The organism is Lentisalinibacter orientalis (genome assembly GCF_040706535.1).
GTDB classification, from domain to species: Bacteria; Pseudomonadota; Gammaproteobacteria; order Steroidobacterales; family Woeseiaceae; genus Lentisalinibacter; species Lentisalinibacter orientalis.
This window is the reverse complement of sequence record NZ_JAPDRJ010000001.1, coordinates 906,816-1,020,665: the sequence shown is the minus strand read 5'-3', so window position 1 is coordinate 1,020,665 and position 113,850 is coordinate 906,816. Positions and strand designations below refer to the sequence as shown.

General features: G+C 69.2%; 100 protein-coding genes (2 of these 100 running past the window's edge). 44 read left to right on the top strand and 56 right to left on the bottom strand.

The genetic code is table 11. The features are described from left to right. The 6 genes in view from ACJMK0_RS04530 to ACJMK0_RS04505 are tightly spaced (at most 58 nt apart) and all read right to left on the bottom strand, a layout consistent with a single transcriptional unit that may run on beyond the window. Window positions 1–2,515: the 5' portion of a DUF748 domain-containing protein gene (locus tag ACJMK0_RS04530; protein WP_405235939.1), read on the bottom strand. 638 nt of this gene lie to the left of the window's left edge; only the first 2,515 of its 3,153 coding nucleotides appear in the window; the start codon lies at window positions 2,513–2,515; the stop codon falls past the left edge of the window. Further along, a complete protein-coding gene (locus ACJMK0_RS04525) occupies window positions 2,508–3,362 on the bottom strand; it encodes a hypothetical protein (protein ID WP_405235937.1) in 855 nt (284 codons plus the stop codon). The genes ACJMK0_RS04530 and ACJMK0_RS04525 overlap by 8 nt, the downstream gene beginning before the upstream one ends. Before the next feature lie 58 nt (window positions 3,363–3,420). Continuing rightward, window positions 3,421–3,972, bottom strand: coding sequence for a hypothetical protein (locus ACJMK0_RS04520; RefSeq protein WP_405235935.1), 552 nt, complete (start codon window positions 3,970–3,972; stop codon window positions 3,421–3,423). Window positions 3,973–3,980: 8 nt separating this feature from the next. Beyond that, entirely contained in the window at window positions 3,981–4,775 is a 795-nt protein-coding gene (locus ACJMK0_RS04515; RefSeq protein ID WP_405235933.1) for a TIGR01458 family HAD-type hydrolase, read from the bottom strand. Next, a complete protein-coding gene (locus ACJMK0_RS04510; RefSeq protein WP_405235931.1) occupies window positions 4,772–5,722 on the bottom strand; it encodes a hypothetical protein in 951 nt (316 codons plus the stop codon). The genes ACJMK0_RS04515 and ACJMK0_RS04510 overlap by 4 nt, the downstream gene beginning before the upstream one ends. A 35-nt stretch (window positions 5,723–5,757) precedes the next feature. Further along, on the bottom strand, window positions 5,758–6,348 hold the full coding sequence (locus tag ACJMK0_RS04505; RefSeq protein WP_405235929.1) for a DUF6940 family protein: 591 nt from the start codon (window positions 6,346–6,348) through the stop codon (window positions 5,758–5,760). 71 nt (window positions 6,349–6,419) lie between these two features. Between ACJMK0_RS04505 and ACJMK0_RS04500 the strand changes: the two genes are divergently transcribed. After that, window positions 6,420–7,052: a DUF6498-containing protein gene (locus ACJMK0_RS04500; RefSeq protein ID WP_405235927.1), complete on the top strand. Its 633-nt coding sequence runs from the start codon at window positions 6,420–6,422 to the stop codon at window positions 7,050–7,052. A 27-nt stretch (window positions 7,053–7,079) separates the two neighbouring features. Here the strand turns inward: ACJMK0_RS04500 and ACJMK0_RS04495 are convergent, their stop codons facing one another. Then, window positions 7,080–7,682, bottom strand: a complete 603-nt coding sequence (locus ACJMK0_RS04495) for an HD domain-containing protein (protein WP_405235925.1) — start codon at window positions 7,680–7,682, stop codon at window positions 7,080–7,082. A 156-nt stretch (window positions 7,683–7,838) separates the two neighbouring features. Here ACJMK0_RS04495 and ACJMK0_RS04490 point away from each other — a divergent pair, with 156 nt between their 5' ends. The 3 genes from ACJMK0_RS04490 to ACJMK0_RS04480 all read left to right on the top strand — a co-directional run bounded on the left by ACJMK0_RS04490 (window position 7,839) and on the right by ACJMK0_RS04480 (window position 11,145). Next, window positions 7,839–8,855, top strand: coding sequence for an Acg family FMN-binding oxidoreductase (locus ACJMK0_RS04490; protein WP_405235923.1), 1,017 nt, complete (start codon window positions 7,839–7,841; stop codon window positions 8,853–8,855). A gap of 128 nt (window positions 8,856–8,983) precedes the next feature. After that, window positions 8,984–9,436, top strand: a complete 453-nt coding sequence (locus tag ACJMK0_RS04485) for a hypothetical protein (RefSeq protein ID WP_405235921.1) — start codon at window positions 8,984–8,986, stop codon at window positions 9,434–9,436. A gap of 92 nt (window positions 9,437–9,528) precedes the next feature. After that, a complete protein-coding gene (locus ACJMK0_RS04480; protein ID WP_405235919.1) occupies window positions 9,529–11,145 on the top strand; it encodes an alkaline phosphatase D family protein in 1,617 nt (538 codons plus the stop codon). A 248-nt stretch (window positions 11,146–11,393) separates the two neighbouring features. Here the strand turns inward: ACJMK0_RS04480 and ACJMK0_RS04475 are convergent, their stop codons facing one another. From ACJMK0_RS04475 to ACJMK0_RS04390, 18 genes are all read right to left on the bottom strand, one after another. After that, on the bottom strand, window positions 11,394–13,691 hold the full coding sequence (locus tag ACJMK0_RS04475) for a TonB-dependent receptor (protein ID WP_405235917.1): 2,298 nt from the start codon (window positions 13,689–13,691) through the stop codon (window positions 11,394–11,396). Between the two features lie 88 nt (window positions 13,692–13,779). Beyond that, a complete protein-coding gene (locus ACJMK0_RS04470) occupies window positions 13,780–15,315 on the bottom strand; it encodes a tannase/feruloyl esterase family alpha/beta hydrolase (protein WP_405235915.1) in 1,536 nt (511 codons plus the stop codon). An 86-nt stretch (window positions 15,316–15,401) separates the two neighbouring features. Then, window positions 15,402–16,889, bottom strand: a complete 1,488-nt coding sequence (locus ACJMK0_RS04465) for a carotenoid oxygenase family protein (protein WP_405235913.1) — start codon at window positions 16,887–16,889, stop codon at window positions 15,402–15,404. Between the two features lie 123 nt (window positions 16,890–17,012). After that, entirely contained in the window at window positions 17,013–18,194 is a 1,182-nt protein-coding gene (cfa, locus tag ACJMK0_RS04460; RefSeq protein ID WP_405235911.1) for a cyclopropane fatty acyl phospholipid synthase, read from the bottom strand. A gap of 172 nt (window positions 18,195–18,366) precedes the next feature. Further along, a complete protein-coding gene (locus ACJMK0_RS04455) occupies window positions 18,367–19,152 on the bottom strand; it encodes an amidohydrolase (protein ID WP_405235909.1) in 786 nt (261 codons plus the stop codon). Beyond that, window positions 19,140–20,285 carry a pyridoxal phosphate-dependent aminotransferase gene (locus tag ACJMK0_RS04450; RefSeq protein ID WP_405235907.1) on the bottom strand — a complete coding sequence of 382 codons (1,146 nt, stop codon included), beginning with the start codon at window positions 20,283–20,285 and terminating at the stop codon, window positions 19,140–19,142. The genes ACJMK0_RS04455 and ACJMK0_RS04450 overlap by 13 nt, the downstream gene beginning before the upstream one ends. A gap of 11 nt (window positions 20,286–20,296) precedes the next feature. Beyond that, window positions 20,297–21,118, bottom strand: a complete 822-nt coding sequence (locus ACJMK0_RS04445) for a CPBP family intramembrane glutamic endopeptidase (RefSeq protein WP_405235905.1) — start codon at window positions 21,116–21,118, stop codon at window positions 20,297–20,299. A 100-nt stretch (window positions 21,119–21,218) separates the two neighbouring features. Beyond that, complete coding sequence (locus ACJMK0_RS04440) at window positions 21,219–22,001, bottom strand: lytic transglycosylase domain-containing protein (RefSeq protein WP_405235903.1); 783 nt, start codon at window positions 21,999–22,001, stop codon at window positions 21,219–21,221. Beyond that, entirely contained in the window at window positions 21,998–22,696 is a 699-nt protein-coding gene (locus ACJMK0_RS04435) for a hypothetical protein (RefSeq protein WP_405235901.1), read from the bottom strand. Before ACJMK0_RS04435 ends, ACJMK0_RS04440 begins: the two co-directional genes overlap by 4 nt. A 4-nt stretch (window positions 22,697–22,700) precedes the next feature. After that, window positions 22,701–24,257, bottom strand: a complete 1,557-nt coding sequence (locus ACJMK0_RS04430) for a hypothetical protein (RefSeq protein ID WP_405235899.1) — start codon at window positions 24,255–24,257, stop codon at window positions 22,701–22,703. Continuing rightward, window positions 24,254–25,000: a hypothetical protein gene (locus tag ACJMK0_RS04425; RefSeq protein ID WP_405235897.1), complete on the bottom strand. Its 747-nt coding sequence runs from the start codon at window positions 24,998–25,000 to the stop codon at window positions 24,254–24,256. The genes ACJMK0_RS04430 and ACJMK0_RS04425 overlap by 4 nt, the downstream gene beginning before the upstream one ends. Window positions 25,001–25,013: 13 nt before the next feature. After that, complete coding sequence (locus tag ACJMK0_RS04420; protein ID WP_405235895.1) at window positions 25,014–25,709, bottom strand: hypothetical protein; 696 nt, start codon at window positions 25,707–25,709, stop codon at window positions 25,014–25,016. 9 nt (window positions 25,710–25,718) lie between these two features. After that, window positions 25,719–26,261 (bottom strand): hypothetical protein, encoded by a 543-nt coding sequence (locus ACJMK0_RS04415; protein WP_405235893.1) that lies wholly within the window; start codon window positions 26,259–26,261, stop codon window positions 25,719–25,721. A 28-nt stretch (window positions 26,262–26,289) separates the two neighbouring features. After that, window positions 26,290–27,159, bottom strand: a complete 870-nt coding sequence (locus tag ACJMK0_RS04410; RefSeq protein ID WP_405235891.1) for a hypothetical protein — start codon at window positions 27,157–27,159, stop codon at window positions 26,290–26,292. Between the two features lie 101 nt (window positions 27,160–27,260). After that, complete coding sequence (locus tag ACJMK0_RS04405; protein WP_405235889.1) at window positions 27,261–28,706, bottom strand: MmgE/PrpD family protein; 1,446 nt, start codon at window positions 28,704–28,706, stop codon at window positions 27,261–27,263. 79 nt (window positions 28,707–28,785) lie between these two features. Then, window positions 28,786–29,841 (bottom strand): 2-oxoacid:ferredoxin oxidoreductase subunit beta, encoded by a 1,056-nt coding sequence (locus tag ACJMK0_RS04400; RefSeq protein ID WP_405235887.1) that lies wholly within the window; start codon window positions 29,839–29,841, stop codon window positions 28,786–28,788. Window positions 29,842–29,945: 104 nt separating this feature from the next. Then, a complete protein-coding gene (locus tag ACJMK0_RS04395; protein ID WP_405235885.1) occupies window positions 29,946–31,754 on the bottom strand; it encodes a 2-oxoacid:acceptor oxidoreductase subunit alpha in 1,809 nt (602 codons plus the stop codon). 97 nt (window positions 31,755–31,851) lie between these two features. Then, window positions 31,852–33,663, bottom strand: coding sequence for an FAD-dependent oxidoreductase (locus ACJMK0_RS04390; RefSeq protein WP_405235883.1), 1,812 nt, complete (start codon window positions 33,661–33,663; stop codon window positions 31,852–31,854). 209 nt (window positions 33,664–33,872) lie between these two features. On the opposite strand from ACJMK0_RS04390, the gene ACJMK0_RS04385 reads away from it, so the two are divergent. The 8 genes from ACJMK0_RS04385 (at window position 33,873) to ACJMK0_RS04350 (ending at window position 42,100) form a co-directional block, all read left to right on the top strand. Beyond that, the gene (locus tag ACJMK0_RS04385) at window positions 33,873–34,925 is read left to right on the top strand and encodes a nitrilase-related carbon-nitrogen hydrolase (protein WP_405235881.1); all 1,053 of its coding nucleotides are present in this window, start codon (window positions 33,873–33,875) and stop codon (window positions 34,923–34,925) included. A 98-nt stretch (window positions 34,926–35,023) separates the two neighbouring features. Next, entirely contained in the window at window positions 35,024–35,296 is a 273-nt protein-coding gene (locus ACJMK0_RS04380) for a c-type cytochrome (protein WP_405235879.1), read from the top strand. Between the two features lie 257 nt (window positions 35,297–35,553). Next, window positions 35,554–35,817 (top strand): c-type cytochrome, encoded by a 264-nt coding sequence (locus ACJMK0_RS04375; protein WP_405235877.1) that lies wholly within the window; start codon window positions 35,554–35,556, stop codon window positions 35,815–35,817. Between the two features lie 94 nt (window positions 35,818–35,911). Further along, on the top strand, window positions 35,912–37,186 hold the full coding sequence (locus ACJMK0_RS04370) for a coproporphyrinogen III oxidase family protein (protein WP_405235875.1): 1,275 nt from the start codon (window positions 35,912–35,914) through the stop codon (window positions 37,184–37,186). A 145-nt stretch (window positions 37,187–37,331) separates the two neighbouring features. Beyond that, window positions 37,332–39,311, top strand: coding sequence for a cytochrome C (locus ACJMK0_RS04365; RefSeq protein ID WP_405235873.1), 1,980 nt, complete (start codon window positions 37,332–37,334; stop codon window positions 39,309–39,311). A gap of 127 nt (window positions 39,312–39,438) precedes the next feature. Then, the gene (locus ACJMK0_RS04360) at window positions 39,439–40,842 is read left to right on the top strand and encodes a NapC/NirT family cytochrome c (RefSeq protein ID WP_405235870.1); all 1,404 of its coding nucleotides are present in this window, start codon (window positions 39,439–39,441) and stop codon (window positions 40,840–40,842) included. Between the two features lie 84 nt (window positions 40,843–40,926). Continuing rightward, window positions 40,927–41,694: an SDR family oxidoreductase gene (locus tag ACJMK0_RS04355; RefSeq protein ID WP_405235868.1), complete on the top strand. Its 768-nt coding sequence runs from the start codon at window positions 40,927–40,929 to the stop codon at window positions 41,692–41,694. Window positions 41,695–41,698: 4 nt separating this feature from the next. Further along, on the top strand, window positions 41,699–42,100 hold the full coding sequence (locus ACJMK0_RS04350; protein WP_405235866.1) for a hypothetical protein: 402 nt from the start codon (window positions 41,699–41,701) through the stop codon (window positions 42,098–42,100). Between the two features lie 79 nt (window positions 42,101–42,179). Here ACJMK0_RS04350 and ACJMK0_RS04345 read toward each other — a convergent pair whose 3' ends face one another. The 3 genes from ACJMK0_RS04345 to pip all read right to left on the bottom strand — a co-directional run bounded on the left by ACJMK0_RS04345 (window position 42,180) and on the right by pip (window position 46,166). Then, window positions 42,180–43,712 (bottom strand): acyl-CoA synthetase, encoded by a 1,533-nt coding sequence (locus tag ACJMK0_RS04345; RefSeq protein WP_405235864.1) that lies wholly within the window; start codon window positions 43,710–43,712, stop codon window positions 42,180–42,182. A 145-nt stretch (window positions 43,713–43,857) separates the two neighbouring features. Next, the gene (locus ACJMK0_RS04340; protein WP_405235862.1) at window positions 43,858–45,201 is read right to left on the bottom strand and encodes a dihydroorotase; all 1,344 of its coding nucleotides are present in this window, start codon (window positions 45,199–45,201) and stop codon (window positions 43,858–43,860) included. A 2-nt stretch (window positions 45,202–45,203) separates the two neighbouring features. Continuing rightward, the gene (gene pip, locus ACJMK0_RS04335; protein WP_405235860.1) at window positions 45,204–46,166 is read right to left on the bottom strand and encodes a prolyl aminopeptidase; all 963 of its coding nucleotides are present in this window, start codon (window positions 46,164–46,166) and stop codon (window positions 45,204–45,206) included. A gap of 107 nt (window positions 46,167–46,273) precedes the next feature. Between pip and ACJMK0_RS04330 the strand changes: the two genes are divergently transcribed. From ACJMK0_RS04330 to ACJMK0_RS04310, 5 genes are all read left to right on the top strand, one after another. Beyond that, window positions 46,274–47,896 carry a peptide ABC transporter substrate-binding protein gene (locus ACJMK0_RS04330; RefSeq protein ID WP_405235858.1) on the top strand — a complete coding sequence of 541 codons (1,623 nt, stop codon included), beginning with the start codon at window positions 46,274–46,276 and terminating at the stop codon, window positions 47,894–47,896. A gap of 18 nt (window positions 47,897–47,914) precedes the next feature. Next, window positions 47,915–48,937: a histone deacetylase family protein gene (locus ACJMK0_RS04325; protein ID WP_405235856.1), complete on the top strand. Its 1,023-nt coding sequence runs from the start codon at window positions 47,915–47,917 to the stop codon at window positions 48,935–48,937. 170 nt (window positions 48,938–49,107) lie between these two features. Continuing rightward, the gene (locus ACJMK0_RS04320; RefSeq protein WP_405235854.1) at window positions 49,108–51,873 is read left to right on the top strand and encodes a M16 family metallopeptidase; all 2,766 of its coding nucleotides are present in this window, start codon (window positions 49,108–49,110) and stop codon (window positions 51,871–51,873) included. 179 nt (window positions 51,874–52,052) lie between these two features. Further along, window positions 52,053–53,579: a threonine ammonia-lyase, biosynthetic gene (ilvA, locus tag ACJMK0_RS04315; protein WP_405235852.1), complete on the top strand. Its 1,527-nt coding sequence runs from the start codon at window positions 52,053–52,055 to the stop codon at window positions 53,577–53,579. A 136-nt stretch (window positions 53,580–53,715) separates the two neighbouring features. Further along, complete coding sequence (locus ACJMK0_RS04310; RefSeq protein WP_405235850.1) at window positions 53,716–54,294, top strand: superoxide dismutase; 579 nt, start codon at window positions 53,716–53,718, stop codon at window positions 54,292–54,294. A gap of 111 nt (window positions 54,295–54,405) precedes the next feature. On the opposite strand, the gene ACJMK0_RS04305 is transcribed toward ACJMK0_RS04310, so the two are convergent. Then, window positions 54,406–55,239 (bottom strand): class I SAM-dependent methyltransferase, encoded by an 834-nt coding sequence (locus tag ACJMK0_RS04305; RefSeq protein ID WP_405235848.1) that lies wholly within the window; start codon window positions 55,237–55,239, stop codon window positions 54,406–54,408. A 69-nt stretch (window positions 55,240–55,308) separates the two neighbouring features. Then, entirely contained in the window at window positions 55,309–56,079 is a 771-nt protein-coding gene (locus tag ACJMK0_RS04300) for a class II aldolase/adducin family protein (RefSeq protein WP_405235846.1), read from the bottom strand. 145 nt (window positions 56,080–56,224) lie between these two features. Between ACJMK0_RS04300 and ACJMK0_RS04295 the strand changes: the two genes are divergently transcribed. Then, window positions 56,225–56,683 carry a hypothetical protein gene (locus ACJMK0_RS04295; RefSeq protein ID WP_405235844.1) on the top strand — a complete coding sequence of 153 codons (459 nt, stop codon included), beginning with the start codon at window positions 56,225–56,227 and terminating at the stop codon, window positions 56,681–56,683. 10 nt (window positions 56,684–56,693) lie between these two features. Here the strand turns inward: ACJMK0_RS04295 and ACJMK0_RS04290 are convergent, their stop codons facing one another. The 5 genes from ACJMK0_RS04290 to ACJMK0_RS04270 form a co-directional block, all read right to left on the bottom strand. Next, window positions 56,694–57,347 carry a hypothetical protein gene (locus ACJMK0_RS04290; protein ID WP_405235842.1) on the bottom strand — a complete coding sequence of 218 codons (654 nt, stop codon included), beginning with the start codon at window positions 57,345–57,347 and terminating at the stop codon, window positions 56,694–56,696. Window positions 57,348–57,350: 3 nt separating this feature from the next. After that, on the bottom strand, window positions 57,351–58,019 hold the full coding sequence (locus ACJMK0_RS04285) for a hypothetical protein (protein ID WP_405235840.1): 669 nt from the start codon (window positions 58,017–58,019) through the stop codon (window positions 57,351–57,353). 643 nt (window positions 58,020–58,662) lie between these two features. Further along, window positions 58,663–59,964: an amidohydrolase gene (locus ACJMK0_RS04280; protein WP_405235838.1), complete on the bottom strand. Its 1,302-nt coding sequence runs from the start codon at window positions 59,962–59,964 to the stop codon at window positions 58,663–58,665. Between the two features lie 65 nt (window positions 59,965–60,029). After that, complete coding sequence (locus tag ACJMK0_RS04275; RefSeq protein WP_405235836.1) at window positions 60,030–62,153, bottom strand: ATP-dependent helicase; 2,124 nt, start codon at window positions 62,151–62,153, stop codon at window positions 60,030–60,032. A gap of 165 nt (window positions 62,154–62,318) precedes the next feature. Then, window positions 62,319–63,203 (bottom strand): alpha/beta fold hydrolase, encoded by an 885-nt coding sequence (locus ACJMK0_RS04270; protein WP_405235835.1) that lies wholly within the window; start codon window positions 63,201–63,203, stop codon window positions 62,319–62,321. Between the two features lie 107 nt (window positions 63,204–63,310). Here ACJMK0_RS04270 and ACJMK0_RS04265 point away from each other — a divergent pair, with 107 nt between their 5' ends. The 3 genes from ACJMK0_RS04265 (at window position 63,311) to ACJMK0_RS04255 (ending at window position 68,581) form a co-directional block, all read left to right on the top strand. Next, the gene (locus ACJMK0_RS04265; RefSeq protein ID WP_405235833.1) at window positions 63,311–64,993 is read left to right on the top strand and encodes an alpha/beta fold hydrolase; all 1,683 of its coding nucleotides are present in this window, start codon (window positions 63,311–63,313) and stop codon (window positions 64,991–64,993) included. Between the two features lie 65 nt (window positions 64,994–65,058). Next, window positions 65,059–66,183 (top strand): beta-ketoacyl-ACP synthase III, encoded by a 1,125-nt coding sequence (locus ACJMK0_RS04260; protein ID WP_405235831.1) that lies wholly within the window; start codon window positions 65,059–65,061, stop codon window positions 66,181–66,183. A 31-nt stretch (window positions 66,184–66,214) separates the two neighbouring features. Beyond that, on the top strand, window positions 66,215–68,581 hold the full coding sequence (locus ACJMK0_RS04255) for an SLC13 family permease (protein ID WP_405235829.1): 2,367 nt from the start codon (window positions 66,215–66,217) through the stop codon (window positions 68,579–68,581). A 3-nt stretch (window positions 68,582–68,584) separates the two neighbouring features. Here the strand turns inward: ACJMK0_RS04255 and ACJMK0_RS04250 are convergent, their stop codons facing one another. Then, window positions 68,585–69,559: a quinone oxidoreductase family protein gene (locus tag ACJMK0_RS04250; RefSeq protein ID WP_405235827.1), complete on the bottom strand. Its 975-nt coding sequence runs from the start codon at window positions 69,557–69,559 to the stop codon at window positions 68,585–68,587. Window positions 69,560–69,750: 191 nt separating this feature from the next. Here ACJMK0_RS04250 and ACJMK0_RS04245 point away from each other — a divergent pair, with 191 nt between their 5' ends. From ACJMK0_RS04245 to ACJMK0_RS04235, 3 genes are all read left to right on the top strand, one after another. Continuing rightward, window positions 69,751–70,521: an SDR family oxidoreductase gene (locus ACJMK0_RS04245; protein ID WP_405235825.1), complete on the top strand. Its 771-nt coding sequence runs from the start codon at window positions 69,751–69,753 to the stop codon at window positions 70,519–70,521. 21 nt (window positions 70,522–70,542) lie between these two features. Next, entirely contained in the window at window positions 70,543–71,781 is a 1,239-nt protein-coding gene (locus tag ACJMK0_RS04240; RefSeq protein WP_405235823.1) for an NAD(P)/FAD-dependent oxidoreductase, read from the top strand. 74 nt (window positions 71,782–71,855) lie between these two features. After that, a complete protein-coding gene (locus ACJMK0_RS04235) occupies window positions 71,856–72,527 on the top strand; it encodes a nitroreductase (RefSeq protein ID WP_405235821.1) in 672 nt (223 codons plus the stop codon). Here the strand turns inward: ACJMK0_RS04235 and ACJMK0_RS04230 are convergent. Together ACJMK0_RS04230 and ACJMK0_RS04225 are read right to left on the bottom strand one after the other, a co-directional pair. Then, window positions 72,514–73,227, bottom strand: a complete 714-nt coding sequence (locus tag ACJMK0_RS04230) for a hypothetical protein (RefSeq protein WP_405235819.1) — start codon at window positions 73,225–73,227, stop codon at window positions 72,514–72,516. The two genes, ACJMK0_RS04235 and ACJMK0_RS04230, sit on opposite strands and share 14 nt — an antisense overlap. Continuing rightward, window positions 73,224–73,874, bottom strand: coding sequence for a hypothetical protein (locus ACJMK0_RS04225; protein ID WP_405235817.1), 651 nt, complete (start codon window positions 73,872–73,874; stop codon window positions 73,224–73,226). Before ACJMK0_RS04225 ends, ACJMK0_RS04230 begins: the two co-directional genes overlap by 4 nt. Before the next feature lie 230 nt (window positions 73,875–74,104). Between ACJMK0_RS04225 and ACJMK0_RS04220 the strand changes: the two genes are divergently transcribed. Further along, entirely contained in the window at window positions 74,105–76,075 is a 1,971-nt protein-coding gene (locus ACJMK0_RS04220; RefSeq protein WP_405235815.1) for a zinc-dependent metalloprotease family protein, read from the top strand. A gap of 11 nt (window positions 76,076–76,086) precedes the next feature. Continuing rightward, on the top strand, window positions 76,087–77,028 hold the full coding sequence (locus tag ACJMK0_RS04215) for an isoaspartyl peptidase/L-asparaginase (RefSeq protein ID WP_405237890.1): 942 nt from the start codon (window positions 76,087–76,089) through the stop codon (window positions 77,026–77,028). Between the two features lie 42 nt (window positions 77,029–77,070). On the opposite strand, the gene gshA is transcribed toward ACJMK0_RS04215, so the two are convergent. Both gshA and ACJMK0_RS04205 read right to left on the bottom strand, forming a co-directional pair. Further along, window positions 77,071–78,648 carry a glutamate--cysteine ligase gene (gene gshA / locus ACJMK0_RS04210; protein WP_405235813.1) on the bottom strand — a complete coding sequence of 526 codons (1,578 nt, stop codon included), beginning with the start codon at window positions 78,646–78,648 and terminating at the stop codon, window positions 77,071–77,073. A gap of 149 nt (window positions 78,649–78,797) precedes the next feature. Further along, the gene (locus ACJMK0_RS04205; protein WP_405235811.1) at window positions 78,798–79,469 is read right to left on the bottom strand and encodes a pyridoxamine 5'-phosphate oxidase family protein; all 672 of its coding nucleotides are present in this window, start codon (window positions 79,467–79,469) and stop codon (window positions 78,798–78,800) included. 86 nt (window positions 79,470–79,555) lie between these two features. Between ACJMK0_RS04205 and ACJMK0_RS04200 the strand changes: the two genes are divergently transcribed. After that, a complete protein-coding gene (locus tag ACJMK0_RS04200; protein ID WP_405235809.1) occupies window positions 79,556–79,975 on the top strand; it encodes a DUF2845 domain-containing protein in 420 nt (139 codons plus the stop codon). A gap of 112 nt (window positions 79,976–80,087) precedes the next feature. After that, window positions 80,088–80,516: a bactofilin family protein gene (locus ACJMK0_RS04195; protein ID WP_405235807.1), complete on the top strand. Its 429-nt coding sequence runs from the start codon at window positions 80,088–80,090 to the stop codon at window positions 80,514–80,516. A gap of 6 nt (window positions 80,517–80,522) precedes the next feature. On the opposite strand, the gene ACJMK0_RS04190 is transcribed toward ACJMK0_RS04195, so the two are convergent. Then, complete coding sequence (locus ACJMK0_RS04190) at window positions 80,523–81,851, bottom strand: response regulator (RefSeq protein WP_405235805.1); 1,329 nt, start codon at window positions 81,849–81,851, stop codon at window positions 80,523–80,525. Between the two features lie 313 nt (window positions 81,852–82,164). On the opposite strand from ACJMK0_RS04190, the gene ACJMK0_RS04185 reads away from it, so the two are divergent. Beyond that, window positions 82,165–84,630 carry an EAL domain-containing protein gene (locus ACJMK0_RS04185; RefSeq protein ID WP_405235803.1) on the top strand — a complete coding sequence of 822 codons (2,466 nt, stop codon included), beginning with the start codon at window positions 82,165–82,167 and terminating at the stop codon, window positions 84,628–84,630. A 150-nt stretch (window positions 84,631–84,780) separates the two neighbouring features. Continuing rightward, entirely contained in the window at window positions 84,781–85,143 is a 363-nt protein-coding gene (locus ACJMK0_RS04180) for a hypothetical protein (RefSeq protein ID WP_405235801.1), read from the top strand. Between the two features lie 36 nt (window positions 85,144–85,179). Here the strand turns inward: ACJMK0_RS04180 and ACJMK0_RS04175 are convergent, their stop codons facing one another. The 6 genes from ACJMK0_RS04175 to pspA are packed head-to-tail and all read right to left on the bottom strand — an operon-like array spanning window position 85,180 to window position 87,496. Beyond that, entirely contained in the window at window positions 85,180–85,644 is a 465-nt protein-coding gene (locus ACJMK0_RS04175) for a DUF6231 family protein (protein ID WP_405235799.1), read from the bottom strand. A gap of 4 nt (window positions 85,645–85,648) precedes the next feature. Then, window positions 85,649–85,876, bottom strand: a complete 228-nt coding sequence (locus tag ACJMK0_RS04170; RefSeq protein WP_405235797.1) for a hypothetical protein — start codon at window positions 85,874–85,876, stop codon at window positions 85,649–85,651. Beyond that, window positions 85,873–86,286, bottom strand: a complete 414-nt coding sequence (gene pspC / locus ACJMK0_RS04165; RefSeq protein WP_405235795.1) for an envelope stress response membrane protein PspC — start codon at window positions 86,284–86,286, stop codon at window positions 85,873–85,875. The genes ACJMK0_RS04170 and pspC overlap by 4 nt, the downstream gene beginning before the upstream one ends. Beyond that, complete coding sequence (locus ACJMK0_RS04160; RefSeq protein WP_405235793.1) at window positions 86,283–86,573, bottom strand: PspC domain-containing protein; 291 nt, start codon at window positions 86,571–86,573, stop codon at window positions 86,283–86,285. The genes pspC and ACJMK0_RS04160 overlap by 4 nt, the downstream gene beginning before the upstream one ends. Then, entirely contained in the window at window positions 86,570–86,785 is a 216-nt protein-coding gene (gene pspB, locus ACJMK0_RS04155) for an envelope stress response membrane protein PspB (RefSeq protein WP_405235791.1), read from the bottom strand. The genes ACJMK0_RS04160 and pspB overlap by 4 nt, the downstream gene beginning before the upstream one ends. Window positions 86,786–86,797: 12 nt before the next feature. Further along, a complete protein-coding gene (gene pspA / locus ACJMK0_RS04150; protein WP_405235789.1) occupies window positions 86,798–87,496 on the bottom strand; it encodes a phage shock protein PspA in 699 nt (232 codons plus the stop codon). Between the two features lie 190 nt (window positions 87,497–87,686). Here pspA and pspF point away from each other — a divergent pair, with 190 nt between their 5' ends. Together pspF and purT are read left to right on the top strand one after the other, a co-directional pair. After that, window positions 87,687–88,769 (top strand): phage shock protein operon transcriptional activator, encoded by a 1,083-nt coding sequence (gene pspF / locus ACJMK0_RS04145; RefSeq protein WP_405235787.1) that lies wholly within the window; start codon window positions 87,687–87,689, stop codon window positions 88,767–88,769. A 164-nt stretch (window positions 88,770–88,933) separates the two neighbouring features. Then, window positions 88,934–90,115 carry a formate-dependent phosphoribosylglycinamide formyltransferase gene (purT, locus tag ACJMK0_RS04140; protein ID WP_405235785.1) on the top strand — a complete coding sequence of 394 codons (1,182 nt, stop codon included), beginning with the start codon at window positions 88,934–88,936 and terminating at the stop codon, window positions 90,113–90,115. Between the two features lie 31 nt (window positions 90,116–90,146). Here purT and ACJMK0_RS04135 read toward each other — a convergent pair whose 3' ends face one another. The 4 genes from ACJMK0_RS04135 to ACJMK0_RS04120 all read right to left on the bottom strand — a co-directional run bounded on the left by ACJMK0_RS04135 (window position 90,147) and on the right by ACJMK0_RS04120 (window position 92,598). Beyond that, a complete protein-coding gene (locus ACJMK0_RS04135) occupies window positions 90,147–91,079 on the bottom strand; it encodes a hypothetical protein (protein ID WP_405235783.1) in 933 nt (310 codons plus the stop codon). Continuing rightward, the gene (locus ACJMK0_RS04130) at window positions 91,076–91,933 is read right to left on the bottom strand and encodes an ABC transporter ATP-binding protein (protein ID WP_405235781.1); all 858 of its coding nucleotides are present in this window, start codon (window positions 91,931–91,933) and stop codon (window positions 91,076–91,078) included. The genes ACJMK0_RS04135 and ACJMK0_RS04130 overlap by 4 nt, the downstream gene beginning before the upstream one ends. Beyond that, window positions 91,930–92,313, bottom strand: a complete 384-nt coding sequence (locus ACJMK0_RS04125) for a GntR family transcriptional regulator (RefSeq protein ID WP_405235779.1) — start codon at window positions 92,311–92,313, stop codon at window positions 91,930–91,932. The genes ACJMK0_RS04130 and ACJMK0_RS04125 overlap by 4 nt, the downstream gene beginning before the upstream one ends. Before the next feature lie 93 nt (window positions 92,314–92,406). Then, window positions 92,407–92,598 (bottom strand): hypothetical protein, encoded by a 192-nt coding sequence (locus ACJMK0_RS04120; RefSeq protein ID WP_405235777.1) that lies wholly within the window; start codon window positions 92,596–92,598, stop codon window positions 92,407–92,409. A gap of 262 nt (window positions 92,599–92,860) precedes the next feature. Here ACJMK0_RS04120 and ACJMK0_RS04115 point away from each other — a divergent pair, with 262 nt between their 5' ends. The 6 genes from ACJMK0_RS04115 (at window position 92,861) to ACJMK0_RS04090 (ending at window position 101,019) form a co-directional block, all read left to right on the top strand. Next, a complete protein-coding gene (locus ACJMK0_RS04115) occupies window positions 92,861–93,436 on the top strand; it encodes an RNA polymerase sigma factor (protein ID WP_405235776.1) in 576 nt (191 codons plus the stop codon). Further along, complete coding sequence (locus ACJMK0_RS04110) at window positions 93,429–94,103, top strand: hypothetical protein (protein WP_405235774.1); 675 nt, start codon at window positions 93,429–93,431, stop codon at window positions 94,101–94,103. The genes ACJMK0_RS04115 and ACJMK0_RS04110 overlap by 8 nt, the downstream gene beginning before the upstream one ends. A gap of 60 nt (window positions 94,104–94,163) precedes the next feature. Next, the gene (locus ACJMK0_RS04105) at window positions 94,164–95,141 is read left to right on the top strand and encodes a malate dehydrogenase (protein WP_405235772.1); all 978 of its coding nucleotides are present in this window, start codon (window positions 94,164–94,166) and stop codon (window positions 95,139–95,141) included. Window positions 95,142–95,291: 150 nt separating this feature from the next. Further along, a complete protein-coding gene (locus ACJMK0_RS04100) occupies window positions 95,292–97,907 on the top strand; it encodes an acyl-CoA dehydrogenase (RefSeq protein WP_405235770.1) in 2,616 nt (871 codons plus the stop codon). Window positions 97,908–97,975: 68 nt separating this feature from the next. Further along, on the top strand, window positions 97,976–99,364 hold the full coding sequence (locus tag ACJMK0_RS04095) for a DUF4286 family protein (RefSeq protein ID WP_405235768.1): 1,389 nt from the start codon (window positions 97,976–97,978) through the stop codon (window positions 99,362–99,364). A 182-nt stretch (window positions 99,365–99,546) separates the two neighbouring features. Then, the gene (locus ACJMK0_RS04090) at window positions 99,547–101,019 is read left to right on the top strand and encodes a hydroxymethylglutaryl-CoA synthase (protein ID WP_405235766.1); all 1,473 of its coding nucleotides are present in this window, start codon (window positions 99,547–99,549) and stop codon (window positions 101,017–101,019) included. Here ACJMK0_RS04090 and idi read toward each other — a convergent pair. From idi to mvaD, 4 genes are read right to left on the bottom strand one after another with little or no spacing between them, the layout of a single operon-like run. After that, the gene (gene idi / locus ACJMK0_RS04085) at window positions 101,007–101,606 is read right to left on the bottom strand and encodes an isopentenyl-diphosphate Delta-isomerase (RefSeq protein WP_405235764.1); all 600 of its coding nucleotides are present in this window, start codon (window positions 101,604–101,606) and stop codon (window positions 101,007–101,009) included. The genes ACJMK0_RS04090 and idi overlap by 13 nt on opposite strands. Continuing rightward, entirely contained in the window at window positions 101,603–103,852 is a 2,250-nt protein-coding gene (locus tag ACJMK0_RS04080; RefSeq protein WP_405235762.1) for a hydroxymethylglutaryl-CoA reductase, degradative, read from the bottom strand. Before ACJMK0_RS04080 ends, idi begins: the two co-directional genes overlap by 4 nt. Window positions 103,853–103,868: 16 nt before the next feature. Further along, window positions 103,869–104,870, bottom strand: a complete 1,002-nt coding sequence (locus tag ACJMK0_RS04075) for a mevalonate kinase family protein (protein ID WP_405235760.1) — start codon at window positions 104,868–104,870, stop codon at window positions 103,869–103,871. After that, window positions 104,867–105,844: a diphosphomevalonate decarboxylase gene (gene mvaD / locus ACJMK0_RS04070; protein ID WP_405235758.1), complete on the bottom strand. Its 978-nt coding sequence runs from the start codon at window positions 105,842–105,844 to the stop codon at window positions 104,867–104,869. Before mvaD ends, ACJMK0_RS04075 begins: the two co-directional genes overlap by 4 nt. Window positions 105,845–106,046: 202 nt before the next feature. Between mvaD and ACJMK0_RS04065 the strand changes: the two genes are divergently transcribed. The 6 genes from ACJMK0_RS04065 to ACJMK0_RS04040 all read left to right on the top strand — a co-directional run bounded on the left by ACJMK0_RS04065 (window position 106,047) and on the right by ACJMK0_RS04040 (window position 113,792). Next, complete coding sequence (locus ACJMK0_RS04065) at window positions 106,047–106,937, top strand: polyprenyl synthetase family protein (protein WP_405235756.1); 891 nt, start codon at window positions 106,047–106,049, stop codon at window positions 106,935–106,937. A gap of 22 nt (window positions 106,938–106,959) precedes the next feature. Next, a complete protein-coding gene (locus ACJMK0_RS04060) occupies window positions 106,960–108,147 on the top strand; it encodes a DNA polymerase IV (protein WP_405235754.1) in 1,188 nt (395 codons plus the stop codon). Window positions 108,148–108,235: 88 nt separating this feature from the next. After that, window positions 108,236–109,984: an ExeA family protein gene (locus ACJMK0_RS04055; RefSeq protein WP_405235752.1), complete on the top strand. Its 1,749-nt coding sequence runs from the start codon at window positions 108,236–108,238 to the stop codon at window positions 109,982–109,984. 16 nt (window positions 109,985–110,000) lie between these two features. Beyond that, complete coding sequence (locus tag ACJMK0_RS04050; protein ID WP_405235750.1) at window positions 110,001–110,780, top strand: general secretion pathway protein GspB; 780 nt, start codon at window positions 110,001–110,003, stop codon at window positions 110,778–110,780. A 10-nt stretch (window positions 110,781–110,790) separates the two neighbouring features. Further along, window positions 110,791–112,626, top strand: a complete 1,836-nt coding sequence (locus ACJMK0_RS04045) for a DegV family protein (protein WP_405235748.1) — start codon at window positions 110,791–110,793, stop codon at window positions 112,624–112,626. Continuing rightward, complete coding sequence (locus ACJMK0_RS04040) at window positions 112,623–113,792, top strand: trans-sulfuration enzyme family protein (RefSeq protein WP_405235746.1); 1,170 nt, start codon at window positions 112,623–112,625, stop codon at window positions 113,790–113,792. The genes ACJMK0_RS04045 and ACJMK0_RS04040 overlap by 4 nt, the downstream gene beginning before the upstream one ends. Here ACJMK0_RS04040 and ACJMK0_RS04035 read toward each other — a convergent pair. Next, window positions 113,784–113,850 carry the 3' end of an SOS response-associated peptidase gene (locus ACJMK0_RS04035; protein ID WP_405235744.1) on the bottom strand. 641 nt of this gene lie beyond the right edge of the window, so only the last 67 of its 708 coding nucleotides appear in the window; the start codon falls outside the window, past its right edge — the gene reads right to left on this strand; the stop codon is at window positions 113,784–113,786. The two genes, ACJMK0_RS04040 and ACJMK0_RS04035, sit on opposite strands and share 9 nt — an antisense overlap.

Sequence of the window (113,850 nt, the reverse complement as noted above, 5' to 3'; positions counted from 1 at the left end):
CCGGCGGCGTGAGGTCGGCGCGGCCCGGCAGGAAGGTCACCTGCTCGAGCTCGCTGGCCTCCACGCCGAGCAGGTTGCCGAGCAGGGCGAACGGGGAGGTGGCGATCTTCACGATCAGGTTGCCCAGTGCCTTCATCACGATTCCGCCGATGCTGAACTCGGGATCGTCGACCTCACCGGTGATGGGGATATCCACGTCGATGGTGCCGCTCGCGTCCTTCAGCAGGGCCACGGCGAGTCCCAGCGGCAGGCTCATGGCGTCGGGGTGATCCACCTTCTCGCCCAGCTCGAATTCCCGCAGCACGATGTTGTTGTCGCCGACGAGGCGACCGTCGGTGAGCCGATAGCCGAGATCCAGATCCAGCCGGCCGCTGGCGATCTTGCGCCCGGCGAACGGCACCGAGTAGGCCGAGAAGCGGGGCATGGCCACGTTCTCGAACTCCGCGCGCAGGTCCGTATTCTCGGCCGGCGCCAGGGGCGTGACGCTGCCGGTGATCCGCAGGAAGCCGAACTCGTCCACCGTACCCTCCAGCGATACCGAGGACGGTTCGGCACTGGCCGTGGCAATCGTGGAGAGCTCGCCGTTCAGCCCGGCGATCTTCACGCTGAACGGCAGCGGCAGCGAGCGGTCGGCGAAGTCGGCGGCGCCGTCGGCGATCACCACCCGGCCCACCATCACGCGGATCGGCAGCTCCTCGCCTTCCGCCGCGGACGGCCCGGACTCGGCCGCGGCCGCCCCGTCGCCGGCCGGCTCACTCGCGTCGGCATCGGCGTCGGCATCGGCATCGGCGTCGGCATCGGCATCGGCATCGGCGTCGGCGTCGGCATCGGCCTCGCCCTTCGCCACCCGACCGAGGTTCACGCGGCCCTCTTCGGTAATGAGGATGTCGCCGTAAGGCCGCTCCAGGCGCACCTCGGAGACCTCGAGGTCCCGGTTCGCCAGGCTGAAGACGATGCCGCTGGCGACCACCCGGTCCCAGCTGCCGAGCCGGGTGCCGAGGTCGGTCTCGGTGATCAGGAAATCCCTGACAGCGACGTCGCCCTCGAAGCGCAGCGGATCGTCCGGGGAGGTGGCCAGCCGGGCATCGGCGTCGAGCAGGCCGGAGTCCAGGCTGACGTCCGCGAGCGGCTGGATGTACGGGTGGCTCCATGCCAGCGGGATGCCGTCGATGGCGAGGCCGAAGTCGGCCCGCAGTTCCGGCAGCACCGCCAGGGTGCCGTCCAGCTCCGCGCGGCCGCCGCGGCCGGCCTGCAGGGACAAGGTGGCGGGGAACGCGGCGCCAGTCTCGTTGCTGAGGTCCCGAATCTCCAGTTGCACGGCGTCGACACCCATCTCAGCGGCCGGCTCCACGCTCTCGTCGCGCAGACTCGCCGCCAGGTCGGCGATATGCAAGCGCGCAAGGGAGAGGCGCCAGGGTTCGCCGTCGTCCACCGTCTCCCCGGTAGCCGGCGCGGGTTCCCTCGTCGCCATATTGCGCACGACGTCGAGCGTACCAGTCGCGTCGCGTTGCAGCGCCAGCACGGCCCCCTCGATGCCGAGGTTCTCGGCGGACACGCTGCGCTCGGGCCAGCGCAGGCGACCGCCGGCGAGGGCGATCCGCGGCACCGAGAGGAGTTCCCGCGGCTCGCGACCCGGCCGGCCGTCGGCTGCTGCCGGGAAGGTGAGTATGCGCACGTCGTTGAAGACCACGTCGAGGTCGTCCACCGTCGCGCCAAGGAGGCCGTCCGGCCGGGCGGCGACGTTGTAGGTGAAGTCGATGTCGGCATCGCCGTCGGTGATGTCCAGGCCGGTCTCGTGGCGGATGTAGGCCGAGAGCAGCTCGAAATGGGAACCGTCGATCGCCGCCTCCCCTGCGGCGCGGAACGGGTTCAGCTGCAGGCTGCCCGACCAGGTGAGCGTGCCTTCGCTCGCCGTCCGGATCACCACCTCCTGGGTGCCCGGCTGCTCCGGCAGGGTGTTCAGCCCCTGGACGCGCACATCGACAGGCCCGAAGCGGGTCTCCACCGGCTGGGGCGGCACCGCGTCGCGCCAGTGCAGGGCGGCGTCGTTCACCACGGCCTCGTGGAGGATGAGGCGCAGCGGTCCGCTCTCCGTCTGCGGCGGCGGCTCTTCGGCTGCCGACGGACGCGCCTCCAGCAGGCGGCGGAAGTTGAAAGCCCCGTCGCCGTCCCGGGAGACGAATAGCTCCGGGGCGTCGAGACGAAACTCGGCGAAGGTCCAGGCCCAGCGGAACAGCGAACTCGTCTGGAAGTTGACGTGGATCTGCCGCGCCCGCGCCAGCGGTTCGCCGGCGGGATCGTCCAGCTCCAGGCCGTCGATCGTGAGGCTGAACACGTACGGGTTGATGGCCACGCGCTCCAGCCGGAGTTCGGAGTCGAACTGCTGGGCCACCGCCTTGACCGCCTGGCGCTCGACCAGCCAGGGCGCGAGGAAGAAACCGGCCAGAGTCCAGGCCGCGATGAGTCCCGCCAGGACGATCAGCAGGCGGCGGTGGCGTTGCACGAAATCACGCATGGGCGGCTCCCTCCGCGGCCTCCTCCTGTTCGGTCTCCTCGTGCCATTCGAAAATGTTCATCTCGATGAAGATGAAGGCCACAAGCCACAGGAAGGCGTCCCAGAAATCGAGGAAATCGCCGTCGATGCCCCAGTAGATGGCGCAGGCGAACAGCACGGCATAGAGGAAACCCTTGATCCATTTGTTGATGGCCAGCAGGCGGTCGCTCAGCAGGCCCTTCAGCTGCAACCACACCTCGGCCTCGAGCAGGGCCACGACGATGAGCCAGTCGCCGGCATTGATGATATCCGTCAGCGCCAGCGACTTCGCCAGCCCGAGCTGCTCCGGCGTGCCCACGATCTTCGTGCCCGCGATCTGCAGGATGGGCTGGCCCTGCATGGCCGCGCAGGCCTCGGCGGTCAGGCGCGGGTACTCGTCCAGGGTGGCCACCCAGGCGTAGCCCTGGTCTGCCAGCGCGCACACGTTCACGCGGCCCAGCTCGACCAGGTCGGTGACGACGAAGTACTTGCTGACATAGCCGTAGAAGGCATAGACGATGAAGGCGTAGCAGATGCCGCGCACGGCGGTCAGTATCCACTTCAGCCGGCCCTCGAGCTTCTCGTCGGGGATGACCGCCGTCTCGAGCTCGAACAGGAGCAGCAGGACGACCCAGGCCATCGTGTCGACGGTGGCCGAGAACGCCTCCACCAGGTTGCTCCAGGTGACGCCGTCGACGAACACCTCCTTGCTGGCGGCGTAGTCGTCCAGGAAGAACAGCCAGACGTTCAGCGCCAGCAGGCAGTAGACGGTGTACTTGAAGGCGCGGAACCAGACGTGGCCCGGTCCGAGCTTTGTCAGGGCGTTCAACGGCTCACTGCTCCTCTATCCGGCGGCGCATGACGTCGGGCGGCATCACCGCTCAATCCTACCGCAGGCCCCGGCGGCGGCGCTCCTTCTTCTCCGCGCGGCGCCGGGACCGCTCGGCCTTCTTCTCCCGCTTCTCGCGCCGCCGCTCCGCCTTCGCCTCCCGCGCCTCGGCCAGTTCCGGCACGCGGGACTCGACCAGCGGGCGCAGGCCGTACTCGAATACGCCGTAGGCGGCGGCCAGCAGCCCGATGCCCCAGAAACCCAGCCGCTCCAGCACCCACAGCGGCCAGAGCAGGGCGAGGAAGCCGTTCAGGACGGACATGAAGCCCAGGCGGAAGACGAACTCGATGAGTTCGCCGACCAGGAAGTCCGTGACGCCGGCGCTCTCGGCCACGTCGTCGGCGATCATGCGCGCCTCCAGGATCAGGAAGCTCACCACCACGCCGAGGCCGTAGAGACCGCCGCCGCGGGCCGTCCACAGACCCACCAGCCAGCCGCGGATGCGCGTGATTGCCGTGCGCGGCTCGGCGCGCACCTCCCGCGCGATGCGCAGCTGGCGCGCGATGCGGCCCTCCTTCTTCGCCGTCCCCTCCTTCTCCGCCTCTGCCATGACCGTGCTCAGTGGCCCCGCCACCAGTCCGGCAGGTCGGCGATGGAATCGAGTACGGCGGCCGGCCGCACGTCGTCCGTCGACTCCTCGCCGCGATACTTGCCGGTGCGCACGAGCACGCCGCCGATGCCGGCCTCCCGTGCACCGCCCACGTCGGCGCGCAGGTCGTCGCCGACCATCACGGTCTCGCCGGCCGCGCTGCCGAGTTTCGCGAGCGCCGTCTCGAAGAACGGGACCGCCGGCTTGCCGAGCACCACCGGGTCCGCCCCGCTGGCGTGAGCAAGGGCTACGACGAACGGCGCGGTGTCCAGGCGCAGGCCGTCCTCCGCCTTCCAGTAGCGGGTCATGCCGAGGGCGACCAGGTATGGCTGCGGCGCGGCCATCAGCAGGCGAAACGCCCGGTTGAGGCGGGCGAAGCTCCAGCCCTCGCCGAGGTCGCCGACGATCACCGCACCGGCCGACCCCTCGTCGTCGTCGCCCAGCCGATCGAACGCGGAGAACTCAGCGGCCGTGGCCTCGGGGACGAAGGCCGCCACCGTATCCACGTCGCGCTCCCGGAGCCAGGCCGCCGCGGCCACGGGTGGCGTGAGTATGTCGTCCTCGTCCGCCTCCACGCCGAGGCCGGCGAGTTTCTCGACCAGCGCCGAACGCGGGCGGGAGGTGGTGTTGGTGAGGAACAGGCAGGGGATGCCTTCGCCGCGGATCCAGCGGACCGTCTCCACCGCGCCTTCGACGGCGCGTTCTCCCTCGTAGATGACGCCGTCCAGGTCGATCAGCAGGGCTTTGCGGGTCGGGTCGCTCATGGCGGCAGAGTAGCCGGACTCCCGGCCGGGGTCGATGGCGCGAGCCGCGGCAGCGCCGGGCCGCGGCCGCGGGGCAGCGGCATGCCGCCGAGGCGGATGCCTAGCGTGAAGACCCAGCCGGCATCCACCGCGGTGTCGATGCGCCGGCCCGTGTCGTCGATGAAGCCGTGTTCGCGGCCGAGCTCGCGGGCCACGCCGACATCCACCGCGAGGCCGTCCGTCAGCCGGACGTTCCAGGCGGCCCGGGCACGCCAGCCCTCCAGCCGGTAGTCGAATGCCGCGCCGAGTTCGTCGCTCACCACGTGCCAGCGCTGGCCGACGGGGAAAACGTCGAGCACCACCGACTGGCGCTCCGTGACGGCCAGCTGCAGGGAGGGGTCCGGCCACGCGAGCCGCAGGCCGAGCGCGGCGGACGGGCGGTATTCCAGCCCGGCCACCGGCAGCGTGCGGCTCTCCCCCAGGCTGCGGTCGTGGGCCGCGCCGAGCAGCCAGGCGCTGCGCGGGCCGTGCCGCAGCCGCAGCTCGATGCGGCCGGTCAGCAGGAAATCCTCTTCGGTGGCCCGGCTGCCGAGGTCCTTGAAGACGTTCGACGAGGTCGCCACGCCGGGAGCGAGCAGCGCGTCGACCCGCCAGTCTTCGCCCTGGCGGCGGACGGTCAGCGGGAACTGCAGCCGGTGCAGGTCCCGGTCGCGTCCGGCCACACCGTCGTACTCGTGGCGGACGTAGGCGTAGTCCATGCCCAGATCGAGCCCGGAGCGGCTGCCCTCGACCGACAGGAAGCAGGCCGACAGCGTCGACTCGCGGGTGGCCACCGTCGCGCCCGGCGGCAGCGACAGGTCCTCGGCAGGCAGCACGACGTAACCCAGCGCCGCGGACGGGCAATGCGATGCCGCGAGAACAGCGGCACAGGGGAACAGCAGGCTCGAGGCCGCAATTACCGTGGCCATTGCTCTGGCTGGTGCCCCGGCCGCCGCTCGAAGGCTCACGGCGACCTCCGGTAGGGACCGTGCTGGTAGTACTTGGGGCGCCGGTCCAGACGGACATGCAGCCAGGCCACGCCGGTGCCCGAGGTACTGAGCCAGAGCGGCGAGTCGTCCAGCCGGTCGAGGACGGCTGCCGCCGTGGCGCGCCAGAGCGCGCGGACCTGCCGGGCCGGCCCCCGGCGCAGGAATACGGCCAGATGCGGATAGGCATCGGCCGCGGTATCGGCCGCCGGCTCGGGCACGACCAGCAACGCATCGCCGCCCAGGTTGGGGAACGTGACCACCCCGTCGCCGGCGCCGAAGTGGCCGGCGAAAGACTCGGCGTCGGGCGGCATCGCGGCCAGCGCCGGCGCCTCGATCAGCACGAACTCCGCCGGCCGCTCCAGTGACCCGGCGGCGAGCGGCGGATTCTCCCAGTAGTACGCCGGCCAGGGTGCGGCGGCTAACAACTCCGAATACCAGGAAGCGAAGTCCGCGTCATCCCGGAGCCGCCGCAGGAAATGCGCACGGCTGAGCGGAGCGCCGCGCTCCTCCAGCGTGTGGCGCCGCCCGCCCGGCACCGTCTCGGCCGGGGCCAACCAGACACTCATGCGCGGCTCCCGTGCATCCCGTGAACAGCATACCGGTTCGACCGTCGCGGGCGCAGGTATGATGCGCTGCCATGGAACTGCTCCGGGCCATCCGGCGGCTGGACTCGACGGCCGTCGCACTGATCCTGGCGAATCTCGTGCCACTGTACGGGGTATTCGCCTGGGGCTGGGCCGTGTTCCCCATCCTGTTCCTGTTCTGGTTCGAGAATATCGTCATCGGCTTCTTCAACGCCGCGCGCATGCTGACCGCGCGGCCGGCGGAACCAGTGCTCTGGGCCGGCAAGCTGTTCCTGGTGGCGTTCTTCTGCGTTCATTACGGGATGTTCACCGCCGTGCACGGCAGCTTCGTGCTGAGCCTGTTCGGCGACATGGCCGATGCCAGCGCGCTACCCGACATCGCGCTGGTCACGGACGTCATCGCACGCGAGCATCTGCTGTTGCCCGTGCTGGCGCTGGTGGCAAGCCACGGCTATTCCTTCGTGGTCAATTTCATATTGCGGGGCGAGTACCGCGAGGCCTCGCCCAAACAGCTGATGGCACGGCCCTACGGCCGCATAGTGCTGCTGCACGTCACGATCCTCGCGGGCGGCGCGCTGCTGACGGCGCTGGACGCGCCGCTGGCCGGACTGGTCCTGCTGATCGCGCTGAAGATCGCGATGGACCTCCAGTCTCACCTGCGCACCCACGCAAAGGAGTTGCCCTGACGCAGCGCCCACCCCGGCTGCCGGGCATCAACGGGACGCGTCGCCGGCGCTCTCCGCCGCCACCGCCCGGCGCTCGGTCTCCACGTCCAACAGCTCGCGCAGCAGCAGGATGAGGGGGTCGTCGGAGGTATAGCGGTGGCCGTAATCCAGGTTGAAGCGGTAGTCGAAACCCGGCGGGTTGTCGCCCTGCGTGTGCTGGAGGATGGTCTCGAGCTTGTCCAGCGCCTTCGCCAGACGCGCCTCGGGGGTGCGGCCGGCCTCGTATTCCTCCCACAGGCCGACGATGTTCTCGCGCTGCCGCGCAGCCAGCGGGCGGACCAGTGTCTCCAGATCGCGGCGCTCTCGCTCGCTCTTGCCCGGCGCGTCCTCCTGCTCCGGGGCGGGCACGTCGCCGCCGATGGCCTCGCCCAGGTCGTGGACGATGCACAGGCGGATGAGGCGCGCGAAATCGAGGTCCGGGTATTCGTCGGCCACCAGCATGGCCATCAGGCACAGCCGCCAGGTGTGTTCGGCCACGCTCTCCCGCCTCCCGCCGGAGGTCCAGGCATGGCGTTCGGTCTCCTTCAGGCGCTCGGCGGCGCGCAGGAAATCGAGCAGTCCCTCCAGTTCTCCGGCGTCGGCTTTCAGCAAAACGGTCACTCCCCTGCGCATGGCCCGGACGACAGACGCTAACCGACCGGCCCCGTGCTGTCATCCGCCCGCCTGACCGCCGCCTCTCGGAAAGCCCGGATTGCCGCTCCCCGGGGGTGCACCTAGCGTCGGCAGGACAGGACACGGAGCCGGGCCATGCAGAGCACCGCCGCGAAGAAGAAGCCGCCGTTCCCCGCCAGGGGGAGCGAGAAGGACCAGCTCAGGTTCCTGCTGGGTTACGCCATCCAGGCGCCTTCCAGCCACAACTCCCAGCCGTGGCTGTTCCGCCTGCACGAGGATGCGGTCGAGCTGTACGCCGACCGTCGACGCGCACTGCCCGTGGTGGACCCCCGGGACCGGGAACTCACCATGTCCTGCGGCGCCGCCCTGGACCATCTCGCGGTCGCCGCACGCTATTTCGGGCGGTCACCGGTGCCGGAGCTGCTGCCCGACGAGGGGGAACCGGACCTGCTCGCCGTGTTCCGCCTGGGAGAAGCCGTGACGCCGGACGAGGAGGACCGGGCGCTGTTCGAGGCCATCCCCGAGCGGCGGACGACGCGGCACGCGTTCGAGCAACGCCGCCTGCCGCCGGCGCTGCAGGCCCGCTGCCGGCAACTGGCGGCGCATCAGGGCGCCGAACTGACGCTGGTGGCGGACGAGACCACCAAGGCCGAGATCGCAGACCTCGTCGCCGAGGGCGACCGCACCCAGTTCGCGGATGCGGGCTTCCGCCGGGAACTCGCCTCGTGGGTGCATTCGCGCCGCGCCGAGAGCCGGGACGGCATGTCCGGCGAGGCCTTCGGGGTGCCTGACGTGCTCTCCCCGGTGGGCGCCCTGGTGATCCGCACGTTCGACCTCGGCAACGGCGTCGCCGCCGGGGATGCGAAGAAGATCATGGCCGGCTCGCCGCTGCTGGCCATCCTGAGCACGCCGGAAGACGACGTCGGCCACTGGCTGCGGGCCGGCCGGGCGCTGTCCCGTGTGCTGCTGCGCCTCGCCGCCGACGGCGCCACCGCGGCCTACCTGAACCAGCCGCTGGAGACGCCCCAGCTCCGCCCCCTGCTGCAGGACGTGATGGGCACGGACCACGCGCCCCAGCTCCTGCTCCGTTTCGGCTACGGCCCGCAGACGAAGGCGAGCGTCCGCCGCCCCCTGAGCGAAATCCTGATCTGATCCGGGCCGCTCGGCTCGCTGGCCGATTACGTTAACCGTCGCCGGAACTTGCGCGTATAGTGGCTCGGCGGCTCCGGCCGCCGACCAACACCACAATCACAACTACAACCCGCAAGGGGGAGAGCGCAATGAAGACGAAGATCACCGGCCTTTTCGCGGCCGCAGTACTGCTGTGCCTGACTGCCACGGGCGCCGTCGCCCAGGATCATTCCCGTAACTGGGAGAACGGTCACGTCGTGCAGATCACCCACGTACACATCAAGCCCGGTATGTTCAATGCCTACATCAACGACCTGAACAGCCTGTGGCGCAAGTCCCTGGAGATACAGAAGAAGGACGGCCACGTCATCGACTACGCGATGTACTCGAACCCGAGTGCCCGCGAGGGCGAGCCGGACCTGATCCTGAGCGTCACCTACAAGAACTACGCGGCCTTCGATCTCGGCATGGAGTACTTCGAGAAGGTCTCCAAGCAGCTCAAGGGCTCCATGGAGGCGATGCGCAGCGCCGCCATCGACCGCGAGGAGCTGCGCACCATCGGCAGCACGATTGTCCTGCAGGAAGTGAAGTTCGCGGACTGACGGCTATTGTGTAGCGGGCCGGCACGCTCCCATGGGCGTGCCGGCCCTTCTTCGGGTAGGCTACGCCCGGGGCGACCTCGAGAGCCGTAGCCATGAAACTGACCCGACGCCGATTCGTCACCCGCGTGCTGCCCGGCGCCGCGCTGGCCCTGGCGCTGCCGCCGGCGAAAGCCAGCCCGGCCGCGAGCTTCGTCCACGGCGTCGCCAGCGGCGACCCGACCGCCACCGGCATCCTGCTGTGGACGCGGGTGACACCCCGCTTCGAGGCCGAGACGGAAGTGGCCTGGGAGCTGGCCGCCGATCCGGACTTCGACCGCATCCTGCGCCGCGGCACGGCGGCGGCGCTGCCCGCACGCGACTACACGGTCAAGGCGGAGGTGGAGGGCCTCGATCCCGGGCGGCACTACTATTACCGCTTCCGGGCCCTGGGCGCGGTGTCACAGACCGGCCGCACGCTGACTCTGCCGGTGGGTCCGGTGGACCGCTTCGTGGTGGCGGCCTGCTCGTGCTCGAACTACCCCGCCGGCTACTTCAACGCCTATCGGGCCCTGGCGCAGACCGACGACATCGACGTCGTGCTGCACCTCGGCGACTACATCTACGAGTACGAGGCCACCGGTTACGCCTCGGCCCGCGCCCGCGAGCTGCATCGGGCATCCGTGCCGGGCCACGAGGTGGTGAGCCTGCACGACTACCGCCTGCGCCACGCCCAGTACAAGAGCGATCCGGACCTGCAGGCCGTGCACGCGCGGCATCCGTTCATCGTCAGCTGGGACGACCACGAATCCGCCAACGACGCCTGGCGGGACGGCGCCCAGAACCACGACGACAGTGAAGGAGAGTGGCCGCTCAGGCGCCGGGCCGCCATGCAGGCCTATTACGAGTGGATGCCCATCCGGGAGCCGCGCGGCGACGACCCGTCGGCCAACTGGCGGGCCTTCGAGATCGGCGACCTGGCCACGCTGGTCATGCTGGAGACCCGGCTGTCGGCGCGCAGCCCCCAGCTGGACATGCCGGCATCCGTCGAGGCCGACACCCTGGCCGCCGACCTGGCCGATCCTGCGCGCCGCCTGCTGTCGGACGAGCAGCGCCGCTTCGTCGCGAGCCGTCTCGCAGGGTCCCGCGAGGCGGGCAAGCCCTGGCAGCTGTTCGGCAACCAGGTACTGATGGCCCAGATCACGGCGCCCAACCTGGCGGAGAACATGAGCGCCGCCGAGATCGAGGCGCTGCCGGATTACGTGCGTCCGTACGTGGATTTCACCCGCCTCGGCGTGCCGCTGAGCGCCGACAGCTGGGACGGCTACGCAGCCGAGCGTGCGTGGCTACTGGAGCAGTGCCGGGCGACGGAGGCGAGCCCCGTGGTGCTGAGCGGCGACTCCCATGCCGCCTGGGCGCTGGACGTGCTGGACCCGACGAGCGGGAAGCCGGCGGCCGTGGAGTTCGGCGCCACGTCGATCAGCTCACCCGGCTATCCGGAAACCCTCGGCCTCGCGCCGCCCCGCATCGAGCAGATGCTGCGCCAGGCCAACGGCAACCTCCACCACACGGACGTCGCGCACCGCGGCTTCCTGGCACTGGATCTCGGCCGCGAGCGCGCCGAGGCCCGCTACCACGTCGTGGATACCGTGCACTCCCGCCGCTACGAGGCATCGGTCTCCCACCGCATGGCGATCGCCCCGCGCCGGAGCAAGGCCCCCGCCTGGCTGTAGGAGGGCCTTCAGGCCCGATTCCTTTCCACCAGGCTCACCTTCTTTTGTGGCCGCCCTGCGGGGGTATCCATCTTGCTCCCGACAAAAGGTCGCGGCGATGGATACCCCCGCACGACGGCCGTGCTCGCGGTGGCCGAGAGCATCCGCCAGTCAGTGACGCCAGCTGACTGGTGCCAAGCCTCTCGGCTACGGGCCCGCCAACAACAAGAGAAAGCCGGGTCGGGCCTGAAGGCCCTCCCACATGGCCGTCATTGCATCCGGTAGTTCACCGTCAGGCCGTAGGTCCGCGGCATGCCCCACAGGTCTACCGTGCCGGCGATGTTGCTGATGATGGTGTGGGTGCGGTACTCCTCGTCGGTGAGGTTCTTGCCCCACGCCGTCACGTCCCACGCGCCGCTGGCGCTGGTCCAGGTGAAGCCGGCGCGCAGCAGGCCGTAGGCGTCTTCGCCGGAGCCGTTGGCGTTGCTCGGGTCGTGGAAGAAGTCGTCCTGATACGCGTAGTTCAGGTTGAAGTCCACGCTGGAGCCGCCGGCCAGGTTGAAGGTGTAGTTGCTGGTGATGCTGTAGCTGTTCTCCGGCGCGCGGGGGAGACGGTTACCGGTGAAGTCCTCACCGCCGGAGATGAACTGGTCGTACTCGGCGTCCAGGTAGCCGTAGTTGACGTTCAGCACCCAGTTGTCGGTCAGGAGCGCCGTCGCATCCAGCTCCAGGCCCTGGCTGGTGGCCTCCGCATTGGCGGCGATCAGCAGCGAGCCGTCCAGACGGAAGACCTGCAGGTCCTCGTAGTCCATGCGGAAGACGGCCGCGTTCACGCGCAGCCGGTTGTTCATGAACTCGCTCTTCACGCCCACCTCGTAATTGGTGGCGATCTCCGGGTCCAGCGGCGTGGCCGCCGCCTGCGGGGTGGCGGTCTGGCTCACGAAGGCGCCGCTCTTGTAACCGCGGGCCGCCGTGAAGTAGACGAAACCATCGTCGTTGAACTGGTAGCTGACGTTCGTCGATGGCACGAACTCGCTCCAGTCCTCGTCCGCCGTCGTGTTGTAGGGCGTATTCAGGACGGAGGGGTCGCCGCTGTTCACGAACGCGATCAGCTCGCCGGGACCGTTGACCGGGATGCCGAGCACCACCAGCTCCACCGGCACGCCGAGCAGCTGGCTCAGCACGGCGCTGTCGAAGGCGGGATCCTCGAAGTTCTCCACCGCCTGCTCGATCTCCTTCTCGTCGCGGGCATAGCGGGCGCCGATGCTCCAGGTCAGCCGGTCGCTGATATTCCAGTCGATCTTGCCGAACAGAGCCGTACTGGTGGTCTCGTTGATCTGGTTGAACTGCACGTCGCCGTTCAGCAGCGCGAAGCCCTGGGCCGCGAGGGGTGCGTGGAAGGAGCCGATGTAGCGTTCCTTGCGATCGACGTCCTCGGTCATGAAGAAGCCGCCCACCAGCCAGTCGATCGTGCCGCCGCCGGCCGAGGTCAGCCGCAGCTCCTGGCTGATCTGGTCGGCCTCCTCTTCCACCGTATCCGTCAGGTTGAAGGGGGTGGCGCCCAGCGGCATGCCGGCCAGGTCCTCCAGCCAGGAGTAGTCGGTCTCCCGGTAGGCGGTGATGGAGGTGAGGGTGGAGTTGGCGAAGTCGTGATCCACGCGCAGCAGCGTGCCGAGCATGTCGCGCTCCTGGAAGGCCTCGGCCTCGGAGGCGCACTTGCGCACGTCGCCGCCGGTGGTGGCGGCGATCACCGGCGGGTAGAACACCGCCAGGCCGAGCGGGTCGTTCTTGTCCAGGTTGTTCACGTTGCGGCAGTTGCCGGCCTGGTCGTCGGTGGCCCAGTCGAAGCCGACCAGCACCTCGGTGGCGTCCGAGACCGTGAACAGGAGCTGGCCGCGGGCGCTCAGGTTGTCCTCGTCGTGGTACTCCTCGCCGTCGACCACGTTATCCACGTAGCCGTCGCGCTGGCGGCGGCTGAAAGAGAACTTGCCGGACACGTTGTCGGCGATGGCGCCGTTGACGAAGCCGCGCAGCACGGTCTGGGAGTAGTTGCCGACCGTCGCGCCGAACTTCGCCTCGAACTCCGGAGTCGGCCGCTTGGTGATGATGTTCAGCGCGCCGCCCACCACGTTCTTGCCGAACAGGGTGCCCTGGGGTCCGCGCAGCACCTCGACACGGTCCAGGTCGTAGAGATCCATGGCGGTGCCGGCGGAGCGTCCGATGTAGACCTCGTCGATGAAGGTCGCCACCGCCGGGTCGCTGCCGGCGGAGTCCAGCGAGTTGCCGATACCCCGGATGTAGTACTGGGGCTCGCCGATGTTGAACTGGGTCATGGTGAAGTTGGGCGTCTCCAGCGCCACGTCCTGCACGCCGGTGATCTTGCCCTCCTGGATGGCCTGCTCGCCGATGGCAGTCACCGAGATGGGCACCTCCTGCAGGCTCTGCTCGCGCTTCTGCGCGGTCACGATGATCTCTTCGAGCACGCCCGCTTCCTGGGCGGCCACGGGCTGGACGGTGAGCGACAGGCAAGCGCTCGCGCAAATGGCGAAAAAGACTCTCGGCTTCATGAACTATCTCCCCTCTGAGATGGCGTCTGCGTCTAATTGTGAAAGATACGCGGTCGGAGAGGCAACTGGCAGTTATTTCTTGCTGAAACTATTGCCGCGACGCGCAGACCCGTTCCGTTTCTCCGTCGCTCCCTGCGATGGCCACGGCGGAATCCGGCCAGGGACACAGCAGCGCCTCCGGCACCCGGGCGGCTTCCGGTTCCGCGGCGGTGGCCGCGATGCGCTCGGGCGGGCGGCCCTCCTCCACCCAGCGCTCGAGCACGCGGATGGGGTTGAAGCGGTCCGGCGTCTCCGCCGGCAGTTCCCAGCAGTGGCCGTGGCCGGGGATCATGAACAGGCGCAGGAAATCGTCCGGCTCGCCGCCGGCCGCCGCGGCAGCGCGGCGATGATAGTCGACGCTCTGGTCGGGCAGTACCAGCGGATCGGCCCAGCCGTGCCACATCAGGAGCTTGCCGCCGGCGGCACGGAACGCGGCCAGGTCCGGATCGGTGGCATTCAGCAGGGAGGCCGTTTCCGCCAGTCGCGCCGGGTCCGCGTCGAAGTCGAAATCGAGCGCGCTCCAGTCGGCGCCGACGCGGCCGGCGAGGCCGAGATACCTCGGGTAATCACTGCCCAGCGCGTTCCCCGGCGCCGTGCGCCCGCCGGCGTCGAGGAACCAGACGGCCCAGTACGGCTCGCTGCCGGGCGGCATGCCCGGGTAGAGCTGCCGGCCGGCAGAGTCCCGCGGCCCCGAGTACCAGCGTGCCAGCACCCGGCGTTCGGCGGCGGTGAAGCAGACACCCTCGTCGGCCGCAGCCTCATCGCCACAGGCGGGCAGCGCCTCCAGATCCGGGGCGCAGGCCCGTGGCGCGGAGATCAGCCCGTCCTCGCGGCCGTCGGCGCCGTCGCATTGCGCGAGCACCGCGGCGGCCAGCGCGGGCAGTTTGTGGGCGAAGTTCTCCCGGGTGAGGATGCGCTCCCCGTCGCCGTCCGTGTTCGACTGCACCACCCAGGGGCCGTAGATGCCGCCGTTGCCGGAGAGGTCCAGCACGGAGCCGCCGGCGAGGATGCCGTCGAACAGAGCCGGGTAACGCTGCGCCGCCATCGCCCCCATGCGGCCGCCGTTGGAACAGCCGCCGAAGTAGTCGTAGCGGGGCGCCTCGCCGTAGTAGCGGGCGACCAGTGCGGTGCCGAAGCGATGGGTGAGCGGGATGGCGCGGTGGGCGTAGACCTCGACGGCCTCGGGGTCGTCCGCGGCCCAGGAGGCGTCGCCGAGTCCGCCGCTGTGACCGGCGTCCGTCGTGATGGCGGCGTAGCCGAGCTTCAGCGCCTCGTTGATGGTGTTGGAGAAGCCGGGCTTGTCCGGCAGGACGCTGCCGCAGAATCCGCCGCAGCCGGCCTGGTAGTACTTGCCGTTCCAGCCGGCCACCGGCAGCCGGGCCTCGTAGCCGATGCGCGGTTCGATGACGCCGCGCACGCGGCAATAGGCGGGGAGCCCGTCGTCTTCGTCGACGACGTCCGCGTCGTTGACGGTGCCGCCGGGCAGCGGCTGCGCCGCGACCCCGGCGCAGTCGGCGGCGGGACCGGGCGCGCCGGCGCAACCGCCGAGCGCGACGCAGACGAGGATGAAGAACCCGCGGATCATGGCACCGTAGGAGGGCCTTCAGGCCCGACCCGGCGCCGGGTCCGATTCATCGGGCCTGAAGGCCCTCTTACCGGCAAAGCCCGCCGTCAAAGGCCCAGGGTCTGCTGCGCCTTGCGGATATCCTCGCCGTGCGCCCAGGTGGCATGCGTGCCGCTGGAGATGCGGTGCGGCAGGATGATGCGGCAGACCGGCCCCGCCTCGAAGTCGGTGGCGTCGATCAGCAGGGCCTCGGAGCGGTCCTCGTTCACGTCGGAGACGAAGGTGACCAGATAGCCGTCGTCCTCGGACGTCGCGCCCACCCGGGGAGCGAAGCCGGCCTCGCTGCCGTAGCGGCCTTCGCCGAGCTCCACGGTCGAGGAGGCGCCCGTCTCCATGTCGTGCTTGGTGAAGCCCTTGAACATGAACCAGCCGTCGACGGGCACTGCGCTGTAGCCGTAACGGTAGGCGCGGCCGCCGTGGCGCTGGTTGATGGTGCCGAACTCCAGCGTGCGGTCGTCGAGGCGCTCTTCCTTCGTCTCGCCGGTCTTCATGTTGAAACGCCAGCGGTGCAGGCGCGGCATGAGCAGGCCCTGGTCGAGATAGGCCATCATGCGCTCGAAGCCCGACGGCGCGCCGTCGTAGTTGGCCGGCTCCGGATGCTCCTGGAAGTAGCCGTCGAGGACCACCTCGTCGCCCTCCTCCCAGGCGTTCAGCCAGTGCAGCACGTAGGTGGGCTCGGCCTCGAACCACTTGATATCCTCCGGCTGGCCCATGCGCGGGATCACGGCGAAGCGGCTCGGCGTGTCCTTGTGCATGCGCACGGCGTGGACGCCGCGCTCCAGCATCTTCTCGTCCCAGTACAACGGCATGTCGTTCAGGATGGCGTAGTTCTCCGTGAACGCCATGTCATGAGGCAGGCGCGGACCCGGCAGCGGCACGGGCACGTAGTGCTTCAGTTTGTTGTCCGGCCCCACCACGCCGTAGTGCATGTACGGCGGATGCTTGGAGTAGTTGAAGAACAGCAGCTCGCCGGTCTGCTCGTCGAGCTTGGTATGGGCGGAGATGCCGTCCAGCGGCACCCAGCCCTCCGTGCCGAACTGCTCCAGCGTGTAGGGGTCGAGCCGATAGCCCTCGCCGCACTGGTAGAAGGTGGAGAGCACCCGGCCGGCATGGACGATGACGTCGGTCGACGACGAATCCTTCAGCCACTCCTGCGCGCCCCAGCCGTGACGGGTGGACGACGACGGGTGCTCCATCAGCCCGGCCCACAGCGAGTGCCCGGCCTCCTGCTCCGCCATAAAGCCCTTGGTGCGCACGAAGCGGTTGCGGTACTCCGCCTTGCCGTCGGCGAAGCTGATCATGTGGATCATGCCGTCGCCGTCGAAGGGGTGGTAGCGGCCGATGGGCTCGTGCACCTGATTCTCGGTGTTACGGAGATAGACGCCGTCGATGTCGGCGGGGATCTCGCCGATCACTTCCATGTCGGTGGCGTTGTACTCGTCGTAGTTGGGCCGCCAGGCCTCCTGCAGATTCAGGTAGGGGTGATCCTTGGTGCGGACAGTGGACTCGATGTGTGCGACGCGTTCGACAGGCATGGTCAATCCCTCGATGTTCCCGTGTAAGTCTTGTTGAACAAGTTACCATCGGAAATCGGGGTCTGCAATACCCCTGGAGGCCGGCTACCGGGGGCGGCCAGCGCGGAAAACTACCGCGGGCGACTACTGCGGACGACGATAGCCTCCCTCGAGGCCCCGCGGCGACAGCACCAACTGCCAGAGCTGGATGTCCCGGGCCCGGAAGGCGCCGGCGCAGGACAGCAGGTAGTACTTCCACATGCGGTAGAAGGTCTCGTCGTAGCGCTCCCGCAGCGCCGGCCAGGCTGCGTCGAAGTTGGCGAACCAGGCCATCAGCGTGCGGTCGTAGTCGGCCCCGAAGTTGTGCACGTCCTCCACCACGAAGCGGCCCTCGCAGGCGGCCGTCAGCTGGCGCAGGGACGGCAGATGGCCGTTGGGGAAGATGTAGCGGTTGATCCAGGGGTCCGCCGAGCGGGTGGTGCGGGGCCGGCCGATGGTATGCAGCAGGAACAGCCCGCCGGGCTTCAGGCAGCGCCGCGCCACGTCGAGCAGCGTGCCGTAGTTCTTCACCCCGACGTGCTCGGCCATGCCCACCGAGACAATATGATCGAAGGACCCGTCCAGCTCGCGGTAGTCCTGCAGCCTCAGTTCCACGGGCAGGCCGTCGCACAGCTCGCGGCCGAGCTCCACCTGCTCGCGGGAGACCGTGACGCCCACCGTCGAGACGCCATAGCGTTCGGCGGCGAAACGGCAGAAGCTGCCCCAGCCGCAGCCGATGTCGAGCACCCGCTGACCGGCGCGCAGGCCGAGCTTGCGGCAGATGAGGTCGAGCTTCTGGCCCTGGGCGGCATCCAGGTCGTCCACGCCAGCCCAGTAGCCGCAGCTGTAGACCAGGCGCTTGTCCAGCATGGCCCGGAAGAGGTCGTTGCCCCGGTCGTAGTGCGCCTCGCCGATCTGGAAGGCCTTGCCGGCCCGCTGGGGGTTGGTGAGCCATTCCCGCAGAGCGAGCTTCAGCACCTGCCAGCGGCCGAAGCCGGTCGGCAGCCCGGCCCGCAGCAGCCGGTAGAACAGGTCGGACAGGTCGCGGGAATCCCACCAGCCGCGCATGTAGGCCTCGCCGGCGCCGAGGGAACCGCGGCGCAGAATCTCGGCGCAGGCCCGCTGGTCCCGGATCACCGGGTCCCAGGGCTCGTTGCCGTTCACGGTCAGGCCGGCCGGTTCGATGAGGCGCTGCAGCGCGCGTTCTCCGGATGATTCGTCAGCAGCCTGCGGCGTGTAGCGCTCGTCCGCACGCGAGCGCCAGTGATGGTGACGGGTCGTAGCCATGTCCGCGCTCCTCGGAGCGGTCTCCGCGGAGCGCCTTCGGTGCCGGGGCCGGCACGGGCTGCGGCGGCCGCTCTCTCCGTTTCCCCGCCCGGCGGGCGGAGCTTCTGTAGCGGCGCCGGGGCGCACGGCGGGCGGGTCCTTGCCCCGCACCGGCGCCTTATGTTCAGTCCTACTAGTCTGACAAACGGAAGGGGTCTGCGTCCAGATGGAAAGGATAATCCCGGCGGAACGCGCGCAGGGCCGCCAGGGACAGAACGGTGGTGGTCACGCAGGGCTCCTGCCCGCAGTCCGTCGCCGTGGCGCCGAGGAAATCGACGGCGGCGCTGCCGCCCCGATAGTCGAGCCCGTTGCCGTCCCGGCCGGCCCGGTTCACGCCGATGACGTAGCACTGGTTTTCGATGGCCCGGGCCCTGAGCAGGCTCTCCCACGCGAAATGCCGGGGCGCCGGCCAGTTGGCCACGTACACCAGGGCGTCGCAGTCGTGGCTATGGCGGCTCCAGACAGGGAAGCGCAGGTCGTAGCAGACCATCGGCGCGATGCGCCAGCCCCGGTGCTCCACCACCACCCGGTCGCTGCCGGCGCTGTAGTGCTCCGTCTCGCCGGCGTGGCGGAACAGGTGACGCTTGTCGTAGTGATTGACCGTGCCCTCCGGCGTCGCCCAGATCAGCCGGTTGAAGTAGCGAGCTTCGCCGAAGCGCGTCTCCCGGATGATGACGCTGCCGCAGATCACGGCATCGCGGCTGCGGGCATGCTCCTGCATCCAGGCCACGGTGAGACCGTCCATGGTCTCCGCGTGCTCGGCGGCGGCCATGGTGAAACCGGTGGTGAACATCTCCGGCAGCACGATCAGGTCGGCCGGCGGCAGATGCCGCAGGTGCTCGTCGAACCGGCGCCGGTTGGCGGCCGGGTCGTGCCAGTCGAGCTCGTCCTGGATGATGGCGACTTCTAGATCCTGCACAGCACCTCCGCGGCCCGGGCCAGCGTCTCTTCTTCTTTCGCGAAACAGAAGCGTACGAGACGTGCGTCCGGCGGGCTATCGTAAAAGACCGAGACGGGGATGGCGGCCACGCCGTGCTCCGCGGTGAGGCGGCGAACGAACTCGGTATCCGGCTCGTCGGAGATGCGGCCGTAGTCGGCCAGCTGGAAATAGGTGCCGGCACAGGGCCGCAGCTCGAAGCGCGACGGCGCCAGCATCTCGCGGAAACGGTCCCGGCGGACCTGGTAGAACGCGGACAGCTCGCGGTGGTGTTCGGGATGCTCGCGCAGCATGTCCGCCAGCGCCCACTGCATGGGCGTGCTGGTAGTGAAGGTGACGAACTGGTGCACCTTGCGGAACTCCCCCGTGAGTGCGGGCGGTGCCACGGCGTAGCCCACCTTCCAGCCGGTGGCGTGGTAGGTCTTGCCGAAGGAGAACACGGCGAAGCTGCGATCCCGCAGCGAGGGCTCGGCCAGCACGCTCGCGTGGGCGGCGCCGTCGAAGACGATATGCTCGTAGACCTCGTCCGCCAGCAGATAGCACTGCCGCCCCGCCAGCAGGCTGCCGAGCCGCGCCAGGTCTGCCGCTGCCAGCACCGCGCCGGTGGGATTGTGGGGCGAGTTGACGATCACCAGCCGGGTGCGGGGCGTCAGCGCCTGCTCCAGCGCCGCCCAGGGCAGGGCGAAGTCCGGTGCCGCCAGCGGCAGATGCACCGTGCGTCCGCCGGCAAGTCGCACCGCGGGCTCGTAGGCGTCGTAGGCGGGGTCGAAGGCGATCACCTCGTCGCCCGGCCGCACCACGGCGTGGATGGCGCAGAACAGCGCCTCGGTGGCGCCGCTGGTGACGGTGACCTCGGCCGCCGGGTCCACCGCCGCGCCGTAGAGCTCGCCGATCTTCTCCGCCACGGCTTCCGCCAGCGCCGGCACGCCGGTCATGGGCGCATACTGGTTCCTGCCCTCGTGCAGATGCCGGGTGACCCGGTCCAGCAGGAAGCCGGGCGGCTCGAAGTCCGGGAAGCCCTGGGAGAGGTTGATGGCACCGTGTTCCGCGGCCAGGGCGGACATCACCGTGAAGATGGTCGTGCCAACCTCGGGCAGTTTGCTCTCGGGAGTCATCGGCTGAGGTGTCATCGGTCAATCGTAGCAGCCGGCGGCACGTCGCCCTCGCCGTCCCTGTCGCCGTCCCTGTCGCCGTCCTCGTCCCCGTCGCCCCCGTCACCGGAGCGCCGGCGGTACAGCTCCATCATGGTCGCCCCCTGCAGAACGTCGATCATGGCGTGGGCGACGATGGGCAGCCAGAGCGAGCCGCTCAGCAGGTACAGCAGCGCCATCAACAGACCGATGACGCCGGTCTTGGCGACGCCCGCGGCGCCCTGGTAGAGATGGGCCAGGCCGAACGCGGCCGACGAGACGACCACGGCGGCCGTCAGCGGCATCCACGCCTGCAGATACCAGATGAGCCAGCCGCGGAAGATGGTCTCCTCCACCACGCCCGCGGTGAGTGAGAGCGCAACGAAGCCCCCGTATTCCCGGCCGTTGCGCGGCATCATCTGCCCCAGTTCGGCCAGCTGCTCGCGGTAGCGCCGCCGCTCGGCCGCATCGGCCCGCACCATACTGCGCCAGGACTGCAGGAAGACGCCGGTGGCCAGCGCCACCAGGACGGCGCCCAGCCAGAAGCCGGTGCCGCCGGGCGCGGTGAAGCCAAGCGGGCCGGGTGAGCGGCCCAGCCACCACCAGCAGGCGGCGAGCACGCCGAACACGAGCCAGAGCTGCGCCAGGCTGCCGAGATAGAGCCGCAACCGCCGCGGCCGGTGGCCGGCGGCGAGCTTCGCCAGCCAGCGCCGCCAGGACCAGGCGCTGTAGAGCGGCAGGCCGACCACGAGCAGCAGCAGGTAGAGATGGTCGAGCGGATGCATGAGGTTGGCGGCCCGGTGGCGGGAAAAGCGCATGGTAGCGCCACGGCTGACCGTGGCAAATTGTGCAACCGGCAGGAATTGCGCGATTGGCGCGATTGATGCGACTGGCGCAGCGGGCGCCGGCGCGGGCCGGTCAGGGCAGCGGGAAACCCGCCCGGGCGAGGCGGCGGCGGCTGCGCTCGAGGTCCGCCTCGTCCTCGTACAGCAGCACCACGCGGAACTCGGCGGCACCCGCCCGGAACCAGTCCACCGCGAGGCCGCCCGGGTCCTGCTCGAGCGCGGCAACGAAGGCCTGCGCCCGATACGGGGCGGCGAAGCTGATGAGCGTGAGCTTGCCCTCCTCGCCGTAATCCTGCGGCGGCTTGCCCGCCGGCGTGCTGCGGCCGAGCACGTACTGCAGGTGGCGGTAGATGTAGCCGCTGTACCAGACCGCGCCGGACGGGATGACGCCGGACTTCGGGATGCGGCTCGGGCCGTAGTTGTAGGCGGCCAGCGCCAGGTGCAGGTCGCCGTCGTAGCGCGCCAGCAGCTCCTTCAGGTAGCGGGCGCCGGCGTCGATGTTTTTGCAGGGCTCATAGAGATCGGAGAGCAGGTACAGCCCGAGATGGCGCGCCGTGCCGGGCCAGAGTATCTGCATCACGCCATGGGCGTTGGCGTGGGAGCGGGCGGTCGGGTCGAAGTCGCTCTCGCCCCGGGCCACCGCCAGCAGCAGGGTCTCCGGCAGCTGGTTGACGATGGCGGCGCGGCGGAAACACTCGGCGTAGGGGAAATTCACCGCCGGCTCCCGGTCCGCGTGCTCGACGACATACTGCTGCCAGGCCGCGGCCAGCTCGCGGCCGTTCGCCGCGCTGTTGGCCTGGCCCGCCGCGGACCAGAGCGCGAGGTACAGGCCGGCGATGGCGAGCACGGCCCTCACAGCACCCGGCTCCGCAGCACCAGACCCGTGGCCTCCTCGATGGCGGCGAGGTTCTGCTGGCGCTCCGCCTCGTCCCGGTAGGCGAAGGCCACCTGGTACTCGCCGGGCCGCGGCGAGACGATGCGGTAGTCGAGGCCGGTCACGCCCTCCAGCCGCCGGCGGAAGCCCTCGGCGGAGATCTCGCTGCGGAAGGGCTGCCAGAACGCGTGCCACTGTCGGGCGGACTCGTCCGCCTCGTCGGCGGCCGTGGCGGCGGTAGCGGCGGCGATGGCAGCGCGGTCGTCGCCCGGGTCTTCCCCGGCCCCGGTGGCGACTGCCGCCGCGTGTGCCGGCGGTGGGTCGTCCAAACGCGGCAGTGTCTCGGGAGTCGATCCCCGCGCGGGTTCCTGAGTCGGTGCCCGAGCCGGCTGCTCGGCCGGATTCGGGGCCGGTTCCGGGCCGGCCTCCTCGGGCAATCCTTTGGGCAATCCTTCGGGCAATGCTTCGGGCAATCCCGCAGGCGGTTCCTCGGCGGGTGGCGGGGTCGATTGCCGTGCCTGCTCTTCTTGCGTCGCTGCGGCCACGGCGCCGTCCGCACTGCTCACTCCTGCGACTCCCCGCTCGCCGGGCAGCCAGGCCGGCGCATAGCGCAGGACGACGAACGCGACGGCGATCACCAGCAGGAGACCCGACAGGAATCCGAGAAGGCGGGTCATGGCGTCATTCCCTCCTCGCCGCCTGGCGGCCGACCGGAACGTCGAGCCGGCGCACTGAGACCGCCGCGTCGGCCAGTCGGTCCAGGCCCGCCAGCCAGGCGTCGGCGTCGACGGACGCACCATCCTCCGCAGCGCAGTCGTCGGGCAGCCGGGCCAGGTGGCGGCGGAGATCGGCGGCGGCGGCGTCTGCTGGCAGGGCCAGCGCGATCCAGCGCTCGCGCATCGCGGCCCGGGGCGGGCGCAGCGCGTGCGCCCAGCCGGCGGGCGCCGACGGGAATTGCAGGGTGGCCTCGCCGTAGCTGCGGCCGGGCACCCGGCCGTGGCGGCCGCAGCGGCCCGGCATCATGCGCACGAGTCCGGCCGCGGGGTCGCGGCGCAGCAGGAAGACCTCGGCGTCGCCGCTGACCTCGATCTCCAGTGCGAAGCACGCGTCGTCGGCCAGGCTCTCGCCGGGACGCAGCACCCTGGCGCCGCGGCGCCAGGGATCGGCACGACGGCACATCCAGTGATCGTTTGGCGTCAGCACCCGCAACGCGCCCAGCGTGACGGAGCGGCCGGAGCCGAGACCGGGATCCCGGGCCGGTGGCGCGGCGGGCCGCAGGTCGTCCGCGGCCGGCGCGCCCGTCACGTCCGGCGGCGACCGGCGCGCGAGGCGGCCGGGGTCGGGCGTCTCGACGTAGGCCGCCACGTCGGTGACCGGGAAGCGCGCGCCGGCCGTGGCCGGGCGGGCCTGCACCCAGAACTGCTGCAGATCGCCGTCGATGGCGTACAGCCGGCCGCTGAGGATCAGGTTCGCCGCGGCCGGATCCGGCACGCTGCGGATGTGCGGCGAGCGGGCCAGGTTGTTCGCGACCAGCTGCACGGTGTCGGCGACGAAGGCGTCCTGACCGGTGGCCTCCGCGTGCACCACCAGCGGCTCGCCGACGAAGCCGCAGAAATCCGCCGCGAGCTGCGCGGCCAGCCGTTCGGCGAGCAGATCGCCTTCGTCCTCATGGAAGGGATCGTCGCGCAGGCCGCGGGATTCCGCGGTGGCGGCGGGCTGGCGGGAGCGGACGTACTGGCCGCGGGTGAGCCGGCCATTCCATTCCTTGCCGAATCCCGTCACCCAGAGGCCCTCCTCTCGGTCGAGGGCACGGATGGCGAGCCGGTGGGAACCGGGGCCGCTCTGCTGCAGGTCGACCGCGATGACGTAGTGAGCGTCTTCCCGACGGACACAGTCGCCCGCGCTGCGGCCGCCCTCCCATATCAGGTTCACGCCCGGCGTCGACTGCAGGAAGCGCGTCAGCCGCAGGGACAGCGCCCGGGACAGGGAGTCCGGTGCCGCCTGGGGCTCGTCGCCGCGCATGACGGCGACGGTGACGGTCTCGCGGCCGAAGCGGGGATGGGTGGTCAGCGTCTCGGCCAGGTAGGGTTCCAGTTCCTGGTCGAACCAGGCCTCCAGGGACGACTCGTCGCTGCCGGACCAGGCGAAGGCGCCGTAGTCCGCCGTGGCGCAGCCGGCAGCGGACAGCGCCAGAACCACCAGCCCGGCGAGACGCCGAATCCGCGCGCCCGCGTTCACGAGGGATCCTCCAGCCGCAGGAACCCGTCCGCGTCGATCACGAGTTCGCCGCTGTCGTTGGTGGCGATGACGCGGCCGAGGGCGGCGGCGGTGGCCGGCGGCAGCGTGACGCCCCAACGTATGCCGCCGGGCGGGACTACCGCGGTGCGGCGCAGCGTATCCAGCACGGCGGCGGGCACCGTCTGCGGTGTCATCTCGTGCACCTGGCCGGGGGCGGCAGCGGTGCGGAACGCGGGCCGGCCGTCCACCATCATGAAGCGCCAGACGCGGTCCCGGACGAAAGCGTAGAGGGCCACCTCCCTGCGCTCTACCAGACCGACGAGCGCCGCGTCGGAATCGAAGCGCAGGGAGAAACCCGGCTGCGGCTCGGCCGCTGGCGTCGGTGGCGCGGCCTCGGGCGGCGGCTCCGATGCCGGTCGCGGCGACGGCTCGGGTTCCGATTGCGGCGCCGGCGGCGCCTCGAGCCGGGGTTCGGACACCGCCACGGCGACGGATTGCGGTTGCGGGGCGGGCTCGGGTTGCGGTACCGGCGCCGGCCGTGACTCCGGCTGCGGCGCGGGCTCGGGCGGGGCGGCAGGCGTGGTTTGCGCCGGAGGGTGCGTAACCAAACTTACGGTGTCCGGCACCTCTTTTGGGCGTTTTGCAACTTGTTCGGGGACGCTCTGCACCAGCGCGAAGATGGCCACCAGACAGAACGCGAGGATGGCCATGAAGCGCATCACGTCCGTCTCAAGGTGCTCCATGCCTCCCTCGCCGCTAGCCGCGCCGGGGAAAGGCGAGCCCGTCCACGGCTGCCTGCCCATCTCTCTCCTCCTTGCGGCCGGCCGGCGTCGCCAGCACGGCCAGGTACGCCTCGATGCGGGCGAGCGCCGCCAGCATCTCCGCGCCGGTCTCGCCGGCGGTCGCCTCGTAGTAGCGGCGCAGCGGCGCGCCGACGGTGAGCGTCTTCACCACCCGCATGAGGTAACCGCCGATGCCGCCGAAGATCGTGGTGGAGAGCGCCACCAGGATGCCCCCGTTCACCATGCGCTGCAGCACGGCGAAGGCGCCGTCGTCCACGCTGGCCGCGGGATCACCGAGCGCGTAGAGCAGAGCGCCGCGCATGCCGATGGCCGTCCAGATCACGCCCACGCCGAAGAACAGACTCGTCCAGGTATCGGTGAGCTGCTCGGCATGGGCCACGGCATCGAGGGAGGCGCCGCGCGCGACCCGGCGGCGCAGCCGGGACAGGCTGCGCACGTACAGCCCGAGGACGACGGCGAACACGGGCAGCGACAGCCCCAGATTGCGATACGCCCAGTCCAGCGCTTCGGCCAGCGTCCAGGCCGGCACGCCCCCGGCGGGGGCAAGCGCATCGACGGCGAGAATCATGCCGCCGGCCGCCACCAGCCCCGCCAGCGCGCCGGCGGCGAGACCGCTGGCGAAACCGCCGTTGCCGACTGTGGCCGTCACCACTGCCTCCTACCGTGCCGCGCAGGCCGTGCAGGTGGCCTCGAGCACGAGCTCGGTCTCCTGGTACAGCCGGTCGGCCCGGTAATAGCCGGGCGCATCCTGGCTCACTCTGAGCAGGCCCAGCTCCTTGTCGAGCAGCTCGGCCTCCATAGCGGTCAGCACCTGACGCTTGCGCGGGCAGGTATAGGCGCAGTTGTTGTAGTCGCCCATCAGCGAGACGTACTTCACGTTGAAGTAGCGGTTGTAGGCGCGCTCCGCCTGCCGCTTGGACAGCAGACCCTGATCGGTGGCCGTCAGCAGGAAGTCGGAGAACTTGCGCTTGTTGTCGGGGCCGGGATCGCCCTCGGCGATCGTGAGCAGCTCGGCGTAGTAGCGGTCGAACTCGGCCTCGCAGCCGTCGGCCAGCTTCGCCTCCGCCGCGTCCATGGCCTGATCCAGGCTGGCCGTGCGCGGCAGGCTGCAGTCGGCGGTGGTTGTGGCGCAGCCGGCCAGCGCCAGTGCGCCAAGTGCCAGCGCCAGCATCAGGCCCGTGCGGATGTTACTCGGATTCATGTCGCTCCTCCTCGGCCGCGGGGTTCCCTCAGAACTCCAGCGGGCTCGTGTATTCCTCTTCGAAGGTCCCCGGCGGGGGGGCGGCGATCTGCGGGCCCGGCTCGTAGTCGCCGAACAGGATGGCCTTCACCCCGTCTACCACTTCCTGCATCTCCGGCGTGATCACGCCGAAGGACTGGTTCAGCTGTTCCATGAGCGTGGCCCGGGCGATCTCCTCCCGGGTGCGGGCGATGAGATCCGAGGCCTCGGCCATGTCCAGGTACATGTCGGAGGCGATCACCGCCAGCGAGTGGCTGTTGCGGTTCACCGACGAGGTGGCCACCAGCTTGTAGTACTGCTCGAAGCGCTGGGACAGGCGGATGCCGGAGCGCCCGCGCAGCACCGGCGCCGGTTCCGCCTTCGAGCCCTCGCCGACACCGAGCAGGGTCTCCTGCAGGGTCCAGGAGGTCATCTTGTTGCCGAGTTCGCTGCGCAGCCGACGCTCGAGGCTCGCGTGGGTGTTCTGCACGGAGCGCTCCATGTCCGGCAGGCGCTCGGACATGATGTTCAGCATCTCGAGGTAGGTGGCGCCGAGCTGTTTGGCGATGCGCTGGCAGCCGGGGTCATCCTCCGCGCCGTCGCACTTGGCCTCCTGATAGAGGCGGCGCTGCTGGTCGAGCCGGCTGATGGCGTCCTGCAGTCCGGTCTCCATCTCGGCCGCCACGTCGCCCGTCTGGCGGATGTCCTCCAGCACGGTGGTGGGGAACAGCTGGATGGTGGGCGCCGTGCTGGCGAAACTCAGCGCCGGCAGGACGACGAGTGCAATGGTGGCGGCGAGGTAGTGCCAGAAGGCCGCGGGATGCCGTGCCTCCCGTGCCCCCGTGCGACCGCCGTGCGACGTTGTGGTTCTCGGCTCCATGGTCGTCTCCCTTTGATCGGGAGACTCAGGCTAGACCCGGAGCGCTGAACGGAAGCTGAACGGAGGAATTGCGCGGGAAGTGCGGAGAAACTGCGGGTCGATCAGGCCGTGACCGCCGCGACGATCGTCGCGGGGATCGCCGCGGGGATCGTCGCGAGCCGGGACAGCGACGGCAGGTCGAGGACGTGGTCCCGCAGCGACCGCACGGCGGGTCTCGCGAGCGCCCGCCCGGCGTTGTCCTCGAACTTGGCGACGATGTCGGCGCGGGACAGGGGCCGCTGATCCGCGCCCCGGTTCACGGGCTCGTGATGGCGCAGTTCCCGGCCGTCGCGGGTGTGGACGACCACCTCGCCCGGGAAATAGCGCGGGAAGGTGGACTCCGGGTCCACCTCGTAGCCGCAGCGGTCCGCCAGCGCGAGGACGTCCGGATCGACGAGCACGTCGTCCTCGAGTTCCTCCAGCGTGAACCGCTTCTTCAGCAGCGTGGCGGCCATGAGGTACTGCACGCTGAACTTGGCCTCGTAGTCGCTCTGCGGCCGGCGCTTGCGCGCCGCGGGCTCGCAGACCACGTCGACCTCGTCGGCGTGCACCCTGGCCACCATCCGGTCCACGTCCCCGGGCGTTATGCCGTGCTCCGATACGAGCGCCAGGACGCAGTCGGCATACGCGTGGTTGTAGTGGCAGACGGGATACGGCTTGATGCCCACGCGCAGCATCTCCCAGCGCTCGCCCAGGTCCGTCAGGCGCGATGCCAGGGCGCCGCCGGCCTCTTGCCCGCCGTCATGGTCGCACGCCTCGTCGCGCTCCTCGCCCCACTCCTCGCCGAGGTAGGTCCGGTAGAGCCCGAAACGGCCTTCGTAGGCCTGCGCGGGGCCGATGAAACCGCCGCGGGCGAGCCCGGCGGCCTGCAGCCCGCAGGCGGCGGCCCAGCCGGGGTGGATGCGTTTCGTCCAGGCACCGTCTTCCAGAAACTGCAGCGTGCCGCCGGCGAGACTGAGCGTGATGCCCTGCGCCCGGGCGAGTGCGGCCGGGTCCATCCGCCAGAGGCGTCCTGCCGCCAGCGTGGCGCCAAAGGCGCCGACCACGCCGGTGGGATGGAAGCCCCGCTTCTGGAACGCTCCGCCGACGCTGCCGATGCGGGCATCGGCCTCCACCGCCACCAGGTAGGCCGCCAGGGCCTCGGGCCCGGTGGCATCCGCGTTCAGCCCGGCGGCCAGCACCGTGGGCACGGCGCTGGCGGAGGTATGCACGATGCTTTCGCCGTGGGTGTCGTCGAAATCCAGCCCGTGGATCAGGAAGCCATTGGCGATGGCCGCATCGCGCATCGCCAGGCGCTCCGGGCGGCCGATGACCGGGTAGTCGCCACCGCCCGCCATGCTGCCGATGGCCGCCAGGCCGCGGCGGGCGAAGGGGTAGGTGGTGGCCGCCAGCGCGACGCCCAGCGCATCGAGGATGTGCAGGCAGGCTCGCTCGGCGACCTCGTCCGGGATACGGGAGGGATCGAGGCCGAGGGCGAAGTCGGCGAGTGCGGATGCGGCGTCGGTCATAAAAAAACGTAGGAGGGCCTTCAGGCCCGACCGCGTCGCTGCCGATTCCGGACGGACCCGGTCGGGCCTGAAGGCCCTCCTACATCCATTTTTCCTGGAGCTTTTTCAGCACCTCGGCGCCCGGGCCGAGCTTCTCGTAGGGAATCGAGTTCAGCGGCTGCTCCACCGTGTTGCCGACGGCGTGCATGTCGCCCTTGCGCTCGTGGATGTAGAGCAGGCCGGTGACCACCTCGCCCCGGTTGGCATGGTCGCGCAGGAAGGAGAACGCCTTGGCACGGCTGGTGGGGTCGTATTCCTTGTCCACCTTCTTCAGCACGACGCGGCTGCCGTCGTGGAGTTCCACGGGCATGGCCTCGCCTTCCTCGTAGGCCGTCTTGATCTCCTCCGCCGGCGGGATGAAGTCCGTGCCCACCACCTGGTGATAGTACTTGCGGGTGTGCGAGTAGCTCTTGGTGGAGCCCACGTGGTCATTGAAGGTCACGCAGGGGCTGATAACGTCCAGCAGCGCGAAGCCCCGGTGGGTGAGCGCACCCTTGATCAGCGGCACCAGCTGCGTCTTGTCGCCGGAGAAGCTGCGGGCGATGTAGGTGGCGCCGGTGGCGAGCGCCAGCAGGCACGGGTCGATGGGCGGCTGCTGGTTCTCCTCGCCCTTCTTCGCCTTGGAGCCCACGTCCGCCGACGCCGAGAACTGGCCCTTGGTGAGGCCGTACACGCCGTTGTTCTCGATGATGTAGCACATGTTCAGATTGCGGCGGATGGCGTGGGTGAACTGGCCCAGGCCGATGGACAGCGAGTCGCCGTCGCCGGAGACGCCCAGGTACACGAGATCCTTGTTGGCCGCGTTCGCGCCGGTGGTCACGCTGGGCATGCGACCGTGCACGGAGTTGAAGCCGTGGCTGGGCCCGACGAAATAGGCGGGCGTCTTGGACGAGCAGCCGATGCCGCTCATCTTGCCGAGCCGATGCGGCGGGATGGAGAGCTCGAACACCGCCCGGATGATGGCATTGGTGATGGAGTCGTGGCCGCAGCCCGCGCACAGCGTGGAGACGGTGCCCTCGTAGTCACGCTCGGTGAGGCCGAGGTCGTTCTTCGGCAGGCGCGGATGGGCGACTTTGGGTTTTGGGATGTAGCTCATAGCGGTTGCCTCGATGGGCACGTAGGAGGGCCTTCAGGCCCGATCCCTTTTCACCTGATTCGGATGGACCGGATCGGGCCTGAAGGCCCTCCTACGTGGGTCATTCATGCTGCCTCGTTTTTTTCCCGGTCCTCGCGGATGCGGTCGACGACGAAGCCGGCGTTCATCGGCATGCCGTTGTAGTGCAGCACCGGCACGAGCTTCTTCTGGTCGATGCCCGCATCGAGGATCAGCAGGGAACGCAGCTGCGCGTCCCGGTTCTGTTCGACCACGTACACCCGGTCGTGTTTCGCGATGAAATCCTGCACGGCCTCGCCGAACGGGAAGGCCTTCACCCGGCAGTAGTTGAGCTTCACGCCCTCTTCCGCCAGGCGCTCCACCGCCTCGTGCACGGCCGCCTCGCCGCTGCCGACGGTGAGCACCGCGGTCCGGTTGAACTTGGAATACTCGATGACCGGCTCCGGCACCATCTCCCGCGCCGTGTCCCACTTCACCAGCAGCCGGTCCACCACGTCCTGGTACTCGTCGGCGTCCTCGGTATAGCCGCCGTACTTGTTGTGGCCGGAGCCGCGGGTGAAGAAGCTGCCTTTCGGGTGCTCGCCGGGCAGCGAGCGGTACGGGATGCCGTCGCCGTCCGTGTCCAGGTAACGATGGAATTTCTCGATCTTCTCCAGATCCTCGGCATGCAGCACCTTGCCGCGGTCCGGCTGGTAGGACTCGTCCCAGGTCAGCTCCGGCACCATCCAGTCGTTCATGCCGATGTCGAGATCCGACAACACCATCACCGGGGTCTGCAGCCGCTCTGCGAGATCGAAGGCCACCGGCGCCATGGTGAAACACTCGTGGGGGTCGGCCGGAAACAGCAGCACGTGTTTGGTGTCGCCATGGGAGGCGTACGCGCAGGACAGGATGTCGGATTGCTGCGTGCGCGTGGGCATGCCCGTGGACGGCCCGGTGCGCTGCACGTCGAAGATCACCACCGGCAATTCCGCATAATAGGCGAAGCCGATGAACTCGTTCATGAGCGAGATGCCCGGGCCGCTGGTCGGCGTGAAGGCACGGGCCCCGTTCCAGGCCGCCCCCAGCACCATGCCGATGGCGGCGAGCTCGTCCTCGGCCTGCACGATCAGGTAGTTGTTCCTGCCCGTTTCCGGGTCCACGCGCAGCTGCTTGCAGAAGCGGCTGAAGGCATCCATCAGGGAGGTGGACGGCGTGATGGGGTACCACGCGCCGACGGTAGCGCCGGCATACACGCAGCCGAGCCCCGCGGCCGTGTTGCCGTCGATGACCACGTGCCCCTTGGTCTTGTCCATCTTCTCCACGGTGAGCGGCAGCGGACAGGGGAAATTCTCGACGGCGTAGTCGTAGCCGAGCTTCACCGCCTCCATGTTGGAGTCCACCAGCGCCGGCTTCTTGGCGAAGGTGTCTGCCAGATTCCGGCGGATGATCTCCAGGTCCAGGTCGAGCAGTGCGGCCAGCGCGCCGACGTAGGCGATGTTCTTCATCAGGATGCGTGCCCGCGCGCCCTCGAAGTGCTCGTTGCACATCTTCGACAGCGGGATACCGATCACCGTGACGTCCTCGCGGTCGAGGAGCCTGGAGCGGGGCCAGGTGGAGTCATAGATGAGGTAGCCGCCCGGCTCCACCTCCGCGAGATCTTGCGCGTAGGTCTGCGCGTTCATCGCCACCATGACGTCGACGTGGCCCGCGCGGGCCTTGTGGCCGGCGCCGGTGACGCGGACCTCGTACCAGGTGGGCAGGCCCTGGATGTTGGAGGGGAAGTAGTTCTTGCCGACCACCGGCACGCCCATGCGGAAGATGGACTTCATCAGGAGACCGTTGGCGCTGGCGGAGCCGGTGCCGTTCACGGTCGCGATCTTGATCACGACGTCGTTGATTCGCTTGTCCGTCACTGCATACCTCGATGGGTATGTAGGAGGGGCTGTAGGAGGGGCTTTAGCCCCGATTCGCTAACCCGGATCGGGCCTGAAGGCCCTCCTACATGAATCTTCATCCGGCCTTGACCAGTTTCGGTTCGGCCCGCGCGGCCTCGTCGCTCGCGTGGGGGATCAGGATCTTGGACTTCTGCATGTCCCACGCGCCCGTGGGGCAGCGCTCGGCGCAGAGACCGCAGTGCACGCACAGGTCCTCGTCCTTGATCATCACGCGCCCGGTCTGCGGCAGGGCACCGGAGACGAAGAAGGGCTCCTCCAGATTCTCGGCGGGCGGCGTCAGGCTCTGCCTGAGTTCCTCCTCGCTGCCGTTCGGCGTGATGGCCAGGCAGTCGACCGGGCAGACGTCGATGCAGGCGTCGCACTCGATGCAGAGCTTGTCGATGAACACCGTCTGGATGTCGCAGTTCAGGCAGCGCTCCACCTCGGCCAGCGTCTGCTCCGCGGTGAAGCCCAGCTCCACCTCGATGTCGATCTTCTTGAACCGCTCTGCGAGATCCACCGCCGGCATCAGGCGCCGCTCCGCCGGGTTGTAGTCGTTGGAGTAGCTCCACTCGTGGATGCCCATCTTCTGGCTGATGAGGTTCATGCCGTCCGGCAGCCGGTCGTTGACGTCCTCGCCCTGGCAGTACTTGTGGATGGAGATGGCCGCCTGGTGGCCGTGGGCGACCGCCCAGATGATGTTCTTCGGCCCGAAGGCGGCGTCGCCGCCGAAAAAGACCCCCGGCCGGGTGGACATCATGGTGGTCTCGTCCACCACCGGCGCGTCCCACTGGTTGAACTCCAGGCCGATGTCGCGCTCGATCCAGTCGAAGGCGTTCTCCTGGCCGATGGCGAGGATCACGTCGTCGCAGGGGATGAAGATCTCCTCCAGTGCCGTGCCCCTGTCGATGCGGCCCTGTTCGTCGACCTTGTACTCCATCAGGTCGAACTTCATGCCGGTGAGCCGGCCGTTCTCGACCACGAACTCCTTCGGCGAGTGGTTCACGAGGATCTCGACGTTCTCCTCTTCGGCGTCCTCCAGTTCCCAGTCTGAGGCCTTGAAGTAGCCCCGCGGCTTGCGGGCCATCACCTTGACGTCTTTCGCGCCCAGCCTGAGCGAGGTGCGGCAGCAGTCCATGGCGGTGTTGCCGACCCCGATGATCAGCACCCGTTCGCCGATCTCCTCGGTGTGCTTGAAGGCCACGGACTCCAGCCACTGGATGCCGATATGGATGCGGTCGGTGTCATAGCGGCCCGGCAGCTCGAGTTCCTTGCCCTTGGGCGCGCCGGTGCCGACGAACACGGCGTCGAAGCCGCCGTCGTCCAGCAGATCCTTCAGGCTGCCGATCGGGTGGTTCAGTTTCAGATCGACGTCCATGTCCAGGATCATGCCGATCTCCTCGTCCAGCACCTTCGGCGGCAGCCGGAACTGGGGGATGTTCGTGCGCATGAGCCCGCCGGTCTCGTCCAGCGCCTCGAAGATGGTGCACTCGTAACCCAGCGGGGCGAGGTCGTTGGCCACGGTGAGCGAGGCGCAGCCGGCGCCGACCAGCGCCACCTTCCTGCCGTTCTTCTCCGCCGGCGCCTTCGGCAGGCGGTCGGCGATCTCGTCCTTGTGGTCGGCGGCGACCCGCTTCAGCCGGCAGATGGCCACCGGCTTCTCCTCCACCCGGCGTCGCCGGCAGGCCGGTTCGCAGGGCCGGTCGCAGACGCGGCCGAGGATGCCCGGGAAGACATTCGACTCCCGGTTGACCATGTAGGCGTCGGAGAAGCGGCCCTGGGCGATGAGACGGATGTATTCGGGAACGTCGGTATGCGCGGGACAGGCCCATTGGCAGTCCACGACCCGATGGTAGAAATCGGGATTTGAGGTGTCGGTCGGCTTCATTTCCTGTGGTGTGAGTCTCTCCCCCGGAGAGGAAATCAGCACCCTTGCACCGTGTAGGTGCGAAGGGTACTAAAGGCAGCGGAAATCGCAACGCTTTTCATTACTTTCGTGAAACGCGTCATGGGATTTCTCAACCGCGCGGCCGTTCCGGGGCCGGCCGCAGGGGGCTTCGGCTACACTCTGCGCATCGTCGCACGGGAGACAGACGGGTGAGCGAACGCTATACCGCCCTCGCACTGCAGATGGGCACCGACTGCGTGAACGGCTGCACCGACCGGGCGTCGGCCCGGGAACGGATGCAGTCGAATCTGGCGGGCGCGCGCCGGCTGATAGCGGGCAGCAAGGCCTTCATCAGGCAGTTCGCCGGCACCGACGTGCGCCTCGTCGTGCTGCCCGAGTACTTCCTCACGGGCTTCCCGATGGGCGAGAGCGTGGCCGAGTGGCGCGACAAGGCGGCACTCGCGCCCGGCGGCCCGGAGTACGAGGCGCTGGGCGAGATCGCGCAGAGCTTCGACATCTACCTGGCCGGCAACGCCTACGAACAGGACGAGCACTTCCCCGCGCTGTTCTTCCAGACCTGCTTCGTCATCGATCCGTCGGGCGACGTGGTACTGCGCTACCGCCGCCTGATCTCGCTTTCCGCGCCCACGCCCTGGGACGTCTGGGACCGTTACCTGGACGTCTACGGGCTGGAGGCCGTCTTCCCGGTGGCCCGTACCGAGCTCGGCAACCTGGCCGCCATCGCCTCGGAGGAGATCCTCTACCCCGAGATCGCGCGCTGCCACGCCGTGCGCGGCGCCGAGGTGTTCCTGCACCACACCAGCGAGGTGGGCAGCCCGGCGCTGACGCCGAAGGACGTGTGCAAGCGGGCGCGCGCGGTGGAGAACATGGCGTACGTAATCTCGGCCAACTCGGCACGGCTGGGCGGGATTCCCATCCCGGCCGAGTCGTCGACGGGGATGTCGAAGATCGTGGATCACGGCGGCAGGGTGCTCGCCGAGGCGCCGGCGGCGGCGGAGAGCATGGTGGCCCATGCCACCATCGACCTCGCGGGGCTGCGCGAGGCCCGCCACCGCGCCGGCATGAGCAACCTGCTCTCCCGCCAGCCCCTGGAGCTCTATGCCGAGGCCATGGCGGGCATCCGCATGCGGCCGAAGAACCGGCTGCTGAAAGACGGCACGGTGGTGGAGCCGGCCCGGGGCCAGCTCGCGGCAATGCAGCAGGAGGATATCCTGCGGCTGGCGGACGAGGGCCTCCTCTAACCTGAATCCTCGCTGAACGGCGCGCGAATATTTGTTTTGATCGGCCGGACCACCGCGCTATCATCTTTCCCAGGTTCGAAAAAACTGGAGCTGGAACCATGAGAAAACTGATGACGCTCTTCGCCCTTCCGCTGGTCTTCTTCGGCGCTTCGGCCGTCGCGGACGGCCACATGGAAGCCGGTAAGGCCAAGTTCGAGGAAGTGTGCGCGGATTGCCACTACAACGACGACTTCGCGGGCACGCCCAAAGACGAGATCAAAGGCATGATCAAGGCCGTGGCGGCAGGCGAGGTAGAGCACGACGAAGACCTCTCGGGCCTCACCGACGAGGAGATCAAGGCGCTGGCGGCCTACATGGCCAGCGCAGAGTAAGCGTCACGGCCGGCGGGCATCGCCCCGTCCCGCCAGCGAACGCCGGGGCCGGCAGTGCCATGCGCTGCCGGCCTTTTTCGTTCCGGACCGACACGCGGCCGCGGAAACTACGGATTGCCGCGCCGACCGCCGGCAGGGACTCTTGTCGCGCCCCGGCCAGCTGAATGCAGGCTGAACAACGCAGCAATATTGTCTTTATGCGGCAATGGAGGCGCGTTAGGATTAAGACGACCCGAGACAAGAGTGGAGGACCCACGATGAGGAAGATTTGGATCGCAATGGCCGCGCCGCTGATGTTCTTCGGCACTGCCGCATGGGCTGGTGGCGACGCGGAAGCCGGCAAGGCCGTGTACAACGACCAGGCCTGCGCCGATTGCCACTACGAAGACGACTTCGCCGGCATCCCGGCCGACGAGATCAAGACGATGCTCAAGGAGGCGACGGATCACGATCCGGATCTGTCCGGCCTGAGCGACGAAGAGATCGCCAACCTCGCCGCCTACTTCGCGAGCGTCGAATAGAGCGGAACTCTCACTTCCCCGGCTTGCGCTGCCGGGGAAAGAATGAGAAAAACGGGCTGACGGCACTGCGGTGCCGCCAGCCTTTTTGTTGCCCATGCAATCTCTCCTGACACCGCTGCTGCGGCGGATGACCCGCCGCTACATGAGCTTCGAGACGGCCCCCGTCACGAACGCGCTGCCGGAGCCGACCCCCGGCCGCGTCTATCTCCTGTACCTGCACATCCCCTTCTGCGACGTGCTGTGTCCCTTCTGCCCCTTCCACCGGGTGGAATACCAGCCCGAGCGCACTCGCCGCTACTACTCGGTGCTGCGCAAGGAGATCCAGCGCGCCACGGACCACGGCTACCGTTTCGGCGATCTGTATGTAGGCGGAGGGACGCCGACGGTGCTGCCCGAAGAGCTCGCGGAAACCATCGAACTGGTACGCCGGGACCACCCCGTAAGCCGGGTCTCGGTGGAGACGAACCCGGACGATCTCGGTGACGACCGCCTTTCCATGCTCCGCAGCGCCGGCGTCAATCGACTCTCGGTGGGCGTCCAGAGTCTCGACGACGACATCCTGCGCGACATGCAGCGCTACGAGAAATTCGGCAGCGGGGAGCAGATCTGCGAGCGGATCGAAGCGGTCCGGGACCTGTTCGATACCATCAACGTGGACATGATCTTCAACCTGCCCCGCCAGTCGGACGAGAGCCTGATGCGCGACATGCACACGCTCACCGACGAGCTGGGAGTGGATCAGATCTCCTGGTATCCCCTGATGACCGCGCATGCCACCCGGAAATCGATGGAGAAGCACATCGGCGATGTCGATTTCTCCCGAGAGGGCGAGCTGTATCACCGCATCGTGGGGCACATGCTGAACGCGGGTTACGGGCGCTCCTCGGCCTGGTGCTTCTCCCGCTCCGACTCGGCGATGATCGACGAATACATCACCGAGGAGGAGGAATACCTGGGCCTCGGCAGCGGCGCCTTCAGCTACATGGGCGGCACGATGTACGCCAGCACCTTCTCCATCAATCATTACCTGAAACTCGCCGACCGCGGCGGCACCGGCATCGTGCGCAGCCGCCGTATGAGCGAGCGCGACCAGATGCGCTACTACCTGCTGATGTTCCTGTTCAGCGGCTCGCTCGATCTCGACGCTGCCGAGGAGCGATTCGGGGGCCGCTTTCGGCGTGTGCTCTTCGCGGAACTGGCCGGCCTCAGGCTCCTGCGCGCCGTGCGCCGGCGGGGATCCAGGCTCGAGCTCACCGAGCGCGGCTACTATCTGTGGGTGATGATGATGCGGGAGTTCTTCATCGGCGTGAACATCTTCCGCGACGAGATGCGCCATCTGATCAGACACGAGGCGGTCCTGGTCAGCTGAGACGGCCCTCGGCCGGCACCCCGCGAAAGCCGGCTGCGGTATTCCCCGATTGCCCGCCAAGCCCCATTTCGCCTATCAAGGGCGTGGTCCCGGCACCAATGAGTGTCCGGCGGCGCTGCGGGCTGCGGTCTTGAAGGAAAATAAAATGCGCAAGCGTGTCACATTCTGTCTGTCGATACTCTCGGCAACGATGGTCTTCATCCTGTTCTCGCCGCTCGCGAATGCGCAGGAGGAAGCGAGGCCCATCAAGTGTGCGGGCTGCCACAAGGACGTCGAGGTCCTGTCAACCGCACACCAGGACACCGACTGTCAGGCCTGTCACACCAACGTGACCAGCCGCCGCCATCGGGCGGAAGATCTGACCGACCTGACCGGCGATGCGATCTGCGCCCAGTGCCACAAGCTCTCCGACCGCTCGCTGAGCCGCAGCGTGCATCACGAGAACGCGAACTGCCTGGACTGCCACGGCGAGGCGCATGCGGTGCACAAGGTGGACGATCTCGGGTCCCCGGTGTCCCCGTTCAATCAGGTGGAGACCTGCGGAGAATGCCATAGCGAACCCGAGGGGCTGATCGATGGCTTCATCGACAGCGTCCACGGCCGCGGCCTGCTGCGTTCCGGGCTCATCTCGGCCCCCTCCTGCAGCGACTGCCACGGCGACCACCGCATCTTCGCCATCGATAACGAACGCGCGCCGACGTCGCACAAGAACTCGCCCGAGATGTGCGGCGACTGCCACGTGGGCGTCCTCAACACCTGGCTGAGCGAGAACAAACACGGCGAAATCTGGCAGGCAGGCAACATGGACGGGCCGGTCTGCACCGACTGCCACAGCTCCCACGACATCCAGGACCCGAACATCGGCGAAACCCGCCTGATGATGTCCGGCGAGTGCGGCGACTGCCACGGCGAGCTGTACTCGAGCTACGAATGGAATTTCCACGGCAAGTTCACCTCTCTCGGCCTGGAAACGGCGGCCACGTGCTCCGATTGCCACACGCCGCACAAGAATCTGCCGGCGGACGACCCGCGTTCGAGCATCCACCCGGATAACCTGGGGGAGACCTGCGGCGCCTGCCACGAGGGTGCCTCGGGCAACTTCCTGAAGATCGACGTCCACAACAATCCGAGCGACCCGGCGGATAATCCCTGGGTCTTCTACATCTACATGTTCATGCTGGTGCTGCTGGTCGGCGTGTTCGGCTTCTTCGGCATCCACGACCTGCTGTGGCTGCAGCGCGCCTTCGTCGGCACGCTGAAGGGCGAGTACGGCGACCTCAAGAGCCACGTCGCCGGGGGCCAGTACGTCCGGCGCTTCTCGGGCATCTACATCTTCATGCACATCGTGATCATCGTCACGTTCCTGCTCCTGGCACTCACGGGTCTGCCGCTGAAATTCCCGACGGCGCCCTGGGCACAGACGCTGATGAATCTGCTGGGCGGCGTCGAGGCGGCCGGCATCATCCACCGCATCGCCGCCGTCGGCACGTTCGGCTACATGGGCTTCCATGTGCTGCATCTGGTCATCCGGCTGTTCATCAAGCACGAGCGCGGGCTGTTCTGGGGACCGAACTCCATGACACCGCAGCTGCAGGACGTGAAGGATCTCGTCGGCAACATCCGCTACTTCCTGTATCTCGGCCCGCGCCCGGAAGGCGACCGCTGGACCTACTGGGAGAAGTTCGACTACCTGGCGGTGTTCTGGGGCGTCATGATCATCGGCCTGTCCGGCCTGATGCTCTGGTTCCCGCAGTTCTTCACGAGCTTCCTGCCGGGCTGGTCGATCAACGCCGCGCTGGTGGTGCACAGTGACGAGGCCCTGCTGGCCACGGGCTTCATCTTCCTGTTCCACTTCTTCCACACGCATCTGCGTCCGGAGAGCTTCCCGATGGATCCGGTGGTGTTCACCGGCCGCATGTCCCTGGAGAAGTTCAAGGAAGAGCGGCCGAAGGAATACCAGCGCATGGTCGAGAACGGCACGCTGGAGCAGAATCTCCGGCCCGCGCCGACCCGCTACGAGATGATGTGGGTGTATCTCTTCGGCTTCACGATGCTCGCCATCGGACTGGCGCTGGCGGTAGCCATCTTCGTGGCCCTGGGTACGCACGGCCTCGGGGTGCCGTAGCGCCTGACGAATCCGCAGCGGCATTACGGAGAACCCTTACTCCCCTGACCGCGGGGCTGCCGTAGCATCTTCCGGTGCTGCGGCAGCTTCGTCTGCCGCATCGGCGTTTTCGTAACCGGGGGGACCCATGTCCAGACATTTCTTCGCCTCCATCACCCGCAACTGGATCAGCCTGGCCGGTTCGGCCGTGGCACTGGTCAGCGCCGTCCTGATCATCACGCTGTATTTCGTCGAGTCGATCGGGCACCAGGGCGGACCGTACCTGGGCATCCTGACCTTCCTGATCCTGCCGGCGATCTTCGCCCTCGGCCTGCTCCTCATCCCCGTCGGCATCTATTTCGAACGGCGGCGGATGCGCAAACATCCGGAATACGAGGGCCGCGGGCCGTTCCCGGTCATCGACCTCAACACGCCGAAGACCCGCGGCGCCCTGATGGTCTTCCTCGGTCTGACCGTGCTGAACATCGTGGTGCTGGCCGGCGCCACCTACAAGGGCGTCGAGGTGATGGAGTCCGTGGAATTCTGCGGCATGGCCTGCCATTCGGTGATGGAACCCGAGTACACGGCCTACCAGCGCTCGCCCCACTCCCGGGTGACCTGCGCCGAGTGCCACATCGGGCCCGGCGCCGACTGGTTCGTGAAATCCAAGCTGGACGGCGCCTGGCAGCTGGTTGCCGTGGCCTTCGATCTGTACCCCCGTCCCATCGAGACGCCGCTGCACGACCTGCGCCCGGCCCGCGAGACCTGCGAGCAGTGCCACTGGCCGTCCAAGTTCCATGGCGACAAGCTCGACATCACCACCACGTATGCCGACGACGAGCAGAACACCGAGCTGAAGACGGCCGTCCTGCTGAAGGTGGGCGGCGCCAACGGCCGCGAATCCACCGGCATCCACTGGCACGTGGCGCCGGAGAACGAGGTCCGCTATCGCTCGGACGAGACCCGCGAGGACATCTACGAAGTGCGCCTGGTGCGCCCGGACGGCACGGAGAAGGTCTGGCTGAAACCGGATGCACCGGAGGACGACGGCCTGTGGCGCACCATGGACTGCGTGGACTGCCACAACCGGCCGAGCCACCAGTATCGTCAGCCCGGCGAAGAGGTGGACAACGCCATCCACGACGGCCGCATCGACCAGTCGCTGCCGTTCGTGAAGCGCGAGGCCGTGCGCATCATCGATCAGAAATTCGAGACCATCGAGGAGGCACGTACGACTCTGTCTGCGGAGCTGACCGCCTACTACGAGGAGAACTACCCGGAGCTGGCCGCCGAGAAGGCGGCTGCCATCGAGCAGGCCGGCGAGACCCTTGGCGATCTGTACGCGGTGAACGTCTTCCCGCACATGAAGGTGTGGTGGAACACGTACCCGGACCACATCGGCCATCAGCAGTCGCCGGGCTGCTTCCGCTGCCACAACCGGGACCTGGAGACCGTCGAGGGCGAGCAGATCACCCGCCGCTGCTCCACCTGCCACACGGTACTGGCGCGGGAAGAGGAGAACCCGGAGATTCTCACCGAACTCCGGCGCTAGCCGGCCAACCCGACCGCCCGCAGGCCCGTCATGTTGTAGCATGGCGGGCCTTTCTATCTCCGGGGGCGGACAAAAGGAGCGACGATGGACAACCTCTTCGACCTGTCGGGCCGGGTGGCCGTGGTGACCGGCGGCTCCCGCGGCATCGGCCGCATGATCGCCGAAGGCTTCGTGCGCGGCGGCGTCAAGACCTACATCACCGCCCGCAAGGCCGAGGCCTGCGAGCAGGCGGCGCGCGAGATGAGCGAGCACGGCGAGTGCATCGCGCTGCCCCACGACGTCTCCACGCTGCAGGGCATCGACGCCTTCGTCGCCGACGTCCATGCACGGGAGGCTCACCTGGATATCCTGGTGAACAACGCCGGCGCGGCGTGGGGCGAAGAGTTCGACAAATTCTCCGAGGAGGGCTGGGACAAGGTGATGAACCTGAACGCGAAGTCCCTGTTCTTCCTCACCCAGCGCTTCGCGCCCATGCTGCGCAAGGGTGCCGCCGGCGACCGACCGGCGAAGGTCATCAACATCGCCTCCATCGACGGCCTGCGCACGCCGGACCTCGAGACCTACTCCTACGTCACCAGCAAGGCCGGCGTCATCCACCTGACCCGCCGGCTGGCGAAGCGGCTGATCGCGGACAACATCTGCGTGAACGCCATCGCGCCCGGCGCCTTCGCCAGCGACATGAACATCTGGGCCCGGGACAATCCGGACGTGGTCAGCCAGCACATCCCGGCACGGCGGGTGGGCACGGCCGAAGACATGGCCGCGGCCGCCATCTTCCTGGCCGCCCGCTCCGGCGACTACCTGGTGGGCACCACCCTCACCGTCGACGGCGGCGTGACCTTCGCGGGTTGAGCCGGTGTACGTCAACCTGCTGATCGCACTGGCCCTCGGGCTGGCCTACGTGCAGCTCACCACTTATGCGGCCATCTGGGTGCCGGTGCCGTTCGCCGACCGGGCGCTCGGCATCGAGGGCGGCATCTACTGGGCCCAGGCGCTGTGGCAGACATTCCTGACGGCGCTGCTGGCGGTCTGCGCGGGTTATCTGGTCACCCGGCTGAAGCCCCGGCACCTGGCTGCCCATACGGCCGCATTCCTGATACCGAGCCTGGCCGCGGCCGGCTGGGCCATCGGCACCCGCGGCAATTACGCCGGTGCCGCCTTCTGGGCCAACCTCAGCACCTACGCGGCGCAGATCCTGCTGCCGGTGGTGGCGGTGATGGTGTGGGGCAAGGCGACGGGGTCGAATCGAGGACGGTAGGGGGGGCCCGTAGGAGGGGCTTTAGCCCCGATTCATTATCGAAATCTGGCCGGAATCGGGATCGGGCCTGAAGGCCCTCCTACCCCAATTCTTCACGCAGCTCGAATTTCAGCACCTTGCCCGCCGGGTTGCGCGGCAGCGCCTGGACGATGTGCAGCCGCAGCGGCAGCTTGTAGCGGGCCAGCTTGCCGTCGGCGAAGTCGCGCAGCTCGTCCAGCGTGAGTTCGGCGCCCTCGTTCAGCGCCACGACGGCGGTGACCGCCTCGCCCCACTTGTCGTCCGGCAGGCCGATAACCGCCACCTCGGCCACGGCCGGGTGCTCGTACAGCACGCCTTCCACCTCGGCGGGATAGACGTTCTCGCCGCCGCTGATGACCATGTCCTTCACCCGGTCGCTGATGAACAGGAAGCCGTCCTCGTCCAGATAGCCCGCGTCGCCGGTGTGGAACCAGCCGTCCTCGTCGATGGCCTCGGCGGTGGCCTCGGGCCGGTTCCAGTAGCCTTTCATGACGTTGGGGCCGCGGTAGAGGATCTCGCCCACTTCACCCGGCGCCAGGCTGTGGCCGTCGGCGTCCGCGATGCGCAGTTCGCCGAACAGGCCCGGCTTGCCGGCGGAGCCGAGCTTGTCCGCCGTGTACTGGGACTTCAGGAAACTCACCAGCGGGGAGGTCTCCGTCAGCCCGTAGCCCTGGTCCAGGTTCACGCCGCGGCTGCCGTAGATCTCCAGCAGTGACTTCGGCACCGGCGCGGCGCCGACCACCAGCGAGCGCAGGCTCGAGAGGTCGGTGTCGGCGAACTGCTGCTGCTGGGCCATGAACAGAAACATGGCCGGCGCGCCGAACATGGTGGTGCAGCGGTAACGGGCGATGTCCTCCAGCGCATTACCCGGGTCGAAGGCGCGGTGCAGCACCACGCAGGCGCCCACCTGCATGGCGAGCAGCGTGGTGACGTTGAGCCCGCCGATGTGGAACAGCGGCGCTGCGGTGAGCGTGATGTCGTCCGGGTTGGAGGACAGCGCGAAGGCGGCGCTCACGTTGTTCCAGAGCAGGTTGCCGTGCGTGAGCATGGCGCCCTTGGGACGGCCGGTCGTGCCCGACGTGTACATGATGACGGCGGTGTCGTGGGGCGCGGCGGCGATGTGGCCCGGGTACGCTTCGGCGCTCGCGAGCAGGCCCTGGTAGTCCTCCCACCCGTCGGCGGCACTCTCCGCGCCGAGGTAGCGGCGCACGCAGAGCGACTCGCGCACGGGCTCGATGACCGGCCGCAGCATATCGTCCGCGATCAGCGTATGCACACCGGCGTCGTTGATGATGAACTCGAGCTCGGGCCCGGTCAGGCGGAAGTTCAGCGGGACGAAGACCGCGCCGAGGGCCGTCGCCGCCAGCAGGGTCTCCAGGAAGGCGGGGTGGTTGACGCCGAGATAGCCGACCCGGTCGCCCTGGCACACGCCGCCGTCCTGCAGCACGGTGGCCAGGCGGCGGATTCGATCCACGAACTCCGCGTAGGTGTATTCCGTCTCCTCGAAGACGATGGCGCGATTGTCCGGGTCCAGCTCTGCGCGTCGCAGTATGGTCTCGGCCAGGCTGTAGTCGACCTGTGGCAAGTGCAGCATGGTCTGTCTCCCCCGCCGTGCTGAAACGTTGAGCGCAGCATCATAGGGGGCCGGCGACCGGGCGGCAATCAGCCCGTGACGATGTCGGGATCAGGGACAGCTGGGCGGCTGGGGACGCCTGGGGGATGGTCGGGAGAAACAGGCGCTAGCGGGTCGGCGGGTCGAAGCTCATGCGCTGGCCCGCCGGATCGCCGACGATGCGGCCGTCGTCCCAGACGACACGGCCGTTCACCAGAGTGGTGCGGATCCGGGAGCGGAAGGTCACGCCCTCGAACGGCGACCAGCCGCACTTGTAGAGCAGGTTATCCGTCGAAACCGTCCACGGGTCGTCCATGTCGACGATGGCGAGATCGGCGTAGTATCCCTCGCGCACGTAGCCGCGATGCTGCACCCCGAAGATATCGGCGATGGCGTGGCTGGTACGGTCCACCACGAACTCCAGGCTGTAGCGGCCCTCGTGCACGTGCTCAAGCATGCTCGGCAGCGCATGCTGCACCAGCGGCAGGCCCGCCGGCGCGCCGAAGTAACTGTTCGCCTTCTCCTCCGCCGTGTGGGGCGCGTGGTCGGTGGCCACCACGTCGATGCGGCCGTCGGCCAGCGCCTGGCGCAGCGCGTCCCGGTCCTCCCGGCTCTTGATGGCGGGATTGCACTTGATGAGCGCGCCCAGGCGCTCGTAATCCGATTCGTCGAACCAGAGATGGTGCACGCAGACCTCCGCCGTCACGTGCTTCTCGCCCCGGGGTGCCGTCGAGAACAGCTCCATCTCCATCGCCGTGGTGAGGTGCAGTACGTGCAGCCGGGTGCCGTGGCGGCGGGCCATGTCGACGGCATAGCTGGACGACTTGTAGCAGGCCTCCGCCGAGCGGATGTGCGGATGCTCGCTCATCGGCACGTCGTCGCCGTACTTCTCCCGGGCGGCAGCTTCGGCCTCCCAGATCATCGGCGAGTCCTCGCAGTGGGTCACCACGGTCACCGGCGCATCGCGGAAGATGAGCTCCAGGGCGTCGGGATCGTCCACCAGCAGGTTGCCGGTGGAGGCGCCCATGAACACCTTGATGCCGCAGGCGGTGCCGGGCGCCAGCGCGCGGATCTGGCTGATGTTGTCGTTGGTGGCGCCCAGATAGAAGGCGTAATTCGCCCGCGAGCGGCCCGCCGCGCGGTCGTACTTCTCCTCCAGCGCCGCGATGGTCGTGGTCGGGGGATCGACGTTCGGCATCTCCATGTAACTGGTGATGCCGCCGGCCACGGCGGCTGCCGATTCGGTGGCGATGTCGCCCTTGTGGGTGAGGCCGGGTTCGCGGAAATGGACCTGGTCGTCGATCATGCCGGGGATGAGGTAGCGGCCGCCGGCGTCCAGCACCTCGGTGCCGGCGCCGGCCTCGATGGAGGCGTCGATCTTCTCTATGCGCTCGCCGTCGATCAGCACGTCGGCGTCGCGGGTCTCACCCTCGTTGACGAGGCGGGCGTTGGTAATCAGCAGTTTTTTCATGATCAGGCGAAGGTATCCGTAGCGGTGACGAGTTCGTGGACGTTGCCCGGCTCGAAGGCCGAGTGCCCGGCGTCCGGCGCGATGCGAAGGCGCGCCTCCGGCCAGGCCCGGTGCAGTTCCCAGGCGCTGGTAGCCGGACAGACGACATCATAGCGCCCCTGCACGATGACGGCAGGGATGTTGCGGAGGCGGTCCACGTCGCGCAGCAGCTGACCGTCCTCCAGGAAGCCGCCGTTGACGAAGTAGTGGCACTCGATCCGCGCCATCGCCAGCGCATGCGCGGCCTCGCCGAAATCCGACACCAGCGCCGGGTTCGGGATGAGGCAGCTCGTCGCGCCTTCCCACATCGACCAGGCCCGCGCCGCCGCGAGGCGTTCCTCCCTATGCTCCCCGGTCAGACGCCGGTAATAGGCACCGACGAGGTCGTCGCGTTCGCGCCTGGGGATGGGCTCGAGGAACTGCTCCCAGCGGTCCGGGAAGAGTTCGCTGGCGCCGTGCTGGTAGAACCACAGGATCTCCTTGCGCCGCAGCAGGAAGATGCCCCGCAGTACGAGCTCCGTGACCCGCTCCGGGTGCGCCTGGGCATAGGCGAGCGCCAGCGTGCTGCCCCAGGAGCCGCCGAACACCTGCCAGCGCTCGATGCCGAGCGCCGCGCGAATGATCTCGATGTCGCCCACCAGGTGCTGCGTCGTGTTGTTCTCCAGGCTGGCATGGGGCCGGCTGCGGCCGGCGCCGCGCTGGTCGAACAGCACGATGCGGTAGAAGTCCGGGTTGTGGAAGCGGCGCATCCTGGCGGAGCAGCCGCCGCCGGGGCCGCCATGCAGCAGCACCACGGGCTTGCCGCGGGGGTTCCCGCATTCCTCGTAATACAGCACGTGGCCGTCGCCGACGGCGAGCGTGCCGGAATGATTGGGTTCGATGGCGGGATAGAGCTCCCGCCGGGGCGTATCTCGGGCCATATCCATGGCCGGATTATGGGCACCACCGGCGCGGATTGCCATGCGCGGGCCGCGTTGCCCCCGGCGGGCGGCTTTGCCATCATCGGCGCGTTCCCCACCGGACCGTGTGAACCATGCCGAGACTCCTCACCCTCCTGGCGCTGGCCTTCCTGGCTGCCGGCTGCGGCGATCGCGCGCCGGACGGCTCGCGCGTCACCGACGAAGGCGTCACGTTCCACCGCGGCAACGGCGCCGAGCCCGCCACGCTGGACCCCCATCGTGCCGAGGACAGCGCCTCCTTCGAAATCCTGCGCGACCTCTACGAGGGCCTGACCACCGGCAACGTCGAGGCGAAAGTGGTGCCGGGCACCGCGGAGTCCTGGGAAGTCTCGCCGGACGGGCTCACCTGGACGTTCACGCTGCGCGAGGACGCCGCCTGGTCCAACGGTGATCCGGTGACGGCGGCGGATTTCGTGGCGGGATTCCGCCGCACGGTGGACCCGGCGACGGCCTCGACCTACGCCCAGGTGCTGTTCCCGGTAAAGAACGCCGAGGCGGTCAACCGGGGCGATGTGCCCCCCGGGGCGCTCGGCGTCTCGGCGCCGGACGAGCGGACCTTCGTCGTGGAACTCGCCGCGCCGACCCCCTACTTCCTCTCGCTGCTGACCCACTCCGCCACCTATCCCCTGCACCGGGCGAGCTTCGCGGCCCACGGCGAGGACTTCGCGCGCGCCGGCAACATGGTCTCCAACGGCGCCTACGCGCTGGACGAGTGGGCGGTGAACTCCTTCGTCCGGCTGCGGCGCAATCCCCACTACCACGGCGCGGCCAGCGTGCAGATCGACACCGTCTACTACTACCCCATCGAGGAACACAGCGCCGAGCTGCAGCGCTACCGGGCCGGGGAGCTGGACTTCACCCAGTCGGTGCCCAACAACCAATACGACTGGATCAGGGCCAACCTGGGCGACGAGCTGCACGTCACGCCCTATCTCAGTACCTATCTCTTCGTGCTGGACCTCACCGAGCCGCCCTTCGACGATGCCCGGCTGCGCCAGGCCCTGGCCATGGCGGTGGACCGGCAGACGCTGGTGGAGAAGGTGCTGGGCGGCGGCCAGCAGGGCGCCTGGGGTCTGGTGCCGCCCGGCGTCGACAACTACACCCCGGCGGAGTACGAGTGGAAGGACTGGCCGGAGGAGCGGCGCCTCGCCGAGGCCCGCCGGCTGTACCGCGAGGCAGGCTACTCGGCGGACAACCCGCTCGAGGCCCGCATCCTCTACAACACCAGCGACAACCACCGGAAGATCGCGGTGGCCGTGCAGGAGATGATCCGCTCGGCGCTGGGCGCCGACATCGCGGTGGTGAACCAGGAGTTCAAGGTGATGCTGGAGACCCGCAAGGAGCCCTCCCGCTGGGAGATCCTGCGCTACGGCTGGACGGGCGACTACAACGACCCCTATACCTTCCTCGAGATCTTCCGCTCCGACAGCCCCCAGAACCCGGCCTGGTACGCCAATCCGGAGTTCGACCGGCTGCTCGCGGAGGCCTCGGCGGAGGTCGACATGGAGCGGCGCGCCCGCCTGCTGCGCGACGCAGAACGCCTGCTGATCAACGACTATCCGGCGATCTTCGCCTACTTCTACGTGGCGCGGCACCTCGTGAAACCCTGGGTGCGCGGTTACCGGGCGAACATCATGGACCACAACTATTCGCGCCATTACCGCATCGAGAGACCGGTGCCCGAAGTTGCGGAATAATTGCGGAAAGACTGCCGGATGATCACGGTCTATTCCGATCGCCACCGGCTCCATCACGGCCGCGGCGAACTGAACGACGGCGCGCTGGTGCCGGTCTTCGAGCGCCCCGAGCGGGCCGATGCCGTGCTCGAGCGGGTGCGTGAGGCAGGGCTGGGCGACGTCGTCGAGCCGGATCCATTCGGCGATGCGCCCCTGGCCCGCGTGCACACCCCGCGCTATCTCGACTTCCTGCGCTCCGCCTGGCAGGAGTGGCACGCGCTGCACGGCGACACCGACGCGCTGCCGCTGGCCTGGCCGGCCCGCGGCCTGCGCCGGATCGAACCGGACCATATCGACGGCCGGCTCGGCTATTACTCCTTCGATGCGGGCACGCCGATCACGGCGGGCACGTGGGCGGCCGTCAGCGCCGGCGCGGACGTCGCGCTCACCGCCGCGGCCCGGGTCGCCGACGGCGAGCGCGGCGCGTTCGCCCTGTCCCGTCCGCCCGGCCATCACGCGGGCGCCGACTATTTCGGCGGCTACTGCTACCTGAACAACGCCGCGATCGCCGCCGCCCACCTTCTGGACCGGGGCGCGCATCGGGTCGCCATCCTGGACGTGGACTACCATCACGGCAACGGCACCCAGGAGATCTTCTACGACCGGGCGGACGTGCTGTTCTGCTCGATCCACTGCGACCCGCGGCAGGAATACCCCTACTTCCTCGGCCATGCCGACGAGACCGGCCGCGGTGACGGCGAGGGCTGCAACCTGAATCTGCCGCTGGCACCCGGCAGCGACTGGGCCGCCTGGTCCGGGGCCCTCGCCCGCGCGCTGGACGCGACGCGGCGCTACGCTCCCGACGCTCTCGTCGTCTCGCTGGGCGTCGACACCTACGAGCGCGACCCGATCTCGGCCTTCCGGCTGCGCACCGACGACTACCCGCGCCTGGGCGAGCGCATCGCGGCCCTGGGCCTGCCCACGGTGTTCATCCTGGAGGGCGGCTATGCGGTACCCGAGATCGGCGACAACGTCGTCAACGTCCTGCGCGGCTACGGATAAAGGGCCTCGGCTGCCGCCCGGGAACCCATGACACTCGGGAACCCATGACACCCGGGAACCCGGTGGCCGGTCACCTGTCGGAACAGGGGTCGGTACACGACCCTGGGCCGCGCAAGTCCATTTGCTAGAATGCGCGCCCTCCCGAAGCACCCGAGAGAAGAAGGCAGACCATGAATCTCATCACACCCCTCGGCCGGGGGCTCGCCGCCCTCGCATTGTCCCTGTTCGCGCTGGCCGCGCACGCTGCCGCGCCGGCATCGGACATTGACATCCCCTACACTGAATTCACCCTGGACAACGGCCTCACGGTGATCGTCCACGAGGACCGCAAGGCCCCCATCGTGGCGGTGAACGTCTGGTACCACGTGGGTTCGAAGAACGAGCCGGAGGGCAAGACCGGCTTCGCGCACCTGTTCGAGCACCTGATGTTCAACGGCACCGAGAACTACGACGGCGAGTATTTCGTGCCGTTTCAGAAGGTGGGCGCCACCGACCAGAACGGCACCACCAATTTCGACCGCACCAACTACTTCCAGAACGTCCCCTCGACGGCCCTGGACCTGGCGCTGTGGATGGAGTCCGACCGCATGGGCCACCTGCTCGGCGCGGTGGACCAGGACAAGCTCGACGAGCAGCGGGGCGTGGTGCAGAACGAGAAGCGCCAGGGTGAGAACCAGCCGTACGGCCAGGTCTACAACCACATCTTCCGTAACCTGTTCCCTGAAGGCCACCCCTATCAGTGGCTGCCCATCGGCTCCATGGAGGACCTGAACGCGGCCAGCCTGGAAGACGTGCAGGAGTGGTTCAGGACCTATTACGGCCCGAACAACGCGGTCATCGTGATCGCCGGCGACGTCACGCCCGAAGTGGCCCGCGAGAAGGCCGAGAAATACTTCGGCGACATTCCGCCCGGACCGCCCATCGCCAAGTTCGAGGCCTGGTCGCCGAAGCGCGAGGCTGATGCCCGGGAAATCATGCAGGACCGCGTGCCCCAGGCCCGCATCTACAAGAACTGGGTGGGGCCGCACTGGAGTCATCCGGATGCGGAACTGCTGAGCCTGGCCGGCAGCGTCCTGTCCTCCGGCAAGACCTCGCGGCTGTACAAGCGGCTGGTTTACGATGAGCAGATCGCCACCTCGGTGGACGCCACGCCCTATTTCGCCGAGATCGCCGGCGTGCTCGGCCTCGAGGCCACCGCCCAGCCCGGTGGCGACCTGGCCGCCATCGAGAAGGCGCTGGACGAGGAGCTGGCGCGCTTCCTGAAGGAAGGGCCGACCAGGGACGAGCTCCAGCGGGCGAAGACCCAGTCCATCGCGGGCTTCGTGCGCGGCATCGAGCGCATCGGCGGCTTCGGCGGCAAGTCCGACATCCTGGCGCAGAATGCCGTCTACGCCGGCGACCCGGCTTTCTACAAGGTATCGCTGGCCCGCATCGAAGAGGCGACGCCGAAGGCGGTGATGGAAGCGGCCCGACGCTGGTACAACGCAGGCTCCTATACCCTCGAGGTGCACCCGTTCCCCGAGTTCGCCGCCAGCGGCGAGGGCGCCGACCGCAGCGACGGACCGCCGATGCCGGACGAGTTCCCGTCGGTGGCCTTCGACGAGTTCGAGCGCGCCACGCTCGACAACGGCATGGAGCTGATCGTGGCCAGCCGGGACGCCGTGCCGGTGGTCAACTTCACGCTGATGCTGGACGCGGGCTATGCCTCCGACCAGTTCGGCGAGCCGGGCACGTCCAGCCTGGCCATGTCCATGCTGGACGAGGGCACGAAGCGGCGCGACGCACTCACCATCTCCGAGGAGCTCTCGCGCCTCGGCGCGAACCTGGGCGCCGGCTCCAACCTGGACATGTCCACCGTCTCGATGAACGCGCTGACGGCCAACCTGGACGAGTCGCTGGACATCTATGCCGACGTCATCCTGAACCCGTCTTTCCCCGAGGCCGATCTGGCCCGGCTGAAGAAGCAGTTCCGCGCACAGATCCAGCGGGAGAAGGTGACGCCGGTGTCCATGGCCCTGCGCGTGTTCCCCGAACTGATGTACGGCGAAGGCCATGCCTACAGCCTGCCGCTCACCGGGTCGGGCACGCTCGAGTCGCTGGAGCGGATCGACCGGCAGACGCTGATCGATTACCACCGCACCTGGTTCCGGCCGAATAACGCCACCATGATCGTGGTGGGCGACACCACCATGGAGAGCGTCCGGCCGAAGCTCGAGAGACTTTTCCGCGACTGGGAGCCGGGTTCCGTGCCGGTGAAGAACGTGGATGCGGTGGCCCAGCGGCCGGAGGAGAAGATCTACCTGCTGGACCGGCCGGACTCCGAGCAGTCCATCATCTTCGCCGGGCACGTCATGCCGCCGAAGGCCAACCCGGACGAGTTCACCATCGCCGCCATGAACAACGTGCTCGGCGGTGACTTCTCCGCGCGCCTGAACATGAACCTGCGCGAGGACAAGAGCTGGTCCTACGGCGCCCGCACGCTGATCCTGGACGCCGCCGGCCCGCGGCCTTTCCTGGGCTATGCACCGGTGCAGACGGACAAGACCGCACCGGCCATGGCGGAGATGCGGCGCGAGATGGTGGAGATCGTCGGCGAACGGCCGCCCACCGAAGACGAACTCGCGCGCGTGCTGGACGACAACACGCTGTCGCTGCCGGGCCGCTGGGAGACCGCCGGCGCGGTCGCGGGCTCGCTGGTGGAGATGGTTCGGTTCGGCTACGACGACGACTACTGGGACACCTACGCCGAGAACGTGCGCGGCCTGTCCCTGCAGCAGGTGACCGAGGCCGCCGACGAATACGTCAGGCCCGACAACCTCATCTGGGTGATCGTCGGCGACCGGGCGAAGATCGAAAGCGAGATCCGGGCCCTGGAGATCGGCGAGATCGTACCCATCGACGCAGACGGCAACGTGCTCGCCGACCAGGGCACGTAACCCGCATGTAGGAGGGCCTTCAGGCCCGACCCTCGCCTTCAGGCCCGACCCTCGATGGGCATGTAGGAGGGGCTTCAGCCCCGATCAATTAATGAATCGGGGCTGAAGCCCCTCCCACACCTGAAAGCCCTCCTACATCTTTTTTGCTCGCCGGTGGCGGCGCGGGTTAACGTACCCGGATGAGCCCGGACCCCACCGACTACCTGAAGCGCATCCTCACCGCCCGCGTCTACGAGGTGGCGGAGGAGACTCCCCTCGACGCCGCACCCAATCTCTCGGCGCGCCTCGGCCACGCGGTGTGGCTGAAGCGCGAGGACCTGCAGCAGGTCTTCTCGTTCAAGCTTCGCGGCGCCTACAACCGCATGTCCCGGCTGGCGGACGAGGACCTGCAGAAAGGCGTCATCTGCAGCTCGGCGGGCAACCATGCCCAGGGCGTGGCGCTGGCGGCAAGCCGGCTCGGCATTCAGGCCTTCATCGTCATGCCGGTGACCACACCGCGCATCAAGGTGGAGGCCGTGCGCAAGCTCGGCGGCGAGGTGGTGCTGGAAGGCGACACCTACGACGACGCCTACGCCCATGCCCGCAAGCTGGAGGGCGAGCGCGGCCTGACCTTCATCCATCCGTTCGACGACCCGGACGTCATCGCCGGCCAGGGCACCATCGCCATGGAGATTCTGCGCCAGCACCCGGGCGACATCGACGCGGTATTCGTGCCCGTCGGCGGCGGCGGCCTCATCGCCGGCATCGCGTCGTACATCAAGGCGCTGCGCGACGATATCCGCATCGTCGGCGTAGAGCCGGAGGACTCGGCGGGCATGAGCCGCTCGCTCGCCGCCGGGGAGCCGGTGACCCTGGAGCGCGTCGGCATCTTCGCCGACGGCGTCGCCGTGCGCCGGGTGGGCGACGAGACCTTCCGCCTGTGCCGTGAACTGGTAGACGAGATCGTGCTGGTGGACACGGACGAGATCTGCGCCGCGATCCGGGACATCTTCGAGGACACCCGCTCCATCGTCGAACCCGCCGGCGCCCTGGCCGTCGCCGGCATGAAGAAGTACGTGGAAGAGCGCAAGCCGCCGGCAGGGCGGGAGTTCGTCACGGTGAACTGCGGCGCCAACGTGAACTTCGACCGGCTGCGCCATATCGCCGAGCGGGCCGCGGTCGGCGAGCAGCGCGAAGCCCTGCTGGCCGTCGGCATCCCCGAGCGCCCGGGCAGCTTCCGGGAGTTCTGCGCGGCCATCGGCCGGCGCAACGTCACCGAATTCAACTACCGCTACAGCGACGCGGAAGAGGCGCACATCTTCGTCGGCCTCGAGCTCGCCGAGGGCCGCGCCGAGAAGGACCGTCTCGTGGCCGAGCTGCGCTCCCAGGGCTATCCGGTCGAGGACCTCACCGACAACGAGATGGCCAAGCTGCACATCCGCCATATGGTGGGCGGCCGCGCCGGCGGGCTGCCCGACGAGCGGCTGCTGCGGTTCGAGTTCCCGGAGCGCCCCGGAGCGCTGGCCGGCTTCCTCGACGCGGTGGGCTCGGACTGGAACATCAGCCTGTTCCACTACCGCAACCACGGCTCGGATTACGGCCGCATCCTCACCGGCATCCAGGTGCCCGCTGCCGACAATGCCGAGTTCGAGCGCCACCTGGAGAAGCTCGGCTACCCCCATTGGGACGAGAGCGACAACCCCGCCTACGCACTGTTCCTGGCCTGAGCCGGGCCCGCCTGCGGCTTCGACCCGGCCGGAAAGTCGGTTGTAAGCTTGCAGGCGGGTGCTTAGAATGAATCCAAGTCGTTTCGCCGGGAGCCCGCAGCCCGGCATCACTCATCGAAACCCCAAGGAGTCATCCATGGCCCACGAATTGCCTGCGCTGCCTTATGCGAAGGACGCTCTGGAACCCGTCATCTCGGCGGAGACCCTGGAGTACCACTACGGCAAGCATCACCAGACCTACGTCAACAACCTGAACAACATGATCCCCGGCACGGAGTACGAGAGCGCGTCGCTGGAGGACATCATCAGGAAGGCCGAGGGCGGCCTGTTCAACAACGCGGCCCAGGTCTGGAACCACACGTTCTACTGGAATTGCCTCAGCCCGAACGGCGGCGGCGAGCCCGGCGGCGCGCTGGGCGAGGCCATCGACAAGGCCTTCGGCTCCTTCGACAAGTTCAAAGCGGAGTTCCAGAAGGCCGGCGCCGGCAACTTCGGCTCCGGCTGGACCTGGCTGGTGAAGGACGGCGACGGCGTGGCCATCGTCAACACCGACGACGCCGGCAACCCGCTGCGCGACGGCAAGACGCCGCTGCTGACGGTGGACGTCTGGGAGCACGCCTACTACATCGACTACCGCAACGCGCGCCCGAAATACCTGGAGGAGATCTGGAAGATCATCAACTGGGATTACGTGTCGGGTAACTACGAAGCGTAACGAAACATGTAGGAGGGGCTTTAGCCCCGATCCGCTGCACGGTCGGGCCTGAAGGCCCTCCTACATGCCCATTGCTGTTTCAGAACCGGGCCTGAAGGCCCTCCTGCAGCCTTATTCCGGCTTCACGAACTTCAGCGTGAAACGGTCGCTCTCGCCGATCTCGAGGAACCGCGGCTCCGCGCCGTCCCGCAGGCTCGGCGGCAGCGCCCAGACACCGCTCTCGTAGTCCTTGGTGTCCTTCGGGTTGGCGTTGATATCGGAACTGCCGGCCAGCTCGAAACCCGCCGCCTCGGCCAGCTCGATGGCGCGTGCCTCGCTGAAGTAGCCCGTGCGCTCCTCCGGGTCCGGCGGCGAGTCCGGATCCGCCCGGTGCTGCACCACGCCGAGCACGCCGCCCGGCTTCAGCGCCTCGTAGGCGGCGGCCAGGACTTCCGCGGCGAACTCGTCGCCCCAGCTGTGCATGTTGCGGAAGGTGACCACCAGGTCGGCGCTGCCAGGCGGCGCGATGTCCGTCTTGCCGCGGCCGAGCACGGTGAGTTCGATGTCGCCGTAGACGTCGCGGTCGGCGATCTTCTCCTTGTATTTCGCGAGGTTGGTCTGCACGTACTCGCTGTCCAGCGTCGGGTCCCAGCTGGCCGCGTACAGCTTGCCCTCGTCCTTCAACACCGGCGCCAGGATCTCCGTGTACCAGCCGCCGCCCGGCCAGAGCTCCACCACCGTCATGTCCGGCTCCAGGCCGAAGAACGTGAGCGTCTCCACCGGGTGGCGGTACTCGTCCCGCGCCCTGTTGTCGGCGGAACGGTGCTCGCCGTCCGCCGCTGCCTGGATGGCCGCCCGGGCGTCATCCGACGCGGCGGCATTGCCGGCGGCGAGCAACAGGAGCGCCGCCAGCGGCGCCAGCCTCGCCAGACTTGCCGGTTTCTGGAACGTCACAAAATCACGCATGGGTCTCTCTCCGTGGGTTGAATTCCGTTTCTCCGGACTACTCGTTACCCGGACTACTCGTTACCTGTACTACTCGCGGTAGGACGGATCCCGCCGGTCCAGCTTGCGCAGCAGGGCAGGCCAGGCGAGTGCGCCGCCCATGCCCTTCGTCGCCTCGCGCATCTGCGCCCGGGCGCCCGCCAGGATGCGGTCGTCCACCCGCGTGAGCTCCGCGCCGCCGGACTGGGCGGCGATCTGTATCTGGCAGGCGGTCTCCAGCACGTACATGGCCAGGAAAGCCTCCGGGATGGAGGGGCCGCAGGTGAGCAGGCCGTGGTTGCGCAGGATCAGCGAGTTGGCATCGCCGAGATCGGCCACCAGCCGCGGCTTCTCGGCCTCGTTCAGCGCCACGCCCTCGTAGTCGTGATAGCCGAGCGCGATCAGCGGGAATATCGACTGCTGCGAGATGGGCAGCAGCCCCTCCTTCTGGGCCGATACGGCGACTCCCGCCCGCGTGTGGGTATGCAGCACGCACTGCACCTCGGGCCGCGCGGCGTGCACCGCGCTGTGGATGACGAAGCCCGCCGGGTTCACCGGGTACGGGCTGTCGATGACCTTGTTGCCGTCGAGGTCCACCTTCACCAGGCTGCTGGCCGTCATCTCCTCGAAAAGCAGACCGTAGGGATTGATGAGGAAGTGCTCCTCGGGCCCCGGCACCCGGGCGGAGATGTGGGTGAAGATCAGGTCGTCCCAGCCGTGCAGCGCCACCAGGCGATAGGCCGCGGCGAGGTCCACCCGCGTCGCCCACTCCTCGTCGGATACCTGGTCACGCACCGTCAGTGTCTCTGCAGCCGTGCTCATCGTTCCCTCCCCTCTGTCGGCGTGGCTGAAACACGCAGTATAGGACATCGTCCGTGCCGTGCCTGCTGCAACCATTTCGACAGCGGGTGCATCTACTCAGTTATACGGCCATCTGTATGGCGACAGAGAACGAGGGAGAGAGACCATGAGGACGACGCGCAAGGTAAGCGACACACTCGCTCTGGGACTGCTGCTGCTGGCGGCCGCGCTCGCCGCCATTGCCGTGGCGGACGCCGGGGAAAACAAGCGCCTGGAACTGGTCGTTGCCCAGGACGACGGCGGGGAGGCGCTCGTGCTGCGCCTCGATAGCGCTGAACTCGGCTACGACCCCTTCGAACTCGTGGAGGGCGAAAACCGCGCACTCACGCTGGACGACGGCCGTTCGGCACTGATGACCCGCACGGCCGACGGTCTGCGCATCGATGTGGACGGCCGGGAAATCGAGATTCCGGCGCCATCGCACCTCGCATGCGCCGGAGAAGAAGACTGCGGCAATATCGAGATCGAGGAACGCACCATCGGCAGCGCCGATTCCGGCCAGGAACGCCGCATCGTGGTCCGAAAAGAGATCAGATCGGAGACGACGCGGACGAAAACACCCTGACGGCGGCCTTTCAGCTCCACGCGCAGGCGTGGATATGGCTGATCTTCTGCCGCTGGGAGTAGCGGTAGAACTTCCTGAGCTCGCCCATGACGTCCTCACCGGCATCGTGCAGGCGGGCGCCGATGCGGCGGCAGAATCGCCCGGCGTAGTCGTTGGCCAGACGGTAGCGCTCGCGCTCCTCATCGCCGAGCTCGCGGTCCAGCGACATCCGCTCGAACAGGAGATGATGCAGCCGTGAGGCCACCGCCCGCCGGCCCTGCTCGCGGGCCAGCAGCACGGTGCTCACGAATTTGTCCACCTCGGCCTGAAGCTCCAGCTCCAGCAGCGTGACCTCGCGCCGCGCCGTGGCGTTGTGCACCACGTAATTGAAGTGGCTGATGCCTTCCACCGCAGTCCAGAGGTCGTCGAGGTCGTCGTCGTCCAGCTCGTCCAGCGGGTTGCGCTCTCTGAGCCGCGCCAGCAGGGCGTCGTCCAGGTACAGCGTCAGCGAGACCTCGTCGCCGTCGTGGCGGAGCAGCAGGCGCTCGTCCAGATGCCCGCGGGCACCGGGCGGCGTCAGGGCGCCCGCGGTGGCCGCATCGGTGACCAGGAAGTCCTCGATGGCCAGCCCGTGCTCGAGCTGGTAAAGCGCGGCGAGGCGTTCCTGCAGATCGGTGACGCGCACGGCTCAGTGCCGGGTGCCGGGACGGCTGTCGGACAGCGGCTCGATGCCTTCGCGGCGCAGGAGTGCCTCCGCCCTCTGGCTGCCCGTCTTCAGCCAGACCTCGTAGAGCCGGAGGATGTCGCGGTCCTGGCTGGTCCGCGCCGATTCGCTGACCTCGTTCAGCACGTCCACCATGACCTGGAACTTGCGCGCGAGCTCCCCGAAGATCGCCGAGAAGGCCCGGCCCCGTATGCTGCCGCGCATCTCGTCGGACAGCGAGCCGTAGGCGCTGCCGCCCATGTAGATGTAGTAGTCGAGATCCACCAGCTTCTCGGCCAGGCTGTCGGCGAAACAGCCGGCGATGAACAGCGCCACGTCGCCGAGACGCTGCAGCGCGAACTGACGTTCCTCCAGCGTCGGCGCGTCGACGGCGTCGCGCATCATGATGGCCAGCGGCTTCAGCCCGTAGTGGCCGCCGGCGTCCTCGTACAGCGCCTCGGAGCGCGAATACAGGGTAAGCAGGTTGACGACGTAGTGAGTGGCGTGAGGGTCAATCTCCACCGACTGGCGGGAGACCACTTCCTCGATGCTTTCGTGGAAATATTGCTGCAGGTTGCTGACCGGGATGACGGTGCCCCGGCCGTCCAATCGTTGCCCGGGGCTGAAGCCCCTCCTACCCCATTTTTTTTGCATGCGCCACACCTCCTCGACTCGCGCGAGCACGATATCGGCCGGCCTGGCGAATGAACTCCACGTCCACTTCGCACAGAGGTGTGCGCAGGGCCTGAGCGAAGGCTCATCCCCCGAGCCAACCGCGCAATCCCAGTTTCGGACCGAAACCGGGCGGTTGTCGTGACCGGCTTCACGTCTGCCCCCCGTGACAGCGTGAAAGGATTCACAATTCCGGCCTAACCAACCGCCTTTATATTAATCAGAGTCGGCCGGCAGACGTCAATAACTCCGTAGGAGGGCCTTCAGGCCCGACCCGGCCCTGCGAGACCCCCGTTCTTTCGTGGCCGTCATGCGGGGGTATCCATCTTGCTCCCGACAAAAGGTCGCGGCGATGGATACCCCCGCATGACGGCCGCCTCGGGGTGGCGTGAAGGGCCTGCCGGTCAGAAGCGTCAGCTAACGTGTGCCAGGCGTCTCGGCTACGGGCCCGCCAGCGGCCGGGGTGGACTGCGGGGGTCGTCCGGGCCGACTGGAGCCAGGACGACGGGAAGGAGGCCCGGCCGAAGCGAAGGAGGACAGGACGTCCGACTGAGCGTCCCCAGCAGTCCACCCCGGCCGCTAGCGGGCCTACGCCAAGAGAACCTCATCGGGCCTGAAGGCCCTCCTACATTTTTTGCGCGCGCATGAAATCCAGCGTCAGCCCGGTGAGGAGTTCCACGCCGGTGACCAGCGCACTCTCGTCCACGTAGAACAGCGGCGAGTGGTTGGAGGGTGCGGTCATCGGGTCCTCGCCCGGCGGCGTGACGCCCAGGAACAGGAACAGGCCGGGCGTGCGCTGCGCGTAGTAGGAGAAGTCCTCGGCACCCGTGATCAGCGGCGCCTCGATCACGCGGCCCTCGCCGGCGACGCGCACCACGGTGTCGAGCATGTCGTTGGTGAGCTCCGGATCGTTGACCGTCACCGGATAACCGAGGTCGATGGTGGTCTCCGCCGTCGCCCCGTAACTCTCCGCCGTAAGCCGTGCGGTGCGTTCCAGCTTCTCGTGGATGGACTTGCGGATGTCCATGTCGAAGTTGCGGATGGTGCCGATCAGCGTCACTTCGTCGGGGATGATGTTGTTGCGGATGCCGCCCTCGATGACGCCGAAGGAGAGCACCGCCGGCGCTGCGGTGATGTCCACCTGGCGGCTGACGATGCTCTGGGCGGCGGTGACGATCTGCGAGGCGACGACGATCGGGTCCACACCGCCCCAGGGACGGGAGCCGTGGGTCTGGCGGCCGCGCACCAAGATCTCGAAGCGGTCGGCGCTCGCCATGGCCGGGCCGGCCCGGTAGCCGACCATGCCCGCTGGCAGCATGGAGCTGACGTGCAGGCCGAACACGGCCTCCGGCAGACGTTCGTCGAAGATGCCCTCTTTCAGCATCAGCTCGGCGCCGCCTTCCTCACCCTCCGGGGCGCCTTCCTCGGCCGGCTGGAAGATGAACATCACGGAACCGGGCAGCTCGTCACGCACCGCCGTCAGCGCCCGGGCGGCCCCGAGCAGCATTGCCATGTGGGTGTCGTGGCCGCAGGCGTGCATCACGCCTACCTCGCGGCCCCGGTAGGTGCCCTTCGCTTTCGAGGCGAACGGCAGATCCACGCGCTCGGTGACCGGCAGGGCGTCCATGTCCGCGCGCAGCGCCACCAGTGGCCCGGGCTTGCCGCCCTCGAGATGCGCCACCACGCCGGTGTGAGCGATACCGGTCTCCACCTCCAGCCCCATGGCACGGAGCTCCTCGGCCACCTTCTTCGCGGTCTCGAACTCCCGGTTGCTGAGCTCCGGATGCTCGTGGAAGTGGCGCCGCCACTCGATCACCCGGGGCTCGGCGGCCCGCGCCTCGGCCTTCAGCGTGTCGGCGAGTTCCGCGCTCGCCAGAGCGGGCGCAAAGGCGATCAGTGCGAGTATGAGAAATCGGTTCCGGCGCATGGTGGGTCCCCCGTGGTTTCGGCTCGGATCGGCCTAGTCTACCAGCGAGCGCCGGCAGCGGAGACTCACCACATGCCGCGCAGCCTGCCGGCCACGTCGATGCGCCGGTCGCTCGTGCAGAGGCCGCCGCCGTCCCCCGTGCCGGGAGCGGCATGGAATACCAGTTCCAGCGTGCCGAGCACCCGCTCGGTGAGGAAGCGGCTGCGCGCGCCGTAGACATGGCGGTCGCCGTGGCGGTGCTGCTGGGTCACGTGGTAGCGCAGCGGCGCGATCAGGTGCAGGTCACGCTTGGCCCGGGTCATGGCCACGTACAGCAGGCGGCGCTCCTCCTCGATGAGCTCGGGGCTCGCCGTGGAGAATTCGGAGGGGAAGCTGCCGTCGGAGACGTTCAGGATGAACACCGAGTCCCACTCCTGGCCCTTGGCCGAGTGCACCGTCGACAGGATCAGGTAGTCCTCGTCCAGCAGCGGGTCGCCGGACAGGTCGCCGGTGGACTGGGGCGGGTCCAGCGTGAGCTCGGACAGGAACCGCTCCCGGGTGGTGTACTTGCCGGCGATCCGCTCCAGGTGTTCGAGGTCCGCCGAGCGCGGTTCGGCAGCATCGTACAGGCGCTCCAGGTGCGGCTGGTACCAGCGGCGCACCTCCGCCACCTGGGTCTGCCACGCGCCCGCGGCCGGCTGGCCGGCCAGCGAGCGCATCAGTTCGGCCAGCGCCGGCCAGTCTTCCCGCGCGGCGGCCGGCGGGCGGAATGCCGACAGCGCCGACAGCGAATAGTCGGCCGCCGCCACGTACTCGTAGCAGCGCCCGGCGTGGGCCGGACCCATGCCCTCCAGCAGCTTCAGCACCCGGAAGGCCGCCACCCGGTTCTTCGGGTTGTCGGCCCACTTCAGCACCGCCAGCATGTCCTTGACGTGGGCGGCCTCCAGGAACTTGAGCCCGCCGTACTTCACGTAGGGGATATTGCGGCGGACGAGTTCCAGCTCGAGCCGGTCGCTCGAATGCGCGCCGCGGAACAGCACGGCCTGCTGCTTCAGTTCCAGGCCCGCCTCCCGGTTCGCCAGCACCCGGCCGACCACGTAGTCGGTCTCCGCGTCCACGTCTTCCACGGTGACGTAGCAGGGCCTCCGCCCGGAGCCCTGCTCCGACCAGAGCTGCTTGTCGTACTGCGCCTCGCCCTCGGCGATGAGCGCGTTGGCGGCATCCAGGATCGGCTGCAGCGAGCGGTAATTGCGCTCCAGGGTGACCACCCGCGCCGGCGGCGCGTAGCGTTCCGGGAACGACAGAATGTTCTCCACCTCCGCGGCGCGGAAGGAATAGATGGACTGGGCGTCGTCGCCCACCACCGTGACGCCCTCGCCGCGGGGCTTGATCGCGTGGAGGATCTCGGCCTGCAGCACGTTGGTGTCCTGGTACTCGTCCACCAGCACGTGGTCGAAGCGTGCACCGATGGCCGCCGCCAGCTCCGGGTCAGACACCAGGTGATACCAGTAGAGCAGCAGGTCGTCGTAGTCCAGCGCCTGGTGCTGCTGCTTCGTCTCGACGTAACGGCGGAAGAGCTCGCGCAGCTCCTGCTCCCAGTCGCCGCACCAGGGATAGGACGTGCGCAGGCAGTCGCCGATGTCTTCCCGGGCGTTGACGCAGCGGGAATAGATGGCGAGACAGGTGTCTTTCTTCGGGAAACGCTTTGCCTTGGCGCTCAGGCCCAGCTCGTGGCGCACCAGGTCCACCAGGTCCGCCGCGTCGCCGCGGTCCAGCACGGAGAACGCGGGGTCCAGCCCGACGTTGCGGGCATAGTGTCGCAGCAGCCGGTTGGCGACCGAGTGGAAGGTGCCGGACCAGGCGAACCGCACGGCCCGCGAGTCCTCGGAGAGCCGGAGCGAGCGGCGCACGATGGCCCGGGCCCGGCGCAGCATCTCCTCCGCCGCCCGCCGTGTGAAGGTCAGCAGCAGGATGCGGTCGGGATCGACGCCCTCGATCACCAGGTTGGCCACCCGGTGGGCCAGCGTCATCGTCTTGCCGGTGCCGGCGCCGGCGATCACCAGCAGCGGTCCGGCGCGGAAGCCGCCGCCCGCCGCGCGCTCGCCCCACGCCGCCGCCTCCCGCTGGGCCGGATTCAGGCGGGCCAGATGCTCGGGCGGCGCCGCCGCGGCGTCCGCCGGTGGCTGGTTTTCTGCAACCGTATCTTTCATCGCGCGGGTTCATCGGCCGCACCCGTGGGCCACGGATCGTCCCGGAATCGTCCCAGGACGGTCCGGGTATGGTCCGAGGATCGTCCACGGACAGGCCACGGCTCGGCGGCTTACTACTGTATCAGCGTACAGTAGTGGATGGATCACCAGCTGTCGAGGGCCGTCTCAGTCGAGCATGAACTCCTCGATGGCGCCGGCGAGCGCCTCCGGCTGCTCGAAATGCACCATGTGTCCGGCGCCCGGGATGGTGAGCTTGGTGAGCCGGGGGAAGGCGCCGAAGGCGTTGTCGGCGTCCACCCAGCGCATGTCCGGCGAGCTGAAATCGGTGTTGCCGCCGATCACGAACAGCACCGGCGCCGTGACGGCGTGCCAGCAGGCCTCGGCCTCGGCGCGGCGGTAGAGCACCGGGTTGCGCAGTTTGTGGGCCGGGTCCGCCCTGAGCGTGACCTTGCCGTCCTCGTCCACCTCGGCCCAGCGCTCGGCGACGAACAGCGCCCGGTCGTCGGCCAGCGTCGGGCTGCGCTTCTTCACCCGCTCCGCCAGCTCCTCGAAGCGATCGTAGCGCGAATAGCGCTTGTTGCGGCTCTGGTCCTCGATCCATTCCCGGTAGCGCTTGGGCGCGTCCGCCGGATCGCCGTTGCGCAGGCCGAAACCCTCGATGTTCACCAGCCTGGCGATCCGCTCCGGCATCACGCCGCCGTACAGCGAGAGGATATTCGCGCCCATGCTGTGGCCGACCACCCGGGCGGGCTCGTCCGGGCTGTAGACGGCCAGCAGCTCGTCCAGGTCCGCCAGGTAGTCGGGGAACCAGTAGCCGTAGGTGCGGTGCCGGGACTTGCCGAATCCGCGCCAGTCCGGCGCGACGACGAACCAGTCGCGCTGCAGCGCGTCCACGACGAACTGGAAGGTGGAGCCGGCATCGCCCCAGCCGTGCAGCAGCACGAGCAACGGCGCGTCCCGCTCGCCCCAGAGGTTCACGTGGTAGGTTACCCCTCGGATCTCGTGACGGGCTGCATAGCGCGGGACTCTCGGACGGTAACGGTCGGGCATGGTATTCCTGTGCACTGGACTGGGCGGGGCCGGCGGCGAGTGTAAGCGCTCGGCAAGGCCCGGGGAAACGTTGACGCGCGGATGCGGTTGCGGCAGACGGAGGCACCGTGATTCACAAAGGCTATGCGAACGTGCCCTGGGGCCAGGTGCACTACCGGGCGGCCGGCAGCGGCCCGCCGGTGATCCTGCTGCACGACTCGCCGCGCTCCTCCGTGCTGCACGAGCCGCTCGTCGAGGCGCTCGCCGACCGCTGGACGGCCATTGCCCTGGACACGCCCGGCTACGGGGATTCCGATCCGCTGGCGACGGCCGCGCCGGACATCGGCGACTTCGCCGACGCGCTGGCCGCCACCCTCGATGCGCTGGCACTGCCCGCATGCCCCGTGTACGGCTACCACACCAGCTCCAAGATCGCGCTGGAGTTCGCCGTGCGCCATCCGGGCCGGGCGTCGCTGATCGTAATGGACGGGCTGTCGGTGCCCGTCGAGCCGGTCCCGGACGCCTTCATCGAGCGCTACATGGCGCCGTTCCGGATCACCGACGACGGCGCCTACCTCGCGACGACCTGGGCCCGGACGCGGGACCTGCACCGCTTCTTCCCCTGGTTCTCCCACACCGCGGAGCACCGCCTCGCCATGGAGCTGCCGCCCCCGGAGGCGCTGCACCGCTACGCACTCGACCTGCTGATGGCAGGCACGCATTACCCGGATGCCTATGCCGCGGCAATGCGCTACGACCCGGTGCCGGCCCTCGGCCGCGTGCAGGACCCGGCGGTGGTGATGTGCCGGCGGGACGACGTGCTCTACTCCCATCTCGAGCGTTTGCCGGAGACCCTGCCCGAGGGAGTGCGGCGCGAGCCGCTGCCCGCCGACCGCAACGTCTGGCGCGCCCGGCTCCGGGAGCTGTTCGCGAACCACGGCGACTACGTGGCCGGCGTGCGCCTGCCGGGGCTCGGCGAGGTCGCCGGCCGCCCGGGTCCCGCCCGGAGCTACTGGCAGGCACGGGAAGGGCAGCAGTTGCGGCTGCGCTTCCATGGCGAGCCCTCGTCGCGGCATGCGCCGGTGCTGCTGCTGCCGGAACTGCCGGGCAGTGCGGCGAGTGCAGCGCCGCTCGCCGACGCGCTGGCCGCCGACCGCCGCACGCTGACCCTGGATCCGCCCGGCTGCGGCGAGTCCTCGGCTGCCGCCGACCCCGGACCGGAACGATTCGCCGCCGACCTGCTGCATCTGCTGGAGGAACTCGACTGGCCCCGCGTGGACGTCGTCGCCACATTCACGGCCGCACCCGTCGCGCTGGAGCTGGCCCGCGCCGGCGGCGAACGAATCGGCCGCCTCGTCTTCGAGGGCGTGCCCGTCGCCGGCCGCGCGGAGCGCGAGGCACTGGCCGCCGACTACTGCGTGCCGCTCACGCCCCGCCCGGACGGCGGCCATCTGCTCGCCGCCTGGACCATGCTGCGGGACCGGGAGCTGAACTGGCCCTGGTACGGGCGGGACACGGCGAGCATCCGCCGCCGCACCCCGGACCTGGACCCGGGCCGGCTGCACGCCCAGACCGTGGACCTGCTGCGCCAGCCGGCCCACTACGGCGCGCTCGCCGCGCGCTGCCTGGCACGGGACGTCATCGGCACCCTGTCCGGGCTGGAGCAGTCCGCGCTGTTCATCGCCGATCCGGACGACGTCCGCGACCGGGGTACCCGCGAGGCGGCGGAACGCTGCCCGCGGGCGATGCTGGCCGAGGCAGGGCCCGGCGTGCATGCCAGGGCCAGCATCATCCGGTCCTTCCTCGACTGACCGCGGCCCTGTGCAGGGCCGGCCCGAGTCGCTAAAGTACCGCCTGATCCAGGTGAAGGAATGACATGACCACAGGCGTCGTAATCAGCGGGACCGGACTCTGGGTACCGGAGCAGGGCATCGACAACGACGAGCTGGTGGCCGCCTACAACGCCTGGGTCGACCGCTTCCTCGAAGAGAACGCCGAGGCCGTGGCCGCCGGCGAGGTGGAGGCGCCGGAGAAATCCAGTCCCGAGTTCATCGAGAACGCCTCCGGGATACGCCACCGCTACGTCTATACCCGCGAAGGCATCCTGGACCCGGAGCGCATGTGGCCGGTGTTCCCGGAGCGCAGCGAGGACGAGCTTTCGATCACGGCCGAGATCTCCGTGGCCGCCGCGCGCCAGGCGCTGGCGAGCGCCGGCCTCGAAGGTGGCGACATCGACGCCGTGATCCTCTCCTGCTCGAACCTGGAGCGGCCCTATCCGGCGCTGGCGGTCGAGGTGCAGCATGCCATCGGCGCGGGCGGCTATGCCTACGACATGAACGTGGCCTGCTCGTCGGCCACGTTCGGCCTGCAGAACGCCGTGGATGCCATCGCCGGCGGTTCGGCCAGGCGGGTCCTCATGGTGAACCCGGAGATCACCTCGGCCCACATCAACTGGCGCAGCCGGGATGCGCATTTCATCTTCGGCGACGTCTGCACGGCCGTGGTGCTGGAGCGCGCCGACGAGAGCCGGGCGGAGGAGCGCTGGGAGGTGCTGGGGACGAAGCTCGCCACCCTTTATTCGAACAATATCCGCAACGACTTCGGCTTCATCAATCGCGGCCCCGAAGCCGATTTCCTCGACAGCGGCAAGCTGTTCCGCCAGCAGGGCCGCAAGGTCTTCAAGGAGGTCTCGCCCCTGGCGGCCGATCATATCGGCGAGCACCTGCGCGCCAGCGGCCTCGACATGGCGGACGTCGGCCGCTACTGGCTGCACCAGGCCAACCTGAACATGAACCGGCTCGTGGTCAAACGCCTGCTCGGCCGCGATGCGGGAGAGGACGAGGCACCGGTCGTGCTGGACGAGTTCGCCAATACCGCGTCCGCCGGCTCCATCATCGCCTTCCACCGCCACCGGGAAGGGCTCGGCGCCGGCGATGTGGGGGTGATCTGCTCCTTCGGCGCCGGCTACTCCATCGGCAGCGTCATCGTGCGGCGACTCTAGCCGCCACGACAGGGAGGTCGGATCCGAGCAAATGACCTTCGAGATCGCGCTGGTCCTCGCCATCCTGGCCGCGGCCCTCGTCCTGTTCATCGGCGAGTGGATCCGCATGGACGTGGTGGCGCTGCTCGTCCTCGGCACGCTGGCGATCACCGGGCTGGTCTCTCCCGACGAGGCCTTCAGCGGTTTCTCCAACACGGCGGTGATCACCGTCTGGGCCATGTTCATCCTCTCCGACGGGCTGACGCGCACGGGCATCGCCAACGTCATCGGCCGCCAGGTGATGCGTCTGGCCGGGCGGCGGGAAGTGGCGATGATCGTCGTGATCATGCTCACCGCCGGCTTCCTCTCCGCGTTCATGAACAATATCGGCGTTGCCGCGCTCATGCTGCCGGTGGTGGTCGACATCGCCCGCCGCACGCGGGTGTCGCCGTCGCGGCTGCTGATGCCCCTGGCCTACGCCAGCCTGCTCGGCGGCCTGATGACCATGATCGGCACGCCGCCGAACCTGCTGGTCAGCAACGCCATGGCCGGCGGCGGCTACGAACCCTTCGGCCTGTTCGACTTCACCCCCGTCGGCGTCGTGGTGATGCTCGCCGGCACACTGTTCGTCGCGCTCGTCGGCCGCCTGTTCCTGCCGAGACGCAAGACCCAGAAACGCGAGCGCGGCCGCAGCCAGCGGGCGTTGCGATCCCAGTACAAGCTGGCCGAGCGCACCTTCACGCTGCGCATCCCCCAGGACTCGATGCTGGTCGGCAAGACCCTCGGCGAGAGCCGCATCACGTCGGCCGCCGACCTGGTGGTGCTCGCGCTGCAGCGCTTCGGCCGCAGCGAGACGCTGCCCAACCGTCAGACCACGCTGCGCGCCGGCGACGAACTGCTGGTGCAGGGTCAGCTGGACCGCTTCAGCGAACTGCGCCGCCTGAGCGACCTGGTGATCGAGCGCGAGGCGCCGGTGCTGCAGTCCATGGTGGCGGAACAGCTCGCCCGGGCGGAGGTGGTGGTGGCGGACTCCTCGCCCCTGGTCGGCGACCTGGTGGCCCACGTCGGCTTCCGCCAGCGTTTCGGCGCGGACCTGCTGGCCATCCAGCGGCGGGACCAGCCGCCGCGGCGCACCAACCTCGCCTACGTGCCGCTGCGCGCCGGCGACCGGCTGCTGCTGCAGGGGCGCAAGGAGACCATGGAGGGTCTGCACGAGGTCAGCGACTTCGCCGAGGTGAGCCTGCTGGACGCCGACGAGGTCACGAAACGCTACGGCGCCGACGACCGCCTCTTCGTCGTCCGCGTGCCGCGGGAATCCGAACTCGCCGGACGCAGCCTGGGCCGCACCCGGCTCACCGACGTGTTCGACTTCAAGGTGCTCGCCACCTTCCGGGACGGCAATCTCGAACTCTTGCCCGGACCGGATACGGAACTGGCGGGCAGCGACCTGCTGCTGATCCAGGGCGAGCCGGGCGACCTTGACGTGCTGCGGGCGCTGCAGGGGCTGGACCTGGACTCGAAGCCGTCGATGAAGCTCTCCAGCTTCGAGTCCCGGCGGCTGGCCATGCAGGACGCCACCCTGGACCCGCGCAGCTCGCTGGTGGGCAAGAGCGTGGCGGAGCTGAACTTCCGCGAGCGCTACGGCCTGGAGCTGGTCGGCATCTGGCGCAACGGCGCGCCGGTCGAGGAGGATCTCCGCGACGTGCGGCTGGCCCTCGGCGACGCGCTGCTGCTGGTGGGGCCGCGGGAGAAACTGGAACTCCTGGAGCGGGACCCGGACTTCCTCGTGCTCACCCCTCTCGGCAAGGCGCCGCCGGATACCCGCCGCGCGCCGGTGGCCGCCGGCATCATGCTGGGGGTGGTCACCAGCGTGCTGGTCGGCTGGCTGCCCATCCAGATCGCCGCCGTCTTCGGCGCCACGCTGATGGTGCTCACCGGCTGCCTGAACATGGAGCAGGCCTACCGGGCCATCGAGTGGCGCGCCATCTTCCTCATCGCCGGCATGCTGCCGCTGGGCACTGCGATGCAGGAGACCGGCGCGGCCGCCTGGATCGCCGGCCACGTACTCTCGGTCACCGGCGAAGCCGGCCCCTGGCCCGTGATCTTCTCGCTCTATGCCATGACCGCGATATCGACGGTGGTGATTCCGCCCGCGGTGCTGGTGGTGATCATGGCGCCGATCGTGCTGTCGGCGATGGCGGACATGGGCCTCGCGCCGGAGACCGCGATGATGGCCATGGCCGTCGCGGCGGCAGCGAGCTTCATGAGCCCCATCTCCCACCCTGCCAACATCCTGGTGATGGGCCCGGGCGGCTACCGTTTCGCCGACTACCTGCGGGTGGGCGTGCCGCTCACCCTGGTGGTGTTCGCGGTGGTCATGGTCGTGCTGCCCCTCATCTGGCCGCTCAGGCCCGCCTGACCGTCACGGCAGCAGCACGGTGGAGCCCGTGGTCCGCCGCGCCTCGAGATCCCGGTGCGCCTCGGCGGCCTCGGCCAGCGGATAGCGCTGGTTCACCTCGATCTTCGCGGCACCGCTGCCGATCACCTCGAACAGCTGGCCCGCCGCGCCGAGCAGCGCCTGCCGCGTGGAGATGAAGTCGAACAGCACGGGCCGGGTCACGTACAGCGAGCCCCGCTTCGCCAGTTCCAGCGGCGCGAAGGGCTCCACCGGTCCGGAGGCATTGCCGAACGAGACCATCACGCCGTGGGGCCGCAGGCTGTCCAGCGAGGCGTAGAAGGTATCCCGGCCCACCGAGTCGTAGACCGCCGCCACGCCCTCGCCGCCGGTGAGCCGCCGCACCTCGCCCGCCAGGTCGTCGCTGTCCGCCATCACGATGTGGTCGCAGCCGTGCGCGCGTGCCAGCTCCGCCTTGGCGTCGGTGCTCACCGTGCCGATGACGGTGGCGCCCAGCTGCTTGGCCCACTGCACGGCGATCAGGCCCACGCCGCCCGCCGCCGCATGCAGCAGCACGGTGTCGCCCGGGCGCACCGGGTAGCTGCGCTTCAGGAGATACCAGGCCGTCAAACCCTTCAGCATGGCGGCCGCCGCGGTCTCGTCGCCGATGGCGTCCGGCAGCGGCACCAGCAGGTCGGCGGCGATCAGGCGCGCCTCGGAATAGGCGTCCGGCGGCCGGCCGGTGTAGGCCACCCGCTGACCGATCCCGAGGCCCTCGACGCCGTCGCCCAGCGCCTCCACGACGCCCGCGGCCTCGCTGCCCAGCCCGCTGGGCAGTTCCAGCGGATAGAGCCCGGAGCGGTGATAGGTGTCGATGAAGTTCAGGCCGACGGCACTATGGCGCAGCCGCACCTCGCCGGGACCGGGCTCCCCGACCTCGACGTCCTGCCACTGCAGCACCTCCGGCCCGCCGAACTCCTCGATGCGTATCGCTTTGACCATCTTACCCTCCGGCCCTCTCGTCACTGACCTTTCTTCGCAGCCGGCGAGTCTAGCAGGGGATGACGGAGACGGATTAGGCGGCGCCGGCCGCGGCCCTTAGAATACCGGCCAATACCGGGGAATACCGTGCCGGGGAGCGCCGCGGCGGGCGGGCGCGCCGCCGGCCGCAGCAACGCAAGCGAGGAGGCATCGTGGGCAGAGTCGACAACAAGGTGGCGCTGGTGACCGGCGCCGCGCAGGGTCTGGGCGCGGCCATCGCGCGGATGCTGGCGCGGGAGGGAGCGCAGGTGGCGCTGACCGACATCAACTCCGCCGGTGCCGAAGAGCAGGCCCGCGCCATCAACGACGAGCGCGAAGGCGCGGCGCTGGCGCTGGAACACGACGTCACCGACGAGGCCCGCTGGCAGGCAGTGATCGCCGAGACGGTGGACCGGTTCGGCGGCCTCAACATCCTGGTCAACAACGCGGGCATCGGTTCGATGTCCAGCGTGGAGGACGAGACCTGGGAGAACTGGCGCCACGTGCACGCGGTGGATCTCGACTCCGTGTTCTTCGGCTGCAAGTACGCCATCCCGAAGATCGCGGCCTCGGGCGGCGGCAGCATCGTCAACATCTCCTCCATCTCCGGCATCATCGCCGGCCACAACATGGCAGCCTACAATTCCGCCAAGGCGGCCGTGCGGCACCTGTCCAAATCCGTCGCGCTGCACTGCGCGCGCAGCGGCAACGGCATCCGCTGCAATTCGGTGCATCCCGTGTTCATCGACACGCCGATCCTGACCGGCATGCTCGATGCGGTGGGCCGGGAGAAGGGAATGGACAAGCTCACCCGCCAGATACCGCTGGGCCGCATCGGCGACCCCGACGACGTCGCCTACGCCGTCCTCTACCTCGCCTCCGACGAATCGAAGTTCGTCACCGGCGCCGAGCTGAAGGTGGACGGCGGCATCAGCGCCATGTGAGCGGCGCCGGAGGATAGCCGGATGAGTGAGACGGTACTCGTGATCGGCGCCGGCCATGCGGCCGGCCAGCTGGTGAGCACGCTGCGACACAAGGGCTATGACGGCCGCATCGTGCTGGCCGGCGAGGAACCCTGGGTGCCCTATCAGCGCCCGCCGCTGTCGAAGAAATACCTCGCCGGCGAACTCGAGCGTAACCGGCTCTACTTCAAGCCCCCCGGCTTCTACGAGGACGCGGAAGTGGATCTGCGCCTGTCGACGCGGGTGGCCGCGCTCGACACCGCGGCGCGCCGTGCCGAGCTGGAGAGCGGCGGCAGCGTCGACTGGGACCACTGCGTCATCGCCACGGGCAGCCGGGTGCTGAGGCTGCAGTCCCCCGGCGCCGACCTGCCCGGCATCCACTACCTGCGCACCATCGACGACGTGGACGCGATCCGCGCGCACTTCGCGCCGGGCGCCCGCCTGGTGGTGGTGGGAGCCGGCTACATCGGGCTGGAGGTGGCCGCCGTCGCCGCGGTCGCCGGACTGGACGTCACCGTGCTGGAACTGGCCGGACGGGTGATGAGCCGGGTGGTCTCGCCTCCGGTCTCCGACTTCTACGAGGCCGAGCACCGCCGTCACGGGGTGCATCTGCGCCTCGGCGAGGGGGTATCCGGCTTCGAGGGCGACGGCCGGGTGGAAGCGGTGGTGACCGCCGCCGGCGAGCGGGTGGCGGCGGACTTCGTGGTGGTGGGCATCGGCATCGAGCCGGTGACCGAGCTGGCAGCGAACGCCGGGCTCGCCTGCGACGACGGCATCCTGGTGGACGAGTACTGCCGCACCCGCGCCGACGGCGTCTACGCCGTGGGCGACTGTACCCGCCACCCCAACGGCATCTACGGCCGCCAGCTGCGGCTGGAATCCGTGCACAACGCACTCGAGCAGGCCAGGACCGCCGCCGCCGGCATCTGCGGCGAGCGCACGCCGTACAACGACGTGCCCTGGTTCTGGTCGGACCAGTACGACCTCAAGCTGCAGATCGCCGGGCTGTCCGAGGGCTGCGACCAGACGGTCGTGCGAGGCGATCCGGCCGCGCGGTCGTTCGCCTGCTTCTACCTGGCCGAGGGCCGGCTGCTGGCGGTGGATGCCGTGAACAGCCCGCGGGAGTTCATGCTCTCGAAGCCGCTGATCGCGGCACACGCCACGCCCCCGGCGGAGGCGCTGGCCGACCCGAACGTATCTCTGAAGGACCTGCAGGCTGCGGTCACCGGCGATAGGCTATAGGAGTCGGCCATAGTAGTCGGCGACAGGGGTCGACGACGGCAGTCATCACCAGCCATCAACGATAGCGAGGAACGATGAAAGTATCCGAAGCGCTGGACTCGCGTCTGTCGGTGCGGGCCTTCCTGGACAGGCCCGTGCCCGAGGAGACGGTGCGCGAGATCCTCGAGCGCGCGAGTCGTGCGCCCTCGGGCGGCAATCTGCAGCCCTGGCACGTGATCGTGCTCACCGGCGCGGCGCGGGAACGCCTGCTGGACGCGGTCGCGCGCAAGATGCCTCACTCGCCGAAGGGCGAGGGCACCGAGTACAACATCTATCCGCCGGAGCTGAAGGAGCCGTACCGCACGCGGCGCTTCCGCATCGGCGAGATGATGTACGAGAAGCTCGGCATCCCCCGCGAGGACAAGGCGGCGCGGCTGATGCAGTTCGCGCACAACTACCGCTTCTTCGGCGCGCCCGTCGGCCTCCTGTTCACGATCGACCGCAGCATGCAGGAGGGCCAGTGGGCGGACCTCGGCATGTTCATCCAGAGCATCATGCTGCTGGCCCGTGAGTACGGGCTGGACACCTGCCCTCAGGAAGCCTGGGCGGTGTGGTACCGGACCATCGGCGAGCTGTTCGAGATCCCCGAGGAGCACATGTTCTTCTGCGGCATGGCGCTCGGCTACCGGGACCCGGACGCGCCGGTGAATCAGCTCCGCTCGGAGCGCGCCCCTCTCGCGGAGTTCGCCCGCTTTATTCGGGACTGACCGGACCGTCCTGGCCACCCCGGCCGGCCGCGCCGGTAATCGCGACCAGCAGCGAGCCGTCGGCCGCGAGTCGCCCGTCGCGCAGCGACAGCGACTGCACCGACAGCGATTCCCTCGCCTCGCCCCGGGTGCCGGCGAAAACCCCGGCGCCGCCGGTCATGACGGCCACGCGGCTGGGCCGGGGCCCCACCGTGATGTCGCCGTCGAAGCTGCCCTGCCAGGTGCCGTCTTCGGCGCGCCACGCCGGCACGAGCACTTGCCGTGCCAGCGGCCACAGGTTGTCGACCCCGTCCACGAACAGGGAACCACGGCCCGCGAGGTGCAGATTCCAGACGCTGTCCGCCAGCAATTCACCGGTCAGCGGCCGGGTGCCGGAATCCAGCGTGGCGAAGCGCACGCCGAAACCCAGCGCTCGGCCGTCCACGTCCCGCAGCACCAGCAGCCGCGCCTCGGTCCACGCCAGCGCCGGCTCCCACAGCGTCTCGGCCGACGCGGGGACGGCGGCGAGCAGGCCGTCGGGCGGCCCGGTGCGCGCCACGGTGTCGACGGCCGTGTCGTAGAACACCTCCACCGAGGCGTCCGGCGCGGCCGTCAGCGGCACCCGCGGGTTCTCCTGAACCAGCGGATTGTAGTAGAGCACCAGGATTACGAGCACGGCGCCGCAGAGGACACCGGCCAGCAGCGAGAGAGCGTACTTCATGGCGCGGCCCTCCCCGGGGGTGTGCCGATCTGCGTCAGCGTCAGTATCTCGATATCGCCGACCAGGCGGCCCTCGGCGTCACGGCCCGAAACGTCCCACTCCTCGCTGAAGCTGCCGAAGAAGCCGGCGAACTCGCCGCTGCCCCCGGCCACGTCACCGAGGATCCTGAACATCGGCGACGTCGGCGACGGCGCGGCCGGGGCAGCGGCGGCGCCGGCCGTTGCCGTTGCCATAGCCGTTGCATGTGGCGAGACCTCGGGACCGGCCGCCGTGAGGAACAGCGCACCCCGCGCCGGGAGCATCAGCGTCCAGTCCGTGTACGCGGCATCGCCGCCGCGGACGCGGCTCGCCAGGCCGATGACCTTGCCGGAGGCGTTGCGCAACCGGTAGATCTCCACCGCACCGTCGCCGGCGGCCTCGGGCAGGGCGAGTCCCGTCGGCACCGACGGTGCCGCGCTGCCGGCCGTGGCGGCACCGAGCACCCGGTCTTCCGGAATCTGGATGTGGAAACTCTCCGTGCGGCCCCCGTTCCTGGCGACGCCCGACTCCGAGGCGAAGCGCACGGGATCCACGAACGGATACCAGCCGGCGAGCCAGACGGCTCCGCCGATACCGAGCAGCAGACCGAGCAGGAATGTTTTCTTCAACGGGCTCTCGCGCCTCCGGGTTGCTGGCGGACCGGCCGTCGGACCCGACGGGCCGGATCGCTGGATTTTAGGTAATCTGTGCCGCGGGAGGTCGGCGACTTGGACAAATTGTGAACCAGCACACAATTCGAGGCCCCGATCGCCGAACCGGTGCCCGATATCGGGGAAACTCCGGCCTTGACTGTCACCCCACGGACGCCGGGCCCCGGCCGGCGGCGCGCTCGAAGCCCATGCACAGACCGATCCTGCTCCTGTCGCTCCTCTCGCTACTGTCGGTTGCCCCGGCGCTCGCGCCGTCCGCTGCGGCGGCGGACGTCACCATCCTCCACCACGAGTCGCCGCAGGGCTGGGCCTTCGAGGCGCAGCCTGCGGGCGGCGGGATGCTGGATTTCACCGCCTTCGGCCGCAGCTGGCGCCTCGAACTGGCGCCCAACGCCAGGCTGTCTGCAGCGCTCGGGCGCAACGCTGCCGGGCGTGACGGCGGTGTGGAGCTCTATCGCGGCCGCATCGCCGGCGCGCCGGGCTCCTGGCTGCGCCTGACCCGCGGCGGGGACGGCCGCTGGGCGGGCCTGATGTGGGACGGCATCGAACTCTACGCGCTCGAGTCCGCCGCCGCGCTCCCTGTGGCGGACACCAATGCCGATGTCACCGCCGATGCCGGCGGCGCGCCAGTAGTATTCCGGCTGGCGGACATGCGCCTCGCGCCGGACGCCCTCGGCTGCGCCGTCGCCGACGGGCCCGCCTTCCCTGCGGGCAGCGCCAAGGCCGGCTTCGACGGGCTGGTGCGGGAACTCGCGAAGACCGTCGAGAGCGAGATCGACATCGCCGTGCTCGCCGACGCGGACTTCACGGCCCGTCACCCGGACCCGGTGGCGGCACTGGCCACGCGGCTGAACAACATCGACGGGATCTTCTCGGAGCAGGTGGGCGTTACGATCAACGTCACCGACTTCCGGGTCTTCACCGCGGCGAACGACCCGTTCACCGACTCCACCGACCCGACCACGCTGCTGGCCGACCTCGGCAACTACAAGTCCGGTCAGCCCGATTTGCGGAATCTCGGTCTGGTGCATCTCTACACCGGCAGGGACCTGGACGACAGTACCGCGGGCATCGCCTACACCCGCGCGCTCTGCAGCACGCGCTTCGGCGCGGGGCTGAGCGAGGGCCGCCGCACCGTGACCACGGACAGCCTGATCGGTGCCCACGAGATCGGCCACAACTTCGGTTCGCCCCACGACGGGGAAGACGGCTCGGCGTGCGAGAGCACGCCCCAGGATTTCCTGATGGCGCCGCGGCTGAACGGCAGCTCCACGTTCTCCGCCTGCAGCCTGGAACAGATGGCGCCGCAGGTCGCATCCGCCTTCTGCCTGAAGGCCCTGCCCGACGCGGACATGACCATCACCGCGACCGTCTCCCCGGCGACGGTGCTGGAAGGCGGTATCGTCGATCTCGAGCTGACCGCGAGTAATCTGGGCACGGCCACGGCGGAGCTGGTGTCCATGAGCGTCGACCTCCCGACGGGCGTGAGCCTGCGCGACGCCGGCTCGCTCTGCACGGCGGCGGCGGGCGGCGCGGAGTGCACCATCGGCACGGTGGCGGCGGGCGGCTCGGCAACGGCGAACCTGACTCTTGCCGCCGCCGGCGCGGGCGCGCTCAACCTGGCGGCGGAGGTCCGGGCAGACAGCGACACCCAGCCGTCCAACAACACGGCCACCGCGGCGCTGCGCATCGACCCGGCTGCGGATCTGGGCATCGCACTGCAGGCACCCGCCTCCCTCGCCCGCGGCGCCCGCGCCACGCTCGCGCTGACCGTCACCAACGCATCTGCGCGCACCGCCACCGGAGTGGTCGTCACGGCCGGCATCCCGGCCTTCCTCGAGCCGGCGGCGACGCCCGGCACCGCGGACTGCACCGTCACCGCGGGCACGGTCCGCTGCGAGGCGGCGGCTCTTGCCGGCGGCGACACGCTGGCCATCGACCTGACGGTCGACGCGACACGGGATGGCAGCGGTACGGTGGAGGCGACCGTGAGCGCAACGCAGGGCGACCCGGACGAGGGCGACAACACCGCCAGCCGCAGCATCGAAGTCAGCAGCACGGCCGCCGCGACCAGCGCTGGCGGCGGTGGCGGCGGCCACGGGCTCTGGCTGCTACTGCTGGCGGCGGGTTGTCTCGGCGCGGGCCGGCGGAGCGCGTGAGCCGGACCGCGATGCAGCCCGGCCGCACGGCAATCGCCGTCCACGGCGGCGCCGGGCTCGTCCGCCGCGAGGACCTGCCGCCCGACCGGGAAGCCCCCTACCACGAAGCCCTGCGCGAGGCGCTCTCGGCCGGTCACGAAGTGCTCACCGCCGGTGGCAGCGCGATGGACGCAGTGACCGCGGCGGTCGTCGCGCTGGAAGACGAGCCCCTGTTCAACGCCGGCCGCGGCGCGGTCTTCAACCACGCCGGCGGCCATGAGCTGGACGCCTCGATCATGGACGGCAGCAACCTGGCGGCCGGCGCCGTGGCCGGAGTGTGCCGTGTGCGCAACCCGGTGCTCGCCGCCCGGGCCGTGCTGGAGCATACCCCTTACGTGCTGCTGGCGGGCGAGGGCGCGGAAGCCTTCGCCCGCCAGCAGGGGCTCGCGCTGGTCGAACCGGACTGGTTCTCGACCCCCCAACGCCGCGCCGAGTGGGAACGCGCCCGTGCGGCGGCGGGGGCCGACAGCGCGGCGCGCCCGGAGGAGTTCAGCCTGGGCACGGTCGGCGCCGTGGCGCTGGACGGCGGCGGCAACCTGGCGGCGGCCACTTCCACGGGCGGCCTCACCAACAAGCGCTGGGGCCGTGTGGGCGACACGCCGGTGATCGGCGCGGGCACCTGGGCGGAGAACGGCGTCTGCGCGGTGTCGACCACCGGCGACGGCGAGTACTTCCTGCGCACGGCGGCGGCCCACGACGTGGCCGCGATGATCCGCTACGCCGGCGCCGGGCTGGCCGCGGCGGCCCGGCGGGTGGTGGGCGAGAAGCTGCGCTCGCTGGGCGGCAACGGCGGGCTCATCACCCTCGACGGGGCGGGTATGCCCGTGTTCGAGCAGAACTGCCCGGGCATGTACCGGGGCGGCATCGACTGGCGGGGGCGCGTGACCACGGCGGTGTTCGCCGGCCGATCCTGACCGGCGGCCGGGCGTCCGGCCGGTTTCCGCTGCGGCTCCTGCCTAGACGCCGGCGCTCGCGTAGTAGCGGGCGACGTGCTCCTCGAAGCTGATGGTCTCGGACGCCTCGAGCTCGCGCTGGCGCTCGCGGGAGCGCCGCGCCTCTTCCTCGAATTCCGCCTGGCGGCGCTCGTTCACCGGCTGCAGCGTGCGGAAATACGACTTGTGGCTGCGCGCCGCCTCCAGCGCGAACTCGAAGAAACTGGCGCCGCTCTCCACCAGCTCGGCCACCAGGCGAGCGGAAGGCGTGCGGTCCGGGTCTTCGACCAGCTCCCGCTGGTGGGCCAGCGTATCGCCGTAGGGGGTGCCATCGAGCCCGCGGTCGAGGATCTCCGCCACTGGCGCCATATCGGCGAGGATGTCGGCGGCCCAGTCGGCCAGCAGGACGCCGCGGCCGTCGCGCTTCAGATACAGGCCCGGGTCCCGACCCGAATGAGCGGTGGCGGTCTGGTTTGCGCCGGCCTCTGCCAGCGCCTCTTCGTCCAGGAGCGGGCTGTCCTTCAGCAGACAGTAGATCAGGAAGCATTCGACGAACCGCAGCTCGTTCTGATTGACGCCTACCGGATCGAAGGGGTTCAGGTCCAGGGCGCGCACCTCCACGTACTCCACGCCGCCGCGCAGCAGCGCCGCCGTGGGCCGCTCGCCGGAGCGGGCCGTGCGCTTCGGCCGGATCGGGCTGTAGTACTCGTTCTCGATCTGCAGGATGTTCGCGTTCAGCTGCCGGTGCACGCCGTCCACCAGCAGGCCGATGCGCTCGTAGTCCGGCTCCGGGGTGTTGATGGCGGCGTCCAGATCGGCGACGTAACTCGACAGGTCGTTCAGCGAGATGTTCAGCTTCGCCTGGGTACGATTGCTGTAGCCGAAGTCGCTCATGCGCAGCGAGGTGGCGTAAGGCTCGAACAGCGTCTCTGCGTCGAACTCCGGGATGGTCGGGTAGTCGTCGGCGAGGAACGACTTGCACATCGCCGGCGAGGCGCCGAACAGGTAGAGGAGCAGCCAGCCCTCGCGGCGGAAGTTGCGCAGCAGGCCGAAGTAGTGGGCGGAGCGGAACGCGTCCGCCGGCCCGGCGTCGCCTTCGTGCTCCTGATACTCGTGCCAGAAATGCTCGGGCAGAGAGTAGTTGAAGTGCACCCCCGAGATCGTCTGCATGACCCGGCCGTAGCGATACCCGAGCCCGCGCCGATAGACCTTCTTCATCCGGCCGACGTTCGAGGGGCCGTAATCGGCCAGCGGGATGCTGTCCTCGTCGCCCACCCGGCAGGGCATGGAAGTGACCCACAGCAGTTCGTCGCCGATCTGCCGATAGGCGAACTGGTGCACGTCGCACAGAAACTGAACGGTCTCCCACAGCGCGGGGAAGGCGGGCGTCACGAACTCGATCAGCGCCTCGGAGAAGTCGGTGGTGATATAGCGGTTGGTGAGCGCGGAACCCAGACCGCGCGGATGGGGCAGTGGCGAGATGTAGCCTTCGGGCGTGACGCGCAGCGACTCCTTCTCCACGCCCTTGCGGCCGCCGCGCAGCAGACCCGCCGTGCTGGAAGCGGCGAGGCGCTCCAGCCGTTTATCGAGTTTTCGATCCACCGAGCCCCCTCGAGCCCCAGCAGCAACCTGGCTCCGCGCTGACGGACGCGCCGTCCGGCGGACCGGGCCGCTGCGGCATGCCGCGACAAGCGGGAGAGTCTAAACCGACAGCGCGACGCGCCGCCAGCCGTGAGACGGGTACGGCCGGATCAGGGCGCGATCCAGTCTCCCGCCCAGCCCTGGCCGCAGTCATGACCGCAGCCGTGGTCGCGGTCATCGCCCCGGTGCCGGCCACCGTTACCGGCAGGGCCCGCGCGCCGGAAGCGCGCACGCCGGTGCCCGTCGGCGGTGAGGTGCAGCCAGTCGATGCGCTCGATGCCCGCTGCCACGACGGCGAAGTTCCCGCGCCCCGGCTCCGTCTCCTCCGGCTCCGGCCGCCTCTCGCGCAGCCCCTGCGGCAGGGTGGAGCCGGCACTCGCCAGCACGGCACCGGGTCCCGGCTCCACGAGGTAGCAGCGACGGGATCCCGCGGCACTGGACCGCCAGCGCTCGTCTGCCAGTGCATCCCCGGCATGCACCCTGGCCCACCCCTCGAGGCGGAGCTGTACCTTGCGCCCCGGGTCGTACAACAGCCAGCTCACCGGCGCATCGGCCCCGATCTGCCGGACCTTCGCCGAACGGACGTCGGTGTGGCAGAGCACCCGGCCGGCCTCCCGGTCGGCGTCCCGCAGCACCACGGTCCGCAGGTGGGGTTCGCCGTCCTCGACCGTGCCCAGCACGGCCGTATGGAAGGGACTGCGGGCGGAGCCGGCGCCCTCCTCCAGGTAAGCCCAGCATTGCTGCAGCAGCTTCTCCAGATGTTCCGGTCGGTCGGTTTCCATGCCAATCCCCGTCGGTGTGCCGACGCAGGGATACCCGTCCCGTGCCGCCGCTGCAAGGCCCCACACGCCGCGCTACACTGTGGATCATGCAGATAACGGGCAGAAAATCGCTGCGCACGACCGGCCGGCTCCGCCGCGCCGCTGCCGCACTCTGCGTGCTGCTCGCCCTGGCGCTGGCACCCGAGGCGCACGCCTTTCGCTGCGGCAACAAGCTGGTGAGCGAGGGCATGCACATCACCAAGGTGCTCGACCTGTGCGGAGAGCCCGATCACGAGCAGACGCGCACCGTCCTGCGCCGCAACGTCTTCATCGGCAAGACCACACGCGCGCCGGACTCCGGAGTGATCCGGCGGCATATCTACGGCTGGGGTACGCCGCCGTGGGTGGAGGTCGAGATAAGGGACCTCACCTGGAACCTCGGGCCGAACAAATTCATGCGGCGGGTGCGTTTCGAGGACGGCATCGTCACCCGGATCGAGACCCTGGAGCGCGGATACGTGGAATAGCGCTCCGCTCTTCCGGGGCCCGCTCTTTCGGGGCCAATTGCCAACTGTGTCACGAATTCACCGGACGGGAAGCCCTAACATAATCCCGAACTCTCACCCCCGGGGCGACGACATGAGCGACAGGAAATTCCGCCGGCTACTCGACCGCAGCAGCGGCCCGGCCACGCTGATCGGCCAGGGCTGCCGCGTGCAGGGCGAACTCTCCGGCAAGGGCGACTTCGTGATCTGCGGCGAAGTCGAAGGCGACTGCCACCTGGATGGAACGGTCACCGTGGCGCCGGGCGGACGCTGGATCGGCGTGCTGCAGGCCCGCAACGTGGTCCTGGCCGGGGAGATCGAAGGCGAGGTGATCGCCAACGGCAGGCTCGAGATCGCGCCCAGCGCCAGGATCAAGGGTACGGTCACCGGCGAGGCGATCGCGGTCGCCGAGGGGGCGGTCGTGGACGGCGCCATCCGCACGACCGGGCCGCGAGAGCCGGAGACCTTCGTCGAGAAGCGGGCGCAGCAGGACGACGACGAGGCCCTGACCGGCACCGGCTGAGGCCGCTCAGTCCGGCAGGATCTCCACCCGGATGCGGTTGTTCACCGCAGCCACCCGGTTCCATTCTCCCGCACGCAGCGCATCCGTCACCGGCGGATAGACCAGCACCGGCTCGGTGTTGCCGGCCGTGCCGGTCTCGACCCGGATACGACCGCCGTAGCGGGTCTCCACGGTGCCGAGGAAGTTGGCGAAAGCCACCGACTGGCGCAGGCCACGGGTAACGGCCTCCTCGGCCGACAGGCCCAGCCGGTCGCAGCCGGTCAGCGGCAGATCCGGCGGCGCCACTTCGTAGTCGTCGCCGCCGGCCTCCCGCAGACAGAAGTCGCCCACGTGGGAGACGACGCGGACCCGGCCAACGAAGCCCATGGCATCCAGCCGATCCAGCAACTCCTCCAGCACCAGGCGCTGCTCTTCGCCGAAGGCAAGCTCCGCCCAGGCATAGCGGCCGTTCTGGTTCACCGCCCACTGCACCGCCTCCAGCGCCTGTTCGAGGGCGCTGGCATAGCCGGCGCGGGTCTGGCTCATGCGCTCCTCGATGGCCACGGTGCCGTCGGCCACGATCGCCTGGCGGTTGCGCAGCTGTTCCAGCAGCTGTTCGGAGCGAACGCGCTCCGCCTGCCACTGGCGCTCGGCCTTGATGTAGAGCCAGCCGAAGACGAGGGCCGCCACGGTCAGCACGGCGACGGCCGCCAGCGCCACCCGGGGCAGCGTGCCGCCCGACGCGGGCGCGTCGTCGCCGGGCTCCCGGCGGCTGCCGATCTCGTCGGCCACCCGCGCGGCGATGGATTCGTAGCTGTCGATGAGGTCGCGGCGGATGATGGAGCGCTGCTGCTCGAACAGGTCCTGGATCATCTCCCGCAGGCCGACGTCCAGCCCCGAGAGCGCCTGCAGATCGGCCGCGGTGTCGCCGCTGGACCGGGCGATGCCCGCCTGGCCGCCGTCGGGCGCGGCCTCCGCACTGGATTCGATGAGACGCAGCGACTCGAGCACCTTCGAGACCTCGACCGGCGCCACTTGTTTCGGCAGCACGCCCACCGCGCCGAGGGCGCGAGCCTGGCCCACGTACAGTTCTCCCTCCTGGGAGGTGTACATCATGATGGGGATGGTGGCCGTGTCGGGGTTGTCCTTGATGGCCCGCACCGCCTCGAAGCCGTCCATGCCCGGCATCATGTGATCCATGAAGATCACGTCGGGGCGGTGGTCGGCCAGGTATTCCAGCGCCTCTTCGGCGGACTCGGCCGTGGCCACGTCGAGGTCGTGGCTCTCGAGCAGACGGCGCAGCACAACCCGCGCGGAGCGCGAGTCGTCAACGATCAATGCGCACTTCTTCTCCATCCCCAGTCCGTCCAGGCCGCTCCTGCCACGCAACCTCCCCGCGGATGGGCTCATTCTACACGCGGCGGCCGGCGCGCACCGGACTGACGGCGCGTCCGGGCGACAGCCTGACGGCATTCGGCGACACTCGCCGCTCGCGCCCCGGCTGGGGTAGACTCTGGACGCGAGGGAGAGAGCGAACAACTTCCCCAAGAAGAACAATAAGGAAAATCGGAGGAGTGGCCATGCTGGAGCCCGTCACGGGTCATCGCAGGAATACCGCGGCGCGCAGGACCTCGAGGCCCGGGTCGGCCTGACGGCCGCCGGCTCCGCTATGTGGCGGAAACTGCTGCCTAAATACCTGACGACGGCGATCGCGCTGTCGGTGGCCATCGTATGCACGGTGGCCGGTCTGCTCGTAGTCAACTACACCCACCTCGCCGCCGAACTCAGCGAGGCCGGCGTCGCGCAGAAGGAGGAGCTGCTCACGCGGCAGTTCGAGGCGCGCGTGCTCGAGTCCGTCGCGGCGCTGGAGCGCGAAGTGGACGCGCCGCTCGCCGGCGGCGACACGGACGCCGTGCAGGCAGTCCTGGACGAAGCGCTGGCGGATCTGGACATGCTGCGGGGCCTCGCCATCCTGGACGCCGAGAACCGTGCGGTGGTCGGCGCCGGCGCGCCCATCGCGACGGAAGCGGCCGTGCTGGCGCTGGGTGCCCCCTACTGGGGAGAAGACACCGTCGTCGCCGTGCAGCCCATCCGCGCGGGCGGCGAGACCGTCGGGGAGCTGCAGGCGGAGTTCGCGCAGACGGAAGTGGTGCAGGGCATCGCGGGATTCCGCGAGCGACTGGAGTCGGTCACTCGGGAGCATCGCAACCGCGCCCTGGTCCGGCTGCTCGTATTCACCCTGCTGATACTGCTGGCCTGCGCCGCGGTCGCCTGGTTCACGGCGCGGCGGCTCGTGCTGCCCATCCAGGAGCTGATCCGCCAGGCCCGGGACGTGAGCAGCGGCCACTACGGCGAGCGCATGGCGGTGGAGCGGAGCGACGAACTCGGCGACCTCGCCACGGCGTTCAACGAGATGCGCGAGACGCTGCGCGACACCACCATCTCCCGCGACTATCTCGACCGCATCCTGAACAGCATGAACGACGGCGTGATCGTCTGCGATCCCGACGGCCGGATCGCCCGGGTGAACACGGCCATCGGCCGCCTGCTCGGCTACCGCTCGGAGGAACTCGTGGGCCTGCCCGTCACCGATCTGGTGGCGCCGGAGTACCGGCGCAAGTTCCGCTCCGAGCCGGAAGGCGGCGCCCCGAGCGAGTCGGTGTTCGTCACCCGGGGCGGGCAGCACGTGCCGGTGTCCTGGACCGGCTCGGCGCTGCGCGGCGACGACAGCGAGGCGGATGGGCGCATCTTCGCCGTGCAGAACATCACCGAGCGCAAGCGCGCCGAGCAGCGCATCCGCTATCTCGCCCGCATCGACGCCCTCACCAAGGTGCCGAACCGCATGCAGTTCCAGCACCTGCTGCAGCGGGCCATCGCCAGGGCGCGCCGGGAGCGCCGCTGCCTGGCGCTGCTCTACATCGACGCCGACCACTTCAAGGACATCAACGACACCTTCGGCCACCTGGCCGGCGATACGACCCTGGAGACGATGACCGAGCGGCTGATCCGCGAGCTGCCGGAGAAGACCGTGATCGGACGGCTGGCGGGCGACGAGTTCGCCGTCGTCCTCGAGCACATCCGCGACGAGGAGCACGCCGAGGGGGAGGTATCGGAGGTGGCCGGCCGCCTGCTCGCCGCCCTCGCCGAGCCCTTCCACGTGCAGTCCAATGAAGTCTTCATGACGGCGAGCATCGGCGTGGCCTTCTACCCGGAGGACGCAGGCAACGTCATCGATCTCATCCGCAATGCGGATGCCGCGCTGTACCACGCGAAGAAGGCCGGCGGGAACAGCCACCGCTTCTACCGGCCCGAGATGAACGAGGCTGCGGTGGAGCGGCTGATGCTGAAGAGCCGGCTGCGCCGTGCCTACGAGCGCGACGAGCTGCTGCTGCACTATCAGCCGAAGTACAACCTGCGCGACGGCAGCGTCATCGGCGCGGAGGCCCTCGTGCGCTGGGAGCTGCCGGACCGGGGCCTGATCCTGCCCTCCGAGTTCATCCCGCTGGCCGAGGAGAGCAACCTGATCGTCGAACTCGGCGAATGGGTGCTGGAACGGGTCTGCTCCGACTACCGCCGCTGGCAGCAGACGCTGCCGTTGCCCGGGCGGGTGGCGGTCAACCTGTCGCTGAAGCAGCTGCGGCAGGCCAATTTCCTGCAGCGGGTGGACCAGATCGTGCGCCGCCACGGCGTCTCGCCCACCTGCCTGGAGCTGGAGATCACCGAGACCACCCTGATGGAGGACACGCAGCGCACGATCCGCATGCTGGACGACCTCTACGCCATGGGCCTGCATCTCGCCATCGACGACTTCGGCACCGGCTACTCCTCGCTGAGCGCGTTGCAGCAGTTCCCCATCAGCACGCTTAAGATCGACAAGTCCTTCGTGCGCGATGCCGCCGTGGACCCGGACGATGCCACCATCGTGGCGACGATCATCGAGATGGGCCGCAGCCTGAAGATGGACGTGGTGGCCGAGGGGGTGGAGACCGAGGAGCAGCTCGCGTTCCTGCAGACGCTGGATTGCACCTACGTGCAGGGCCTGCTGTTCGGCGAGCCGATGAGCGCCGACGACTACCTGGCGCTGCTGATCGCGCAGCAGGACGGCACGGACACCCATCGGGCACTGTTCGCCTGACACCCGTAAGTTTTTATTTATATCAGCAAGTTGGCGACCGACTTCACGGCGACGGGGCATTGATGATTAAATGACGCCCTCGTCCGCGGCGCCCTCCGACCGCCGCCGCGTCGCACCGAAAATACGTCAATCCGGAGGATCAGGCTCATCATGAAAAGCTTCAGAATCGCCGTCGTTCTCGGCCTCGCGGGTTTCGCCGCCGCCGCGCAGGCGGAATGCGTATACCCCGAGCAGAGCGTGGAGATACCGAACGGCACGACGGCCACGCAGGAAGAGATGGTCGCGGCGCAGAAAGCCGTGAAGGCCTACATCGCGGACATGGAAGCCTACCTCGACTGTCTCAAGGAAGAACATGCCGCCGCAGTCGCGGAGGCCGGCGATGTGGACGAGGAAGTCGCGGCCAAACGCGAAGCGATGTTCACCAAGCGCCATGACGCCGCGGTGGATCAGATGCACCTGATCGGCGCGCGCTTCAACGAGCAGGTCCGCGCCTACAAGGGCCAGAGCGACTAGAGTCGCCGATCGGCCCGCCGATACGGCGCGGCCGGCTCACCAGCGGTATTTGTCGAAATTCTCGGGGTTCGCCCAGTTGTCGGGCGAGTTCCACTCCCGCTCCCGGTTGAAGCGGTCGCGGTCGTAGAGATACGCACCGCCGTCGGCGTCCGGGCTCGGGTGGCGTTCGAAACCCAGTGCGAGCATCGTCCGGGGCTCGAAGCGGCGGGCGGCCTCGCCGGCTACCAGCAGGCGCCGGGTGTGCAGATCGCGCAGGCGCCCCAGCAGCGACTCGTCCGCGGCGCCGAGATCGAGCACGAGGCCCAGGTCGTAGATGCCGAGGCCGTCCAGGTCGGCGACCGTGGCGCCGGCAGGCAGACGGTCGCAGTCTCGGCCGGCCGGCGGGTCGGCCCCGATCACCAGCAGGGAGGCGGTCTCGGGCAGGGCATCCAGCTCGCCGGCCACCGTCAGGGGCGCGTCCTCCGCACCACCGGCCTGGCTGTGGGACGGCTCCCGGTTCATGCCCTCAGAGCCGGTTGATCTCGCGGCGCAGGCCTTCCTGGGGATCGGTGACGATGCGCTCCAGCACCCGCACACGCTCCTCCAGTTCCCGGAGCCGCGCGAGTGTGGCCTCCCACTCCTCGTCCTGCTTCGGGTCCTCCTCCCGCCGGTGGTGGCGGAGGTACTCCTTCGCGATGCCCGCCAGCAGCACGATCGCCACCAGGACGATGACGAAGATATGCGCAGAACTCATCGATCAGTACCTCCCGGTCCCCGGCGCGCCTCCAGCTCCCGGAATTCCCGGTCCAGGTTGAAGCGCGGCGACGTGACGTAGCGCTCCATGCGCGCCAGGCGGCTGTCCAGCCGCTGGAAGCGGCGGCGTATCTCCGCCATGGTCGCCTGGGGGGACGAGCGCAGCGCCCGGCGAAAATCCGGATCCTCCCGCACTGCGTCCGGCGCCATCGACCGATAGGGTATCAGCAGCGCGATGCCGAAGTAGATCAGCAGCGTCATCGGCGCCGATATGAAGAACGCGACGACCGCGAGGATGCGCGTGACCTTCAGGTCGAAGCCGAAGTAGTCCGCGATGCCCGCGCAGACGCCGAAGATCATGCCGCGCTCGCGGTCGCGGTAGAAGCGTCTCTCCTGGATTCTCTCACTCACAGGCGGTCTCCCATGCTCGTACCGCGACGCCAGAACTCACGCTCGCGGTGATGATCGCGCACGCTCAGCGGCCGGTCGCGGAGCAGCAGTGCGGCCACCAGGTAGGTGAGGCCGACCGGCACCGGCGCGACCAGGAGGGCGACCAGCGCCACCCCGCGCACCAGCAGAACGTTGACGTCGAAGTAATCGGCGATGCCGGCGCACAGGCCCAGTATCAGGCCGTTCTCCCGGTCCCGATAGAGCCGCCGCAGGCGGCCGCCGAGCTCGTGGAACGGGTTCTGGCTCATGTCTTCTTCCTCCAGTCCGGGACCTCGTCGTCAAGGATGGTCTCCAGCGCGTTCAGGCGGCTCTCCATGTTCTGCGACAGCGTCCAGATCTCCTCGAGCATCTCCTCTTCGGTGCCGGAGAGCTCGCGGGACTTTTTCCACTTCGTCACGTAGTGGAGGATGATCCACAACGGCAGAACGATGGTGACGAAGAGGATTCCGAGTATGTACATCGTCTCGCCCATTTATGCCTGATTCCCGCCTTCGCTCGCGCTGCCCGCCTGCTTCCCGGCGCGCCGCCGCTTCAGTTCGGCGAGCTCCCGGTTGACCGCTTCCTCGGCTTCCAGACTGGCGAACTCGTGCTCGAGCCCCTTCGGCTGCCCCATGTCGTAGGCCTCGACCCGGCCCTCCACGTCGTCCATGCGGCGCTCGTACTGCTCGAAGCGCACCAGCGCGTCCTCGATCTTGTAGTCGTGGATCTTCTTGCGGGCCGCCAGGCGGCTGGTCGCCGTCTTGTGCCGCGAGACCAGCGTCTTCTGCCGCGCCTTCGCGTCCTTGAGCTTGGCCTCCAGCCGGGCGATGTCCTCGTTCAGCCGGGTCAGGCCCTCGTCCACCTGGGCGTAGTCGGAGCGCACCTGCTCGGCCGCCGCGGCCACCTGGGACTTCTCGACCAGCGCCGCCTTGGCGAGGTCCTCGCGTCCCTTCTCCAGCGCCAGTTCGGCCTTGCGCTCCCAGTCCGCCTGCTCCTCCTCCAGGGCGCCCAGCTTGCGGTTGAGCTCCTTCTTGTCGGCGATGGAGCGGGCCGCCGCGGAGCGCACCTCGACGAGGGTGTCTTCCATCTCCTGGATCATCAGCCGGACGATCTTCTCCGGATCCTCCGCCTTCTCCAGGATGGCATTGATGTTGGAGTTAACGATGTCGCTGAATCGCGAAAAAATGCCCATAGCGCATTCCTCAGTTGTTTGCCTTGCATCGTGGATATAGCAGGTTCCGTGCCAGATCGACCGAGTGCCAGCAACCTCTTGATTTATATGCCGATAATCGAGTCTGATCGAGCGCCTGGACGAGCACAAATATAGCATTAATAGCCAACTATTAGTATAAACGACCATCTTGTAGCAGAATCAGCCAATAATGGACGACCGCCAGAAACAACCCATCATCGGCGAGGCGCCCGCCTTTCTGGAGATGCTCGAGCACGTCTCGCGGGCGGCGCCGCTCGCCAAACCGGTGCTGGTCGTCGGCGAGCGCGGCACCGGCAAGGAGCTGGTGGCCTCCCGGCTGCACTTCCTCTCCGAACGCTGGGAGCAGCCCCTGGTGAAGGTGAACTGCGCCGCGCTGACCGAGAGCATCCTGGAATCGGAGCTGTTCGGGCACGAAGCCGGGGCGTTCACCGGCGCGGTCAGGAAGCACGTCGGGCACTTCGAGCGCGCCGACGGCGGCACGCTGGTGCTCGACGAACTCGCCACCGTTCCCATCCGCACCCAGGAGAAGATCCTCAGGGTGATCGAGTACGGGGAGTTCGAGCGCGTCGGCGGCAGCGAGACCCTGCAGGTGGACGTGCGCATCGTCGGCTCGACCAACGAGGACCTGCAGGCCCGGGTCGCCGACGGCCGCTTCCGGGCCGACCTCCTGGACCGGCTGGCATTCGACGTGATCACGGTACCGCCGCTGAGGGAGCGGCTGGACGATATCCTGCCGCTCGCCTACACGTTCGCGGTCAACATGACCGCCGAGCTGCGCCGTGCGTACTTCCCCGGCTTCACGGCCCGCGCGGCCTCCGCGCTGCTCCGCCACCACTGGCCGGGCAACGTCCGGGAGCTGAAGAACGCCGTCGAGCGCTCGGTGTACCGCAGCGAGAACCCCGACGCGAAGATCGCGGAGATCGCCTTCGACCCGTTCGACTCCCCGTTCAGGCTGCGCGCGGAAGCCGAAGAGGACGAGGCGGCGGCGCCGTCGACCCCGGCCGCCCGGGACAAGCCCCGCCTGCCCACCGACCTCAGGGAGCGCCTCGCGGAGCTGGAGACATCCCTCGTGCGGGCGGCCCTCGAGAAGGCCCGCTACAACCAGCGCGTGGCCGCCGGTCTGCTCGGCCTGACCTACCACCAGTTCCGCGGTTGCCTGAAGCGCCACGACATCCCGTCCCGGCCGGACGGCGCGGTGCGGCGCCAGTCCCGCCGCCGCAGGCCGGCCCGCACGCCGGCGCAAGCCGACTGAGCGGGACGCGGCGGTGAGCCGGCCGTGAATCGGGCTTCGGCAGGCGGGCCTCGATGGGCTACTATCTCCCTCCAGGCCCTCGAGGCCTCCTCGGGCACCGACGCCCGCGCAGACGACGCCAGACCGCGAGCAGCGACCCCAGGATCACAAGACCAAGACCGCCCATGAAGAAAATCGGCACGGCACTCAGCGAGCATGCCACCCGGATGATGCTGCTCGGCTCCGGCGAACTCGGCAAGGAGATCGCGATAGAGGCACAGCGTTTCGGTGTTGAGGTGATCGCCGTGGACCGCTACGCCAATGCACCGGCCATGCACGTGGCGCATCGCGCCCACGTCATCGACATGCTCGACCCGGTGGCACTGCGTCAGGTGATCGAGGACGAGGAACCGGACTTCGTGGTGCCGGAGATCGAGGCGATTGCCACCCCCGTGCTGCAGGAACTCGAGGAGACGGGCCACTGCATCATACCGACGGCCCAGGCGACCCGCCTGACCATGGACCGGGAAGGCATCCGCCGGCTGGCCGCGGAGCACCTGGAACTGCCGACCTCCGATTACCGCTTCGCGGGCACCGAGGCGGAATACCGCCAGGCGATCGAGGCCATCGGCCTGCCCTGCGTGGTGAAACCGGTGATGAGTTCCTCGGGCAAGGGGCAGAGCGTCGTCCGGGAACCGGGGGAAGCCGACGCCGCCTGGGAATATGCCCTGCAGGGCGGCCGCAGCGCCGGCGGCCGCGTCATCGTCGAGAGCCTGATCGAGTTCGACTACGAGATCACGCTGCTCACGGTGCGCCACGACGACACCATCAGCTTCTGCGAGCCCATCGGTCATCTGCAGCTGCGAGGCGACTACCGGGAGTCGTGGCAACCCCAGCCCATGAGCGAGACGGCGCTGGAACGCGCCCAGCGGGTCGCAGGGTCCATCGTGGGCGCGCTCGGCGGCCGGGGCGTGTTCGGCGTTGAACTGTTTGTCAAGGGCGACCAGGTCTGGTTCAGCGAGGTCTCACCGCGGCCCCACGACACGGGCATGGTGACCATGATCTCCCAGTACAACTCCCAGTTCGCGCTGCACGTGCGCGCCATCCTCGGCCTGCCCATCCCGGTGATCCGCCAGCTCGGGCCATCGGCCTCCTGCGCCATCGTGGCGGAAGGCGACTCCGACAACATCCGCTTCAAGGGCGTGGACAAGGCGCTGCAGGAGCCGGACACGAGCCTGAGGCTGTTCGGCAAGCCGGAGATCCGGGGCTCGCGGCGGCTGGGGGTCGCACTCGCGAGAGGCGACAGCATCGAGGAAGCACGGGACAAGGCGCGCCGCGCCGCCGGCGCCGTCATCTGCAAGTTCTGAAGATCCCGGCGCGGGTCGGCGCCGGCGGCTTTCAGCCGTTCGCGGTCTCGTCCCGGTAGCGGCGGAAATAGATCGCGCCCGCGGTGAAGCCGGCCGCCACCGCCAGCCCGCCCCACAGGCCCGGCGTCGTCAGGAACTCGCCCGGATCCAGCAGCGCGAGCAGATTCATCTCGCCGACCAGCCTGGCGGGGAGATCGCCGATGGAGATGTGGACGTCGTCGCCGCGGAAGCTCGCCGTGATCCAGGGCATGTGGCCCAGGCGGCTGAATACCACCCGGGCGAAGACGCCGGTGTCGAAGACGAGGCGCTCGACCAGCGGTATGACCACGAACGGCAGCACGGCCCAGAGGAAGACGTTCTTCTTCGCGAACGCCGAGCAGAACAGGCCCCATGCTATGAACGGGAGGAACCAGAGAGAGGCGCCAACCAGGTAATAGACCGAGAGGGTCCAGATCTGCAGCAACGGCACGGGCCGCCAGACCAGTTCCCAGGCACTGCCGCCGCCGAGCCACACGGCGATGGTCGACAGGCACAGGATCACGAGCTGCGTGGCTGCGAGGAAGCCGAAGGTGATCACCGGCGCCAGCAGGGCCGCGGTGACCAGCTTCGAGATCACCACCTCTGTATCGGTGAGGGGCAGCGACTTCCAGAACAGGATGCTGCGGTCCTTGCGCTCGGCGTAGAGCGCGTCGATGGAATAGAAGAAGACGAGGAAGGCGAGTCCGACGACGAAGACCGTCGACGGTCCCACGGTAAGCGCCACGATCCCGGCCACCGAACCCACATCGCCGCCGGCGCGCATGCCCGCGACGATGTTCTCGAAACCGACGATGCGGCCGCCGCCGGTCACCAGCGCGGTGGCCACACCGAGGGCCACCACCAGCGCGATCACCAGCGGCGTCAGATACAGGGCGCGGTGCTCCCACAGCTCGCGCTGCAGCAGGAAATAGGCTCTGCGGATCACGCTCTCGCCCCCCTGAGCTTGGCCACGAACAGGTCGGCGAGGCCGGGGGTCTTCACCTCGCCCAGGCCGCGCAGGCGGTCCCGGTCGACGCCCTCGAAAGTGAGCACCTTCTTGCCGAAAACGTCCCGCCGCGCGATGGGCTGCAGCGCCAGGGCCTGCTCGGCCCGGTCGCCGCTGGTGGTCAGCTCCACGTAGCGGGCGGCGACCTCGTCCACGCTCTCGTCGAGCACCACGCGGCCGTCGTCGATGAACATCACGTCGGTGAGGATGTGTTCGATCTCCTCCACCTGGTGGGTGGTCACGATGATGGTCCGCTGCTCGTCGAAATAGTCGTTCAGGATGGTGGTGTAGAACTCCTTCCTGAACAGGATGTCCAGGCCGATCGTCGGCTCGTCCAGTACCAGCAGCTTCGCGTCGATGGCCATGATGATGGACAGGTGCAGCTGGGTGACCATCCCCTTGGAGAGTTCCTTCACCCTCGCGTCGCGGCGCACCGGGGTGCGCTCGAGGAAGGCGTCCGCCTCGCGACGGCTGAAGTTCGGGTGCACGGCCTCGACGAAGTCCAGCAGATCGTTCACCCGGATCCAGGGCGGCAGCACGGCCACATCCGCGACGAAACAGATGTTCTGCATCAGCTGCTTGCGCTGCCGGAACGGGTCGAGGCCGAGCACGCGCAGCTCGCCCTCGCAGTCGGTCAGCCCGAGTAGCGTCTTCAGCAGTGTGGTCTTGCCGGCGCCATTCGGGCCGATCAGGCCGACGATGCGGCCCGGCTCCACGTCGAAGCTGACGTTGTCCACTGCGCGGGTGGAGCCGTAGCGTTTCGACACCCCGCGCGCCTGCACGACCGCCGTCATGATTCGTCGCTCCCCTCTTCCTTCGCCCGTTCGGCGCGCGCCAGCAGGTCCGCAGGGTCCAGCTCCAGGCGCTGCATGGTGGCGACGACCTCGGGCCACTCCTGCTCCAGGAACCGCTCGCGCTCGCCCTTCAGCAGCCGGTCCCGGGCACCCGGCAGCACGTACATGCCGCGCCCGCGGCGCTTCTCGACGAGTTCCTCGTCCACCAGCTCCTGGTAGCCCTTCAGCACGGTCAGCGGATTCAGGCGGTACTCGGCGGCGACGTTGCGCACCGAGGGCAGCGCATCGCCGTCCTGCAGCACGCCTTCCAGGATCATCGCCACCACCCGGTCACGGAGCTGGCGGTAGATCGGCTGGTTGTCGCTCCAGTCAGCTTCCATCAGCTCCCTGCCCCGGGGCGCGGCCATACCGGCCCCGGTAATGTCCGCGGAGGACCCGAACTGCGCTGCGCCGACACTCACTCATGCCCCCGCTCAGCCCTTGCCGGCCTCCAGAAAAAGGATGTGGTCCGGGCCGGAGGGCAGGTCCGCGCCGTCCTCGCCGCCCGACCTCAGCTCGCTCGCCACCAGCGCCATCGCCATCAGCATGAGCACCGCAAGGCCGAGCGTGAGTCTTCCGCCTGTCTCCTGTCCGCTCTCCTGTCCGCTCTCCTGTCCGCCATTCATCTCTACAGCCTCTCTGTCCCCGGGTTAGTTCCCTGTTTCGGTCCTTCTCCGTCCGCCGGCAGGCGACTCTGCGCCTACGTGAACGGGTGTTGTAGTCAACTATAACACCAAACGCAGGGAAATCAAGACTTGCTTCACATTCCGGAGCGAACGAACCCCGCCGGCCGGCCGGGGCCGTTCATACGGTGTGAGCAGCGAGGAGCCGCACTTGCCCGATGCCGATGCCGTTACGCCGCCGCGGGCGGTCGCATACACTGGCCCGATGACGCCATCGGACCCGGACGTACGGTTGATGCTGCGTTACCGGGACGGTGACGCGACCGCCTTCGACGCGCTCTACAGCCGCCACAAGGACGGCCTGTACCGCTATCTCCTGCGGCTCTGCCTCGACACCGCCACCGCGGAGGACCTGTTCCAGGAGGCCTGGGGCAAGCTCATCGCGGCTCGCCACCGCTACCGGCCGACGGCCCGGTTCTCCACCTATTTGTACCGGGTCGCCCACAATTGCTTCGTGGACCACTATCGGCGCCATCGCAGCCGCGGCCGGGAGGAGGATGCCGATGCGGTGGTGCTGACGGCCCGCGAGGGCGACCCCGGCCGGGAAACCGAGCGCGCGCTGGCCCGGGCCCGGCTGGAGCGCCTGCTGGCCGCGCTGCCGCCGGAGCAGCGCGACGCCTTCCTGCTGCGCGAGGAGGGCGGACTGTCGGTCGCGGAGATCGCCGAGGTGACCGGCGTGGGTGCCGAGACGGCGAAGAGCCGTCTGCGCTACGCCTACCGCAAGCTGCGGGAAGGATTCGCACCGCTGGCCGAGGACGCGGGAGGACGAGACGATGGCTGATCCCGGGCAGGGTCGTGTCGACTACGGTCGCAGCGGAGGCGACGCAGCGACGGTAGGCGACGAGACGGTGTCCCGCGCCTACCGGGAACTCGCTCGCGAACGTCCGCCGGCCGCGCTCGACAAGCGCATCCGGGCGCAGGCCCGCCGGGCGCCGCCGGCACGGCCCTGGCAGCGGCCCCTGGCGATCGCCGCGACCCTGGCACTGGCGGTGGCGCTGGTACTGCAGGTCGCCACGCCGCCGGACGGCGGACAACCGGTTCCCAGCCGGCATAGCGAACCGGGCAGCCCCGTCGGAGACACCGCGCTGGACGAGGCAGCCCCGGCCACGCCGCCCGCCTCCGCACCGGTACCACTGCCCGCGGCGCCGTCCGCAACGGAGCGCCTGCAGGATGAGGCAGCCCTGCCGGCCCACGCACTGCAGCCCGACCGGGCCGACGCCGGGCAGGCGGTGTCCGAGCTCGGCCGCGCCAGCCGTAAGGCGGCGCAATCGCTGGCCGGCAACGGCGCCGCAACGGCATCGACTCATTGCACGGACCACGTCGCGGACGCCGATGCCTGGCTGGACTGCATCGCCGAACTGGAGGCCGCCGGGGAACAGGCAGCGGCCGAGCGGGAGCGCCGGGCCTGGGCCGCCCGCCACGGGCCGGAGGACGACCCGGCCGACTGAGTCCGGACAGCCGACCGTGCTAGAATCCGGCACCCCGCAGGGCAGTCAGGTGTCAGCAAAATGAAGAAACCCGTCCACGTCACCATCACCGGAGCTGCAGGTCAGATCGGCTATCAGCTCGCTTTCCGTATCGCCTCGGGCCAGATGCTCGGCGCCGACCAGCCGGTCGTGCTGCAGCTGCTGGAGATACCGCCGGCGCTGCCCGCCCTCGAGGGCGTGGTGATGGAGCTGGAGGACTGCGCGTTCGATACGCTGGCGGGCGTCAAGGCCACCGACGACGCGAACGTCGCCTTCAAGGACAGCCAGTTCGCCCTGCTGGTCGGCGCCAAGCCCCGTGGGCCCGGCATGGAACGTGCCGACCTCCTGCAGGAGAACGCCAAGATCTTCTCGGTGCAGGGCAAGGCCATCAACGAACACGCGGATCGGGACATCCGGGTGCTGGTGGTGGGCAATCCCGCCAACACCAACGCCCTGATCACCCAGGCGAACGCCCCGGACATCGACCCGGGCCGCTTCACCGCCATGACACGCCTGGACCATAACCGGGCGATGGCCCAGTTGGCCGCCAAACTGGATGCCCACGTCGGCGACATCAGCCGTCTGATCATCTGGGGCAATCACAGCGCCACCCAGTATCCCGACGTCAGCCATGCACGGGTCGGCGGCAAGCCGGCCGCGGAGCGCGTGGACGAGGGCTGGCTGAGCGGCGAGTTCATCCCCACCGTGCAGCAGCGCGGCGCGGCCATCATCAAGGCGCGGGGTGCCTCGTCGGCGGCCTCGGCGGCCTCGGCGGCGATCGACCACATGCACGACTGGTGGCTCGGCACCCCCGGCGACGACTGGGTGAGCATGGCCATCCCCGCCGACGGCAGCTACGGCATCGAGCCCGGCGTCATCTACTCGTATCCCGTGCGCTGCGCGGACGGCGCCTACGAGATCGTGCAGGGCCTCGACATCAGCGAGTTCAGCCGCGCGCGCATGGACGCCACCGACGCCGAGCTGCGCGAGGAGCGGGCCGCCATCGAATCCCTGCTCTGAGGGGCCCGCTCCCTCGTCACGCCTCCGACAGCCCCGTCGGGCGCCTGCAGCCGCCCGACGGGCTCCGGTATAGTGCCTATTGAAGGACCGCTGTCGCCGTGACAGCGTGGTACACGGGTGCGTGTGCGCCCGAGTAGAGAGGATGCAATCGTGGCGGATTTTCTGATCGGACTGTTCTGGTTCCTGCTGTTCTTCGGCGGAGCGATCGCCCTCGCCTACCACCGGGTGGACCTCAGGACATCGACCATGGCCGCCGGCGTGGCGCTGGTCCTCTACACCTTCCTGGGCGACGGCCACTTCCTCTGGCTGCTCCTGCTCTGGGTGTTATTCGCCGGCATGGTGGCGCTGAACTTCGAGGACTTCCGTCGCCAGCGGATCACCCGGCCGGTGCTGGACGTCTACCGCACGATGCTGCCCAGCATGTCGGAGACGGAGCAGGAAGCCCTGGAGGCCGGCAGCGTCTGGTGGGACGGCGAGCTGTTCACCGGCCTGCCCGACTGGGACCGGATGATGTCGATGCCGCCGCCGAAACTCTCGGCAGAGGAACAGGCGTTCATCGACGGCCCCTGCGAGGAACTGTGCGGCATGCTCGACGACTGGGAGATCACCCACGAGCTCGGCGACATGCCGCAGGAAGTCTGGGACTACATCAAGAAGCACAAATTCTTCGCCATGATCATCCCGAAGAAGTGGGGCGGCCTGGAGTTCTCTGCCTACGCCAACGCGATGATCCTGGCCAAGCTCGCCTCGCGCAGCGCGACCGCCTCCTCCACCATCGGCGTGCCGAACTCCCTCGGCCCCGCCGAGCTGTTGCTGCACTACGGCACCGAGGAGCAGAAGAAGCGCTATCTGCCCGGACTGGCCAGCGGCGAAGAGATCCCCTGCTTCGCGCTCACCTCACCCCAGGCCGGCTCCGACGCCGCGGCCATCGTCGACACCGGCGTCGTCTGCAAGGGTGAATACAACGGCGAGGAGATCGTCGGCATTCGGCTGAACTGGGACAAGCGCTACATCACGCTGGCACCGATCGCCACCGTGCTCGGCCTCGCCTTCAAGCTGAAGGACCCGGACGGACTGCTGGGCGGCCCCGAGGACTACGGCATCACCGCGGCGCTGGTACCCACGGACACCCCGGGCGTCGAGCTCGGCCGGCGTCATTTCCCGCTGAACATCGCGTTCCAGAACGGCCCCACCACCGGCAAGGACGTATTCGTGCCGCTGGATGCCATCATCGGGGGAACGGAGATGGCGGGCAAGGGCTGGAAGATGCTGGTGGAGCTGCTGTCGGTCGGCCGCGGCATCACCCTGCCCTCGAGCGCACTCGGCGGCGGGCAGGCGGCGGTCTACGCCACCGGCGCCTACAGCCGCATCCGCACCCAGTTCCACCTCCCGGTGGCGAAGTTCGAGGGCGTAGGCGAGGCGCTGACGCGCATCGCCGGCTACACCTACATCATGAGTTCGGCGGTCAGCGTTACCTCCGGCGCCATCGACCAGGGCGAGAAGCCCGCGGTGCCGTCCGCCGTGCTGAAGTACCACTGCACCGAGCTCGGCCGGAAGATCGCCAACGACGCGATGGACGTGCACGGCGGCAAGGGCATCATGCTCGGGCCGAAGAACTACCTGGGCCGGGGCTATCAGGCGGCACCCATCGCCATCACCGTGGAAGGCGCCAACATCCTGACCCGCAGCCTGATCATCTTCGGTCAGGGCGCGATCCGCTGTCACCCGTTCGTCCTGAAGGAACTGCACGCGGCGCAGGACGAGGACCGGGAGCGCGGCCTGCGGGCGTTCGACAAGTCGCTGTTCGGCCACGTGGGCTATGCCATCAGCAACGCCGCCCGGTCGTTCTTCCTGGCGCTTACCCATGCGAAGTTCAGCCGTGTGCCGCTGAACACGCCCACCCGGCGCTACTACCAGAACATCAACCGCTACAGCGCGGCGTTCGCCCTGGCGGCCGACTTCGCCATGCTCACGCTCGGTGGCAAGCTGAAGCAGCGTGAACTCCTTTCGGCGCGCCTCGGCGACGTGTTCAGCAGCATGTACCTGGCGTCCTGCGTGCTGAAGCACTTCGAGAACCAGGGCAGGCGTTCGTCCGACCTGCCGCTGGTGGAGTGGTCCGTGCGCACGCTGATGTACCAGGCCCAGGAACAGCTGCACAGCTTCCTCAGGAACTTCCCGAATCGTCCGGTGGCGATCCTGCTGCGCGCACTCATATTCCCGCGCGGACGCACCTACTCGTCGCCGGCGGACGAGCTCGGCCAGCAGATCGTCGATCTGGTGATCACGCCGGGCGAGACCCGCGAACGGCTGGCGGCGCAGGCGTACCGGGCGAAGGTCCCCGGCAGCGAGCTCGGCCTGCTGCAGGAGACCCTGGAGATGGCGCTGGAAGTCGAGCCCATCGAGAAGAAGCTGCGCGAGATGGAGAAGGAAGGCCGCATCAAGGCAGAGTACCTGCCCGACCAGGTGGCCGAAGCCCGGGAGGCCGGCTATCTCGGCGAGGAGGAGGCCGAGAAACTGCTCGCCTATCACGACAAGGCGATGGCCATCATCCACGTGGACGACTTCCCGCCGGATGCGCTCGCCTGCGGCAAGGGCGGGAGCGCCGGCAAAGCCACCGGGCCTGGCAGTAAGAAGAAAAAGAAAAAGGCCACCCGGCGGAAGAGCAAGGCGACGAAGAAGAAACGCGCCACCCCGGCCAGCGCCACGACGGCGGTCGCCGAAGGCAGCGAAAGCAGCCAGGACGGCGGAGCCGGCGACAGGGACTAGGGCCGCGCTCTGCGCGGCTCTGAAACCGGCGCCGCGCAGGGACGCCGGCGCCGCGGGAAGGGGACAAGGTGGAAGAGCCGCGCGTCATCTACGAGGTCACGGTCGCCTGCGATCCCGCCGTCGACGGCGCACTCCGCGACTGGCTGCCGGACCACGTGGGGGCCATGCTCGAGCTGCCCGGCTTCACCGGCGCCCGCATCCTCGACGTGGTCCCGGGCGCCGAGGACGAGTGGCCCGCGCACACGGTGCACTACACGCTCACCGACCGGGCAGCGCTGGAAGAGTACTTCGCCAGTCATGGCGAGCGCATGCGGGCAGCCACCGAACGGCGTTTCGGCGATTCGGTGCGCATCGAACGTCGCATTCTGACCGCGGCCGGCACGGGCGACGACAAACCGGCCCCGCCCCGCTGCCTCAACTGCGGCCACGTCCTGCACGGCCAGTACTGCGGCATCTGCGGCCAGCGTTCCAGCAGCCGCCTGATCAGCTTGTGGGGTCTGATCACCGAAGGTCTCGGCGACCTGCTGGACATGGATTCGCGCCTCTGGCGCACACTGCGCGCCCTCCTGCTCAGGCCCGGTTACCTGACGGCGGAGTACCTGGAAGGCCGACGTGCCCGCTTCATGCCGCCGTTCCGCATGTATCTCGCCTTCAGCCTGATCTTCTTCATCACCGCCTTCTTCGACATGGACGGTTTCCAGGTCGAATTCGGCGGCGACCCTGGGACGGCCACCGACGAAGCAACCCGAGACGCAGCGAGCGAAGTTGCGAGCGGGATTCGGGACAGCATCGACGGACGAGTGCCGCCGGAGGAGATCGAACGCCGGGCCCGGGAGCCGGAGAATGCCATCGAGGCGGAGCAGGGACCGGAGGCCGCGCCGGATACGGGCGGCGATGCGGCTGCGGCAAAGGCGGACGTGGACAGAGCGGAGGAGAACGTCACCGGAGCCTGCGACGATCTGCAGTTCCAGATCGGCGGCTGGCTGGGACAGCGGCTCACGGAGGAGCGGCTGCGCGAAGCCTGCCAACGCGTGCTCGCGGATCGGGGGCGCGGGCTCGGCCGTGCCCTGATCGACGACCTGCCCACGGCGTTGTTCGCCTTCCTGCCCGTGCTCGCGTTCGTACTGAAGGTCCTGTATCCGTTGTCACGCCGATACTACGTGGAACATCTTCTGTTCATCGTCCACTACCAGTCCTTCGTCTTTCTCGTACTGACCCTGCTGGTACTGCTGGGCAGATTGGTCGACCTGATGAAGGGCTTCGATTGGATAGGGGACCTCGGTAGCGTGGTCGTCGTGTTCTACATACCCGTCTACCTGTTCCGCTCCCTGCGCCGGGTCTATCGGCAGAAATTCCTCGTCACCTTCGCGAAGTTCATGGCGTTGTCCGTAGCTTATTTCCTGGCCTTCGTGATCATGATGACCGCCACCTTCGTGGTGGCGGCGCTCAGCCTGTGAGGCCGGGCGCGCTCACGCGGCGCGGCAGCGACGGGCGCCGGAGCGGCCCGGGTATCGCCGTTGCCGGGCGCTTCGGGCTAGAATGTCGGCCGCCGGGACTTGTGTCCGGAGCGCGGTAGCGCGACAATGCAGTAAATGCCGTAAAGACAAGTTGACAGTCGTAAGTGTAAACCTATCAGTCCATGACAAAAAAACCCATAGGAATCAGTGGACTCGCAGCTTATGTCCCGCCTTACCGCGTCTGGCTGGAGGACTGGTGTGAGTGGACGGGTGCGCCGTGGCCGAAGATCAGCAAGGTCGTCGGGCGCAGTTTCCGGATGCGTGGCCAGCGCCACAGCGTCTATACCATGGCCGCCACGGCCGTGCTGCGGCTGATCCGCCAGTACGACGTCGACCCCGGCAGGGTGAAGTTTCTCGGACTCGGCACGGAGTCGAGCACCGACAACTCGGCGGGCGCGATCATCGTCAAGGGCATGGTGGACAAGGCCCTCGCCGCCGAGGGCAAGCCGCCGATAGCGCGCAGCTGCGAGGTGCCGGAGTTCAAGCACGCCTGCCTCGGCGGCGTGTACGGCATGAAGGGCGCCATCCGCCACCTGGCACTGGACGGTGCCGGCAGCCAGGCGATTGTCGTCTGCGCCGATATCGCCGAGTACGCCCGCGGTTCCAGCGGCGAACAGACCCAGGGCGCAGGCGCCGTCGCGATGCTGCTGGAAGAAGATCCGAAGCTCGCCGTGGTGGACCTGACCCAGGCCGGTTCCGCCTCCGACTACCGGCACATCGATTTCCGCAAGCCGATGCTGCGCTTCTGCGGCCAGGACCGCAGCGAGACCCATCAGGTGCAGGACTTCCCCGTCTTCAACGGCAAGTATTCCACCACCTGCTATCTCGACGAGACGCTGCAGGCCCTCGCCGACATGTACGAAAAGCGAGGCGTGAAGCCTGCGCCCTACCTGCGCTCGCTGAAGGCCGTCTTCATGCATCGCCCCTATCGGCGCATGCCGGAGACCGGCTGGGGAGCGGCGTGGATCTGGGCGCTGGCCCACGGCGGCGAGGAGGAGCACGCCATCCTCGACGGTTACTGCCGGGAAGCGGAGGTGGACACCGACCAGCTCGTGGCAGAACTGCACGCCGTGCCCACCCTGGCCGAGCTGGCCACGGAGGGCGGCGTGAACACCGAGGCCTATCCGCTCACCATGGAGGTGCTGCGCATCTTCCGCCGCACACCGGATTACCAGGAGATCGTGCTCGACAAGCTGGTGCTGGGGTCGGAGACCATGCGCGATCTCGGCAACCTGTACACCGCCGCACTGCCGGCGTGGATGGCCGCCGGCTTCGAGGAAGCCATGGACAGCGGTCTCGACCTCACCGGCGAGGAGATCCTGACGCTCGGCTACGGCAGCGGCGATGCGGCCGAGGTGATCCCGATCACGATGTGCGAGACCTGGCGTGAGGCCACCGCCCGCATCGGCTTCCGCCGCTGCCTGGAACCCGCGCTGGACCTGAGCCAGGCCCAGTACGAAGCACTCCATGACGGGCGCAGGGTGCAGGGGCTCGACTACCTGCCGAACGACGAGTTCATCATCGAGCGGGTGGGCGACCGGGAAGACCGCCAGTTCCAGGATCTCGGTATCGAGTACTACCGCTACGTCGGCTGAGCGGCCGCTCCCAGCCGCTCGAGGATCCGTGCCAGCGTGCCGGCGTGCTCGCCGGTCAGCCGCTCCCACTCCATGCGGAACCAGGGCGTGTAGCGCTCCGGGTGCCCGGCCAGTTCCGCCGTGAGCGCATCCGGTTCCACGAACCGCCATTCCGCCACTTCGGTCTCGTTGGCCCGCACCGGCTCCGCCGTGACGCCGGCGTAGACCCAGCAGAGCTCGTGCTCCGAGCCGGCAGCGCCGTAGCGAGCCTGGTAGACGAACTTGTAGACGAAATCGAGTTCGGCCGCGATGCCCAGTTCCTGGGCCAGGCGCCGGTGCACGGCCTCGTCCATCGCCTCGCCCGCCCGGGGATGGCTGCAGCAGCTGTTCGACCAGTAGCCGGGCCACAGGCGCTTGTCGCCGGCGCGGCGCTGCAGCAGCAGCCGGCCGGCGGTGTCGAAGACGAACAGCGAGAACGCCCGGTGCAGCAGGCCCTCGCCGTCGTGACAGCGCGCCTTGGACAGGGTGCCCAGCTCGTTGTCGTCCCGGTCGACCAGGATCAGCGACTCGGAATCGTCGGAGACGATGTCGTGGGCCTGATCCGTCATGCCTCACCCCGGTCGCCGTGCAGCTGCAGCGTGCGGAAGCCGGCATTCTCCAGGGCCTCGGCCACCGGGCCGGTGCCGTCGGGGCAGAAGGCCACGATCGAGCCGCCGCCGCCGGCGCCGGTGAGCTTGGCGCCGTGCGCGCCGGCGTCCCGGGCGATGCCGATCATCTTCTCGAGCACCGGCGCGGAGACGCCCAGCGCATTCAGGATGCCCTGGCAGATATCCATGCGGTAGCCGAGCTCCTCCGGCTGGCCGCGCTCCAGCGCGTCCACCGCCTCGAGCGTGAGCTGGTCGATCTCATCGAACAGCCGGGTGTAGCGCTCGCGATCCCGCTCGTAGCCGGTCCTGACGCGGGACACCATGTCCGATGTCAGGCTGCGTACCTCGCTCATCGCCACCACCAGCGGCAGGTCGCCCGCGTCGACGAAGCGGTTTACCGCCGGCTCGCGGCGGTAGAGCAGCGTGCGGGAATAGGTGGCCACCGTGTTGTCCACCCCCGAGGGCGTGCCGTGGGCGAGCTTCTCGCATTCGAAGGCCAGCGCGTTCACCGCGGCATCGTCCAGGCCGAGGCCGAAACAGCGGTCCAGCGCCCGTACGACGGCCACGGCGATCGCCGCCGAACCGCCCAGCCCCATGGCCGGCGGCAGGTGGGGCCGCAGCATGATGTCGATGCCCCGGCCGGCCACGCCGAGCTCACGCACCGCCAGCCGCAGGCAGGCGTCGAGCAGGTTGTCGTCCGGCGCATCGGGGTCGATGGCGCGATCCACGTCCCATTCGGGCACGCGCAGGCGCAGCGCATCGCCTTTCTCCCGCGCCACCGCATGCACCGCCAGCGGCAGCGGCGCGGCCAGCGCATGCCGGCCGTAGACCACGGCATGTTCGCCCAGCAGGATCACCTTGCCGGCACCGCTGCTGGCCTCGGCCAGGAAGGCCTCTTCCTGTTCCCGGGTCTCCTCGGCCACGGCGTGGATGAGTTCGCTCGCTTTCCACGGCTTGATCTCGCCGCTGGCCACGAGCTCGTTCACCACCCGGTCGAAGTGCTCCGGCGGCGCACCGGCTGCGGAGACCACACTGCGCGCGTGCAGCGTCATGTGGCCGCGCTGGATACCGTCGGTGGCTAGCGCCTTCAGCGCCGAGAGATTCTGCGCCAGGCCGACCGCGCAGAGGATGCCGGAGAGTTCCTTCGCCGTATGCACGTCGAGCAGGCGCAAGGCGAAACTCGCCACCGGGTTGGCGCTCAGCGTGCCGCCGACGATGCCGGTCTTCAGCGGCAGGGTCAGCTCGCCGGTGAGGCTGCCGTCCTCGTCGGTCTGCCAGCGGGTCAGCGCGCGATAACTGCCGTCCCGGCAGGCCCAGGCGTGGGCCGCCGCCTCGATCGCGCGCCAGTCGTTGCCGGTCGCAATTGCCACCGGGTCCACCCCGTTCATGATGCCCTTGTTGTGGGTGGCCGCCCGGTAGGGGTCGACGAGGGCGATGTCGTTCGCCAGGACAATGGCGTCGCGCACCTCCTCGCCCCGCTCGCCGAGGCGCTCCACCGGGATGCGGCAGCTCGCGGTCACCAGGGCGCCGTCCGTGAGGTTCGAGAGGATGCGCAGGTGCACCCGGCCGCCGGTGATGGACTCCACCAGCCCCGCCACGCCTTCGCACAGCGTGTTCACCTGGTTGGCGCCCATGGCGTCGCGGGTATCGGCGTTCAGGTGCAGCACGACCAGCGGCCGGCCGTCCGGGAGGCTCAGTGCGCGCAGGTCGATGCGGCGGACGCCGCCGCCCCGCGCCACCATGTTCGGCTGCAGGCTGTTGGCCCGCTCGATGATCTCGGCTTCGGCCTCGCGGAGCTTGTCGACGGCGGCATCGGCGTCGTCGAGGCCGACCACGTGCAGCTGTCCCGCCAGCAGCGGCTCCTCCGCCTGCACCGCGAAACCGCCGGACTCCCGCACGAGCCTGGCCGCCGAGGACAGCGCCGCCACGATGGAGGGTTCCTCGACCGCCATCGGCACCACCACCTCGCGGCCGCCGATCAGGAAGTTGGGCGCGATGGCAAGCGGCAGACCGGCCACGCCGATCACGTTCTCGATCATGCGGTCGGCGGCTTCCGGCGTGAGCCCGCCGCGCATGCTCTCCAGCAGGCGCACATCGTCCTGGGTGATGATCTGCATGTCGGCCAGGCGCCGGCGGCGCTCGGCGACATTGAGCCGGTACAGCCCGGGCACGCGGGAACTCTTGGTATTTCCTGGCTGGTCGTTCATGGGGTGTCCGGGCCGGTCATTCTACCGTGGCGAGGCCGCCGTCGTCCGGGCGGAGTGGCAGCGGTCGGAAACCGGCGCGGTCCGCTGCCGCACGGAAAGACTGCAGCCGCCTCCGGTCGCCGGCGAGTGCCAGACCGAGGTCGCCGCCGCCCGCGCCACTCGGTTTATACACAACGCCGGCCCCGTCAGCCAGCCGGGCGAGTTCCGCGTGCCCGCCGCCGCCGATGTCGAGTCCCGCCGCCTCGCCGAGGCCGTCGAGGGCGCGGGCCCAGGCGGCGGTGGCCTCCAGCACGGCCTGCGTGTCGCCGGCCTGCCAGGCGTCGGCCGCCTCCGCTGCACTCCGGACCAGGCGCCCGCCCGGCTCGACGGCCGCGGGCGAGCGGCGCCACGCCCGATAGCGACGCACCCGCGGCGTGGTGGCGGCCGAACGGCCGGTCCAGACGAACAGCGCCTCCAGCCCGTCGGGCCAGCGCAGCCGCTCCACCGACGGCGGATCGCCGACGACGAAACGGATCAGGCCGCCCGCGATGGAAGCGGCGATGTCGAGCCCGCTGCCCTCGCCGCCCTGCAGCCGCCGGTGCGCCTCGTAGGCCAGAGAGTCCTCGAACGTCCTGCCGAAGTGCCGGCACAGCGCCGCGGTCAACGCGACGGTCAGCGCGGCGCTGGAACCGAGGCCGAGCTTGTCGGCGCCGCTGTAGAACGCGGAGGTGTCGAGCCGCAGGTCGAACGGCCGGTCGGTGGGCAGCGGCCCGTCCTGCGCCAGCGTCTCCGTGACCGCGCCGAGCAGGCGGTAGTCTTCGGCGGCGCGCTCCGACTGCCAGTCGAGCGTTCCGTCGCCGGCGAGGGTGAATGGCGCCGGCGCGATCCCGGGACCGAGCGCCTGCACCCGACAGGCCGCCGCCGGCTCGACGATGACCTGCGCGCGGCGGTCGACGGCCGTCACGACGGCGGGCGCGCCGTCGAGCACCGCGTACTCGCCGGTAAGGACCAGCTTGCCGGGTGCTTCGGCGCCGCTCACCCGGACTCCGTGATCTCCGGCGCGCCGCCGAGCCCGGCTCGCAGGAGGCCGGTGACGCCGGGCACCGCAGTCAGCGCCGCCGCGACCGTTTCGGCCGCCTCCGGCAGGCACACCGCCTTCACCTGCGGACCCGCGTCCACGGTGAAGAAAGTGCCGTGGCCGGCCTCGCGCAGCTCGCGCACGGCGTGCAGGCAGGCCAGCGTGGCCGGCTTCCAGTAGAGGATGCCCGGCCGCGACGAGAGCGTGAGCGCATGCATCTTCAGGCAGCTGTATTCGGAGACCGCGGCGAGGCGCTCGAAGTCGCGCCCGGCGACGGCGGCGGCGGCCTCGTCCAGGTCGTCCTCCTGCGCGGCCACCCAGGCGCCGTAGTAGGGCGAGGTGGCTTCGCTCGCCAGCATCGCCGCCGTGGAGCCCACCGGCTTCGGCTCCGGATCGGTCACGGCGATCACCACCTCGAGGGGCCACTCCTCCGCGCCCGCCAGCGGCGTCAGCGAGATGTCCGTCTCGCCGGCGCGCGGCCGATCCAGCCGGACGAAGCCACCATAGAGCGAGCGGGCCGCGGAGCCGGAGGCGGCGCCGGCCAGACGCGCGAGGGCCGCCCTGTCGAGCCGGGTGCCGGCGGCGGCATCCGCGGCGGCCACCAGGGCAGCGAAACCGGACGCGGACGATGCCAGGCCGGCGGCGACGGGGAAGTTGCTGTCGCTCTCCACCCGGGCGAAACGGCCGACGCCCGTGCGCTCCCGGAACCGGTCGAGGCAGGCGGCCACCCGCGCGCCGGCCGGACCGCCACTCTCGCCGTCGAGCACGACGAGGTCGGCGTCGAGTCCCTCGTCGAAGGCCACGCGGGTGCGGGTGCGCAGACCGTCCAGGGTGATCGACAGGGAACCGACCGCGGGCAGATTGCGCCCGCTGTCCTGCTTGCCCCAGTATTTCACGAGGGCGATGTTGGGGTGCGCTACGGCGGTGGCCCGCATGGAGAAAGACCGTCAGGGAATCTGCCGCGATTATCCCATGCCCGGCCGGCCGCCGACAGCGCGAGCGGGCGCGGCGACGGCCCCGGGGCGCCGATGCCTCGGCGCCGGATTCGGTGTACGCTTCCGCCGACGCGAACTGCCGACGAGTGCCGGTCCATGCCGGTCCGCGCCGGACCGACGCAATCGGGAGCCACCGAAAACCATGTCTTTCGCCGACCGCATCGACAGCTATACGGCCCGGGTGGACGCCGCCATGGACCGTACCCTGCCCGCGGCCGACCAGCTGCCATTGCGCCTGCACGAGGCCATGCGCTACGCGACACTGAACGGCGGCAAGCGCATCCGGCCGCTGCTCGTCTATGCCAGCGGCGAGGTGCTCGGTATAGACGTCCGCCACCTGGACCCGCCGGCCATGGCCATCGAGTTCCTGCACGCATTCTCGCTGGTCCACGACGACCTGCCCGCCATGGACGACGACGACCTGCGCCGGGGCAAGCCCACGGTGCACCGGCGCTTCGACGAGGCCACCGCCATCCTCGCCGCCGATGCGCTGCAGCCGCTGGCCTTCCAGGTGCTGGCCAAGGCGCCGGTGCCGCCGGCAGGCCCGAGCGCGCAGCTGGCCGTGATCGAACTGTTCACGCGGGCCTGCGGATCGCTGGGCATGACCGGCGGCCAGGCCATCGACCTCGAGTCCGAGGGCCGGCGGCTCGACCGGGATACGCTCGAGCACATGTTCCGGCTGAAGACCGGCCGGCTGATTGCCGCCTCCATCCTGACCCCGCCCCTGCTGGCGGTCGACACGAGCGACGAGGCCCGCCACGCGCTGGCCACTTTCGCCGAGTGCCTGGGCCTCGCCTTCCAGATCCGCGACGACATCCTGGACGTGGAGGGCGAGACCGAGGTGATCGGCAAGACGGCGGGGGCCGACGCCAGTCACGACAAGGCCACCTGGCCCGGGCTGTTCGGTCTCGACGAGGCCAAGCGCCGCTGCGACGAACTCTACGCAGCGGGCACGGCGGCGCTCGACCACTTCGGCGAGTCGGCCGAGCCCCTGCGCTGGCTGGCCGACTTCATCATCCACCGCGCCAGCTGAGGACGCGTCGCCGCTCCGGGCCATGAACGAATACGATTACGGCGAGCGCCAGCGCTGGATCCTCCACGTCGACATGGACGCCTTCTATGCCTCGGTGGAGCAGCGCGACCGGCCCGAGCTCCGGGGCCGGCCGGTCATCGTCGGCGGCAGCACCGCACGGGGCGTGGTGGCCGCGGCGAGCTACGAGGCGCGGCGCTACGGCATCCGCTCCGCCATGCCCACGCGGGAGGCGCTGCGGCGCTGCCCGGACGCGATCTGCGTGAAGGGACGCATGGAGCACTACCAGACGATATCCCGACAGATCTTCGGCATCTTCCGCCGCTACACGCCGGTGGTGGAAGGCCTGTCCCTGGACGAGGCCTTCCTCGACGTCACCGGCAGCCTGAATCTCTTCGGCAGCGCCATGGAGATCGCGCGCGCCGTGAAGGACGACATCCGCGCCGAGACCGAGCTTTGCGCGTCGGTGGGCATCGCGCCGAACAAGCTGGTGGCCAAGATTGCCTCGGACCTCGACAAGCCGGACGGACTCGTGCTGGTGACGCCGGAGACCCTGCGCGAGACGCTGGACCCGCTGCCGGTGGAGACCCTGCCGGGCATCGGCCGCCAGACGCTGGCGCGGCTGCACGCCCTCGGCGTGCGCAGCATCGCCGATCTGCGCACGGCCGCCGCGCAGACGCTGCGGCCCGTGTTCGGGCGCTATACCGGGCGGGCGCAGGAGCGGGCCGCCGGCATCGACGACCGGCCGGTGGTGGTGCACCGCCCGGAGAAGTCCATCAGCGCCGAGCAGACCTTCGACGAGGACCTGGAATCCGTCGAGGAGCAGGAGCGCCGGCTGCTGCGGCTCGCCGAACGCACCGCGGCGCGCCTCCGGGCGAAGCGGCTGGTCGCCGGCACGGTGCAGGTGAAGATCCGCGCCGCGGACTTCACCACCTATACCCGCCAGACCCGGTTGCATCCCCCGGGCAACGCCACCCGGTCGTTGTTCGAGACGGCGCGCGACCTCCTCGCGGCATGGCGGGACGAGTATCCGGGCCGCAGCATACGGCTGCTCGGCGTGGGCGGAGCGGAACTGACCGCCGCCGAACAACTCGACCTGTTCGACGCCGCCAGCGACGGCGCCGGCAGCGGGCTGGACCAGACCGTGGACCGCATACGCGAGCGCTTCGGCAGCGCCGCGCTCAGCCGCGCCCGCAGCATGGACCGGGACTGACGGGGATGCGTATCGGCAATCGCATCCGTGGCATGTAGACGCCGGGGCTTGGGTTAGAATGGCGGGCCGGACCTGATATGGCAGGACCATGTACACGAGCTTCTTCGGACTCACGGAAAAGCCGTTCACGATAACGCCCGATCCGCGTTATCTGTTCATGAGCGAGCGTCACTCGGAGGCGCTGGCTCATCTGGTCTATGGCGTCACGGAGAGCGACGGCTTCATCCAACTCACCGGCGAGGTGGGAACCGGCAAGACGACACTCGTGCGCAGCCTCCTGCAGAAGCTGCCGAAGCGCACCGAGGTGGCCGTGGTCCTGAATCCCCAGCTCACCGCCCGGGAGTTCCTGGTGGCCATCTGCCGGGAACTCGGCATACCGCAGCCGGAAGAGCGGGACAGCCTGCGCGCGCTGGTGGACGCGCTGAACGAACACCTGCTGGCGGCCCACGCCGAGGACCGCCGCACCATCCTGGTGGTGGACGAGGCCCAGAACCTGGCGGCGGAGGTACTCGAGCAGGTGCGGCTGCTGACCAACCTGGAGACGACCCGGCAGAAGCTGCTGCAGATCATCCTGATCGGCCAGCCGGAGCTGCGCGAGCTGCTGGCCCGCAACGATCTGCGCCAGCTCGCCCAGCGCATCACCGCCCGCTATCACCTGGAGCCGCTGGACCGGAACGAGACCATCCGCTACATCGAGCACCGCCTGAAGGTGGCGGGCGCCGTCACCGACCTGTTCACGCCTGCGGCCAAGCGCGAGGTGTACCGCCTCTCCGGCGGAGTCCCGCGGCTGGTCAACGTGATCTGCGACCGCTCGTTGCTCGGCGCCTACAGCCGCGAGCGCCGGCAGGTGGACAAGACCCTGGTCCGCCGTGCCGCGGCGGAGATCTCGGGCCAGCGGGAGAACCCGTTCTGGCAGCGGTGGCTGCTGCCGCTCGCGGGTACCGCCGCACTCGCCACCCTGGCCTTCAGCGCCTGGTATTACCTGGCGCCGGCGGACGACCAGCCTCCGGCCCGCCCGGTGGTCCGCATGATCGGGCCGCCCGGTGCCGCCGCCGGACCCGCGGGCGCGACTCCGTCGCCGATCGCCGCGGCGGAAGCCTCGTCACAGCCGCGCCCGTCGCAGGCATCGCAGTCATCGCCGGACGACGGGACGGGCGCGGTCGACTCCGGCCAGGATGCCCCCGGGCAGGCCGGAGTCGGCAACGACCCCGACCCCTCGCTGGCCGCGATCCTGCGCGACAATCCGGAAGCGACGGACAGCGTGCGGGCCTTCGCGACCCTGTTCGACATCTGGACGGCGGGCTACGACCCGGAGGCCGGCGCGGCCTGCGACCAGGCCGGGCGCCAGGGACTGCAGTGCCTGTTCCAGCGCGGCACGTGGAACACGCTGCGCCAGTTCGACCGCCCGGCCATACTCACGCTCACCGACGAGGACGCGGCCGATCACCGGGTGGTGCTGGCGGCCCTGAACGAGGAGACCGGCGTGATCCTGCTCGGCGGACAGCGCTACGAACTGCCGCTGTCCGAGATCGGGAACTACTGGTACGGCGACTTCGTGCTGCTGTGGCGGCCGCCCTTCGGCGACGTGGTGGCCTATCAGTACGGCATGCGCGGCGACGGCGTGCGCTGGCTGCGGCGCAGCCTGAGCGAGATCCAGGGCCGGCCGTTCGGGGACGAGGACTCTGACTACTTCGACCGGGACCTCGAGCAGCGACTGCGCGAGTACCAGCGCAGCCAGCGCCTGCAGGTGGACGGCATCGCCGGCCAGCAGACCCAGATCCTGATCAACTCCGACCTCGGCCTGGCACAGACGCCGCGCCTCACGGTCAGCGGATGACGCAGCGGCGGATGCCATGTCCTTCATACTCGACGCACTGAAGAAATCCGAGAACGAGCGCCAGGGCCAGCGCGGACTCGGCGTGGCCGACGTGCCGGTGGCGCGCGAGGCCCCCGGCGCACCCGCCTGGATCTGGTGGCTGCTGGGGCTGCTCGCCGTGAACGTGGTCGTCCTCCTGGCCGTGTTGCTGCGGCCGGGGGCGGAGCCGACCGCCGACGCGTCCACGGACCCGCCGGCCGCCGCTCCCGCGGAGACCCGGACCGCCACCGTGCCGGAGAGAGTGGCACCGGAACTCGCCGCTCTGGTCGACCGGACGCGGACCGAGAGGCTGAGCACGACGCCACCGGATAGCGGCTACGGCTCCCCCGACGAAGAGCCGGCGCGGGCCGCGGCGGCAACGCCGGCAGCCGTCATGCCAGCGGCGGACGCCGCCGATGACGCCGAGGCCGCCGATGCCGTCCGCGCCGAATCCGGGTCGCCCGACCGGGACGCCGCGCAGCAGCCGCAGGCACCCGCAGCGGGGTCACGCACGGGAGCCGCGGCGAGCGGCGAAGAACAGGCGCTGACCCTGCCCACCCTGGACGAGCTCAGGGTGCGAGGCGATACGGGCCTGCCCGACCTGCATCTGGACATCCACGTCTGGAGCGAGCAGCCCCGGGGCCGCTTCGTCTACGTCAACACGACGAAGTACCGGGAGGGCGACGACCTCACCGAAGGACCGCGGGTGGCCTCCATCGTCCGCAACGGCGTCGTGCTGGAACACGACGGCCGCCGCTTCCTGCTGCCCCGCGACTAGGGAGGACGGCGTGAACGGAGCGGGCGACGCGGCGGCGGTGGAGTATCTCGACGGCAGGCACCTCAGCCTCGCGCTCAGCGCCGGGGTGCACCGGGTGCTGGAGAACCAGGACCTCCTGAACCGCATCAACGTATTCCCGGTGGCGGACGGCGATACCGGCACCAACCTCGCCCTGACGCTGTCCGCCGTGCGCGGCGCGCTGCAGGGCGCCGAGGAGCTGCCGGCCGACCGGGTGCTCATCCGCGTCGCCGACGCCATGCTGGACGGCGCCCGGGGCAACTCCGGGGCGATACTCGCGCAATTCTTCCAGGGCGTGAGCGACGCGGCCGTCGAGGTGCCCCGCATCACGCCGGAGACCTTCGCGCGGGCCGTCACGGTGGGCTCGGAGTACGCCCGGGACGCGCTGTCCGAGCCCCGTGAGGGCACCATCCTGTCCGTCGTCGCCGCGTTCGCCTCGCGACTGCGCGAGCAGCTCGGCCACATGCCGAAGATCGATTTCCCGAGCCTGCTCGGCAGCGGCCTGGAAGCCGCCCGCAAGGCGCTGGCGGAGACCACCTACCAGCTGGAGGCGCTGCGCAAGGCCGGCGTCGTCGACGCGGGCGCCCAGGGTTTCGTGGAGATGGTGGCGGGCATGCTGGACTACGTGCGCGACGGCAAGATCGTGGACCTGGACGAGGCGGACTTCATCTCCGTCGTCGAGGAATTCAGCGCCACCGCCGGGGAAGACAGCGACCTCGACTACCGCTACTGCACCGAGTGCATGGTGACCGGCGAGGAGATCGACCGGCGCAAGCTCAGGGAGCAGCTGTCGGCGCTGGGCGCGAGCCTGGTGCTGGCCGGTACCCGCCGCAAGGCCAAGATCCATATCCACGTGAACGAGCCGGAGGAGGTATTCCGCGTCGCCGCCGGTCACGGCGCCGTCTCCGGCGAGAAGGCCGACGACATGCACCGCCAGCAGCACGCCACCCACGGCGCGGGCGTGAAGGTGGCGGTGATTACCGACAGCGCGGCCGACATCCCCGAGGAGGAGATGGAACGCCTCGACATCCACGTGGTGCCCATGCGGATCAGCTTCGGCAACCAGGGCTACCTGGACAAGGTCGGGATCACGCCGGACGAGTTCTTCGAGGAGCTGAAGACGAACCCGGTGCACCCCACCACCTCGCAGCCGGCGCCCGGCGACTTCCGCCGGCAGTACCAGTTCCTCGCCAGCCATTTCCCGGACGTGGTCTCGGTGAGCCTCACGGGCAAGGTGAGCGGTACCCTGGAGGCGGCGCGGTCGGCCGCCGAGCGCGTGCGAGCCGACGGGCGCATCCACGTCATCGACAGCCTGAACGTCTCCCTCGGCCAGGGCCTCGTCGCCATGCATGCCGCCGAGTGCGCGCGTGCCGGCATGGACGCGGCGGCGGTGGTGGCGGAGACGGAATGGGCCGTCGCCCACACCTGGAGCTTCGGCCTGGTGAAAGATCTCCGTTACGCGGTGCGCGGCGGCCGCGTGCCCCGCTCGCGCAAGATCGTCGCCGAGTGGCTGAACCTCAACCCCGTGCTGCGCACGACTCCCGACGGCCAGGTGACCTCGGGCGGCGTGATCTTCGGCCGCGCGAACCGACTGCCGAAGTTCGTCCGCTACGTGGCCAGACGCGTGGCACCCGGCCGGCGCTACCGCCTGGCCGTCGCCCACGCCCAGTGCGGCGAGGAAGCCGAGGAGCTGCGCCGCCGGCTGGCGGCCCGGCTCGACCGGGTGGAGCAGTCCTGGGTCACCGAGCTCGGCACCGCCATCGGCGTGCACGGCGGGCCCGGCACGCTGGTCGCCTCGCTGCAGGAACTGCGGGAGCCGGGCGGTTGAGCGACCGCCACGACGATAGCGGGCGCGACCGGCCTCTGCACCTGGAGACGCTGGGCGTCCATGCCGGCCGGGAACCGGACCCGGCCACCGGCGCCGCGGTGACCGGCTGGCAGCCGGCCACCACTTTCCGGCGCGGCAATCCGGCCGGGCTGTCCTACATCCGCGACGACTCGCCGAACCGGCTGCAGGCGGAAGCCGCGCTGGCCGCGCTGGAAGGAGGCGACGCCGCGGTGGCCTTCGCCTCCGGCTCCGCCGCCTCGTTCGCCGTTTTCTCCGCCCTGCCGGAGGGCAGCGAGATCGTCTGCACCGAGGACGCGTACTGGGGCACCCGCCAGCAGCTGACGGAGCTGGCCCCGCGCTGGGGCATCGTCACCCGCTTCGTCGACACCTCCGACCTGCAGGCGGTACGGGCCGCCATCACGGGGCGCACCGAACTCGTCTGGCTGGAGACGCCTTCGAACCCGCTGCTGCGGGTGAGCGACGTACGTGCCATCGCGGAGGCGGCCCACGCGGCCGGCGCGCTGCTGGCCTGCGACAACACGCTGGCCACGCCGGTGATCCAGCAGCCCCTGGCCCTCGGCGCCGACCTCGTGATGCACAGCACGACCAAGTATCTCGGCGGCCACAGCGATCTCATGGGCGGGGCGGTCATCGGCCGGCACGGCCCCGTCATGGAGGCGGTGCGCCGCCAGCAGCGCGTCGCCGGGGCGAGTCCCTCGCCCTTCGATTGCTGGCTGTTGCTGCGCAGCCTCGCCACGCTGGCCGTGCGGGTCCGCGGCCAGTCGGCGGGGGCCCTGCGCATCGCCGGGGCGCTCGCCGGACACGAGGCGGTGAGCGCAGTGCTCTACCCGGGTCTGCCGGAGCATCCCGGCCATGCGCTGGCCGTTCGCCAGAGTCTCCTGGAGGAGACCGGAAGCGCGCTGCCCCTGGGCGCCATGCTGTCCGTCCGCATGGCCGGCGGCGCGGAGCAGGCGAAGGCGGTCGCGGGACGCACGCGGCTGTTCACGCAGGCGACCAGCCTCGGCGGCGTCGAGAGCCTGATCGAACATCGCGCGCCGGTGGAGGGACCCGGGACGCTGACGCCGGACGACCTGCTGCGCCTGTCGGTGGGCCTGGAGCATCCGGACGACCTGCTGGCCGACCTCGAGCGGGCGATCTCAGCCTGATCCGGTCTCGTCCAGGCGCTCGTCGCCGGCGGCCTCCACCAGCGACGCATCCTCGTTA

Excerpts from the sequence above, each read along its gene's own strand:
- ACJMK0_RS04520 (WP_405235935.1), bottom strand. The coding sequence starts at position 3,972 with ATGGCAGAGGCGGAGAAGGAGGGGACGGCGAAGAAGGAGGGCCGCATC.
- ACJMK0_RS04515 (WP_405235933.1), bottom strand. The coding sequence starts at position 4,775 with ATGAGCGACCCGACCCGCAAAGCCCTGCTGATCGACCTGGACGGCGTC.
- ACJMK0_RS04510 (WP_405235931.1), bottom strand. The coding sequence starts at position 5,722 with ATGGCCACGGTAATTGCGGCCTCGAGCCTGCTGTTCCCCTGTGCCGCT.
- ACJMK0_RS04505 (WP_405235929.1), bottom strand. The coding sequence starts at position 6,348 with ATGAGTGTCTGGTTGGCCCCGGCCGAGACGGTGCCGGGCGGGCGGCGC.
- ACJMK0_RS04500 (WP_405235927.1), top strand. The coding sequence starts at position 6,420 with ATGGAACTGCTCCGGGCCATCCGGCGGCTGGACTCGACGGCCGTCGCA.
- ACJMK0_RS04490 (WP_405235923.1), top strand. The coding sequence starts at position 7,839 with ATGCAGAGCACCGCCGCGAAGAAGAAGCCGCCGTTCCCCGCCAGGGGG.
- ACJMK0_RS04485 (WP_405235921.1), top strand. The coding sequence starts at position 8,984 with ATGAAGACGAAGATCACCGGCCTTTTCGCGGCCGCAGTACTGCTGTGC.
- ACJMK0_RS04480 (WP_405235919.1), top strand. The coding sequence starts at position 9,529 with ATGAAACTGACCCGACGCCGATTCGTCACCCGCGTGCTGCCCGGCGCC.
- ACJMK0_RS04475 (WP_405235917.1), bottom strand. The coding sequence starts at position 13,691 with ATGAAGCCGAGAGTCTTTTTCGCCATTTGCGCGAGCGCTTGCCTGTCG.
- ACJMK0_RS04470 (WP_405235915.1), bottom strand. The coding sequence starts at position 15,315 with ATGATCCGCGGGTTCTTCATCCTCGTCTGCGTCGCGCTCGGCGGTTGC.
- ACJMK0_RS04465 (WP_405235913.1), bottom strand. The coding sequence starts at position 16,889 with ATGCCTGTCGAACGCGTCGCACACATCGAGTCCACTGTCCGCACCAAG.
- cfa (WP_405235911.1), bottom strand. The coding sequence starts at position 18,194 with ATGGCTACGACCCGTCACCATCACTGGCGCTCGCGTGCGGACGAGCGC.
- ACJMK0_RS04450 (WP_405235907.1), bottom strand. The coding sequence starts at position 20,285 with ATGACTCCCGAGAGCAAACTGCCCGAGGTTGGCACGACCATCTTCACG.
- ACJMK0_RS04445 (WP_405235905.1), bottom strand. The coding sequence starts at position 21,118 with ATGCGCTTTTCCCGCCACCGGGCCGCCAACCTCATGCATCCGCTCGAC.
- ACJMK0_RS04435 (WP_405235901.1), bottom strand. The coding sequence starts at position 22,696 with ATGACCCGCCTTCTCGGATTCCTGTCGGGTCTCCTGCTGGTGATCGCC.
- ACJMK0_RS04425 (WP_405235897.1), bottom strand. The coding sequence starts at position 25,000 with ATGGAGCACCTTGAGACGGACGTGATGCGCTTCATGGCCATCCTCGCG.
- ACJMK0_RS04415 (WP_405235893.1), bottom strand. The coding sequence starts at position 26,261 with ATGAATCCGAGTAACATCCGCACGGGCCTGATGCTGGCGCTGGCACTT.
- ACJMK0_RS04410 (WP_405235891.1), bottom strand. The coding sequence starts at position 27,159 with ATGGAGCCGAGAACCACAACGTCGCACGGCGGTCGCACGGGGGCACGG.
- ACJMK0_RS04405 (WP_405235889.1), bottom strand. The coding sequence starts at position 28,706 with ATGACCGACGCCGCATCCGCACTCGCCGACTTCGCCCTCGGCCTCGAT.
- ACJMK0_RS04400 (WP_405235887.1), bottom strand. The coding sequence starts at position 29,841 with ATGAGCTACATCCCAAAACCCAAAGTCGCCCATCCGCGCCTGCCGAAG.
- ACJMK0_RS04390 (WP_405235883.1), bottom strand. The coding sequence starts at position 33,663 with ATGAAGCCGACCGACACCTCAAATCCCGATTTCTACCATCGGGTCGTG.
- ACJMK0_RS04380 (WP_405235879.1), top strand. The coding sequence starts at position 35,024 with ATGAGAAAACTGATGACGCTCTTCGCCCTTCCGCTGGTCTTCTTCGGC.
- ACJMK0_RS04375 (WP_405235877.1), top strand. The coding sequence starts at position 35,554 with ATGAGGAAGATTTGGATCGCAATGGCCGCGCCGCTGATGTTCTTCGGC.
- ACJMK0_RS04370 (WP_405235875.1), top strand. The coding sequence starts at position 35,912 with ATGCAATCTCTCCTGACACCGCTGCTGCGGCGGATGACCCGCCGCTAC.
- ACJMK0_RS04365 (WP_405235873.1), top strand. The coding sequence starts at position 37,332 with ATGCGCAAGCGTGTCACATTCTGTCTGTCGATACTCTCGGCAACGATG.
- ACJMK0_RS04360 (WP_405235870.1), top strand. The coding sequence starts at position 39,439 with ATGTCCAGACATTTCTTCGCCTCCATCACCCGCAACTGGATCAGCCTG.
- ACJMK0_RS04355 (WP_405235868.1), top strand. The coding sequence starts at position 40,927 with ATGGACAACCTCTTCGACCTGTCGGGCCGGGTGGCCGTGGTGACCGGC.
- ACJMK0_RS04345 (WP_405235864.1), bottom strand. The coding sequence starts at position 43,712 with ATGCTGCACTTGCCACAGGTCGACTACAGCCTGGCCGAGACCATACTG.
- ACJMK0_RS04340 (WP_405235862.1), bottom strand. The coding sequence starts at position 45,201 with ATGAAAAAACTGCTGATTACCAACGCCCGCCTCGTCAACGAGGGTGAG.
- pip (WP_405235860.1), bottom strand. The coding sequence starts at position 46,166 with ATGGATATGGCCCGAGATACGCCCCGGCGGGAGCTCTATCCCGCCATC.
- ACJMK0_RS04330 (WP_405235858.1), top strand. The coding sequence starts at position 46,274 with ATGCCGAGACTCCTCACCCTCCTGGCGCTGGCCTTCCTGGCTGCCGGC.
- ACJMK0_RS04325 (WP_405235856.1), top strand. The coding sequence starts at position 47,915 with ATGATCACGGTCTATTCCGATCGCCACCGGCTCCATCACGGCCGCGGC.
- ACJMK0_RS04320 (WP_405235854.1), top strand. The coding sequence starts at position 49,108 with ATGAATCTCATCACACCCCTCGGCCGGGGGCTCGCCGCCCTCGCATTG.
- ilvA (WP_405235852.1), top strand. The coding sequence starts at position 52,053 with ATGAGCCCGGACCCCACCGACTACCTGAAGCGCATCCTCACCGCCCGC.
- ACJMK0_RS04310 (WP_405235850.1), top strand. The coding sequence starts at position 53,716 with ATGGCCCACGAATTGCCTGCGCTGCCTTATGCGAAGGACGCTCTGGAA.
- ACJMK0_RS04305 (WP_405235848.1), bottom strand. The coding sequence starts at position 55,239 with ATGCGTGATTTTGTGACGTTCCAGAAACCGGCAAGTCTGGCGAGGCTG.
- ACJMK0_RS04300 (WP_405235846.1), bottom strand. The coding sequence starts at position 56,079 with ATGAGCACGGCTGCAGAGACACTGACGGTGCGTGACCAGGTATCCGAC.
- ACJMK0_RS04295 (WP_405235844.1), top strand. The coding sequence starts at position 56,225 with ATGAGGACGACGCGCAAGGTAAGCGACACACTCGCTCTGGGACTGCTG.
- ACJMK0_RS04285 (WP_405235840.1), bottom strand. The coding sequence starts at position 58,019 with ATGCAAAAAAAATGGGGTAGGAGGGGCTTCAGCCCCGGGCAACGATTG.
- ACJMK0_RS04280 (WP_405235838.1), bottom strand. The coding sequence starts at position 59,964 with ATGCGCCGGAACCGATTTCTCATACTCGCACTGATCGCCTTTGCGCCC.
- ACJMK0_RS04275 (WP_405235836.1), bottom strand. The coding sequence starts at position 62,153 with ATGAAAGATACGGTTGCAGAAAACCAGCCACCGGCGGACGCCGCGGCG.
- ACJMK0_RS04270 (WP_405235835.1), bottom strand. The coding sequence starts at position 63,203 with ATGCCCGACCGTTACCGTCCGAGAGTCCCGCGCTATGCAGCCCGTCAC.
- ACJMK0_RS04260 (WP_405235831.1), top strand. The coding sequence starts at position 65,059 with ATGACCACAGGCGTCGTAATCAGCGGGACCGGACTCTGGGTACCGGAG.
- ACJMK0_RS04255 (WP_405235829.1), top strand. The coding sequence starts at position 66,215 with ATGACCTTCGAGATCGCGCTGGTCCTCGCCATCCTGGCCGCGGCCCTC.
- ACJMK0_RS04250 (WP_405235827.1), bottom strand. The coding sequence starts at position 69,559 with ATGGTCAAAGCGATACGCATCGAGGAGTTCGGCGGGCCGGAGGTGCTG.
- ACJMK0_RS04240 (WP_405235823.1), top strand. The coding sequence starts at position 70,543 with ATGAGTGAGACGGTACTCGTGATCGGCGCCGGCCATGCGGCCGGCCAG.
- ACJMK0_RS04235 (WP_405235821.1), top strand. The coding sequence starts at position 71,856 with ATGAAAGTATCCGAAGCGCTGGACTCGCGTCTGTCGGTGCGGGCCTTC.
- ACJMK0_RS04230 (WP_405235819.1), bottom strand. The coding sequence starts at position 73,227 with ATGAAGTACGCTCTCTCGCTGCTGGCCGGTGTCCTCTGCGGCGCCGTG.
- ACJMK0_RS04220 (WP_405235815.1), top strand. The coding sequence starts at position 74,105 with ATGCACAGACCGATCCTGCTCCTGTCGCTCCTCTCGCTACTGTCGGTT.
- ACJMK0_RS04215 (WP_405237890.1), top strand. The coding sequence starts at position 76,087 with ATGCAGCCCGGCCGCACGGCAATCGCCGTCCACGGCGGCGCCGGGCTC.
- ACJMK0_RS04205 (WP_405235811.1), bottom strand. The coding sequence starts at position 79,469 with ATGGAAACCGACCGACCGGAACATCTGGAGAAGCTGCTGCAGCAATGC.
- ACJMK0_RS04200 (WP_405235809.1), top strand. The coding sequence starts at position 79,556 with ATGCAGATAACGGGCAGAAAATCGCTGCGCACGACCGGCCGGCTCCGC.
- ACJMK0_RS04195 (WP_405235807.1), top strand. The coding sequence starts at position 80,088 with ATGAGCGACAGGAAATTCCGCCGGCTACTCGACCGCAGCAGCGGCCCG.
- ACJMK0_RS04190 (WP_405235805.1), bottom strand. The coding sequence starts at position 81,851 with ATGGAGAAGAAGTGCGCATTGATCGTTGACGACTCGCGCTCCGCGCGG.
- ACJMK0_RS04185 (WP_405235803.1), top strand. The coding sequence starts at position 82,165 with ATGTGGCGGAAACTGCTGCCTAAATACCTGACGACGGCGATCGCGCTG.
- ACJMK0_RS04180 (WP_405235801.1), top strand. The coding sequence starts at position 84,781 with ATGAAAAGCTTCAGAATCGCCGTCGTTCTCGGCCTCGCGGGTTTCGCC.
- ACJMK0_RS04175 (WP_405235799.1), bottom strand. The coding sequence starts at position 85,644 with ATGAACCGGGAGCCGTCCCACAGCCAGGCCGGTGGTGCGGAGGACGCG.
- ACJMK0_RS04170 (WP_405235797.1), bottom strand. The coding sequence starts at position 85,876 with ATGAGTTCTGCGCATATCTTCGTCATCGTCCTGGTGGCGATCGTGCTG.
- ACJMK0_RS04160 (WP_405235793.1), bottom strand. The coding sequence starts at position 86,573 with ATGAGCCAGAACCCGTTCCACGAGCTCGGCGGCCGCCTGCGGCGGCTC.
- pspB (WP_405235791.1), bottom strand. The coding sequence starts at position 86,785 with ATGTACATACTCGGAATCCTCTTCGTCACCATCGTTCTGCCGTTGTGG.
- pspA (WP_405235789.1), bottom strand. The coding sequence starts at position 87,496 with ATGGGCATTTTTTCGCGATTCAGCGACATCGTTAACTCCAACATCAAT.
- pspF (WP_405235787.1), top strand. The coding sequence starts at position 87,687 with ATGGACGACCGCCAGAAACAACCCATCATCGGCGAGGCGCCCGCCTTT.
- purT (WP_405235785.1), top strand. The coding sequence starts at position 88,934 with ATGAAGAAAATCGGCACGGCACTCAGCGAGCATGCCACCCGGATGATG.
- ACJMK0_RS04130 (WP_405235781.1), bottom strand. The coding sequence starts at position 91,933 with ATGACGGCGGTCGTGCAGGCGCGCGGGGTGTCGAAACGCTACGGCTCC.
- ACJMK0_RS04125 (WP_405235779.1), bottom strand. The coding sequence starts at position 92,313 with ATGGAAGCTGACTGGAGCGACAACCAGCCGATCTACCGCCAGCTCCGT.
- ACJMK0_RS04120 (WP_405235777.1), bottom strand. The coding sequence starts at position 92,598 with ATGAATGGCGGACAGGAGAGCGGACAGGAGAGCGGACAGGAGACAGGC.
- ACJMK0_RS04115 (WP_405235776.1), top strand. The coding sequence starts at position 92,861 with ATGACGCCATCGGACCCGGACGTACGGTTGATGCTGCGTTACCGGGAC.
- ACJMK0_RS04110 (WP_405235774.1), top strand. The coding sequence starts at position 93,429 with ATGGCTGATCCCGGGCAGGGTCGTGTCGACTACGGTCGCAGCGGAGGC.
- ACJMK0_RS04105 (WP_405235772.1), top strand. The coding sequence starts at position 94,164 with ATGAAGAAACCCGTCCACGTCACCATCACCGGAGCTGCAGGTCAGATC.
- ACJMK0_RS04090 (WP_405235766.1), top strand. The coding sequence starts at position 99,547 with ATGACAAAAAAACCCATAGGAATCAGTGGACTCGCAGCTTATGTCCCG.
- idi (WP_405235764.1), bottom strand. The coding sequence starts at position 101,606 with ATGACGGATCAGGCCCACGACATCGTCTCCGACGATTCCGAGTCGCTG.
- ACJMK0_RS04080 (WP_405235762.1), bottom strand. The coding sequence starts at position 103,852 with ATGAACGACCAGCCAGGAAATACCAAGAGTTCCCGCGTGCCCGGGCTG.
- mvaD (WP_405235758.1), bottom strand. The coding sequence starts at position 105,844 with ATGCGGGCCACCGCCGTAGCGCACCCCAACATCGCCCTCGTGAAATAC.
- ACJMK0_RS04065 (WP_405235756.1), top strand. The coding sequence starts at position 106,047 with ATGTCTTTCGCCGACCGCATCGACAGCTATACGGCCCGGGTGGACGCC.
- ACJMK0_RS04060 (WP_405235754.1), top strand. The coding sequence starts at position 106,960 with ATGAACGAATACGATTACGGCGAGCGCCAGCGCTGGATCCTCCACGTC.
- ACJMK0_RS04055 (WP_405235752.1), top strand. The coding sequence starts at position 108,236 with ATGTACACGAGCTTCTTCGGACTCACGGAAAAGCCGTTCACGATAACG.
- ACJMK0_RS04050 (WP_405235750.1), top strand. The coding sequence starts at position 110,001 with ATGTCCTTCATACTCGACGCACTGAAGAAATCCGAGAACGAGCGCCAG.